Source organism: Knoellia locipacati, assembly GCF_007992835.1.
In the GTDB taxonomy this organism is placed as follows: Bacteria; Actinomycetota; Actinomycetes; order Actinomycetales; family Dermatophilaceae; genus Knoellia; species Knoellia locipacati.
Genome location: NZ_BKBA01000009.1, coordinates 56,216 through 170,527, shown reverse-complemented (window position 1 = coordinate 170,527; position 114,312 = coordinate 56,216). Strand labels below are relative to the sequence as shown.

103 protein-coding genes, 1 tRNA gene and 1 riboswitch (2 of these 105 only partly in view) are annotated in these 114,312 nt (G+C 71.8%); of the genes, 37 read left to right on the top strand and 67 right to left on the bottom strand.

Translation table 11 applies throughout. The annotated features are described in order from the left end of the window. The 8 genes from KLO01_RS12330 to KLO01_RS12295 form a co-directional block, all read right to left on the bottom strand. Positions 1-979, bottom strand: partial view of a phosphoglycerate kinase gene (locus tag KLO01_RS12330; protein ID WP_147065583.1) — the 5' portion only. It extends 224 nt beyond the left edge of the window; only the first 979 of its 1,203 coding nucleotides appear in the window; it begins with the start codon at positions 977-979; its stop codon lies off the left edge, out of view. 14 nt (positions 980-993) lie between these two features. Continuing rightward, positions 994-1,998: a type I glyceraldehyde-3-phosphate dehydrogenase gene (gene gap / locus KLO01_RS12325; protein ID WP_147065581.1), complete on the bottom strand. Its 1,005-nt coding sequence runs from the start codon at positions 1,996-1,998 to the stop codon at positions 994-996. A gap of 236 nt (positions 1,999-2,234) precedes the next feature. Next, complete coding sequence (locus tag KLO01_RS12320; protein WP_147065580.1) at positions 2,235-3,131, bottom strand: type IV toxin-antitoxin system AbiEi family antitoxin domain-containing protein; 897 nt, start codon at positions 3,129-3,131, stop codon at positions 2,235-2,237. A 201-nt stretch (positions 3,132-3,332) separates the two neighbouring features. After that, positions 3,333-4,313 (bottom strand): DNA-binding protein WhiA, encoded by a 981-nt coding sequence (gene whiA / locus KLO01_RS12315; protein ID WP_147065578.1) that lies wholly within the window; start codon positions 4,311-4,313, stop codon positions 3,333-3,335. Positions 4,314-4,333: 20 nt separating this feature from the next. After that, a complete protein-coding gene (locus KLO01_RS12310; protein ID WP_147065576.1) occupies positions 4,334-5,290 on the bottom strand; it encodes a gluconeogenesis factor YvcK family protein in 957 nt (318 codons plus the stop codon). Further along, entirely contained in the window at positions 5,287-6,177 is an 891-nt protein-coding gene (rapZ, locus tag KLO01_RS12305) for an RNase adapter RapZ (protein WP_147065574.1), read from the bottom strand. Before rapZ ends, KLO01_RS12310 begins: the two co-directional genes overlap by 4 nt. Further along, entirely contained in the window at positions 6,170-8,125 is a 1,956-nt protein-coding gene (gene uvrC, locus KLO01_RS12300) for an excinuclease ABC subunit UvrC (protein WP_147065572.1), read from the bottom strand. The genes rapZ and uvrC overlap by 8 nt, the downstream gene beginning before the upstream one ends. 61 nt (positions 8,126-8,186) lie before the next feature. Further along, positions 8,187-8,669: a Rieske (2Fe-2S) protein gene (locus KLO01_RS12295; protein ID WP_147065570.1), complete on the bottom strand. Its 483-nt coding sequence runs from the start codon at positions 8,667-8,669 to the stop codon at positions 8,187-8,189. 220 nt (positions 8,670-8,889) lie between these two features. On the opposite strand from KLO01_RS12295, the gene KLO01_RS12290 reads away from it, so the two are divergent. The 5 genes from KLO01_RS12290 (at position 8,890) to KLO01_RS12270 (ending at position 14,473) form a co-directional block, all read left to right on the top strand. Then, positions 8,890-10,089, top strand: coding sequence for a branched-chain amino acid ABC transporter substrate-binding protein (locus KLO01_RS12290; RefSeq protein WP_147065568.1), 1,200 nt, complete (start codon positions 8,890-8,892; stop codon positions 10,087-10,089). Between the two features lie 112 nt (positions 10,090-10,201). Then, positions 10,202-11,125, top strand: coding sequence for a branched-chain amino acid ABC transporter permease (locus KLO01_RS12285; RefSeq protein ID WP_147065566.1), 924 nt, complete (start codon positions 10,202-10,204; stop codon positions 11,123-11,125). Further along, positions 11,122-12,900, top strand: a complete 1,779-nt coding sequence (locus KLO01_RS12280; protein ID WP_147065564.1) for a branched-chain amino acid ABC transporter permease — start codon at positions 11,122-11,124, stop codon at positions 12,898-12,900. Before KLO01_RS12285 ends, KLO01_RS12280 begins: the two co-directional genes overlap by 4 nt. Beyond that, positions 12,897-13,763, top strand: a complete 867-nt coding sequence (locus tag KLO01_RS12275; RefSeq protein WP_147065562.1) for an ABC transporter ATP-binding protein — start codon at positions 12,897-12,899, stop codon at positions 13,761-13,763. Before KLO01_RS12280 ends, KLO01_RS12275 begins: the two co-directional genes overlap by 4 nt. A 5-nt stretch (positions 13,764-13,768) precedes the next feature. After that, the gene (locus tag KLO01_RS12270) at positions 13,769-14,473 is read left to right on the top strand and encodes an ABC transporter ATP-binding protein (RefSeq protein ID WP_246136220.1); all 705 of its coding nucleotides are present in this window, start codon (positions 13,769-13,771) and stop codon (positions 14,471-14,473) included. 90 nt (positions 14,474-14,563) lie between these two features. Here the strand turns inward: KLO01_RS12270 and uvrA are convergent, their stop codons facing one another. Continuing rightward, positions 14,564-17,743, bottom strand: a complete 3,180-nt coding sequence (gene uvrA, locus KLO01_RS12265; protein WP_222611974.1) for an excinuclease ABC subunit UvrA — start codon at positions 17,741-17,743, stop codon at positions 14,564-14,566. A 74-nt stretch (positions 17,744-17,817) separates the two neighbouring features. On the opposite strand from uvrA, the gene KLO01_RS17210 reads away from it, so the two are divergent. From KLO01_RS17210 to KLO01_RS12245, 5 genes are read left to right on the top strand one after another with little or no spacing between them, the layout of a single operon-like run. Beyond that, a complete protein-coding gene (locus tag KLO01_RS17210; RefSeq protein WP_186828037.1) occupies positions 17,818-18,966 on the top strand; it encodes a hypothetical protein in 1,149 nt (382 codons plus the stop codon). Positions 18,967-18,971: 5 nt separating this feature from the next. Then, complete coding sequence (locus tag KLO01_RS17205; protein WP_186828036.1) at positions 18,972-19,661, top strand: maleylpyruvate isomerase family mycothiol-dependent enzyme; 690 nt, start codon at positions 18,972-18,974, stop codon at positions 19,659-19,661. A gap of 1 nt (position 19,662) precedes the next feature. Beyond that, positions 19,663-20,328 (top strand): MBL fold metallo-hydrolase, encoded by a 666-nt coding sequence (locus tag KLO01_RS12255; protein WP_147065556.1) that lies wholly within the window; start codon positions 19,663-19,665, stop codon positions 20,326-20,328. A 21-nt stretch (positions 20,329-20,349) separates the two neighbouring features. Next, the gene (locus KLO01_RS12250; RefSeq protein WP_307725671.1) at positions 20,350-20,751 is read left to right on the top strand and encodes an HNH endonuclease; all 402 of its coding nucleotides are present in this window, start codon (positions 20,350-20,352) and stop codon (positions 20,749-20,751) included. 4 nt (positions 20,752-20,755) lie between these two features. Then, positions 20,756-21,628 carry an EamA family transporter gene (locus KLO01_RS12245; protein WP_147065554.1) on the top strand — a complete coding sequence of 291 codons (873 nt, stop codon included), beginning with the start codon at positions 20,756-20,758 and terminating at the stop codon, positions 21,626-21,628. A gap of 32 nt (positions 21,629-21,660) precedes the next feature. Here the strand turns inward: KLO01_RS12245 and KLO01_RS12240 are convergent, their stop codons facing one another. Next, positions 21,661-22,644, bottom strand: coding sequence for a TerC family protein (locus KLO01_RS12240; RefSeq protein WP_147066069.1), 984 nt, complete (start codon positions 22,642-22,644; stop codon positions 21,661-21,663). A 398-nt stretch (positions 22,645-23,042) separates the two neighbouring features. Between KLO01_RS12240 and KLO01_RS12235 the strand changes: the two genes are divergently transcribed. Beyond that, positions 23,043-23,873 carry an alpha/beta hydrolase family protein gene (locus KLO01_RS12235; protein WP_147065552.1) on the top strand — a complete coding sequence of 277 codons (831 nt, stop codon included), beginning with the start codon at positions 23,043-23,045 and terminating at the stop codon, positions 23,871-23,873. Here KLO01_RS12235 and KLO01_RS12230 read toward each other — a convergent pair. Then, positions 23,837-24,193 (bottom strand): MmcQ/YjbR family DNA-binding protein, encoded by a 357-nt coding sequence (locus KLO01_RS12230; RefSeq protein ID WP_147065550.1) that lies wholly within the window; start codon positions 24,191-24,193, stop codon positions 23,837-23,839. The genes KLO01_RS12235 and KLO01_RS12230 overlap by 37 nt on opposite strands. Before the next feature lie 28 nt (positions 24,194-24,221). Then, complete coding sequence (uvrB, locus tag KLO01_RS12225) at positions 24,222-26,336, bottom strand: excinuclease ABC subunit UvrB (RefSeq protein WP_147065547.1); 2,115 nt, start codon at positions 26,334-26,336, stop codon at positions 24,222-24,224. Between the two features lie 44 nt (positions 26,337-26,380). Here uvrB and KLO01_RS12220 point away from each other — a divergent pair, with 44 nt between their 5' ends. Beyond that, complete coding sequence (locus tag KLO01_RS12220; RefSeq protein WP_147065545.1) at positions 26,381-27,427, top strand: Gfo/Idh/MocA family protein; 1,047 nt, start codon at positions 26,381-26,383, stop codon at positions 27,425-27,427. Here the strand turns inward: KLO01_RS12220 and coaE are convergent. Further along, positions 27,412-28,587 carry a dephospho-CoA kinase gene (gene coaE / locus KLO01_RS12215; protein ID WP_147065543.1) on the bottom strand — a complete coding sequence of 392 codons (1,176 nt, stop codon included), beginning with the start codon at positions 28,585-28,587 and terminating at the stop codon, positions 27,412-27,414. The genes KLO01_RS12220 and coaE overlap by 16 nt on opposite strands. A gap of 176 nt (positions 28,588-28,763) precedes the next feature. Between coaE and KLO01_RS12210 the strand changes: the two genes are divergently transcribed. From KLO01_RS12210 to KLO01_RS12175, 8 genes are all read left to right on the top strand, one after another. Next, a complete protein-coding gene (locus KLO01_RS12210) occupies positions 28,764-30,002 on the top strand; it encodes a glycosyltransferase family 2 protein (RefSeq protein ID WP_147065541.1) in 1,239 nt (412 codons plus the stop codon). Positions 30,003-30,045: 43 nt separating this feature from the next. Continuing rightward, complete coding sequence (locus KLO01_RS12205; RefSeq protein ID WP_147065540.1) at positions 30,046-30,297, top strand: hypothetical protein; 252 nt, start codon at positions 30,046-30,048, stop codon at positions 30,295-30,297. 40 nt (positions 30,298-30,337) lie between these two features. Further along, positions 30,338-31,156 carry a sensor histidine kinase gene (locus KLO01_RS12200; protein ID WP_147065538.1) on the top strand — a complete coding sequence of 273 codons (819 nt, stop codon included), beginning with the start codon at positions 30,338-30,340 and terminating at the stop codon, positions 31,154-31,156. Beyond that, positions 31,153-31,890, top strand: coding sequence for a response regulator transcription factor (locus KLO01_RS12195; RefSeq protein ID WP_147065536.1), 738 nt, complete (start codon positions 31,153-31,155; stop codon positions 31,888-31,890). Before KLO01_RS12200 ends, KLO01_RS12195 begins: the two co-directional genes overlap by 4 nt. Before the next feature lie 145 nt (positions 31,891-32,035). After that, positions 32,036-33,127 (top strand): ABC transporter substrate-binding protein, encoded by a 1,092-nt coding sequence (locus tag KLO01_RS12190; RefSeq protein ID WP_147065534.1) that lies wholly within the window; start codon positions 32,036-32,038, stop codon positions 33,125-33,127. A gap of 10 nt (positions 33,128-33,137) precedes the next feature. After that, entirely contained in the window at positions 33,138-34,880 is a 1,743-nt protein-coding gene (locus tag KLO01_RS12185) for an ABC transporter permease (RefSeq protein WP_147065530.1), read from the top strand. A gap of 20 nt (positions 34,881-34,900) precedes the next feature. After that, positions 34,901-36,073 carry an ABC transporter ATP-binding protein gene (locus KLO01_RS12180; protein WP_246136183.1) on the top strand — a complete coding sequence of 391 codons (1,173 nt, stop codon included), beginning with the start codon at positions 34,901-34,903 and terminating at the stop codon, positions 36,071-36,073. After that, positions 36,070-36,927, top strand: a complete 858-nt coding sequence (locus KLO01_RS12175) for an inositol monophosphatase family protein (RefSeq protein ID WP_147065525.1) — start codon at positions 36,070-36,072, stop codon at positions 36,925-36,927. The genes KLO01_RS12180 and KLO01_RS12175 overlap by 4 nt, the downstream gene beginning before the upstream one ends. On the opposite strand, the gene KLO01_RS12170 is transcribed toward KLO01_RS12175, so the two are convergent. Beyond that, entirely contained in the window at positions 36,924-37,385 is a 462-nt protein-coding gene (locus tag KLO01_RS12170; protein ID WP_147065523.1) for a PPOX class F420-dependent oxidoreductase, read from the bottom strand. The genes KLO01_RS12175 and KLO01_RS12170 overlap by 4 nt on opposite strands. Positions 37,386-37,537: 152 nt before the next feature. On the opposite strand from KLO01_RS12170, the gene KLO01_RS12165 reads away from it, so the two are divergent. Both KLO01_RS12165 and KLO01_RS12160 read left to right on the top strand, forming a co-directional pair. Next, a complete protein-coding gene (locus tag KLO01_RS12165) occupies positions 37,538-38,527 on the top strand; it encodes a DUF5937 family protein (RefSeq protein ID WP_147065520.1) in 990 nt (329 codons plus the stop codon). 107 nt (positions 38,528-38,634) lie between these two features. Continuing rightward, positions 38,635-39,207 (top strand): M23 family metallopeptidase, encoded by a 573-nt coding sequence (locus tag KLO01_RS12160; RefSeq protein ID WP_147065517.1) that lies wholly within the window; start codon positions 38,635-38,637, stop codon positions 39,205-39,207. Positions 39,208-39,355: 148 nt separating this feature from the next. Here KLO01_RS12160 and rpsA read toward each other — a convergent pair whose 3' ends face one another. Continuing rightward, complete coding sequence (gene rpsA, locus KLO01_RS12155) at positions 39,356-40,867, bottom strand: 30S ribosomal protein S1 (protein WP_147065515.1); 1,512 nt, start codon at positions 40,865-40,867, stop codon at positions 39,356-39,358. A gap of 154 nt (positions 40,868-41,021) precedes the next feature. On the opposite strand from rpsA, the gene KLO01_RS12150 reads away from it, so the two are divergent. Then, a complete protein-coding gene (locus KLO01_RS12150) occupies positions 41,022-41,825 on the top strand; it encodes a class I SAM-dependent methyltransferase (protein ID WP_246136182.1) in 804 nt (267 codons plus the stop codon). A 108-nt stretch (positions 41,826-41,933) separates the two neighbouring features. Here the strand turns inward: KLO01_RS12150 and pgfA are convergent, their stop codons facing one another. Continuing rightward, positions 41,934-42,935 carry a cell envelope lipid trafficking protein PgfA gene (gene pgfA, locus KLO01_RS12145; protein WP_147065511.1) on the bottom strand — a complete coding sequence of 334 codons (1,002 nt, stop codon included), beginning with the start codon at positions 42,933-42,935 and terminating at the stop codon, positions 41,934-41,936. Positions 42,936-43,050: 115 nt separating this feature from the next. Here pgfA and KLO01_RS12140 point away from each other — a divergent pair, with 115 nt between their 5' ends. Continuing rightward, entirely contained in the window at positions 43,051-44,274 is a 1,224-nt protein-coding gene (locus KLO01_RS12140) for an acyltransferase family protein (protein ID WP_147065509.1), read from the top strand. Here the strand turns inward: KLO01_RS12140 and KLO01_RS12135 are convergent. Together KLO01_RS12135 and KLO01_RS12130 are read right to left on the bottom strand one after the other, a co-directional pair. Further along, on the bottom strand, positions 44,158-48,138 hold the full coding sequence (locus tag KLO01_RS12135; protein ID WP_147065506.1) for an alpha-(1->3)-arabinofuranosyltransferase domain-containing protein: 3,981 nt from the start codon (positions 48,136-48,138) through the stop codon (positions 44,158-44,160). The two genes, KLO01_RS12140 and KLO01_RS12135, sit on opposite strands and share 117 nt — an antisense overlap. A gap of 56 nt (positions 48,139-48,194) precedes the next feature. After that, positions 48,195-48,884: a class I SAM-dependent methyltransferase gene (locus KLO01_RS12130; protein WP_246136181.1), complete on the bottom strand. Its 690-nt coding sequence runs from the start codon at positions 48,882-48,884 to the stop codon at positions 48,195-48,197. Between the two features lie 128 nt (positions 48,885-49,012). Here KLO01_RS12130 and KLO01_RS12125 point away from each other — a divergent pair, with 128 nt between their 5' ends. Further along, on the top strand, positions 49,013-50,131 hold the full coding sequence (locus KLO01_RS12125) for a glycosyltransferase family 4 protein (protein ID WP_246136180.1): 1,119 nt from the start codon (positions 49,013-49,015) through the stop codon (positions 50,129-50,131). Between the two features lie 171 nt (positions 50,132-50,302). On the opposite strand, the gene KLO01_RS17200 is transcribed toward KLO01_RS12125, so the two are convergent. Both KLO01_RS17200 and KLO01_RS12120 read right to left on the bottom strand, forming a co-directional pair. Beyond that, complete coding sequence (locus tag KLO01_RS17200; protein WP_186828035.1) at positions 50,303-50,449, bottom strand: hypothetical protein; 147 nt, start codon at positions 50,447-50,449, stop codon at positions 50,303-50,305. Then, positions 50,446-52,191: an MmpA family trehalose lipid delivery protein gene (locus tag KLO01_RS12120; RefSeq protein WP_147065501.1), complete on the bottom strand. Its 1,746-nt coding sequence runs from the start codon at positions 52,189-52,191 to the stop codon at positions 50,446-50,448. The genes KLO01_RS17200 and KLO01_RS12120 overlap by 4 nt, the downstream gene beginning before the upstream one ends. Before the next feature lie 56 nt (positions 52,192-52,247). On the opposite strand from KLO01_RS12120, the gene KLO01_RS12115 reads away from it, so the two are divergent. Next, a complete protein-coding gene (locus tag KLO01_RS12115; protein WP_186828034.1) occupies positions 52,248-53,447 on the top strand; it encodes an acyltransferase family protein in 1,200 nt (399 codons plus the stop codon). Between the two features lie 51 nt (positions 53,448-53,498). Here the strand turns inward: KLO01_RS12115 and KLO01_RS12110 are convergent, their stop codons facing one another. The 4 genes from KLO01_RS12110 to KLO01_RS12095 are packed head-to-tail and all read right to left on the bottom strand — an operon-like array spanning position 53,499 to position 59,072. After that, positions 53,499-54,239, bottom strand: coding sequence for a class I SAM-dependent methyltransferase (locus KLO01_RS12110; RefSeq protein WP_186828033.1), 741 nt, complete (start codon positions 54,237-54,239; stop codon positions 53,499-53,501). Beyond that, on the bottom strand, positions 54,236-54,961 hold the full coding sequence (locus KLO01_RS12105; RefSeq protein ID WP_147065495.1) for a hypothetical protein: 726 nt from the start codon (positions 54,959-54,961) through the stop codon (positions 54,236-54,238). Before KLO01_RS12105 ends, KLO01_RS12110 begins: the two co-directional genes overlap by 4 nt. Beyond that, the gene (locus KLO01_RS12100) at positions 54,958-55,314 is read right to left on the bottom strand and encodes a hypothetical protein (protein WP_147065494.1); all 357 of its coding nucleotides are present in this window, start codon (positions 55,312-55,314) and stop codon (positions 54,958-54,960) included. Before KLO01_RS12100 ends, KLO01_RS12105 begins: the two co-directional genes overlap by 4 nt. Beyond that, positions 55,311-59,072 (bottom strand): alpha-(1->3)-arabinofuranosyltransferase domain-containing protein, encoded by a 3,762-nt coding sequence (locus KLO01_RS12095; protein WP_147065493.1) that lies wholly within the window; start codon positions 59,070-59,072, stop codon positions 55,311-55,313. The genes KLO01_RS12100 and KLO01_RS12095 overlap by 4 nt, the downstream gene beginning before the upstream one ends. 46 nt (positions 59,073-59,118) lie before the next feature. Here KLO01_RS12095 and KLO01_RS12090 point away from each other — a divergent pair, with 46 nt between their 5' ends. After that, the gene (locus KLO01_RS12090) at positions 59,119-59,880 is read left to right on the top strand and encodes a class I SAM-dependent methyltransferase (RefSeq protein WP_147065492.1); all 762 of its coding nucleotides are present in this window, start codon (positions 59,119-59,121) and stop codon (positions 59,878-59,880) included. Next, positions 59,877-61,124 (top strand): MATE family efflux transporter, encoded by a 1,248-nt coding sequence (locus KLO01_RS12085; RefSeq protein ID WP_147065491.1) that lies wholly within the window; start codon positions 59,877-59,879, stop codon positions 61,122-61,124. Before KLO01_RS12090 ends, KLO01_RS12085 begins: the two co-directional genes overlap by 4 nt. A gap of 1 nt (position 61,125) precedes the next feature. Here KLO01_RS12085 and KLO01_RS12080 read toward each other — a convergent pair whose 3' ends face one another. Together KLO01_RS12080 and polA are read right to left on the bottom strand one after the other, a co-directional pair. After that, positions 61,126-61,503 carry a hypothetical protein gene (locus KLO01_RS12080; protein ID WP_147065490.1) on the bottom strand — a complete coding sequence of 126 codons (378 nt, stop codon included), beginning with the start codon at positions 61,501-61,503 and terminating at the stop codon, positions 61,126-61,128. 188 nt (positions 61,504-61,691) lie between these two features. Further along, positions 61,692-64,370, bottom strand: coding sequence for a DNA polymerase I (polA, locus tag KLO01_RS12075; RefSeq protein ID WP_147065489.1), 2,679 nt, complete (start codon positions 64,368-64,370; stop codon positions 61,692-61,694). A gap of 116 nt (positions 64,371-64,486) precedes the next feature. Here polA and KLO01_RS12070 point away from each other — a divergent pair, with 116 nt between their 5' ends. Continuing rightward, positions 64,487-64,861, top strand: coding sequence for a PaaI family thioesterase (locus KLO01_RS12070; protein ID WP_246136219.1), 375 nt, complete (start codon positions 64,487-64,489; stop codon positions 64,859-64,861). Between the two features lie 2 nt (positions 64,862-64,863). Here KLO01_RS12070 and KLO01_RS12065 read toward each other — a convergent pair whose 3' ends face one another. Next, positions 64,864-65,427, bottom strand: coding sequence for a GNAT family N-acetyltransferase (locus KLO01_RS12065; protein ID WP_147065487.1), 564 nt, complete (start codon positions 65,425-65,427; stop codon positions 64,864-64,866). Positions 65,428-65,543: 116 nt separating this feature from the next. On the opposite strand from KLO01_RS12065, the gene KLO01_RS12060 reads away from it, so the two are divergent. Next, positions 65,544-66,332 carry a DUF554 domain-containing protein gene (locus KLO01_RS12060; RefSeq protein ID WP_147065486.1) on the top strand — a complete coding sequence of 263 codons (789 nt, stop codon included), beginning with the start codon at positions 65,544-65,546 and terminating at the stop codon, positions 66,330-66,332. A gap of 52 nt (positions 66,333-66,384) precedes the next feature. Here KLO01_RS12060 and KLO01_RS12055 read toward each other — a convergent pair whose 3' ends face one another. From KLO01_RS12055 to hisI, 15 genes are all read right to left on the bottom strand, one after another. Beyond that, positions 66,385-66,990 (bottom strand): ANTAR domain-containing response regulator, encoded by a 606-nt coding sequence (locus KLO01_RS12055; protein WP_147065485.1) that lies wholly within the window; start codon positions 66,988-66,990, stop codon positions 66,385-66,387. Positions 66,991-67,022: 32 nt separating this feature from the next. After that, positions 67,023-67,105: transfer RNA gene (locus tag KLO01_RS12050), tRNA-Leu, on the bottom strand. A gap of 64 nt (positions 67,106-67,169) precedes the next feature. Continuing rightward, the gene (pyk, locus tag KLO01_RS12045; RefSeq protein ID WP_147065480.1) at positions 67,170-68,627 is read right to left on the bottom strand and encodes a pyruvate kinase; all 1,458 of its coding nucleotides are present in this window, start codon (positions 68,625-68,627) and stop codon (positions 67,170-67,172) included. 42 nt (positions 68,628-68,669) lie between these two features. After that, positions 68,670-70,130, bottom strand: coding sequence for a glutamate synthase subunit beta (locus KLO01_RS12040; RefSeq protein WP_147065472.1), 1,461 nt, complete (start codon positions 70,128-70,130; stop codon positions 68,670-68,672). Further along, on the bottom strand, positions 70,123-74,667 hold the full coding sequence (gltB, locus tag KLO01_RS12035) for a glutamate synthase large subunit (RefSeq protein WP_147065467.1): 4,545 nt from the start codon (positions 74,665-74,667) through the stop codon (positions 70,123-70,125). The genes KLO01_RS12040 and gltB overlap by 8 nt, the downstream gene beginning before the upstream one ends. Before the next feature lie 137 nt (positions 74,668-74,804). Then, positions 74,805-75,665, bottom strand: a complete 861-nt coding sequence (gene lgt / locus KLO01_RS12030) for a prolipoprotein diacylglyceryl transferase (protein ID WP_147065465.1) — start codon at positions 75,663-75,665, stop codon at positions 74,805-74,807. Continuing rightward, positions 75,662-76,429, bottom strand: coding sequence for a DsbA family protein (locus KLO01_RS12025; RefSeq protein ID WP_147065463.1), 768 nt, complete (start codon positions 76,427-76,429; stop codon positions 75,662-75,664). The genes lgt and KLO01_RS12025 overlap by 4 nt, the downstream gene beginning before the upstream one ends. Positions 76,430-76,467: 38 nt before the next feature. Then, positions 76,468-76,935, bottom strand: a complete 468-nt coding sequence (locus KLO01_RS12020) for a MauE/DoxX family redox-associated membrane protein (protein WP_147065461.1) — start codon at positions 76,933-76,935, stop codon at positions 76,468-76,470. Further along, on the bottom strand, positions 76,932-77,744 hold the full coding sequence (gene trpA / locus KLO01_RS12015; RefSeq protein WP_147065459.1) for a tryptophan synthase subunit alpha: 813 nt from the start codon (positions 77,742-77,744) through the stop codon (positions 76,932-76,934). Before trpA ends, KLO01_RS12020 begins: the two co-directional genes overlap by 4 nt. Next, positions 77,741-78,988 carry a tryptophan synthase subunit beta gene (trpB, locus tag KLO01_RS12010; RefSeq protein ID WP_147065457.1) on the bottom strand — a complete coding sequence of 416 codons (1,248 nt, stop codon included), beginning with the start codon at positions 78,986-78,988 and terminating at the stop codon, positions 77,741-77,743. Before trpB ends, trpA begins: the two co-directional genes overlap by 4 nt. Next, positions 78,985-79,776 carry an indole-3-glycerol phosphate synthase TrpC gene (trpC, locus tag KLO01_RS12005; protein ID WP_147065455.1) on the bottom strand — a complete coding sequence of 264 codons (792 nt, stop codon included), beginning with the start codon at positions 79,774-79,776 and terminating at the stop codon, positions 78,985-78,987. Before trpC ends, trpB begins: the two co-directional genes overlap by 4 nt. Positions 79,777-79,786: 10 nt before the next feature. Beyond that, positions 79,787-80,023 carry an HGxxPAAW family protein gene (locus KLO01_RS12000; protein ID WP_147065453.1) on the bottom strand — a complete coding sequence of 79 codons (237 nt, stop codon included), beginning with the start codon at positions 80,021-80,023 and terminating at the stop codon, positions 79,787-79,789. Positions 80,024-80,064: 41 nt separating this feature from the next. After that, positions 80,065-80,637: a Trp biosynthesis-associated membrane protein gene (locus KLO01_RS11995; RefSeq protein WP_186828032.1), complete on the bottom strand. Its 573-nt coding sequence runs from the start codon at positions 80,635-80,637 to the stop codon at positions 80,065-80,067. Then, positions 80,634-82,214 (bottom strand): anthranilate synthase component I, encoded by a 1,581-nt coding sequence (locus tag KLO01_RS11990; RefSeq protein WP_147065449.1) that lies wholly within the window; start codon positions 82,212-82,214, stop codon positions 80,634-80,636. Before KLO01_RS11990 ends, KLO01_RS11995 begins: the two co-directional genes overlap by 4 nt. Further along, positions 82,211-82,582 carry a phosphoribosyl-AMP cyclohydrolase gene (gene hisI, locus KLO01_RS11985; RefSeq protein WP_147065447.1) on the bottom strand — a complete coding sequence of 124 codons (372 nt, stop codon included), beginning with the start codon at positions 82,580-82,582 and terminating at the stop codon, positions 82,211-82,213. The genes KLO01_RS11990 and hisI overlap by 4 nt, the downstream gene beginning before the upstream one ends. A 36-nt stretch (positions 82,583-82,618) precedes the next feature. On the opposite strand from hisI, the gene KLO01_RS11980 reads away from it, so the two are divergent. After that, positions 82,619-83,266, top strand: coding sequence for a TIGR03085 family metal-binding protein (locus KLO01_RS11980; RefSeq protein ID WP_147065445.1), 648 nt, complete (start codon positions 82,619-82,621; stop codon positions 83,264-83,266). 29 nt (positions 83,267-83,295) lie between these two features. Here KLO01_RS11980 and hisF read toward each other — a convergent pair whose 3' ends face one another. After that, complete coding sequence (gene hisF / locus KLO01_RS11975) at positions 83,296-84,069, bottom strand: imidazole glycerol phosphate synthase subunit HisF (protein WP_147065443.1); 774 nt, start codon at positions 84,067-84,069, stop codon at positions 83,296-83,298. Positions 84,070-84,104: 35 nt separating this feature from the next. On the opposite strand from hisF, the gene KLO01_RS11970 reads away from it, so the two are divergent. After that, a complete protein-coding gene (locus tag KLO01_RS11970; protein WP_147065440.1) occupies positions 84,105-85,268 on the top strand; it encodes an FUSC family protein in 1,164 nt (387 codons plus the stop codon). A gap of 9 nt (positions 85,269-85,277) precedes the next feature. Next, positions 85,278-87,089, top strand: a complete 1,812-nt coding sequence (locus tag KLO01_RS11965) for an MFS transporter (RefSeq protein ID WP_147065438.1) — start codon at positions 85,278-85,280, stop codon at positions 87,087-87,089. Positions 87,090-87,228: 139 nt separating this feature from the next. Here KLO01_RS11965 and KLO01_RS11960 read toward each other — a convergent pair whose 3' ends face one another. From KLO01_RS11960 to KLO01_RS11945, 4 genes are all read right to left on the bottom strand, one after another. Then, positions 87,229-87,675, bottom strand: coding sequence for a PH domain-containing protein (locus KLO01_RS11960; protein WP_147065435.1), 447 nt, complete (start codon positions 87,673-87,675; stop codon positions 87,229-87,231). Next, positions 87,672-88,517, bottom strand: a complete 846-nt coding sequence (hisG, locus tag KLO01_RS11955; protein WP_147065433.1) for an ATP phosphoribosyltransferase — start codon at positions 88,515-88,517, stop codon at positions 87,672-87,674. The genes KLO01_RS11960 and hisG overlap by 4 nt, the downstream gene beginning before the upstream one ends. Positions 88,518-88,531: 14 nt before the next feature. Beyond that, positions 88,532-88,795: a phosphoribosyl-ATP diphosphatase gene (locus tag KLO01_RS11950; RefSeq protein ID WP_147065431.1), complete on the bottom strand. Its 264-nt coding sequence runs from the start codon at positions 88,793-88,795 to the stop codon at positions 88,532-88,534. 84 nt (positions 88,796-88,879) lie between these two features. Beyond that, positions 88,880-91,462, bottom strand: a complete 2,583-nt coding sequence (locus KLO01_RS11945) for an RCC1 domain-containing protein (protein WP_147065429.1) — start codon at positions 91,460-91,462, stop codon at positions 88,880-88,882. Between the two features lie 105 nt (positions 91,463-91,567). Between KLO01_RS11945 and KLO01_RS11940 the strand changes: the two genes are divergently transcribed. Together KLO01_RS11940 and KLO01_RS11935 are read left to right on the top strand one after the other, a co-directional pair. Next, positions 91,568-92,086 carry an RNA polymerase sigma factor gene (locus KLO01_RS11940; protein ID WP_147065427.1) on the top strand — a complete coding sequence of 173 codons (519 nt, stop codon included), beginning with the start codon at positions 91,568-91,570 and terminating at the stop codon, positions 92,084-92,086. Beyond that, entirely contained in the window at positions 92,086-92,925 is an 840-nt protein-coding gene (locus KLO01_RS11935; RefSeq protein WP_147065425.1) for an anti-sigma factor family protein, read from the top strand. The genes KLO01_RS11940 and KLO01_RS11935 overlap by 1 nt, the downstream gene beginning before the upstream one ends. Before the next feature lie 43 nt (positions 92,926-92,968). Here the strand turns inward: KLO01_RS11935 and ribH are convergent, their stop codons facing one another. The 12 genes from ribH to metK form a co-directional block, all read right to left on the bottom strand. Further along, complete coding sequence (gene ribH / locus KLO01_RS11930; protein WP_147065423.1) at positions 92,969-93,454, bottom strand: 6,7-dimethyl-8-ribityllumazine synthase; 486 nt, start codon at positions 93,452-93,454, stop codon at positions 92,969-92,971. Then, entirely contained in the window at positions 93,451-94,680 is a 1,230-nt protein-coding gene (gene ribB / locus KLO01_RS11925) for a 3,4-dihydroxy-2-butanone-4-phosphate synthase (protein WP_147065421.1), read from the bottom strand. The genes ribH and ribB overlap by 4 nt, the downstream gene beginning before the upstream one ends. Continuing rightward, positions 94,677-95,378 (bottom strand): nicotinamide riboside transporter PnuC, encoded by a 702-nt coding sequence (gene pnuC / locus KLO01_RS11920; RefSeq protein ID WP_147065419.1) that lies wholly within the window; start codon positions 95,376-95,378, stop codon positions 94,677-94,679. Before pnuC ends, ribB begins: the two co-directional genes overlap by 4 nt. Next, positions 95,375-96,016, bottom strand: a complete 642-nt coding sequence (locus KLO01_RS11915; RefSeq protein ID WP_147065417.1) for a riboflavin synthase — start codon at positions 96,014-96,016, stop codon at positions 95,375-95,377. The genes pnuC and KLO01_RS11915 overlap by 4 nt, the downstream gene beginning before the upstream one ends. Further along, on the bottom strand, positions 96,016-97,041 hold the full coding sequence (ribD, locus tag KLO01_RS11910; protein ID WP_147065416.1) for a bifunctional diaminohydroxyphosphoribosylaminopyrimidine deaminase/5-amino-6-(5-phosphoribosylamino)uracil reductase RibD: 1,026 nt from the start codon (positions 97,039-97,041) through the stop codon (positions 96,016-96,018). Before ribD ends, KLO01_RS11915 begins: the two co-directional genes overlap by 1 nt. A 119-nt stretch (positions 97,042-97,160) precedes the next feature. After that, positions 97,161-97,291, bottom strand: a riboswitch (FMN riboswitch). 74 nt (positions 97,292-97,365) lie between these two features. Beyond that, a complete protein-coding gene (locus tag KLO01_RS11905) occupies positions 97,366-97,929 on the bottom strand; it encodes a pentapeptide repeat-containing protein (protein ID WP_147065414.1) in 564 nt (187 codons plus the stop codon). Beyond that, a complete protein-coding gene (gene rpe, locus KLO01_RS11900) occupies positions 97,929-98,588 on the bottom strand; it encodes a ribulose-phosphate 3-epimerase (RefSeq protein WP_147065412.1) in 660 nt (219 codons plus the stop codon). The genes KLO01_RS11905 and rpe overlap by 1 nt, the downstream gene beginning before the upstream one ends. Positions 98,589-98,630: 42 nt before the next feature. Beyond that, positions 98,631-100,133 carry an RsmB/NOP family class I SAM-dependent RNA methyltransferase gene (locus tag KLO01_RS11895; RefSeq protein ID WP_147065409.1) on the bottom strand — a complete coding sequence of 501 codons (1,503 nt, stop codon included), beginning with the start codon at positions 100,131-100,133 and terminating at the stop codon, positions 98,631-98,633. Next, the gene (fmt, locus tag KLO01_RS11890; protein ID WP_147065407.1) at positions 100,133-101,101 is read right to left on the bottom strand and encodes a methionyl-tRNA formyltransferase; all 969 of its coding nucleotides are present in this window, start codon (positions 101,099-101,101) and stop codon (positions 100,133-100,135) included. Before fmt ends, KLO01_RS11895 begins: the two co-directional genes overlap by 1 nt. Positions 101,102-101,185: 84 nt before the next feature. Beyond that, complete coding sequence (locus KLO01_RS11885; protein ID WP_147065405.1) at positions 101,186-103,240, bottom strand: primosomal protein N' family DNA-binding protein; 2,055 nt, start codon at positions 103,238-103,240, stop codon at positions 101,186-101,188. Positions 103,241-103,270: 30 nt separating this feature from the next. After that, on the bottom strand, positions 103,271-104,107 hold the full coding sequence (locus tag KLO01_RS11880) for an alpha/beta fold hydrolase (protein WP_246136179.1): 837 nt from the start codon (positions 104,105-104,107) through the stop codon (positions 103,271-103,273). After that, the gene (metK, locus tag KLO01_RS11875; RefSeq protein WP_147065403.1) at positions 104,056-105,276 is read right to left on the bottom strand and encodes a methionine adenosyltransferase; all 1,221 of its coding nucleotides are present in this window, start codon (positions 105,274-105,276) and stop codon (positions 104,056-104,058) included. The genes KLO01_RS11880 and metK overlap by 52 nt, the downstream gene beginning before the upstream one ends. Positions 105,277-105,454: 178 nt before the next feature. Between metK and KLO01_RS11870 the strand changes: the two genes are divergently transcribed. Both KLO01_RS11870 and KLO01_RS11865 read left to right on the top strand, forming a co-directional pair. Then, a complete protein-coding gene (locus tag KLO01_RS11870; protein ID WP_147065401.1) occupies positions 105,455-106,837 on the top strand; it encodes a coiled-coil domain-containing protein in 1,383 nt (460 codons plus the stop codon). Further along, positions 106,834-108,060 (top strand): DivIVA domain-containing protein, encoded by a 1,227-nt coding sequence (locus KLO01_RS11865; protein ID WP_147065399.1) that lies wholly within the window; start codon positions 106,834-106,836, stop codon positions 108,058-108,060. The genes KLO01_RS11870 and KLO01_RS11865 overlap by 4 nt, the downstream gene beginning before the upstream one ends. A 160-nt stretch (positions 108,061-108,220) precedes the next feature. Here the strand turns inward: KLO01_RS11865 and KLO01_RS11860 are convergent, their stop codons facing one another. From KLO01_RS11860 to carB, 8 genes are all read right to left on the bottom strand, one after another. After that, positions 108,221-109,528 (bottom strand): bifunctional phosphopantothenoylcysteine decarboxylase/phosphopantothenate synthase, encoded by a 1,308-nt coding sequence (locus KLO01_RS11860; protein WP_147065398.1) that lies wholly within the window; start codon positions 109,526-109,528, stop codon positions 108,221-108,223. A gap of 7 nt (positions 109,529-109,535) precedes the next feature. Then, a complete protein-coding gene (gene rpoZ, locus KLO01_RS11855; RefSeq protein ID WP_147065396.1) occupies positions 109,536-109,799 on the bottom strand; it encodes a DNA-directed RNA polymerase subunit omega in 264 nt (87 codons plus the stop codon). Between the two features lie 4 nt (positions 109,800-109,803). After that, a complete protein-coding gene (gene gmk / locus KLO01_RS11850; protein WP_147065394.1) occupies positions 109,804-110,382 on the bottom strand; it encodes a guanylate kinase in 579 nt (192 codons plus the stop codon). Beyond that, positions 110,379-110,696, bottom strand: coding sequence for an integration host factor, actinobacterial type (gene mihF / locus KLO01_RS11845; protein WP_147065392.1), 318 nt, complete (start codon positions 110,694-110,696; stop codon positions 110,379-110,381). The genes gmk and mihF overlap by 4 nt, the downstream gene beginning before the upstream one ends. 133 nt (positions 110,697-110,829) lie before the next feature. Beyond that, positions 110,830-111,687 carry an orotidine-5'-phosphate decarboxylase gene (gene pyrF / locus KLO01_RS11840; protein WP_147065390.1) on the bottom strand — a complete coding sequence of 286 codons (858 nt, stop codon included), beginning with the start codon at positions 111,685-111,687 and terminating at the stop codon, positions 110,830-110,832. Further along, complete coding sequence (locus KLO01_RS11835; RefSeq protein WP_147065388.1) at positions 111,684-112,646, bottom strand: dihydroorotate dehydrogenase; 963 nt, start codon at positions 112,644-112,646, stop codon at positions 111,684-111,686. Before KLO01_RS11835 ends, pyrF begins: the two co-directional genes overlap by 4 nt. Next, complete coding sequence (locus KLO01_RS11830) at positions 112,646-113,575, bottom strand: dihydroorotate dehydrogenase electron transfer subunit (RefSeq protein WP_246136178.1); 930 nt, start codon at positions 113,573-113,575, stop codon at positions 112,646-112,648. Before KLO01_RS11830 ends, KLO01_RS11835 begins: the two co-directional genes overlap by 1 nt. Beyond that, positions 113,572-114,312 carry the final stretch of a carbamoyl-phosphate synthase large subunit gene (gene carB, locus KLO01_RS11825; RefSeq protein ID WP_147065386.1) on the bottom strand. The gene runs 2,577 nt beyond the window's last position, so 741 of the gene's 3,318 nt are visible here — the last part of the coding sequence; its start codon lies beyond the right edge, outside the window; it ends in the stop codon at positions 113,572-113,574. The genes KLO01_RS11830 and carB overlap by 4 nt, the downstream gene beginning before the upstream one ends.

The window sequence follows — 114,312 nt, the reverse complement described above, 5'->3', positions numbered from 1 at the left end:
TCTCGAACGCACCCATGGGGCCGTTCCAGAAGACCGTGCGGCAGTCGGCGAGCTTCTCGGCGAAGAGCGCCGAGGACTCCGGGCCGATGTCCAGTCCCATCCGGTCGGCGGGGATCGCGTCGATCCCCACGACCTCGTGGTCGGCGTCGGCCGAGAACTCGGTGGCCGCGACGACGTCGACGGGCAGCACGATCTCGACGCCACGCTCCTGCGCCTGCTCGAGGTAGCCCTTGACCGTGTCGACCTGGTCGGACTCGAGCAGGCTCCTGCCCACCTCGTGGCCCTGAGCCTTGAGGAAGGTGAAGACCATGCCGCCGCCGATGAGGAGCCGGTCGGCGGTCTGGATGAGGTTGTCGATGACCGCGAGCTTGTCGGACACCTTCGCGCCACCCAGCACCACGGCATACGGGCGCTCGGGATCGGTCGTGAGTCGACGCAGGACGCCGACCTCGGTCTCGACGAGACCACCGACCGCGGACGGGAGCAGGCGGGCGACGTCGAAGACCGACGCCTGCTCGCGGTGCACGACCCCGAAACCGTCGGAGACGAACGCGTCCGCGAGCTCGGCGAGCTGACCCGCGAACTCGGCCCGCTCGTCGGCCGACTTGGCTGTCTCGCCGGCGTTGAACCGCAGGTTCTCGAGGAGCACGACGTCGCCGTCCTGTGCCGCCCCGACCGCCGACCGGGCGCTCTCGCCCACGGTGTCGCTCGCGAAGGTCACCTCGCGCCCGAGCAGCTCGCCCAGACGGGTGGCCACGGGGGCGAGCGAGTACTTGTCCTCGGGGGTGCCCTTGGGCCGCCCGAGGTGGGCGCACACGACGACGCGTGCGCCCGCCTCGGACAGGGCCTTGATCGTCGGGACGGAGGCACGGATGCGCCCATCATCGGTGATCGTGGCGCCCTCGAGCGGGACGTTGAGGTCGGACCGGACGAGGACGCGCTTGCCCCGCAGGTCGCCCAGGTCGGCGATCGACTTCATGTGGGGGTCTCCGGTCAGAGGGAGGTGCCGACGAGGGTGACGAGGTCGGCGAGGCGGTTGGAGTAGCCCCACTCGTTGTCGTACCAGCCGACGACCTTGACCTGGTTGCCGATGACCTTGGTGAGGCCGGCGTCGAAGATGCAGGAGGCGGGGTCGGTCTCGATGTCCTTGGAGACGATCTCGTCCTCGGTGTAGACGAGGATGCCCTTGAGCGGGCCCTCGGCGGCGGCCTTGATCGCGGCGTTGACCTCCTCGACGGTGGTCTCGCGACCGGCCTCGAACGTGAGGTCGGTGGCGGAGCCGGTCGGGACGGGGACGCGCAGGGCGTAGCCGTCGAGCTTGCCCTTGAGCTCGGGCAGGACGAGGGCCACGGCCTTGGCCGCACCGGTCGTCGTGGGGACGATGTTGAGCGCGGCGGCGCGGGCGCGACGGAGGTCCTTGTGCGGGCCGTCGTGGAGGTTCTGGTCGCCGGTGTAGGCGTGGATCGTCGTCATGAGGCCCTTGACGATGCCGAACTCGTCGTTGAGGACCTTGGCCATCGGCGCGAGGCAGTTCGTCGTGCACGAGGCGTTGGAGATGATCGTGTGCTGGTCCGCGTCGTAGGCACCGTCGTTGACGCCCATGACGATGGTGACGTCCTCGTTCTTGGCCGGGGCCGAGATGATGACCTTCTTGGCACCGTTGTCGACGTGCACCTTGGCCTGGTGGGCGTCGGTGAAGAAGCCGGTCGACTCGATGACGACGTCGGCGCCGACCTCGCCCCACTCGAGGTTTGCGGGGTCGCGCTCGGCGAACACCTTGAAGGTCTTGTCGCCGGCGGTGATGTCGGTGTCGGTCGACGTGACGTCGCCGTCGAAGCGACCCAGGATCGAGTCGTACTTGAGCAGGTGCGCCAGCGTGGCGTTGTCGGTGAGGTCGTTGACGGCGACGATCTCGATGTCGGCGCCGGACGCGATCACAGCGCGGTAGAAGTTGCGGCCGATGCGGCCAAAGCCATTGATGCCAACGCGGACAGTCACGAGCGGTCTGCCTTCCGAAGAGGTTGGGGGCGCACATGGAGGGGCCACGGCACCCGTGATGCCCCCAACCCTAGTGGTGTGACCCGGGTCACGTTCGCGGAGGTCCGCAGTGCGGAACGCTTGCTCCCGCTCCCCCACCGTCAGCATTATCGGGTCACCCGATAATGCTGGGCCCGACCCGAGGTGCCAGATGGGGTCGAGCGGGAGGAAGTCGGGTCGAGCGAGGTCGTGGGGTCTCAGGCCGCGACGAGAGCCGAACGGATCCACCCGACGACCCGGCTCGGTTGCTGGAGATCGCTCCACACCACCCTGATCACGGTGTAGCCGAGGCGGCGCAACCTGTCCTCACGCCGTTTCTCGGCAAACAGTGCGTCCGGTCCCCCGTCGGCGTACTTCACCATGCCGTCGAACTCGATGATGATCTTGGTCCCCTCGACGACGAAGTCGACCCGCGCGACGAATCCTCCGTCGGGGTCGAGGATGGTCACCTGCGGAACGAGTCGTATGCCGGCCGCGAAAGCGAGTACTCCGAGCCGGCTCTCGCCCACGGACTCGCGCCGCCCGTCGCTCATGGTGAGCATGGTCCGGGCGCGACCGCTGTGCGGATGCCCTCTCACCAGGCCGAAGGCCGCCTCGAGCTGACCTGCGTCGACCAGACGTCGTCGCAGGGCGTCGTCCGCCGCGATCGTGCCGGCCGTCGGGCCGGCATCGAGCGAGAAGTGCACGACGCTCGAGGCCACGTCGCAGGCTGGAAGCCCGCCGGCACTCTCGCGAGCTCCGTGCAGCGGTCGCATCCGGAAGGACTGGGTGAGGATCTCGTGCCGCAGCGGACGGACCAGGTCGACCCGTGACGGCAGCGCCGGCCAGACAGGAACACCCCTCAACGCGAGCGCGGACGCACTGCTGATGACGGCATCGGGATAGATCAAGGTGGCCGCGACGGCGAGCCGCCGGTGGATCACCTCAGGAGGTGCCTCGAGGCGACCCACCGCGTAGACACCACGGCATACGGACTCGATCCGGCCGCGTTTGCGCAGACGGGCCAGGCAAGAACGGTCGAGACCGAGGGCGGCCGCCTCCGCGGTCGTGAAGAGCGCGAACTCGCTTCGGCCCAAGGGCAACAGGTCGGTCATGGCACGAGCGTGCCCAGCGTGCCCGGGGACGACCAGACCGATTCACCTCACCTGTGGACAGGGCCCGCGCGCTCAGAGCCCTGTGGACAACGGCGTCCGCCACCCGCTCGACCTGAGTTTGTTGCGCTCGACCCGAGATGCCGACCAGGGTCGAGCCCAGCATTATCGGGTCACCCGATAATGCTGGCCCGCAACCAGGGGTCAGGTGTCGAGCATGTCCGGGGTGAGGTTGGCGTCGGTGCCGGGCAGGCCGAGGTCCTCGGCACGCTTGTCGGCCATGGCGAGCAACCGCCGGATGCGACCGGCCACGGCGTCCTTGGTCATCGCCGGCTGCGCCAGCTGGCCGAGCTCCTCGAGCGAGGCCTGCTTGTGCTGGAGGCGGAGCTGACCGGCCTCGCGCAGGTGGTCGGGGATGTCGTCGCCGAGGATCTCGAGCGCACGCCCGACCCGGGAGCCGGCCGCCACCGCGGCCCGGGCGGACCGGCGCAGGTTGGCGTCGTCGAAGTTGGCGAGACGGTTGGCGGTGGCGCGCACCTCGCGCCGCATCCGCCGCTCCTCCCAGGCCATGACGGCGTCGTGGGCGCCGAGACGGGTGAGCATGGCGCCGATGGCGTCGCCGTCGCGGATGACGACGCGGTCGATCCCCCGGACCTCACGGGCCTTGGCCTGGATGCCGAGCCGGCGCGCGGCGCCGACGAGGGCCAGGGCGGCCTCTGGACCGGGGCAGGTGAGCTCGAGCGCCGACGAGCGGCCGGGCTCGGTGAGGGACCCGTGGGCGAGGAAGGCCCCGCGCCAAGCAGCCTCCGCGTCGCACACCGACCCCGAAACAACCTTGGGCGGCAGACCCCGCACCGGGCGTCCGCGACCGTCGATGAGCCCCGTCTGCCTCGCCAGCGCCTCGCCGTCCTGGACGACCCGCACGACGTAGCGACTGCCCTTGCGCAGCCCACCGGCCGCGAGAACGAGCACCTCGGGCGTCTGGCCGTAGAGCTCGTGGATCTCGCGACGCAGCCGCCGTGCGGCGTTCGCCGTGTCGAGCTCGGCCTCGACGACGATCCGTCCCCCGATGATGTGCAGACCGCCCGCGAACCTCAGCGTGGCGGCGACCTCCGACTTGCGGCAGCAGGGCTTGGTCACCTCGTGGCGGCTGAGCTCGTCCTTCACCTTCGCCGTCATAGCCATGCCGGTCATCCTGCCACGCGTCATCGGGGGCGGCCTCCGGACCCAAGGATGTCCTGCAGCGCGGCCGCGAGCCGGAGCCGGTCGTGCTGGGTGGGAGACGTCGACATGCCGACCGGGTGGACGTGCAGCTCGGCACCGACCTCGCGACACGCCTCAGCGAGAGCGGATTCGTCGTCGACGACCGACGGGTCGGCAAGCACGGCGTCGAGCTGGATCTCGGGTGCGTAGGCGGCGAAGGACTGGAGGTGGTGGATGGCGCTGAAGCCGGCCGTCTCGGTCGTCACCATCTCGAGGTTGAGCACGAGAAGCCGCTTGGCCCGGGTCACGGCCAGCGCCTCGGCGAGGTCCGGGACGAGCAGGTGCGGCATCACCGACGTGAACCACGAGCCCGGCCCGAGGACCACCCAGTCGGCCGATCGGATCGCGGCGACCGACTCGGGGTAGGCCGGCGGGTCCGGCGGCAGCAGCCTCACCTCACGGACCTGGCCACGGGTCTTGGCGACCTGGGCCTGGCCGCGCACGACCGAAAGCTCGTACGGCGACTCCGGCCGGGCGCCGAGGACGTCGGCCTCGATGTCGAGCGGCACCGCGGCCATCGGCAGCACCCGGCCACGGGCGTTGAGCAGGCGACCAACGAGCTCTAGCCCGGCGACGGGGTCGTCGTGGAGCTCCCAGAGGGCGACGATGAGGAGGTTGCCGAGCGCGTGGCCGCCGAGCGGGCCGGTGCCCTCGAAGCGGTGCTGGAGCACGTCGCGCCAGGTGTGGCCCCACTCGGTCTCCTCGCACAGCGCCGACAGCGCCATCCGCAGGTCGCCCGGGGGCAGGACGCCGAACTCGCCGCGCAGCCGGCCCGAGGACCCGCCGTTGTCGGCGACGGTGACGATCGCGGTGATCTCGTCGGTGACGAACCGCAGCGCCGCCAGTGATGCAGACAGGCCGTGACCACCACCGAGCGCCGCGACGACCGGGCCGCTCACTCGCGTCCCAGGTCTCGGTGGACGAGGAAGGTGTCGATCCGGTCGGTGCGCAGGCGCTCGGCCAGGGCCTCGGACATCGCGACCGAGCGGTGCTTGCCGCCCGTGCAGCCGACCGCGAGCGTGGCGTAGCGCCGCCCCTCCGACAGGTAGCCACGGGTGACCGGCTCCATGAGCGCGGTGACCCGGTCGAGGAACTCCTCCGCACCGTCCTGACCCAGGACGTGGTTCGAGACCTCGGGGTCGCGCCCGTCGAGGTTGCGCAGCTCGGGCACCCAGAACGGGTTGGGCAGGAAGCGCATGTCGAAGACGAAGTCCGCGTCGAGGGGGACGCCGTACTTGAACCCGAACGAGAGCAGGGCCAGCCGCAGCGACGGGGCGCGGTTCTGGCCGAACAACGGCGAGACCTTGCGCGCGAGCTGGTGGACGTTGAGCCCCGAGGTGTCGATGACGATCTGCGCGCGCGAGCGCAGGTCGCGCAGGACCTCGCGCTCGTTCTGGATGCCGTCGAGGAGACGTCCCTCACCCTGCAGGGGGTGCGGGCGCCGCACGGACTCGAACCGGCGCACGAGCGCCTCGTCGGTGGCGTCGAGGAAGACGAGCTGAGGGGTCCACCCCTTCTCGCGCAGCTGCTGCACCGCACCGTCGAACGCCGCGAAGAACTGCTTGCTCCGCACGTCGACGACGGCGGCGATCTTGATCGCGTCGACGGTGTCGCGCGTCTGGTTGCCGAGGTCGGCCATCGACGCGAGGAGCTGCGGCGGGAGGTTGTCGACGACGTACCAGCCCTGGTCCTCCATGACGTTGGCCGTCGTGGTGCGCCCGGCCCCGCTCATCCCCGTCACGATGACGAAGTCGGCCCCGGATGCCGTGCCGGCGTCCTCAGTCATTGCTCTCCCTGTGCTCGTCGACGATCTCGCCGGTCATGAGGTTCACGGTCGGTTCCGCTGGTGCACCAGTCAACTCGCGTTGGAGGACCTCCGCCAGTGCACGGCCGATGCCGGGCACCTCGAGGAGCTCCTCGGGGCTCGCGGCGCGGATCCGCTTGACCGAGCCGAAGTGGCGCAGCAGCGCCTTGCGCTTGACGTCGCCGAGCCCCGGTATGCCGTCCAAGGCCGAGTTGGTCATGGCCTTGCTGCGGCGCTGGCGGTGAAAGGTGATCGCGAAGCGGTGGGCCTCGTCGCGCAGGCGCTGCAGCAGGTACAGACCCTCGCTCGTGCGCGGCAGCACCATGGGGAAGTCCTGGCCGGGCACCCAGACCTCCTCGAGGCGCTTGGCGAGCCCGACGACGGCGACGTCGACGATGCCGAGGTCCTCGATGGCCCGCGCCGCGGCGTTGACCTGCGGCAGGCCACCGTCGACGACGACGAGCTGCGGCGGGTAGGCGAAGCGCGTCGGCCGGCCGGTCTCCTCGTCGAGGCCCTGCGGCTCGTCGCGGTCCTTGAGGTAGCGGCGGAAGCGACGGGTGAGGACCTCGTGCATCGCCGCCGTGTCGTCGGTGGCGCCGGTCTCGCCCTCGCCGCGCACGATGAACCGGCGGTACTCGCCCTTGCGGGGCAGCCCGTCCTCGAACACGACCATCGACCCGACGACCTGCGTGCCCTGCACGTGGCTGATGTCGTAGCACTCGATCCGCAGCGGTGACTCGTCGAGCTCGAGGACCTCCTGGAGCTGCGAGAGCGCCTGCGACCTGGCCGTGAGGTCGCCGGCCCGGGCGACCTTGTGCCGGGCCAGGCTCTGCGTCGCGTTGCGTGCGACGGTCTCCATGAGGGTCCGCTTGTCACCGCGCTGGGGCACCCGCAGGTCGACCCGGCTCCCCCGCAGCCCGGACAGCCACTCGCCCAATGACTGGTCGTCGTCTGGCAGCACGGGGACGAGCACCTCGCGGGGGACGCTCTCACCCTCCTCGCCGCCGTAGAGCTGCTGGAGGAGGTGTCCGACGACCTCGGGCACCGTCTCGAACTCCTTCTCGGCGACCCAGCCGCGCTGGCCCCGGATCCGGCCGCCACGCACGTGGAACACCTGCACCGCGACCTCGAGCTCGTCGTCGGCGAGGGCGAACACGTCGGCGTCGGTGCCGTCGCCGAAGACCACGGCGGACTTCTCGAGCACCCGCTGCAACGCCCCGATGTCGTCACGCAGGCGGGCGGCCTGCTCGAACTCGAGCTCGTCGGAGGCGGCCTTCATCTGGCGCTCGAGCCGCTTGACGAACTTCGAGCTCTCGCCGGCCATGAAGTCGCAGAAGTCCTCGGCGATCTGCCGGTGGTGCTCGGCGTCGACCCGCTCGACGCACGGTGCGGAGCACTTGTCGATGTAGCCGAGCAGGCACGGGCGCCCCACCTGGCTCGCCCGCTTGAACACCCCCGCCGAGCAGGTGCGCATCGGGAAGACCCGCAGCGCCTGGTCGAGCGTCTCGCGGATCGCCCACGCGTGTGCATAGGGCCCGAAGTAGCGGGTGCCTTTGCGCTTGGCGCCGCGCATGACCTGCGCCCGGGGGAACTCCTCGCCCATGGTCACGGCGAGGTAGGGGTAGGACTTGTCGTCGCGGTACTTGACGTTGAACCGCGGGTCGAACTCCTTGATCCACGAGTACTCGAGCTGGAGCGCCTCGACCTCGGTCGTGACGACGGTCCACTCGACGCTCGCGCCCGCGAGCACCATCGACGCGGTCCGCGGGTGCAGCTGCCCGATGTCCTGGAAGTAGGAGGACAGGCGCGAGCGCAGCGACTTGGCCTTGCCGACGTAGATGACGCGGCCGTCCTTGTCCCGGAACCGGTAGACCCCCGGGTCCGTGGGGATCTCCCCCGGCCGGGGACGGTAGGTCGAGGGATGGGCCACAGCCCAACCCTAGGACGAGCCACCGACGTGACCGAACGGCATACCCGGGTATGCCGTCCGCTCAGGTGACGCTGATGCCGTCGGCTCCCACGGTGACCTTCTTCTCGGGCAGGGCCTTGGTGGCCGGGCCGCTCTTGACCTCGCCCGTGGCGATGTCGAACTTGCTGCCGTGGCAGGCGCAGTTGATCGTGCCGCCGTCGACACCGGACACGGTGCACCCCTGGTGGGTGCAGACGGCGGAGAACGCCTTGTAGTCGCCCTCGGTGGGTTGGGTGACGACGACCTTGGCCGCGTCGAACACCTTGCCGCCGCCGACGGGGATGTCGGCCTTCTTCGCGAGGTCCTTGGCCGCGCTCGCAGCACCGGACGCCGCGTCGCTCACGGCCTCACCGACGGCCTTGTCGGGCTCGGACCCGCAGGCGGTCAGCCCGACACCGGCGACCGCGACCACACCCACCGCGCGCAGGGCCTCTCGACGGCCGCAGCACCCGAGGACCGGCGTTGCGGTGGTCGAGGTGGCCTCACCTTCAGAATTCGTCTCCATCGCGTCAGTATGCCGATGGATTCTGTTGTCTGCCTGTGAAGATCGCACACAAATGTGTGCTTTCCGCCTTGGTAACGACTCGGCACAATATCCGCGAACTGCTCTGGAAAACGGAGGGGCCGTGGCTATTGTTCGGGTGCTCGCACACCCGTCGCGAGCTCCCCGGCTCACTGCCCGGGGAGAAAGAATTCCAGGAGGAAACGTGGCTCAGCGTTCCGTCATGACCGTCGGCGCTTCGATGCTGGTGGCTTCACTCGCCCTCGCAGGCTGTGGCACCCGCGGCGAGGACAGCAACGACACCGGCGGCAGCACCGGCGGCAGCGCCAAGGTCGCCAAGATCGGCGTCATCGCGCCCCTCTCCGGTGACCTGTCGGCACTCGGCAAGGGCATCCAGCACTCGGTCGAGCTCGCCGTCAAGCAGGCCAACGACTCCAAGGCGATCCCCGGCTGGACCCTCGAGGTCGAGGCCGTGGACGACGAGGGCAAGGCCGATGTCGGCAAGAACGGCGCGACCAAGCTCGCGTCGGACGACCAGGTCATCGGCGTCGTCGGCAACCTCAACTCGAGCGTCAGCCAGCAGACCCAGCCGGTCTTCGCCGCCGCCAACATCACCCAGATCTCCCCGGCCAACACCGGTCCCAGCCTGACCCGCGGCGCGGACGGCAACTCGCGTCCCTACAAGACCTTCTTCCGTACCTGCACCACGGACATCGCGCAGGGTGGCTTCGCGGCCAAGTTCCTCATCGACCAGGGCATCAAGACGGTCGCGACGATCCACGACAAGAAGACCTACGGCCAGGGCCTGGTCAAGTACTTCACCGAGGCCTACAAGGCCGCCGGTGGCACCGTGGTCGCCGCCGAGACGATCAACCCGGACGAGTCCAACTACGCCCCGGTCGTCTCCAAGGTCGCCCCGTCCAAGCCCGGCGCCGTCTACTACGGCGGTGAGTACCCGCAGGCGGGTCCGCTGTCCAAGCAGATGAAGGCCGGCGGTCTCAACGTCCCGCTCATGGGTGGCGACGGCATCTTCGACCCGAAGTTCGTCGAGCTCGCGGGCTCCACCTCCAACGGCGACCTCGCCACCTCGGTCGGTGAGCCCACCGAGAACAGCGAGGCCGGCAAGAAGTTCCTCGCCGACTACGAGGCTGCCAAGTACCCGGAGGCCGCTGCGGCCTACGGCGGCTACTCGTACGACGCGGCGAACGCCATCATCGAGGCCCTCAAGACCTCGCTCAAGGACGCCAAGGACCCCAAGAGCGCCCGCCAGGCCACCGTCGACGCGGTCGGCAAGGTCTCGTTCGACGGCGTCACCGGCAAGGTCTCGTTCGACGAGTTCGGCGACACCCTCGTCAAGGTCATCACGGGCTACAAGGTCGAGGGCGGCAAGTTCGTCAGCGTCAAGTCCGAGAACGTGAGCTGACCGGCTGAGTCCGACACGCTGACGTAGTTCATTCGAGCAGGGGCGGACGAAGGTCCGCCCCTGCTTGAATGTGCCAGCCCTTTCAAACCCAGGAGAGGTGACGGGTCCAACGATGACCGAGTTCCTGCAACAAATTGTGAACGGCTTGACCCTCGGGTCGCTGTACGCCCTGATCGCCGTCGGCTACACCGTCGTCTACGGCATCGTGCAGCTGATCAACTTCGCCCACGGTGAGGTCTTCATGATCGGGGCGTTCGGCGCCCTGGCGACGTGGACCGTCCTCTTCAAGGGCCAGACCGGCCTGTGGGTCCTGCCGATCATGGTGCTCGGCGCCGTGCTCGTCTCGGTCCTCACGGCCGTGGTCATGGAGCGGATCGCCTACCGGCCCCTGCGCGGCGCGCCCCGGCTCGCCCCGCTCATCACCGCCATCGGCATCTCGGTCTTCCTCCAGGAGGCCGTCCGCCTGTTCTACCCCGGCGCCAAGAGCAAGCTCTCCTTCCCCGAGATCGACGTCGTCACCGGCCCCGGCATCGCCGTCGCCGGCCTCAACATCCAGCGCGCCGCGGTCTTCACCGTCGGCGCGCTCCTCGTGTCCGCCGCCCTCCTCTGGTACTTCGTCAACCGGACTCGGCTCGGCCAGGGCATGCAGGCCGTCTCTCAGGACCCGGACACCGCCCAGCTCATGGGCATCAACGTCAACCGCATCATCGTCATCGCCTTCGCGCTCGGTGCCGCCCTCGCAGCAGTCGGTGGCGTGGCGCAGGGCCTGCTCAACTCCAACATCGACTTCCGGATGGGCTTCCTCGCCGGCCTCAAGGCCTTCACGGCGGCCGTCCTCGGAGGCATCGGCAACATCCAGGGCGCGATCGTCGGTGGACTCGTCCTCGGCATCGCCGAGTCGATGGCGACCCAGTTCATCCCCGGCCAGTTCGGTGGATCCGCATGGAAGGACGTGTGGGCGTTCGTGCTCCTCATTCTCGTGCTCGTCTTCAGGCCCCAGGGCCTGCTCGGCGCCCGGGTGGTGGACCGCGCATGAGCACCTCGACCCCTTCGAACCCGCCCACGCAGGCCACCTCGGTCGCGCCCGCCCACTCCGACCACGACGACGAGCTCGTCAAGGTCCACTGGCTCGACCGTGTCCCCGGCCGCGGCAACCCGGCGGCCTGGCCGCTCGGCCTCGCCGGTGCCCTCGTCCTCATCGCGGGCACGTTCCTCTCGTGGAGCTACACCAGCGACGTGCTCGGTGACCTCTCGGTCAACTTCTGGCCCGGTGGCGTCCAGATCTGCATGATCGTCCTCGGTCTCGTGGCCCTCGTCCTCCTGCTGGCGCACCGCGGGCCGCTGGCGGGCCTCGGTGCGTGGCTCGACACGGCGACGTCCGTCCGGGCCCTCGGGCTCGGAGCCGTGGCCTACATGCTCGGCGCGCTCGGCACCATCGCCGTGAAGTCTGGCGGGATCATCAACATCAACCCGGGTGGCTGGATCTCCCTCGTCGGCGCGCTCATGCTCGCCGCGTCGGGTCTCATGCTCGTCTCCCGCCAGACCAAGGACCCGCTCTTCGCGAAGACGTCGTCATGGCTCGAGATCTGCACGATCATCGTGCTCATGGCGCTCGTCCTCTTCGGGGCGGCGTACGCCCTCGACGTGGGTGACGGTGCGAGCTTCGTGCTGTTCCTGCTCTTCGTGGCGTCGGTGGCCTGGGGCCTGTCCAAGGCGGGCGTCTTCACCTGGATCGGGCTCATCTCGCAGAAGAACCGCCAGGTCCTCATGCTCGGCGCCTTCGCGGTGGCGTTCCTCTTCCCGTTCACCCAGGGCGGCTCCGACGAGAACATGTCGATCGCGACGCAGGTCCTGATCTTCGCGGCCACCGCACTCGGCCTCAACATCGTCGTCGGCCTCGCCGGACTGCTCGACCTCGGCTACATCGCCTTCCTCGGTGCCGGTGCCTACGTCGGTGCGACGCTGTCCGCCTCGGCGTTCGCGACGATCGACTGGAAGCCACCGTTCCTCATCGTGGTGCTGCTCGGAGCGTGTTTCTCGGCGCTCCTCGGCCTCATCATCGGATCGCCGACACTGCGCGTCTCGGGCGACTACCTCGCCATCGTGACGCTCGCCTTCGGTGAGATCTTCCGCCTGACGATGGGCAACCTCGACGGCAACAACGGTCCCGTGCTCACCAACGGGCCCAACGGCATCCCGGCCATCCCGGACCTCAACTTCTTCGGGTTCGACTTCGGGCAGCCACACGTCATCGCCGGGATCACCCTGGGCCGGTTCGCGAACTACTACTTCCTGCTGCTCGTCATCGCGGCGATCATCATCCTCGTCTTCACGCGGCTCAACAACAGCCGCATCGGACGTGGCTGGGTCGCCATCCGCGAGGACGAGAAGGCTGCTGAGGCCATGGGCGTCAACGTCTTCGGCCTCAAGCTGTTCGCCTTCGCCGGTGGTGCGTTCCTGGCCGGCATGGCCGGAACCGTCAAGGCGCACCACGACGTGTCCGTCACGCCCGACCAGTACATCTTCCTCGAGTCCGCGTTCCTGCTCGCCGCCGTCGTCCTCGGTGGCATGGGCACGGTCGCCGGTGTGCTCGTCGGCGCCACGATCCTCAAGCTCCTCCCCGAGAAGCTCCGCTTCGTGGCCGACTACCGGCTGCTCATCTTCGGTCTGGTCCTCGTCCTCATGATGCGGTTCCGCCCGGAGGGCCTCGTGGCCAGCCAGCGTCGCAAGCTCGAGTTCCACGAGGACGACGAAGAGCTCGCGCAACGCATCGAAGAAGTCCATCTCGAGGAAGCGGAGGCCAAGGCATGACCGCCACGGACACCACCCCCGTCAGCACGCCCGACTCCTCGGGCGCACCGATCCTCGAGGCCCGCGGCGTCACCATGCGCTTCGGCGGTCTCACCGCGGTCAAGGACGTCGACATGACGGTCCACCCGGGCGAGATCGTCGGGCTCATCGGGCCCAACGGCGCGGGCAAGACGACGTTCTTCAACTGCCTCACCGGGCTCTACAAGCCCACCGAGGGCGAGGTGCGCCTGCTGGGCGAGGTCATCCCGCCGAAGCCGAGGGCGGTCGTCATGGCCGGCATGGCCCGGACGTTCCAGAACATCCGGCTCTTCGCCAACATGACGGCCCTCGAGAACGTCATGGTCGGCCGCTACTGCCGGACCAGCTCGATGGCGCTCACCTCGATCCTTCGTGGACCGAAGTTCCGGCGTGAGGAGGAGGCCACCCGGGCACGCGCCCAGGAGCTCCTCGAGTTCGTCGGGCTCGGGAGCTCCGCCGAGAACCTCGCCCGCAACATGCCCTACGGCGACCAGCGCCGGCTCGAGATCGCCCGGGCCCTCGCGACCGACCCCAAGCTCATCCTGCTCGACGAGCCCACGGCCGGCATGAACCCGCAGGAGACCAAGCAGGCGAGCGACCTCATCTTCCGGATCCGCGACAGCGGTCTGGCGGTCGTCGTCATCGAGCACGACATGCGGTTCATCTTCAACCTGTGCGACCGCGTCCTGTGTCTCGTGCGTGGCGAGGTGCTCGTCCAGGGCTCGCCCGGTGAGGTCCAGTCCGACCCGCGCGTCATCGAGGCCTACATCGGTGGCGGCGACGACGACGAGGACGACGATGCAGCAGGTGCTGCGGCCGACCCGACCAAGGAGGAGCAGCAGTGAGCACCATGCTCGAGGTCAAGGACCTCGTCGTCGCCTACGGCAAGATCAAGGCCGTCAAGGGCATCAGCTTCACGGTCGACGAGGGTCAGGTCGTCAGTCTCATCGGCACCAACGGCGCCGGCAAGACGACGACGCTGCGGACCATCTCCGGCCTGCTGCGTCCCGCGAGCGGATCGATCCGGTTCCAAGGCAAGCGGATCGACGAGACCCCGGCCCACGACATCGTCAGCCTCGGCCTGGCCCACTCCCCCGAGGGTCGGCGGATCTTCCCCCGCCTCTCGGTGGAGCAGAACCTCCTCCTCGGGGCGTTCGCCCGTCGCGACGGTGACATCAAGAAGGACCTCCAGGCGGCATACGACCTGTTCCCGATCCTCGGCGAACGCCGGGCGCAGGCCGCGGGCACCTTCTCCGGTGGCGAGCAGCAGATGCTCGCCATGGGCCGGGCCATGATGAGCCGCCCCAAGCTGCTCATGCTCGACGAGCCGTCGATGGGTCTGTCGCCGCTCATGATGAAGACCGTCATGTCGACCGTGACCACGCTCCAGGAGCAGGGCACGACGATCCTGCTGGTCGAGCAGAACGCCCAGGCCGCGCTCAAGCGGGCGAGCAAGGGCTACGTGCTCGAGGTCGGCAAGATCGTCCTCTCCGGCACCGGCGCCGAGCTCCTCGAGAGCGACGAGGTCCGCAAGGCCTACCTCGGCGAGGACTAGGGCCTCGAACCCGACACCACGAGGGCCCCGCACCGTTCCCGGTGCGGGGCCCTCGTGGTGTCGGACGACGTGGGTATGCCGTCTGCTCGCCTAGGCGCTCTTGCGTGGCGTCCGCTTGGCTCCGGTCGTGCGCGCGGTCGCCGTCGTGGCCGAGGCGGACCGGGCGGCCGCGGTCTTCTTGCTCGCCGACGCGGTGGCCTTCGTGGCCGCCGCCTTCTTGCCGGTGGCCTTCGTGGCCGCGGTCCTCTTGGCCGGCGCCTTCTTGGCGGCGGCCTTGCTCGTGCTCTTGGTGGCCGGAGCCTTGGCCGTCGCCTTCGTCGGGGTCGACCGGGTGGTCGTGCGGGAGGTCTTGGCGAGGACCGGGGCGAGGAAGCGACCGGTGTGGCTGTCGGGGTGGGCCGCGACCTGCTCGGGGGTGCCGGTGGCGACGACGGTGCCGCCCTTGTTGCCACCCTCGGGCCCGAGGTCGACGATCCAGTCGGCGCTCTTGATGACGTCGAGGTTGTGCTCGATGACGAGGACGCTGTTGCCCTTGTCGACCAGCCCCTGAAGGACGCCCAGCAGCTTGCGGATGTCCTCGAAGTGCAGACCGGTGGTCGGCTCGTCGAGGACGTAGATCGTGCGACCGGTCGAACGCTTCTGGAGCTCGGTCGCGAGCTTGACGCGCTGCGCCTCACCACCGGAGAGCGTCGGCGCGGGCTGACCGAGCCGGACGTAGCCAAGGCCGACCTCGTTGAGCGTCGTCATGTGGCGGGCGATCGCGGGAACCGCGGCGAAGAACTCGGCGGCCTCCTCGATCGGCATGTCGAGCACGTCGGCGATCGTCTTGCCCTTGAAGTGGACCTCGAGCGTCTCGCGGTTGTAGCGCGCACCGTGGCACACCTCGCACGGGACGTAGACGTCGGGCAGGAAGTTCATCTCGATCTTGATCGTGCCGTCGCCGGAGCAGGCGTCACAGCGCCCGCCCTTGACGTTGAACGAGAACCGGCCGGGCTGGTAGCCGCGGATCTTGGCCTCGGTCGTCGTCGCGAAGAGCTTGCGGATCGCGTCGAAAACGCCGGTGTAGGTGGCCGGGTTGGACCGCGGGGTGCGGCCGATCGGTCCCTGGTCGACGTGGACGACCTTGTCGAGGTGCTCGAGCCCGGTGACCGTGCGGTGGCGGCCCGGGACGTGGCGCGCGCCGTTGAGCTTGTTGGCGAGAACGTTGTAGAGGATGTCGTTGACGAGGGTCGACTTGCCCGACCCGGAGACGCCGGTGACGGCGACGAGGTTGCCGAGGGGGAAGCTCGCGCTCACGTCGTGGAGGTTGTGCTCGCGGGCGCCGACGACCGTGACCTCGCGGTCGGGGTCCTGCGGGCGGCGCTCGGCGGGAAGCGGGATCTCCTCGCGACCCGAGAGGTACTTGCCGGTGAGCGAGGTCTCGTGGGTGAGGAGGTCGGCGACGGTGCCGCTGTGGACGACCTCGCCACCGTGCTCGCCGGCGCCGGGGCCGATGTCGACGACCCAGTCGGCCGTGGCGATGGTGTCCTCGTCGTGCTCGACGACGATGAGGGTGTTGCCGAGGTCGCGCAGTCGGGTCAACGTCTCGATGAGCCGGTGGTTGTCGCGCTGGTGCAGGCCGATGCTCGGCTCGTCGAGGACGTAGAGGACGCCGACGAGGCCGGAGCCGATCTGGGTCGCGAGCCGGATTCGCTGGGCCTCGCCACCGGAGAGCGTGCCCGCCGGGCGGTCGAGGCTGAGGTAGTCGAGCCCGACGTCGAGCAGGAAGCCGAGACGGGCGTTGATCTCCTTGATGACCCGCTCGGCGATCTGGCGCTCACGGACCGTGAAGTCGACGTCCTCGAGGAACTTCGCCGAGTCCGAGATCGGCAGCGCGCAGACGTCGGCGATGCTGCGACCCCCGATGAGCACGGCGAGCGACTCGGGCTTGAGGCGGCTGCCCCGGCACGAGGGGCACGGCACCTCGCGCATGTAGCCCTCGTAGCGCTCACGGCTCCACTCGGAGTCGGTCTCGGCGTGGCGACGCTTGACGAACGGGATCGCACCCTCGAACCCGGTCGTGTAGGACCGCTCGCGACCGAAGCGGTTGCGGTACTTGACGTGGACCTTGTGGTTGCGACCGTGGAGCAGCGACTCGCGGGCCCGCTCGGGCAGTGCCCGCCACGGCACGTCGACGCTGAACTTGAGCTCGGTGGCCAGGGCGCCGAGGACGCGCTGGAAGTACTCGGAGGCGCCGCTGCCGGAGGCCCACGGCGCGATCGCGCCCTCGGCCAGGCTCAGCTCGTCGTTGGGGACGATGAGGTCGGCGTCGACCTCGAGCTCGGTGCCGATGCCGGTGCAGACCGGGCAGGCGCCGAAGGGCGAGTTGAACGAGAACGAGCGCGGCTCGACCTCGTCCATGGTGAGCGGGTGGTCGTTGGGGCAGGCCATCCGCTCGGAGAAGCGACGCTCCCGGGGCAGACCGCTCGGGTCGTCGTCAGTGGTGATGTCGACGAACTCGATGACGACGACTCCCCCGGCGAGGCCGAGCGCGGTCTCGACCGAGTCCGTGAGCCGGCGCTTGGAGGAGGCGTCACCGCCCTTGCTCACGAGGCGGTCGACGACGACGTCGATGCTGTGCTTGATCTGCTTCTCGAGCTTGGGCGGCTCGGTCAGCGAGATGACCTCGCCGTCGACCCGGGCCCGGGCGAAGCCCTTGGACTGGAGCTCGGCGAAGAGGTCGACGTACTCGCCCTTGCGCGCACGGACCACCGGTGCGAGCACCTGGAAGCGGGTGCGCTCGGGCAGCTCGAGCAGGCGGTCGACGATCTGCTGCGGGCTCTGACGGGTGATCGGCTCACCACAGGTGGGGCAGTGCGGTCGCCCGGCGCGTGCGAAGAGGAGACGGAGGTAGTCGTAGACCTCGGTGATCGTGCCGACGGTCGAGCGCGGGTTGCGGTTGGTGGACTTCTGGTCGATCGACACCGCGGGCGAGAGCCCTTCGATGAAGTCGACGTCGGGCTTGTCCATCTGCCCGAGGAACTGCCGGGCGTAGGCGGACAGCGACTCGACGTAGCGGCGCTGGCCCTCGGCGAAGATCGTGTCGAAGGCGAGCGAGGACTTGCCCGAGCCCGACAGCCCCGTGAAGACGACGAGGGAGTCCCGCGGCAGCTCGACGGAGACGTCCTTGAGGTTGTGCTCGCGCGCGCCACGCACGACGAGGTGGTCGTGGGTGGCGCTCCCGGAGCGTCGAGCGGGGGAAGGGGTCACAGCAGAAGTCACGTCCTCCATGCTAGGTGGCCCCACCGACAACCCCCGATTCCGAGCCGGTCCGCACTCACCCCGTGAGAACTAGAGTGACGGACGTGAGCGTGCGCGCCGGGCTCGTCGGGGCGGTGGTGGGGTCCGCCGTGCTCCTCGGGGCGTGCACCCAGGGCACCGAGGAGGGCCGCTCCCCTGCTCCTGCTGTGGCGCAGCTCACCTGGGAGCGGGTCGCCCTGCCGGGCTCGCTCGCCCCCGAGACCCTCGCGACCACCACCGACCTCGTCGTCGTGGGCGCCCACGGGCCCGGCAGGCCGCGTCCGCACCTCCTCGTCGGTCCGGACGCCACGACCCTGCGGGAGGTGGCGCTCACCCCGCGGTCGCCGTACGCCTTCGAGGCGCACTGGTTCGGCATCACGACCCACGGCGACCGGATCGACGCGATCGCGGGTGCGCGCGGCGGCGCGCACGGCAACTACCGCTGGTCGACGTGGAGCGGTGACACGAAGGGTGTGGCCGAGCAGGAGCAGCCGTTCGGCGTCTTCGGGAGCTATGGCGCCGGTGACCTCGCGGGGATTGCGTATGCCGGGGACGCCCCTGTCGTCCTCGGCGCCTGGCAGAGCCAGCAGACCGGCATGGACGTCGCCACGTGGACCCGGACGGGCAACCGGTGGGCCCGGGTGCCCTCGACCGGCACTCCCCTGGCGAGCACCGCCCAGGAGCTCGCCGACGCCCGGGTCGTCACCTCCCGCGGTGACGGGATGCTCCTCGGCGGGTCGGTCACCCACCTCGCTCCCGGGGCCGTCGAGGTCGAGCCGGTGGCCTGGTCCGCGCCCGGACCGAGCGGTCCGTGGGCACGGGTCGGCCTCCCCCGGACGGGCGACAGCGGCACCGCCGAGGTCCAGGGCGCCCGCTGCACCGGCGACCGCTGCCTGCTCACCGGGGTCACGGACGGGCACCTGTCCGTCTGGCAGGTGGACGCGGGCACCCCGCGCGAGCTGACCGGCATACCGGCTGTCGAGATCCCCGAGAACGGCTCGGTCCCCTCCCCTGTGACCCTCGCCGGGAACGACGTCGTCGTCGCCCCGACGGCCTCGGGCTCGACCGTGCTGCGCCGCAACGGCGAGTCGTGGACCAGCACCGGGGGACCGTCGGGGACACCCACGTCGGTCGTCACCCACGGCGACGAGCTGTGGGTCGTCACGAGCGACGACTCGGGGGCCACCACGCTGTGGCGGGCGCGCGTAGCCTGACGACCGTGACCGACCTCCTCGCCGCCATCGACACGCACACCGCCAGGCTCGTCTCGGAGGCCCGCGCCTGCGACGACCTCGCCGCGCCCAGCCTCTGCGAGGGCTGGAGCCGCGACCACGTGCTCAACCACCTCGCCCGCAACGCCGAGGCGCTGTGCCGGCTCGTACGCTCGGCCGTGGACGGCACCGGCGAGACCATGTACGCCTCGCCGGAGCGCCGCGACTCCGACATCGACGACGGCGTCGGGCGCCCCGCGGACGTCGTCGTGAGCGACGTCGAGGACACCGCCGTCCCGCTCGCCGAGGACCTGCGTCGGCTCGGCCCCGAGCACCGCGACCTCGTGCTCGAGCGCACCCCGGGCGGCCCGACGTTCAAGGGCGGGATGCTCCCGTTCATGCGGCTGCGGGAGGTCGTCTACCACCACGTCGACCTCGACCTCGACTTCGGCTTCGACGACCTCGCCGGCGACCTCCAGGTGCTGTTCATCGAGAACGAGCTCAAGCGGCAGCAGGGCGTTGCCGGAGCACCCTCCCTCACCCTGCGCAGCGACGAGGGTGACGTCTGGACCCTCGGCGACGGCAACGACGAGGCACCCGTCACCGGCTCGCGTGGCGGCATCCTGCGGTGGCTGGCCCGCCAGGACCCCAGCGGTGTCCGGGCCGAGACGCTGCCCGAGCTCACGACGGGACTGTGACATGACGGCGTACGACGGAGACGTCTCCCCCGGGGACGCGACGCAGACCCGCGAGCTCGAGCGGCTGGTCATCCGCAAGGTGGCGGTGTCGGAGATGTCGAACAACGCCTACCTGCTCACCTGCCGCGCCACCGGCGAGCAGCTGCTCGTCGACGCCGCGGACGACGCCGCCCGCCTCGCAGCGCTCGTGCGCGAGGGCAGCGGCAGCCTCGACCACCTCGTGACGACGCACCAGCACTGGGACCACGTGCGCGCGCTGGCCGCGCTCGTCGATGCCTTCCACCCCCGCACCTACGCCGGCGCCGACGACGCGGACGCCCTGCCCGTGCGTCCCGACGTCAGGCTGCGGCAGGGCGACACCATCGCGTTCGGCGAGGTGCGGCTCGACGTCGTGCACCTGCGCGGCCACACCCCCGGTTCGGTCGCCCTCGCCTACGACGACCCCGCCGGATCGACCCACCTCTTCACGGGCGACTCGCTCTTCCCCGGCGGCATCGGCAACACGAAGAACGAGGGCCAGAGCTTCGACAGCCTCATCGAGGACGTCACGACCCGCGTGTTCGACGTCTACGACGACGCGACCTGGGTCTATCCCGGTCACGGCGGCGACACCACCCTCGGTGCCGAGCGCCCGCACCTCGCGGAGTGGCGCGACCGCGGCTGGTAGCCCTCGACCTACATTGGCGTCGTGGCGGTCAAGCGGAGTCGGAGAGCCGTGGCGGCGCGTCGGCGCAAACGGCGGATGGACGCCGTCGAGCACGACCTCAGCGACGAGCAGTGGGCGGCGGTGCAGGCCGCCTGGGGAGGCTGCGCCTACTGCGGCGCCACCGACCGGCCGCTCCAACGCGACTGCGTCCTGCCCATCTCGCGCGGCGGCCGCTACACCCTCGACAACATCGCACCGGCCTGCGGACCCTGCAACGCGAGCAAGTGCAACGACGAGGTCACCGGGTGGCTGCGTCGCAAGCGCTACGACGAGCGCGCGTTCCTCGAGCGCCACGTGGCGGTCCGCGCCCTGCTCGTCACCCCGCCCGTCGCCGTCTCACGGGGTGGCGCGGACGCGGCCGGTGAGCCACCGGTCCTAGCCTGACGAGGTGTCGCGCCTCAACTCGGTTCCCGCTCCCCTGCTCGTCCTCGCCGGAGTGGTCTCCGTCCAGTTCGGCGGGGCGCTCGCCGCCACGCTCGTCCCCGAGATCGGCGCCGGCGGGTCGGTCGTCATGCGGCTCCTCTTCGCCACGGTCATCCTCGTCGCCATCGCGCGACCGCGGTTCCGTGGGCACTCGCGTCGCGCCTGGCTGACCGTCGTCGGGTTCGGCCTGGCGCTCGGGCTGATGAACTTCACGTTCTACGGCTCGCTCGCCCACCTGCCCATCGGCGTCGCCGTGACGATCGAGTTCCTCGGTCCGCTGCTGCTCGCGGCCGTGCTCTCGCGCCGGCTGCTCGACCTCGCCGCCGTGCTCGCCGCCGCTGCCGGGGTGCTGCTCATCTCGGAGGCGCTGTCCGTCCCGTTCGCCGAGCTCGACTGGACCGGGCTGGGACTCGCGGCGACAGCGGGAGCGTTCTGGGCGGCATACATCATCTTCAGCGGGCGCACGGGTGCCGAGTTCGACAAGCTCGAGGGCCTGGCGCTGGCCATGATCGTCGCCACGGTCGTGACCCTGCCGTTCGGGATCGCGTCGGTGCCCGAGTGGGACGCCAGGACGCTCGCCCGCGGTCTCGGCATCGCCGTGCTGTCGTCGGTCCTGCCGTACTCCCTCGAGCTCGTCGCCCTGCGCCGGCTCACCGCCAAGGTGTTCGGGATCCTGCTCAGCCTCGAGCCGGCCGTCGCCGCCCTCGCGGGGCTGCTCGTGCTCGGGCAGGTCCTCCACGGCACCCAGCTCCTCGGGATGGCGCTCGTCGTCCTCGCCTCCGCGATCGTCCTCGGCCTGGGAGCGCGCAAGGACCCCGCCGAGTCGACGGGGTCCTAGCGGCCTTCGCACGGCGTATGCCGTGACGCAGGTCAGGCGTTGATCTCCTGCTTGGCGTCGCGCTTGGTCTTCCAGAGGCTGGCGACCGTGGTCACGCCGAGGATGACGACGATCGCGCCGAGCGAGACGGCGATCGGGATCTCCGGGACGTCGAAGTGCTCGCCACCGTTGATGAACGGCAGCTCGTTCTCGTGCAGCGCGTGGAGGATGAGCTTGACGCCGATGAACGCGAGCAGGACCGACAGGCCCAGGCTGAGGTAGACGAGCTTCTGGAGCAGGCCACCGAGCAGGAAGTACAGCTGGCGCAGACCCATGAGCGCGAAGAGGTTCGCCGTGAGGACGAGGTACGGCTCCTTGGTGAGGCCGTAGATCGCGGGGATCGAGTCGAGCGCGAACAGCAGGTCGGTCGTGCCGAGCGCGAGGACGACGATGAAGAGCGGCGTGACGACGCGCTTGGCGTTCTCCTTGACGAAGAGCTTGCTGCTCCACTCCTTCGTCGAGGGCAGGGTCTTCTCGACCCACTTCATGAAGCGGTTCTCCTCGTACTCCTCGTCGTCGCTCTCGCCCTCGGTCGCGAGCTTGACCGCGGTGTAGATGAGGAACGCGCCGAAGATGTAGAAGACCCACGAGAAGTTGTTGATCGCCGCGGCGCCGAGCCAGATGAAGATGCCGCGCAGGACGATCGCGATGATGATGCCCCACATGAGGGCCGTCTGCTGGAACTTCTCGGGCACGGCGAACTTCGCCATGATGAGCAGGAAGATGAAGAGGTTGTCGACCGAGAGCGAGTACTCGGTCAACCAGCCGGCATAGAACTCACCGGCGAGCTGGCTCCCGTGGCTGACCCACACCCAGATGCCGAAGAGCACGGCAGCGCCGATGTAGAACGACAGCGCGGCGACGAGCTCCTTGGTCGAGGGGCGGTGCGGGTTGCGCGCGATCATGACGACGTCGAACAGCAGGACGGCAGCGGCCACACCGATGGTGAGGAACCACTGCCAGGTGGCGACGTTCATCGACGGCGTCGCGGCCGCGAGTGTGCTGAGGGTGTGCAAGTGCGGAACCTTCCGAGGGTCGGGTACGTGTCCCGGAGGTCTCTCCCGCCCGTGGGGCTGGACCGGATCCCCGGGCCTGTCGAACGGCCGTGATGACGAGGAGTCCGCGCTGGGGATACTCCCCTCCGCTCGGACGATTCTCGCATGCGCGGAGCGCATCGCGAGACTCTGCCGGCGCGGAGTGGGCCCGCCCTCCGTTCGTCACGGCTTCGCTCGTGAGATGAATCTTGACCAGCGGAGCCCCCCGCGCTCGACCCGACTTTGTCTCGCTCGACCCCGGATGCCAACCGGGGTCGGGCCCAGCATTATCGGGTGACCCGATAATGCTGACGGCGGTCGCGGCGGCCTAGGCTGCGGGAGTGCCCACGCGCCGATCGGTCCTGCTCGCGGCGGCGGCCCTCCCCCTCGGCGCGTGCTCGGACGGCAGCACCGACTCCCCCACGACCACGGAGCTCACGACCATGCGCGTCACCTATGGCGAGGACCCGTCGCAGTTCGCAGAGCTCACCCGGCCCGACGGCGAGAGCAAGGGCGTCGTCGTCGTCATCCACGGCGGCTTCTGGAAGGCGGAGTACGACCTCGAGCTCGGCCGCCCCCTCGCGACGTCGCTCGCCGAGCGCGGCTGGACCGCGTGGAACATCGAGTACCGCCGGGTCGGCGCCGGCGGCGGCACCCCGGCGACGTTCGACGACGTGCACGCCGCGATCGAGCGGCTCGCCGGCATCGAGGGAGTCGACACCTCCACCGTCCTCACGCTGGGACACTCCGCGGGCGGTCACCTCGCGGTGTGGGCCGCCGGCCGCCAGCGGTATGCCGCGTGGGACAGTGCGAAGGTCCACGTCACGGGTGCGCTGTCGCAGGCGGGGGTGCTCGACCTCGTGCAGGCCTCCGCCGACGACCTGGGTTCCGGGGCCGTGGAGGGACTGCTGGGTCACCGCGCCACCCCGGCCGACAAGGCCTACGACCCGCAGCAGCAGCTGCCGCTCGACGTGCCGGTGCGGTGCATCCACGGCCGCGCCGACGACATCGTGCCGCCGACCCAGTCCACGGGCTACGTCGCGGCGGCCACGTCAGCCGGCGCCGATGCTGCCGTCGAGCTGGTCGACGGCGACCACTTCGTCGTCATCGACACGGAGTCGGCGACCTGGACGCGTCAGCTCGAGCTGCTCGACGAGCTCGCCGGGCGCTGACGGCGCGGCAGCGTGGCGACGACGAGGTCGTAGGACGTGTCGACGGCCTCCCGGATCGCGTCGTCCGGGATCGCCCCGCCGACCGTCAGGGTGTTCCAGCCGTGGCGGCCGATGTAGGCCATCACCGACGCGTCCTGCGGGAACTCGGCGATCCACTCGTCGGCCTCGGCCCGGGTCCCGAGCTTGACGCCCACCGCCCCGCCACCGAGGAACGCGAAGATCTTGTCGCCGACCTTGGCGACGTCGTCGCCCTCCCACGGCTGGTCCGCCCATGCGCCGGGCTTGCCGAGCGCGTAGGACGACAGCTCCTCGGGGGTCACGCCCGCTCGCCAGCCGAGCCGTCGCGGGTCACTTGGTGGCCTCGCTCATCTGGCGGAGCTCCTTCTTGAGGTCACCGAGCTCGTCACGAAGCCGTGCCGCCAGCTCGAAGTGGAGGTCCGCGGCCGCCTGGTGCATCTGGGTCGTGAGCTCCTGGATGAGGTTGGCGAGGTCGCCCGCGGCCATCCCGGCCAGCCGGTCGGTGCCCACGGTGACCGCGTCGGCGGCCAGCGCCCCTCGCCCGCCACGACCGCCGTCGGCCTTGCCGCGCGACCGGGCTCGCCCGGACCCGAGCAGCGCCTCGGTGTCGGCGTCCTCGCGCTCGAGCATGTCGGTGATGTCCGCGATCTTCTTGCGCAGCGGCTGCGGGTCGAGCCCGCGCTCGGTGTTGTAGGCGATCTGCTTCTCGCGCCGGCGCGAGGTCTCGTCGACGGCCTCGGCCATCGACGGGGTGACCTTGTCGGCGTACATGTGGACCTGGCCGGAGACGTTGCGCGCCGCTCGACCGATCGTCTGGATGAGCGAGCGGGCGGAACGGAGGAAGCCCTCCTTGTCGGCGTCGAGGATCGAGACGAGCGAGACCTCGGGCAGGTCGAGACCCTCACGGAGCAGGTTGATGCCGACGAGCACGTCGTACTCGCCGAGGCGCAGCTCGCGCAGCAGCTCGACGCGTCGCAGCGTGTCGATGTCGGAGTGGAGGTAGCGGACGCGCACCCCCTTGTCGAGGAGGTAGTCGGTGAGGTCCTCGGCCATCTTCTTGGTCAGCGTGGTCACGAGGACGCGCTCGTCCTTGGCCGCACGCTCGTTGATCTCGTGCAGCAGGTCGTCGATCTGCCCCTTCGTCGGCTTGAGCACGATCTCGGGGTCGATGAGGCCCGTCGGCCGGATGATCTGCTCGACGACGCCGTCGGCCTGGGCGAGCTCGTAGTTGCCCGGCGTCGCCGACAGGTAGACGGTCTGGCCGATCCGCTCGAGGAACTCCTCCCACTTGAGCGGTCGGTTGTCCATCGCCGACGGCAGCCGGAAGCCGTGGTCGACGAGCGTGCGCTTGCGCGAGGCGTCGCCTTCGTACATCGCGCCGATCTGCGGGACGGTGACGTGCGACTCGTCGAGCACGAGGAGGAAGTCCTCGGGGAAGTAGTCGAGGAGGCAGTTGGGGGCGGTGCCGGCGGTGCGTCCGTCGAGGTGCATCGAGTAGTTCTCGATGCCCGAGCACGACCCGACCTGGCGCATCATCTCGATGTCGTAGGTCGTGCGCATGCGCAGGCGCTGCGCCTCGAGCATCTTCCCCTGGCTCTCGAACGTCTTGAGCTGCTCCTCGAGCTCGTGCTCGATGCCGGCGATGGCTCGCTCCATCCGCTCGGGACCGGCGACGTAGTGGGAGGCGGGGAAGACGTACATCTCGGTCTCCTCGCGCACGATCTCGCCGGTGAGCGGGTGCAACGTGTAGATCTTGTCGATCTCGTCGCCGAAGAACTCGATGCGGACCGCGAGCTCTTCGTACTGGGGAATGATCTCGACGGTGTCGCCCCGCACCCGGAACGTGCCACGGGTGAACGCGAGGTCGTTGCGGGAGTACTGCATCTGGACGAAGCGGCGCAGCAGGTCGTCGCGGTCGAGCTCGTCGCCCACGCGCAGCTGGACCATCTTGTCGACGTACTCCTGCGGCGTGCCGAGACCGTAGATGCACGACACCGACGCGACGACGATGACGTCACGCCGGGTGAGCAGCGAGTTGGTCGCCGAGTGCCGCAGCCTCTCGACCTCGTCGTTGATCGACGAGTCCTTCTCGATGTAGGTGTCGGTCTGCGGAACGTAGGCCTCGGGCTGGAAGTAGTCGTAGTAGCTCACGAAGTACTCCACCGCGTTGTCGGGGAGCAGCTCGCGGAACTCGTTGGCGAGCTGCGCGGCCAGCGTCTTGTTGGGCGCCATGACGAGGGTCGGCCGCTGCACCTGCTCGACGAGCCAGGCAGTCGTCGCCGACTTGCCGGTGCCGGTGGCGCCGAGGAGCACGACGTTCTGCTGGCCGGCGTTGATCCGCTCGGCCAGGTCCTTGATGGCGGCCGGCTGGTCACCGGCGGGCTCGAAGTCGGAGACGACCTTGAAGGGCGCAACCGTGCGCTTGAGGTCGGTGGTGGGACGCATACGGACACGGTATGCCGTCCCACTGACAGTGCGAGGATGGGCGGGTGACGACCACCCTCCCCGCCCCCCGCACCCCCGACCCGCGCTCGGCGCCGACGCTCCGCTGGGGCATCCTCGGGCCCGGCTACATCGCCCGTGAGATGGCCACGGCCCTGCGCGCCGAGACCGACCAGGTGATCCAGGCCGTGGCCTCGCGCGACCTCGGCCGCGCGCGGACCTTCGCCGACGACTTCGGTGCGCACACGGCATACGGCTCGTACGAGGAGCTCGTCGCCGACCCGGACGTCGACGCGGTCTACATCGCGACCCCGCACTCCGAGCACCACCCCCAGGCCCTCCTCGCCCTGGACGCTGGCAAGCCGGTCCTCGTCGAGAAGGCCTTCGCCCGCAACGCCGCCGAGGCGCGCGAGGTGCTCGACACCGCCGCCGACAAGGGCCTCCTCGCGATGGAGGCCATGTGGACGCGGTTCCTGCCCGGTGTCGACATCGTGCGCCAGTGCCTCGAGCAGGGACTGCTCGGCGGGGTCGAGAACGTCTTCGCGGACCACGGGCAGCCGTTGTACCCCAACGGGCCCCAGCGACTCTCCGACCCGGCCCTCGCCGGTGGTGCGCTGCTCGACCTCGGCATCTACCCGACCTCGTTCGCGTCGTTCGCGCTCGGTGGCCTCGACACGGTCACGGCCACGGGGCGGCTCACCGCCGAGGGCGTCGACGCCGAGGAGACCATCCTCGTCACCGGCAAGGGCGGCGGACGGGGCCTGCTCCACGCGACGATGACTTCGCGCACGCCCACGACGGCGAGCATCAACGGCACCGCCGGCCGTCTCGAGCTCGGCGACCCGGACGACCCGAACAACCGCTGGTACGCCCCGTCACGCGTCCGCTTCGTCTCGCGCGACGCCGGCACCGACATCTCGTGGGAGCCCGAGCGCCGCGAGCACGGGCTGCACTTCGAGGTCTGCGAGGCCGCCCGGGTCATCGACGCCGGTCTGGCCGAGAGCCCGCTCCTGCCCGCCGCCGAGACGCTGCGGATCATGGAGGTCCTCGACGAGGTCCGCGCCCAGCTGGGGGTGCGCTACCCCGGGGAGTGAGCCGAGTGGGCCATGACCCGCTCGTGCACCGAGTCGAACCACGGCTCCTTGGCGTCCGCGTAGTCCGAGGTCGACAGGCCCTGGGCGAGCAGCTCCATCTTGAGCACGGCGTACTCCTCGCGGGCCGCGTCGTCGGCCCGCAGCCAGTCCCGGAACGCCCGCGCCCAGACGTAGCCGGCACTGCCCACCTCGCGGACGTGCACGTGCGCGACGCGGCCGGGGTCGGCGCTGCCGTGGAACCGCTTGGGCCACTCGGCGCCGTCCTTGGCGTTGTCGTGCGCGACGTCGCCGACACGCGGAAAACCGGTGCGCGCCAACACGTCCACGAAGTCGGCGGCATCGGTGTCGGCGAGCGATGACACACCCACCTGGATGTCGATGACGTCCTTGGCGGGCAGCCCCGGCACCGACGTCGAGCCGATGTGCTCCACCGTCACGGCTCGTGGCCCCAGGGCCCGCGCGATGCGCGCGACGAGGCGCGCCGCCTCGGTGGCCCACTCCTCCCGGGGCTCGCTCAGCGTGAGCGCATCCGGACGACGAGCCCGTATGCCGTGCAGCAGGTTCTCGTTGTAGGGCTCGAGCCGCTCGGCCCAGAGCCGTCGCACCTCGACGTCGAGCTGGCCCGGCGTGCCGTTGTTGTCGACCCACACGTCCGCCGCGGCCCGACGGGCGGCATCGTCCGCCTGGGCGTCGATCCGGGCCTGCGCATCCTCCTCGCTCATCCCCCGGTCCCGGACGAGACGGGCTCGGCGCTCGTCCTCCTCGACGCCCACGACGACGACGAGGTGGTAGTCCGCGCCCATGTCCTTCTCGACGATGAGCGGCATGTCGTGGACGAGGATCGCGTCGTCGGGCGCGGCGGCGAGGAGGTCGGCCGTGCGCCGCCAGATCGCCGGGTGGGTGATCCCCTCAAGGTCGGCGAGCGCCTCCGGGTCGCCGAACACGATCCGTCCGAGTGCGGGCCGGTCGAGGGCGCCGTCGGCGCCGAACACGGTGTCGCCGAAGCGATCCCGGATGGCGGAGAGGGCCGGCATACCCGGTTCGACGACCTCGCGGGCCACGGCGTCGGCGTCCACGACGACGGCGCCGAGGTCGGCCAGCGCCCGGGCCACGGTCGACTTGCCGGACCCGATACCGCCGGTGAGACCCACGCGAAGCATGGGGTCAACGTAGTCGGTCGAGTGCCTCCGACGGCGGACGGACGCCTCGCTCGTCCTGACGGGCGGGCTAGCCCAAGGTGACTATCTCGCCCTGACCCTTGTCGTGGAGACACCCCCCATCCTTCCTAGCCACTTTCCGCCAAGGCCCCGCAAAGCCCTACAGCGATCAACTACCTATGGGTAACAGCGGCTCGTCCAACCACCGGCTCCCGCGCTCGGTGAGGCGTGCCGTCGCCGACACCGACGGTGTCCGGCTCCCCGACACCGACCGAGGTTGCGCCGAGATGACTCCCGACTCCCCGCACGACGACCGGGCGACCCCTCGCCCGGCTGCTGTCGAGCGGGTCTTCGCGATCATCCCGGCCCACGACGAGGCCGCCACCCTCCCCCAGGTGCTCACCGCGCTGCGTCGACAGGTCCGCTCGGACCGCATCCTCGTCGTCGCGGACAACTGCACCGACGACACCGCGGGCATCGCCCGGGCCGCCGGTGTCGGCGTCCTCGTCACCGTCGGCAACGAGTCACGCAAGGCCGGCGCCCTCAACCAGGGACTCGCGCTCCTCCTCCCCACCCTCGGCGACGGCGACGCACTGCTCGTCATGGACGCGGACACCGAGCTGTCGCTCGGGTTCATCGAGGCTGCGGTGCGCTCCCTGTCCGAGGACCCCCTGCGGGGCGCGGCCGGCGGCATCTTCACCGGCTCGGCCCCGCGCGGCTTCCTCGAGCTGGCCCAGACGAACGAGTACGAACGCTATGCCCGTGAGGTCGAGCGGACCCGCCGGGTGCAGGTGCTCACCGGGACAGCGTCGCTGTTCCGCGTGACGGCCCTCCAGGACGTGCGCCGGTCCCGCGGGACGGTGCTCCCCGGCAGGCAGGGCGAGGTCTACGACGGCGACGCACTCACCGAGGACATGGAGCTCACGCTGGCCCTGAGCACCCTCGGGTGGGCCCTGACCTCGCCTGCCGCCTGCCGCACGAGCACCGAGCTGATGCCGACGGTCCGCGCGCTCCAGGACCAGCGGATCCGCTGGTACCGCGGAGCCCTCGAGAACCTGCGGACCTACGGGTGGACACCCGTGACACGCCGCTACCTGCGCCAGCAGGTCATGCTCGCGATCGGTGTCGTCGCGATGGCGCTCTACCTCACGCTCATGGTCGTCGACACCCTGCTGGGCCAGCTCGGGTTCCATCCCTTCTGGGCCGTCGTCGGAGCGCTGTTCGCCCTCGAGCGGGTCGTCACCGCCTGGCACGCGGGACGCCGCGGGCGCCTCCTCGCGCTGCTCCTCGTCCCCGAGCTCGTCTACGACGTCCTGCTGCAGGTCGCCTTCGTGCGGGCCGTCACGGCCGCGCTGCGCAGGTCGGCCGCTGTCTGGCGCCACGACACGGCCCCGCCGCGGCGACGGGTCGACGCGTGACCACCACTCCTCATCCCCAGACAGCACCCTCCGAGAGGACCCGATGTACTCCGCTGCGCCCATCACCCGCCTGACCCAGACCTCCGGCCTGGCTGCCGGTGGCCTCGGCTCCGCCTGGACCACCGGACTCACCGGCCTGCACGTCGTGGTCGCCGTGACCTCGCTGCTCGCCCTGCTCGTGGCGATGACCAAGCTGTGGCCGATGCGGCGACGTGGCTGGGCCCCACCGCCCGGCAACCGGCGCGCGGCGCTCCCCTCCCGGCCCGAGCCACGGGCCTCGCTCGGAACGGCCTGAGTCCGGGGCGGGAACCGCGGCACGTCGTAGGGTCGCCCTCATGACCTCGGCCCTGCGGGCGGGCCTCCTCACCACGGGGCTCGCGACTCTCGCCCTCGCGTGGTGGGTCACGCGCCTGCGGGCTGCCCTGCAGCGGAGCAGGCACGAGATCGCGAGGCTCCAGGGTGTCGCGCTGCGTCGCGCCGACCAGGTGTCCGTCCTCAGCCACGAGGTGCGCACCCCGCTGGCCCTCATCAAGGGATCCGCCGACCTCCTCGCCGAGGAGACCCCGGGGCCGCTCACGAGCACCCAGGCGAAGTTCGTCGACACCATCTCGGGCAGCGCCGACCACGTCATCGAGCTCGCCGAGGACATGCTCGCGCACGCCCGGATCGAGGCCGGGCTGTTCGAGGTCCACCTCCGCCAGGTGGAGCTGCGCGCCTACCTCCGCTCGGTCGTGCACGAGCTGCGCCAGGTGCACCGGCACCGCGCGATCGCGCTCGACGCACCGGGGCCGCCCACCCGCGTCTACCTCGACCCACAGCTCATCCACCAGCTCGTGAGCAACCTCGTCGCCAACGCGCTGAGGCACGACGACGGCGTCGACAACGAGGTCGTCGTCCGTGGGCACACGGCGGACGGCAACGTCATCCTCGCCATCAGCGACCAGGGTCGCGGGATGAACGAGGAGGAGCGGTCGAGGCTGTTCGCCCGGTTCTCGAGCAGCGCTCCCCTCGGTGAGGGCACCGGGCTCGGGCTCTACATCTCGGCGCACATCGCCGAGCTGCACGGTGGCCGGATCCTCGTCGACACCATCGCCCAGCACGGGACGACGATGCTCGTCTCCTTCCCCGCCGGAGAGGACAAGGAGGCGTCATGAGCTCCCCCGTCTGGCAGGCCCTCGTCGTCGAGGACGAGCCCGCGATGCGCGACATCATCACGTTCGCCCTCGAGACCCAGGACTTCAGCACCCTGACGGCCGGCACGGCCGAGGCCGCGTGGGCGATCGTCGCGGAGCAGCGGGTCGACCTCGTCGTGCTCGACGTCATGCTGCCCGGCATGTCGGGCATCGAGCTGTGCCGCCGGATCACGACGACCCGCCCGGTCCCGGTCATCCTCCTCACCGCCCTCGGCGAGACGTCGCAGCGCATCGCCGGGCTCGAGGCCGGAGCCTCCGACTACGTCACCAAGCCCTTCCACCCGCGCGAGCTCGCACTGCGGGCGGCCGGCCTCGTGCGACGCTCCCCCCTGCGGGACGGCGCCCTGGCCCAGGCGGGACCGGTGACGCTCGACCTCCGGGCGGCCACGGCATACGTCAAGGGCAAACGGGCCGACCTCACGCCGCACGAGTACCGCCTGCTGGCAGCCCTCGTCACGCACCCAGACGAGGACCTGCCGTTCCGCCAGCTCCTGCTGCTCGGGTGGGGAGACGCGCAGCCCCTCGGTGGCCGGGAGCTGCTCAAGACGGCGGTCTACCGGCTCCGGCTCAAGCTCGAGTCGGTCGACCCCGCCGCCCGCGGGTGCATCACGAGCGTGCGTGGTGTGGGCTACCGCTACTCCGCCGTCGAGGCCGGCCCACAGGACGGGGCGACGTCACCGGAGCCCCCCGAGTAGGCGCAGGTGAGAACGGCGTTCGGTCACAGGACGGTGACCGTTTGGCGCCCGTGTCGTGACTCTGGGTGCCCACGGTTCGGCCTAGGGTCGGCGCGCAGCAGGCCGTAAGCACCACGGTCGGTCATTGACAAAGGAGTCAACCGCCATGTCCCGTTCCCGTTCCTCCGCGTTCCTCCTCGCCGTGCCGCTCGGGCTCACGGCCCTGCTCGCGGCCTGCGCCGTCGAGGAGCCGACGAGCTCCGACCCGCAGAGCAGCAGCAGCTCGGGCTCCGGCTCGATCAAGGGCACAGGCGAGGTCGTCGTCGCCTGCACCCCGCAGGAGGAGCAGTGCCAGGCCATGGCGGCGGCCTTCACCAAGGCGTCCGGCATCAAGACGTCGTTCGTGCGGATGAGCTCGGGTGAGGGCGTGGCCCGCCTCGACGCCGCGAAGTCCAAGCCGGAGTTCGACGTCCTCTACGGCGGGCCGTCCGACGGCCACGTCGCCGCCTTCAACGCCGGGCTCATCGAGGCGTACTCCTCACCCAACGCGGCGAAGATCCCGGACAAGTACAAGGACAAGGACGGCAAGTGGACCGGCACCTATGTCGGTGTCCTCGGCTTCTGCTCCAACAAGGACCAGCTCACCAAGGCCGGCGTCGAGGCGCCGAAGTCCTGGGCCGACCTGCTGGACCCGAAGCTCAAGAAGCAGGTCGCCATCGCGCACCCCTCGACCTCGGGCACGTCCTACACCGCGGTCTGGACCGAGATGGTCCTCAACGGGATGGACGAGGCGAAGACCTTCGACTACCTCGGCAAGCTCCACCAGAACGTGCTGCAGTACTCCAAGAGCGGTTCGGCCCCCGGCCAGATGGCCGGTCGTGGTGAGGTGGCGGTCGGCGTGATCTTCAGCCACGACTGCGTCAAGTACCAGAAGGAGGGCTTCGACATGCTCGAGACCACCTTCCCCAGCGAGGGCACCGGCTACGAGATCGGCGCCGTCTCGGTGGTCAAGGGCGGGCCCAACGCCGAGAACGCGAAGAAGTTCATCGACTGGACGCTCACCCCCGACCACCAGAACATCGGCCCGACCGTCGGCAGCTTCCAGATCCCCACGAACCCCGACGCCAAGATCACCGACGACATGGTCAAGCTCGACGAGATCAAGCTCGTCGAGTACGACTCGATCGCCGCCGGTGAGAAGAAGAAGGCGCTCACCGCCAAGTTCGACGCCGAGGTCGCCCCCGCTCCGAAGGAGTGACGGCCACCCCATGACCGACACGCTGCTGCCGGCAGCCGCGGCTCCGGTCGGGGCGAGCACTCCCTCGCCCCGACCGCGCCGTCGCTCCGGCCGAGACCTCACGCTCGTCACCCTGGTGACGGTCGTCTCGCTCCTCCTCTTCGTCATCGTCGGGCTGCCACTCATCCGCATCCTCACGGTGGCCCTCTCCGCGGAGGGCTGGGAGATCGTCAGCTCGATGCTGACCAACCCGGTCAACCGCCGGATCCTGTGGAACACCGTCCAGCTCGGCGTCCTCGTCGCCGTGCTCGGCACCGCCGTGGGCTTCGTCATGGCCTACGCGCAGGTGCGGCTCAAGTTCCGCGGCAAGAAGCTGCTCCACCTCATCGCGCTCATGCCGATCGTCTCGCCGCCCTTCGCGGTGGCGACGGCGGCGATCACGATGTTCGGCCGCAACGGGATCATCAGCAACAAGCTCCTCGGGCTCGACATCGACATCTACGGCCTCAAGGGACTCGTCTTCGTCCTCACGCTGTCGTTCTTCCCGGTGTCCTACATGAACCTCAAGGGCATGCTCGAGAGCCTCGACCCGAGCCTCGACGAGGCCGCGTCCAACCTCGGCGCGAGCAAGCTCAAGATCTTCACGTCGGTCACCCTGCCCATGCTCGTGCCCGGCATCGCCGGCTCCTTCCTGCTGCTCTTCGTCGAGTCGATCGCCGACCTCGCGAACCCGCTCGTGCTCGGCGGCGACTACACGGTGCTCGCCTCACGGGCCTACCTCGCGGTGACGGGCGAGTACAACGTCGCCGGCGGCGCGGCATACTCGCTCGTCCTCCTCGTCCCGGCACTGAGTGTCTTCCTCGTGCAGCGCTACTGGGTGAGCCGCAAGAACGTCGTGAGCGTCACCGGCAAGCCCGCGGGCTCGCCCGAGCTCATCACCGCGCCGGCCCTGCGCATCCCGATCCTGGGGCTGGCACTCGTCGTCGCCGGGCTCGTCGTGCTCATGTACGCGACCGTGATCTTCGGCGGGTTCGTCAAGATCTTCGGCGTCAACAACGACTTCACCCTGTCGCACTACCGCTTCGTCCTCGCCGGCATCGGCTCGGACGCGATGTTCACGACGACCCTGCTCGCCCTCGTGGCCACTCCCATCGCCGGGCTCCTCGGCATGCTCATCGCCTGGCTCGTCGTGAGCAAGCTCAAGCGCACCTCCGGCCTCATGGACTTCGTCGGCATGCTCGGGCTGTCGGTGCCGGGCACGGTCATCGGCATCGGCTACGCCATCGCCTTCAACACCCCGACCATCCTCGGCGGTCGGCAGTGGTTCCCCGCCGTGGCCGGTGGCTCGGCGATCCTCGGTGGCGCGATGGCGATCGTCATGGTCTTCGTGGCCCGCTCCCTGCCGTCGGGCCAGCGGGCCGGCATCGCCGCGCTCCAGCAGATCAACCCCGCCATCGACGAGGCGTCCACGAGCCTGGGCGCCAACAGCTTCACGACGTTCCGCAAGGTCACCCTGCCGCTCATCCGGCCGGCGCTGCTCTCGGGCCTCACGTACGCGTTCGCGCGGTCGATGACGACGCTGTCACCCATCGTCTTCATCACGACACCGCAGACCAAGATCATGACGAGCCAGATCCTCGCCGAGGTGGACGCGGGCCGGTTCGGCAACGCCTTCGCCTACTGCGCCATCCTCATCGTCATCGTCCTGAGCTTCATCGGACTGCTCAACCTCGCGATGCTCCACCCCTCGATCCGCGGCATCCAACGCCGATGACCGCCACCTCGGAGACTCCCATGACCCAGCAGACCCAGCAGACCCCGCCGGCCGACTCCACCGTCCAGAGCGCGCGCGACAGCCTCGCGACCGCGACACCGGGACGGGTGACCCTGCGCAGCCTGCGCAAGGTCTATGGCGACGACGCGTCCGCCACACCGGCTGTGCGCGACGTCGACCTCGACATCGAGCCGGGCGAGTTCATCACCCTGCTCGGGCCGTCCGGCTGCGGCAAGACGACGACGCTGCGGATGATCGCCGGCTTCGAGACGCCGACCGCGGGCGAGATCCGGCTCGACGACGACCTGCTCAACAAGGTCGCCCCCAACAAGCGGCCGATGGCCATGGTCTTCCAGTCCTACGCCCTCTTCCCGCACCTCAGCGTGTTCGACAACGTCGCCTACGGCCTCAAGCTCAAGAAGATGCCCTCGGCCCGCGTCACCGAGGAGGTCGAGACCGCCCTCACCTCGATGAACCTCGGCCCCTATCGCGACCGGGCGCCGCACCAGATGTCCGGTGGTCAGCAGCAGCGGGTCGCGCTCGCCCGGGCCCTCGTCATGCGCCCCAAGGTGCTGCTCTTCGACGAGCCCCTGTCCAACCTCGACGCCAAGCTGCGCGTGCAGATGCGCGGCGAGATCCGCAGGCTCCAGCGGCGCCTCGGCATCACCACCGTCTTCGTCACCCACGACCAGGACGAGGCGATGACGATGTCGGACCGCATCGTCGTCATGAACGTCGGGGTCATCGAGCAGGTCGACACCCCCGAGGAGATCTACCGGCACCCGCTCTCGGTCTTCGTCGCCGACTTCATCGGCCGGGCCAACTTCCTCGACGTCGACGTCCAGGGGATCGAGGACGGGTCCGCGAGGGTCAGCGTGCTCGGTCGGCAGTGGACCGTGCCCAGCCACCCCGAGGTCGAGGTCGACGCACCGGTCACCCTGCTCGTCCGCCCGGAGTCGGTGCGCCTCTCCCCCACGGACGGGCGCGCCGTCACCGGGTCGGTGGGTCGTGTCCTGTCGTCGATGTTCTACGGCGAGTCGATCGAGTACGACATCGAGACCGAGGCGGGCAACCTCGTCGTCTCCGTCGCCGACCCGCACGCCCACGAGACGTTCTCGCCGGGTGACTACCTCGACGTCGGGTTCGAGGAGGGCCGCGCCTGGCTCATGCCCGTGGGCGACGAGCCGCAGTGACCTACGAGAGCGCGGCCGTGCAGGAGTCGGTGCGGCTGCGGGAGGTGGCCGAACGTGCGGCAGCCAGGAGCACGGCATACCTGCTCCCGGTCTTCCGCCGGCCGATGGCGGTCGAGCACAAGGGCGGCCCGCACGACCTCGTCACCGAGCACGACCTCGAGTCCGAGCGGATCCTGCGCGACGCCCTGCTCGCCGCCGAGCCGGACAGCGTCGTCGTCGGTGAGGAGGGGGGCCGCACCGGCAGCGGACGCGTCACGTGGCACGTCGACCCCATCGACGGGACGGTGAACTTCAGCCACGGTCTCGCGTTCTGGTGCGTGTCGATCGCGGCGGCCGTCGAGGGCGAGGTCGTCGCCAGTGTCATCGCCGCGCCCGCCCTCGGGGAGGTGTATGCCGCGGACCTCACCGGGGTGACCGTCAACGGAGCGCCGGCGGGGCCACGACGGGTGGAGCGGGAGATCGACAGCCTCGTCGTCGGGACCTTCCCACGTGGGGTCGACCTCGAGACCAACGGCGACGACGCCCTCGTCGCAAGCGGCCGGCTCGTCCGGGCCTACGGGTCCGTGCGCACCCTCGGCAGCGGCGCGCTCGGGCTCGCCCACGTGGCGACCGGTCGAGCCGACGCGACGTTCGACCTGCACACGAACTCGTGGGACGTCGCCGCAGGCGCCCTCATGGTGCGGCTCGGTGGCGGCCGCTACGTCGGGTGCGAGGCGGGCGTCGTCGACGAGGACCCGCGCACGTCGTACACCCGGCCGGCCTACTGGGCCACCGGCTCGGACGTCGAGCACCCCACCCTGGCTGCCCTCGTCACCGATCTCACCGGCGGTCGGGCCGAGGCTGGGCGCAGCTAGGCGAGGCGCGCGGGGAAGCCACCGGTGGCGACCGGTCCCCAGCGGGTCGGGGTGATCCGCAGCAGCGACTTGTCCTGCTCGCGCATGGCTTGGCGGTACTCGTCCCAGTCGGGGTGCTCACCGGAGATGCAGCGGAAGTAGTCGACGAGCGCGTCGGCCGCCTCGGGCATGTCGATGACCTCGCAGGTCCCGTCGACCTGCACCCACGCGTCGCCGAAGTCGTCCGAGAGCACCATGACGCTCACCTCGGGGTCACGCCGGGCGTTGGCCGTCTTGGCCCGCTCCGGGTAGGTCGAGATGACGATGCGGCCCTGCTCGTCGACTCCCCCGGTGACCGGCGACGCCTGGGGTCGGCCGTCCCGTCGGGTCGTCATGAGGACCATGTGGTGGCGCGGCCGGACGAAGTCCAGCAGCTGGTCGAGGTCGACGTCGGAGTTCGTCGCGATGGTGCGTGCCATGTCACCCACTCTGGCACGGCCACGTCGGGGCCGGGCTTGTCGAGGTGCACGTGCGTCCTCCGACAGGACAGGCACCTGACCAGCCGTGAGAATGAGTGAGGCGGCCCCCGGGTCAGCTCGACGATCATCACTTCGGGAGGGGACCGACCGCGATGCTGACCTACCGGATCACACCCGAGGAGCTGCCACTGTTGCGCTTCGGCATCTCGCCACTGGGCGAGATGAGCCTGTCCCTTCGCTCGTTGCTGGCGCCGACGGCCTACCGGCACTCGCTCGTTCGGTCCTATGCCGCCACACCCGGAGGTGCTGCCCACGTCGATGTCCTGGCCACGCTGGTCAACGAGGACTTCTCGACGCCCGACTTCCTCACGCCGCGGCCCGAGTCCCCTCAACCGCGGATCCGCGACCAGCTCGCCGACGTGGTGAGGACACCCACGCCCTCCATCCTCGCGGAGCTGGACGCGCTCTGGGACAGCCATCGCCCGCACGCGCTGCGCGGCCCCGGGTGGTCGGTGCGATCCCGGGTGATGGAGGCGCTCGAGCACTACTGGTCACAGTCGTTCGCCCGTTTCTGGGTCGAGCACCGTTCGATCCTCGCTGCGGACGTCCGCTACCGGGCCACCCACATGGCCGACCATGGACTTGCAGGCGCCCTCGCAACGCTCTCACCGCACATCCGGCTTGCCGTCGACCGGCTGGCGGCCGTGAGCCTGGCCGGGCCCTCGTACGCCGCATCGGTCGCTGGTCGGGGCCTCGTCTTCGTCCCGTCGTTCTTCACCCTCGGGGCCTCCTACCCCGTCGACCCCACGGGCCCTCCCATGGTCATCTACCCCGCACGGGGACAGGCGCTCGCGCCCGCCGAGCCCGTCCACAGGGGCTTGCACGGGCTGCTCAGCGCGTCGAGGGCGGACCTGCTCGACATGCTCGACGGGCCCACCACGACGAGGGAGCTGGCGGCCTCCCTCGGGAAGACGGAGCAGGCGGTCAACCAGCAGCTCCAGGGCCTGCGCACGTCCGGCGTGGTGGAGGCATCGAGGTCCGGCAGGTGCGTCCTCTATCGGCGGACCGAGGCCGGCGACGTCCTGCTGCGCATGGTCAGGGCCGACACCGCGGGACGGGCAGGGTTCAAGCCAGCCCCTTGAAGGTTTGCCGTGCGGTCGATGTGCCCAGAGTCTGTGCCCACGTGCTCATGTCGGTGAGCCATCCGGGTCGCCCATGCCCAGCACGCCAGTCACCGAAAGGGAATCACATGTTCGCAGTGAAGCGCCTCGCTCGTGGGGGCGGCAAGGCAGGCCTGTCACGCAGGGCAGGCATCCTCATCGGCTCCCTCGTCCTGGGGGTCACCACGGTCGTCGTCAGCGCTCCGACCGCATCGGCGGCCGGCTACTACGAGGCGCCCTACCCTGCCGGTGAGACCTACCGGATCAACCAAGGGCCCGGCGGGGGGTTCTCGCACACCGACTTCTACAACAAGGGCGCGTGGGACATCGCGCTGCCCCTCAACTACGAGGTGACCGCGACCCAGTCGGGCACGATCGTCAGGTCGGACTGGTTCGGCTCGAACGGCATCGAGGTGATCATCCGTCACCCCAACGGCCTGTGCTCGCAGTACATCCACCTGAACCGCTCGTTCTACAACCCCGGCGACTGGGTGCCCCAGGGCCGAGTCGTCGGCTGGTCCGGCCAGACCGGGAACGCCACCTCGGCCCACCTGCACTACTCCGTCATCAACTGCACCACCCGCGAGTCGCTCCCGTCGACGCTCGAGGGCTGGACGCCCGGGACAGGCGTGATGTTGCGGAGCACGAACACCAGGGCGTGACGGCTGGTGGGCCTGCGATCCAGCTCGCCGTCCCACCACCTCCGAAGCCGGCTGCGGACGCGGTCCGGACAGGCCGAAGGCCCGGCCCCCGCGAGGGGACCGGGCCTTCGGTCGTGGCGTCACGGCATACGTGCGTATGCCGTTCGGCTCAGTTTCCGGTGAGCTTCTCGCGCAGTGCGGCGAGGGCCTCGTCGGAGGCGAGGGTGCCCTCGTTGGCCGGCGGAGCGGCCGGACGCGAGCCCGCGCCCTCGTCGTCCGAGTCGGACGAGGAGGAGGAAGCGGAGTCGCTGCTGTAGGACGTGGCGCTGTCGCCACCGGCAGCGGCCTCGGCGTCGGCCTTGGCGGCCTCCTCGACCTGTGCACGGTGGGCCTCCCAGCGGGAGTGCGCCTCGGCGTACTGCTTCTCCCAGACCTCACGCTGCTTCTCGTAGCCCTCGAGCCACTCGTTGGTCTCGGAGTCGAAGCCCTCGGGGTACTTGTAGTTGCCCTGCTCGTCGTACTCGGCAGCCATGCCGTAGAGGGTCGGGTCGAACTCGACCTGGCCCGCGCCGTCCTCGTTGGCCTGCTTGAGCGAGAGCGAGATGCGACGACGCTCGAGGTCGATGTCGATGACCTTGACGAAGATGTCGGCGCCGACGGTGACGACCTGCTCGGGCAGCTCCACGTGGCGCTCGGCCAGCTCGGAGATGTGGACGAGGCCCTCGATGCCGTCCTCGACGCGCACGAACGCACCGAAGGGAACGAGCTTGGTGACCTTGCCGGGGACGACCTGGCCGATGGCGTGCGTGCGAGCGAAGTGCTGCCACGGGTCCTCCTGGGTCGCCTTCAGCGACAGGGAGACACGCTCACGGTCCATGTCGACGTCGAGCACCTCGACGGTGACCTCGTCGCCGACCTCGACGACCTCGGACGGGTGGTCGATGTGCTTCCAGGAAAGCTCCGAGACGTGGACGAGACCGTCGACGCCGCCGAGGTCCACGAACGCACCGAAGTTGACGATGGAGGACACGACGCCCGAACGGACCTGGCCCTTCTGGAGCTCCTTGAGGAACGTCGTGCGCACCTCGGACTGCGTCTGCTCGAGCCAGGCGCGGCGCGACAGGACCACGTTGTTGCGGTTCTTGTCGAGCTCGATGATCTTGGCCTCGATCTCCTTGCCGACGTAGGGCTGGAGGTCGCGGACGCGACGCATCTCGACGAGGGAGGCGGGGAGGAAGCCACGCAGGCCGATGTCGAGGATGAGACCACCCTTGACGACCTCGATGACGGTGCCGGTGACGACGCCGTCCTCCTCCTTGACCTTCTCGATCGTGCCCCAGGCGCGCTCGTACTGAGCCCGCTTCTTGGACAGGATGAGGCGGCCTTCCTTGTCCTCCTTCTGGAGAACGAGGGCTTCGACCTCGTCGCCGACCTTGACGACCTCGTTGGGGTCGATGTCGTGCTTGATGGAGAGCTCGCGCGAGGGGATGACACCCTCGGTCTTGTAGCCGATGTCGAGCAGAACCTCATCGCGGTCGACCTTGACGATGCGGCCTTCGACGATGTCTCCGTCGTTGAAGTGCTTGATCGTCGCGTCGATGGCGGCGAGAAGGTCTTCCTCAGAGCCGATGTCGTTGATGGCGATCTGAGGGGCGGTCTTGGCGACCGTGCTGGCAGTCATGTAGTAGGAACTCCGATGTGGACAGATGGATTCGATGGGGTGGAGCAGTGTGCTCGCCGCGTGACACTGAACCCGTGAGGGCATGCGTGAACACAGAAGAATGCTGCTCAAGACTACCGACCCGGTGTGTGCAGGGTCAAAGCGGGGTGCAGCGGTGAGCGACGACGTCGGTCGGCGCACCGCCGGCACTGGTGAGACCCAGGCCGCCAACCGCTCCTGGTGGGACGGCGAGGCCACCGACTACTACGCCGAGCACGGCAGCTTCCTCGGCGACGACGAGTTCGTCTGGGGCCCCGAGGGGTGGACCGAGGAGGACCTCGGCCTGCTCGGCGCCACCGCCGGGCAGCGGATCCTCGAGATCGGTGCCGGGGCGGGACAGTGCGCCCGCTGGCTGCAGCACCACGTCGGCGCATCGGTCGTGGCGACGGACCTGTCGATGGGCATGCTGCGGGTCGGCGCCGGGCTGAGCGAGCGCACCGGCACCGCTCCCCCACTGCTCCAGTGCGACGCCCTCGCGCTCCCCTTCGGTGACGCGAGCTTCGACACGGTCTTCACGGCATACGGCGTCGTGCCGTTCGTCGCGGACAGTGCGGCCGTCATGCGCGAGGTGGCCCGCGTCCTGCGTCCGGGTGGGCGGTTCGTCTTCTCGACGACCCACCCGATCCGCTGGGCCTTCGCCGACGACCCGACCGAGGCTGGGCTCGTCGTGCGGCTGAGCTACTTCGACCGCACGCCCTACGTCGAGTCCGACGCCTCCGGGCAGGCGACCTACGTCGAGCACCACCGGACGATGGGCGACCGGATCCGCGAGGTCGTCGCCGCCGGTCTCGTCCTCGAGGACGTCGTCGAGCCGGAGTGGCCGGACGGCAACACCGCGACCTGGGGCGGCTGGTCACCGACCCGCGGCGAGGTCATCCCGGGGACGGCGATCTTCGTCTGCCGACGCCCGGAGGGCTGACGACGCGCACCGGCTCGCACGCGGACGGGGCGACCTCCGTGCCGGACACGACGAACCCCGCCACCCTCATGGGCGGCGGGGTTCGTCGTGTGACGCGCGTGGTCGGGGTCAGCGACCCGTGACGTCGGCGCGGCTGCGGGTGGCGTCGTCGTCACCGAAGACGTCGACCGAGCGGTCGTCGGCACGGGCGGGGTCGCCGTCGTCGCCGTGGCGTCCGGTGCGGACGTCGGAGTCGCCGTTGCCGCGTGCGCCGTTCCAGAGGAAGAAGCCGACAGCGGCCGACAGGAGCGCGAGCAGACCGGCGATGAGCGGGAGCTTCTCGACGAGGCCGAGCTTGCTGTCGTTGGCCTTGGCGTCCTTGATGTTGGCGGCCACCGTCTCGTCGGTGAAGCCGAAGTCGAGGTCGAGGACCGTGGTGCCGCTCTCGAGGACGCGCTTCTGCTCTTCGGTCTGCTTCTGGATGGCTCCCGTGCGGGGGTCGATCCACATCGTCTTGAGCGACGAGTACTGGCCCTGGATGCCCTTGGAGATCTCGGCGGGCTCGTCGACGACGTCCACGACGAACTTGTAGGTGTTCCAGCCGTTGACCTTCTCCTCGCCCTCGAAGCTCGCGTCGACGGCGCGGCCGAGGAGGCCGTCCCAGAACGGGTACGTCTTCTTCTCGACGCCGAACGGGAACTTGTTGACAAGCCCCTCGTGCGGCGTGGCGTCACCGATGTACTTCTGGTCGTTGACGGCCATGCCCGTCTTGCGGTTGGTCGCGAAGCGGTCGGTCGACGCCGTGACGAGCTTGGTGCCCTCGCCGGTGTTGGTGTCGTCGACGCAGTCGGGCGCGTTGCCGTCAGGGTCGGTGATGAGGCAGGTGAAGGTGTCGAAGACGACGACGTCGCCGTCGGACTTCGCGCCGTCGGCCACGGTGTGGCTCAGGGCCTTGACCGGCGCGCCGTCACCGGACGGAAGGGCCGTCGCCTCACCCGAGAGCCGGGTGTAGGAGTCCGTGTCGAGCGGGGTCTTCTTCACCTGGCCCGGGACGTAGACCAACGCCAGCAGCGCTGTGGTGACGAGGAAGCCGGCAAGGCCCATCAGCACCAGACCGATGATTTTGCGCATCAGTGGGACACCTTTGTCTCAAGTGAGGGGAGCGTGATGGGGGGACACTACCAGCCGGTACGCATGCCGTCCGGCACCTTCGGGGTGACACGCCTCTCGCCTACGCTTCGCTGTCATGAGCACCCGGGCGCCTGCGGCAACGCACGCTCCCGCGCGCCTCGAGGTCCTCCCGGCCCTCGACGGCCTGCGCGGCGTCGCAGCCGGCCTCGTCGTGCTCACCCACGCGGCGTTCCTCACGGGCTTCGGGACCACCGGCGGGCTGGCCGGGCACCTCCTCGCGCGGGGCGACTTCGGGGTCTCGATCTTCTTCGCCCTCTCGGGCTTCCTGCTGCACCGCGGCCTCGCTCACCACCTCGAGGCGACCGGCCGCGTGGACGCCCTGGCGTACGCCGCTCGCCGGTTCGCGAGGATCGTCCCCGCCTACTGGCTGGCCCTCGCCGCCGTCGTCGTCGCCACCCGCCCCGACGTCGGTGTGTGGGTGCTCAACGCCCTCGCGCTGCACATCTATGCACCCGACGCGGTCATCGCGTCGTTCGGGCAGGCGTGGAGCATCGCGACCGAGCTGAGCTTCTATGCCGCACTGCCCCTGGCCGTCGTCCTCCTCGAACGCGTCCGGCGCGGTCGACCCTCCCGCCCTCTCGTGCTCCTCGTGGTCGCCCTCGTGGTCACGTCCCTGCTGCCGCTCGTCACGGGCCCCGCCGACTTCGGTGAGGACCTCCTCGTCGAACGGTGGCTGCCGTGGCGCGCGCCGCACTTCCTCATCGGGATGATCTGTGCCGAGGCGCTGCGTGCGCCCGACCACCCGGTCGCACGTGGCCTGTCCCGGCTCGCCCGCGACCCCGTCGGGTGCCTCGCGGTGGCCGCAGCCGCCTACCTCGCCTCGACGACGCCCGTGGCCGGCTCGCTCACCCTCGACCCCGCGCACGGCGTCGCCCTCCTCCTGCGCACCGGCCTGGCCACGGTCGTCGCGGCCGCCCTGGTCGTGCCGCTGACGCTGGGCCCGACGTCCGGTCTGTCCCGGGTGCTGTCGCGACCGGCCGTGCGGTGGCTCGGTGTGGTGAGCTACGGCCTCTTCCTCTGGCACCTGCCGGTCTTCACCGCCCTGTATGCCGTGACGGGCGCGGAGTTCTTCCGCGGCGGTCTCGCGCCCCTCCTGGCCGCCGGGGTGCCGATCAGCCTCCTGCTCGCGTTCCTCAGCCACCAGCTCGTCGAGGTCCCCGGCTCACGCCTCACGTCGCGGCTGCTCGCCCACCGGCGTCAGCGCCGCGAGCGCCACGAGCGCGACGAGCACGACGCGCAGCGCACCCTCGAGGAGCGCCGGGCCGAGACTGCCGGGTGACAGCACGGCCTGCGCCACCGCGCAGGCCACCACTCCGGCACCGACGAGCAGGGGGCGCAGCGCCCCGTGCATCCGCGGCCCGAGGGTCCTCGCCAGCAGCGCTCCCGTGAGTGCGGCAGCGGCACCGGCGGGCCCGGCGACCAGGGCCCCGACGCCCGTGGCCCCGAGCACGGCGGCCCACGACCGGCGGCCCGTCACCGCGTCGTGGCGGTCAGGTCCGGCGGCTGGCAGTGCGGTCTCGGGTGCGGACCGGCTCGGTGTGCCGGACGTGCGCACACAGAGGGCGACGAGGGCGGTCGCCAGCAGGAGCCCGACGAGGAGCGCCACCCGGTAGGCCCGGTCCGGCCCGTAGGTCACGGTGAGCTCGCCCGCGGTTCCCGCGGGGACGACGAAGCCCTGCCGACGCCCGTCGACCACCTGCGGTTGCAAGGGCCGCTCCCCCACGCTCGCCTGCCAGCCGGCGTTCGAGTTCTGGTCCATGACGACGAGCCGGCCCACGTCGGAGGCGGGCACGTCGGCGCGCCACGTCGAGCCGTCCTGTCGGGCCGACAGGGCAGCGGCCCCGGCGACGGCACTCGCCGACGACGTCTCGGCGCGCAGCACCGCCGAGCCCGCCGTGAGGCCGAGCCAGGTCCCGACCTCGACGCGGTGGCTCTCCCCCGGGCCGAAGGACACAGGTTCGCAGGCGCTCCAGCTGCCGGCGCCCTCACCGAGGAGCTGGTCACGGGTGAGGGACGCCCGGGTCGGCACGACGCGACCGTCGACGACGAGCCGGGGACCGGCACCGCAGGGGGCGTCCACCCGCTGCTGCGGCGGCGCGAAGGTGACGCCGGCCAGGTCGATCGCCTCGAGCTCGAGGGCGGCGTTCGACAGGGCGGCGCGCTCGGCTCCGGGTACCCGGACGAAGGCGAGCTCGAGCCTCGACCCCGTGGTCGGGGGGATCTCGACGACCCCGTTGGGCTGGATGCGGCGGGTGTACTCCTTGCCACCGACGTCGACGACGACGGCCGGCGCTGCCCGTTCGGCCCAGTCCCGGCGGGCTTGGAACCGCAGGGTCGACACGGTGACGTCACGGCCGAGGTCGAGCGTCACCTCGGGTGTCTCGTCGTCGAAGGCAGGGCTCCACGCCGTGCGGTCGTCGCCGTCGACGATCGCGTCGGGGCCGGCCTGGGGCGCGTCGGTCCTCACACTGCTCGTCGTGACGGTGACCCCCGGTGCCCGGGTGAGCTGGGGGGGCGCGGCGGCGCCCGTCCTCGCGAGGGTGCCCGTGACGCCCCACCGGCCCGGGTGCGTTCCCGGCACGTCGCGGACGAGCGCCCCCGTCTGCTCGGGGTCGGTCGACTGTCCACTGAGACAGGTGAACTCGCGTGCCGAGGTCGTGCAGCCGTCCCGTCCGGCCAGGCCCGCCCCGAACACGATGGCTTCGGTCGACGCCTCGCCGGTGTCCGGCGGGGGCAGACGGACGACCTCGGTGGCGCTGACCCCGGGGATCTCCACCTCGGCCAGCCCGGTGATGACACGACCGGGCGTGTCGTCGGCGGTGTCAAGGATCTCCACCTGGAGCCGGCGGTGCGCTCCCGCAGGGAGGTCGACCCGTGTCGGCCCCTCGCCCAGGGACGCCGTGACCGCGGCGCCGTCCGCAGTGACGCGCACTCTCGTCGGCCGGCTGACGCTCGCACCGAGCGAGGGGTCCGCGCCCAGACCGGTGAGGGTGACGTGGTCGAACGTCGTGCCGGTCGTCAGGTCGACGGTGAGCCTCGGGTGCTCGTCCCACATCGCGGCCCACGCGGTCGCCGGGTCGCCGTCGACCGCGGCATACGGGCGTCGGGCCGGGCGGAGCCCCGAGAAGCCCAGGTCCTCGGCGATGGACGAGGACGCCGAGACCCCGGCGATCCCCTCGTAGGTGACGGAGGAGCGCAGTGTCCGGTCCTGCCACGGCAGGTAGTCGGGGGCGTCGCGGCCGGCGGCGGCGCTGAGCGTGTTGGTGAGGTCCTGTCCACGGGGGGCGCCGAACCACCGCTCGCGCGTTCGCATCCCGTCGGTGTCGACGCGCCGGGCGGGCGTCAGGGCGCTGCTCCGGTCGCCGTCGAAGACCACGGGTCCGGTGAGTAGCCCCGCGTCCGCGAGGCGCACGAGGTCCTCGCTCGCACCGGATCCGCCGAGGACGTCGGCGGCGGCCCACAGCTCGAGACGTTCGGCCGGGCGCGTGTCGAGGTCGTAGATCTCGACGGGGAAGACGCGCTCCCCCGTCGCGTCGACGAACGAGGGGCCGAAGCCCTGGGCGAGGGTGACGCCCGGCGTGGCCCGCACGGCGGACCGGGCGAACGCGACAGGAGGCTGGCCCGACTCGTTGGTGGCGAGGTCGTTGCGAACGACGAGGTGGCGCACCCCGGCGCGGGCGAGCACCTCGGCTCCCGCGTCGAGGCTGCGCCCCGTCTGGAGCCGTCGCTCGATCTCGTCGAGGAGGCGGATCGTCCCGGCGGGAGCGAAGGGCACCGCGTCGCGCACGGCATACGAGGCATGCGTCAGCGGACGCAGGGGCTCGTCGATGGTCCGGCCCCACTGGTACTCGCCGAAGTTCGCGGCCGGGACGACGAGCGCCTGGCCCTCCGCGCGGTGGGCGTCGAGCCACCGGCCAGCGTCGACCCACTGCTGTGGCATCCGCTCGAAGGTGCCGCGGACGGCCACGGCCCCGGTGAACCCGGGTGCCGCCGCGCCGACGACCGCGAGCGCGGCGGCGCCGAGGGCGACGGTCCGGTGCCACTCGAGGCGGGGACGCCCTACCGCGATCCGGCCGAGCAGGTGGGTCAGCCCGACAACCAAGGGTAGCCGCACGAGGAGGTCGACCTTGTGGATGTTGCGCAGGGGCGCCAGCGGTCCGTCGAGGGCGGACTGCGCGGCGCCGACGAGCGGTGACGACAGCGGGCCCGAGTGGGCGATGGTGAGCAGCACGCCCCCGACGAGGAGGCTGGTCCAGAGCCAGCGGCGCTCCGGCACCCGCGCGAGGGCGAGACCCGACAGGCCCAGCGCCGCGACGACCGAGGTGAGGACGATGAGGCTCCGGCTCGTGACGAGTTCGTTGCCCGCCGGCCACCACGCGCCACCGGGGGTGACGATGTGCCCGAGCCAGTGGGTGGTCCCCCGCACGACGTCGAGCATGCCGACAGGTCGCATCACCGCTCGGGCGTTCTCGATCCAGTCGAGGAAGGGTGGGGCGTAGCGCGACATGACGAGCAGTGGGCCGAGCCACCACGCCGTCGCGGCCACGACGGCGGCCGCCCACGACCAGGTGAGCCGGGAGCGCCACCACCGGTGACGGGTGACGAGCCAGAGCCCGGCGGGGACGAGGGCGCACAGGGTGGCGGTGGCGTTGACGCCGCCGCAGCACAGGGCGGCCAGACCGCTGAGGCCGGCGGCGCGGCCGGCGGACAGGCGGCCACGCGAGGCCGCGACGAGGGGCCACAGGACGAGGGGCGCGAGCAGCTGGGGCTGGATCTCCGCGCTCAGCCCGGCGATCGACGACACCACGCGCGGGGCGAGCACGTAGGCCAAGGCCCCGACGATCCGGGTCCGGGGTGTGCCGACGCCCAGGGCTCTCAGCAGGCCGGCCGTCCCGAGGAAGCCTGCCGTGAGCAGGAGCGACCACCACACCCGCTGGACGACCCAGACGGGCGCGACCTCGGAGCCCAGGGCGAAGAACGGGCCCATCGGGAAGAGGTAGCCGTAGCCCTGGTTCGACAGCCCACCCCACGTGACCTGGGGATCCCAGAGGTGGAGCGAGCGCGCGAGGAACCCCCACGCGTCGACGTAGAGGTCGTTCTTGGTGTCCTCGGCGATCCGCCCCGGCGTGACCGACCAGGCCACGGCCCAGACGACCAGGAGGCCCGCGGCGGTGGCGGGGTCAGGAAGGCGCCGCCACCTCACGTGCGACGGAGCACGAGCATGAGGTTCCAGCTGAGCACCTCACGCAGTCCGGGGACCTTGAGCAGCGGGTCGGCCCAGTCGGGGTGGTAGCGGGGTGCGGCCTCGACGAGCACGGCCCCCTGCTGGCGCTTGGCCCACCGCAGACCCCCGGCGACCGAGGCGGCGTGCATCGTCTCGCCGAAGCGGTTCTTGGGCGGCCGGCCGTGCAGGCGCTCGTAACGGCGCCGTGCGTAGTCGCCCCCGAGGAGGTGCCACGGCGACGTCTCGTGCCCGCCCCAGGGCGACGCCCACGCGGTGTAGGAGATGAAGACGAGTCCGCCCGGCTTGACGACCCGCAGCATCTCGTCGGCGAGGACGCCGGGCTGGGTCACGTGCTCCATGACGTTGTTCGACATGACGATGTCGGCGAAGGCGTCCGGGAAGGGCAGGTTCTCGCCGCGACCCACGACGGCACCGTTGCCGGGGCCGGGGTTGAGCGACTCGCGCTCGAGGTCCACGGCGACGTAGCGGGCCCCGCGGTCGACGAAGCGGCGGCCGAACTGCTCCTGGCCGGCCCCGATGTCGAGCACGGTTCGGCCCTCCAGCGGCTCGTGCCGGGTGATGAGGGTGATGGTGTCGTTGGCGACGTCGGTGTAGAACCGTTCCGGGTCGGTCTGCTCGACGAGGAAGGACCTGAAGAGGTTCACCGACCTTGCTACTGTCCGGTATCTTTTGGTCGGCGCGCGTCGCATGACGGGAATCTAACCATCCCCGGCCGGGTGTCCGCTGTGACCGTCGGGCAACGCCGCCCCAGCAACTGATCGAGGTGAGACCCGTGGCCCTGAGCATCCTCATGCTCAACTGGCGCGACATGGCGCACCCCGAGGCCGGAGGCGCGGAGAAGTACCTCGTCACGGTCGCCGAGGGTCTTGCCGCCAAGGGCCACGACGTCATCTTCCGGACCGCCGGCTACCCCGGTGGGATCCCCGACGAGGTCGTCGGCGGGGTCCACTACATCCGCCGTGGGGGTCGCTTCGACATCTACGCGCGCTCGGTCCTCGCGCACCTCGTGAAGAGGTATGCCGTCGACGTCGTCGTCGACGTGCAGAACGGCGTGCCCTACCTCAGCCCACTGACGCACCGGGGGCCTGTGGTCAACCTCGTGCACCACGTGCACAAGGAGCAGTGGCCGGTGCTCTTCGGGCCCCGGCTCAGCCACGCCGGCTGGTGGCTGGAGTCACGGCTGGCCCCGCTCGTCTACCGCCGCACGCCCTACGTCGCCGTGAGCGACTCGACCCGCCGCGAGCTCGTCGGGCTCGGCATCGACGCGGAGCGCATCGAGGTCATCCACAACGGCACGGACGCGGTCCCGCTCGACGACACCCCCCGCTCGCTCCACCCGTCGGTCATCGTCCTCGGGCGGCTCGTCCCCCAGAAGCGGGTCGAGATCGCCATGCGTGCCGTCGCCGAGCTCGCCCACCAGCACCCGGACATCACCCTCGACGTCGTCGGCTCGGGCTGGTCGCTGCCCCACCTCGAGCAGGAGGCCCGCGACCTCGGCATCGAGAAGCACGTGACCTTCCACGGCCACGTCTCCGAGGCCGAGAAGCACGAGCTGCTCGCGCGCGCGTGGGTGCACGTCATGCCCAGCCTCAAGGAGGGCTGGGGTCTCGTCGTGGTCGAGGCGGGCGTGCACGGCACCCCCACCGTCGCGTTCACCGAGGCGGGCGGCCCCACGGACTCGATCGTCCACGACTCCACCGGCCTGCTCGTCGACGGCGGGCAGGAGGAGTTCACCGCGGCGATGCGCTCGCTGCTGGAGGACGACGAGCTGCGCGCACGGATGAGTGCCGAGGTGTCGACCTGGGTGCGTCGGTTCCACTGGGACGAGACGGTCGACCGGTGGGAGCGCCTCCTCGAGCGCACGGTCGCCGAGGCCGACGGCCGCTCCTGAGGTTCAGGGCCACGCGCGACCCGCACGTCGCGCCGGCCACGACCGCGGGGGTCCGTCACCGCAGGTCGGTCACCGCGGGTCGGTCACGACAGGTCGGTCACCGCGGAGTCGACAAAGCCCCGCTGCGCTGTGCGCGGCGGGGCTTGCATCGGTCGGCCCTGGGCCGGTCGGTCACGGAGCGTCGTAGATGACGACCTGTTCGCTCTTGCTCGGCGCGTTGGGGCTGGGCGAGATGGCCGACACTCCACCGACGACGGTGAAGAGGGCGAGGACGGCACCAGTGATGACCGATCCAACGGTGGCGAGAACAGGCGTCATGGGCGTGAGCGTAGCAGACCGGTCAGTAACTTGCGGTCAGTCCGCCGCGCGCCACGCCACCCGATGATCCCCAGCGCCGTGAGGAGCGTCACGCCCCAGCCGAGCACCCCCGCGCCGGACGCGGAAGGGCTCCGTGCCGGCCCTCCGACGTCCACGACGAGGAGGCTCGGGCGGTCCACGACGACCCGCCCCGAGGACCGCAGCGCGCCGGTGTCGACGTCGAGACCCGACCCGAGCTCGGCGGCGACGTAGCGCACCCCCTCAGCGGCCAGGGCCCGGTCGGGTGGGGTTCCGGCGCCGATGCTCTTGGAGACCTCGGCGGCTCGCGCACTCTCGCCGGCGATCGTGCCGGAGCGCAGCGGGAGCGAGTCGTCGTACAGCACGACCCGGTCGACGGTCCTCGGTGCCAGGGTGAGCGAGACCCTGCTGTCGTTCCACCCGTAGCGGCGGTACTGGCTCCACGGGAGCAGCCCGACGTCCCCCGGCGGCAGCGCCGCGAGCTCGTCGACGCCCTGCCGGTAGTCCGAGGGCACGGTCACGGCATCGAGGCGACCTCCGATGCCCCACGCCAGCTGGGGGGACAGGACGAGGGGCAGGCCGAGGAGCAGCGCGACCGCCGGCCCCCGGAGACCGGCGGGGAGGCGACGAGCAGCCCGGTCCGCCAGGACACCCAGTCCGGCCGCGCCGACGACGACCCACGGCGCGATGAGCTTCTGGCTGTCGCGCAGCGCACCACCGCCGGGCACCCGGTGCACGAGCGTGTCCCACAGCTGCTCGGCCGGCCCGCTCACGCTCAGCAGCACGAGCACCCCGAAGACCGCCAGCGGGGCCGCGAGCAGCAGGCCGTCCCGGCCGGGCGCCGCCACCAGGGCGAGCGCCACGCCCGCGGTCATGAGGAGCGCAGCGGTGAGGGCGATGAGGACATGGCTCCGTGGCTCGGGGTGGGTGCCCGTGTTCCAGAACCCGCCACCGCCGAGCAGCGAGCCGATGACACCGACGGGCGAGTCCGCGACCGGGGCGAACGCCCGGGCCCCGAGGGCGTCGGCGACCGGGCGGGCGGTGAGGGCCGGCACCGCCCAGGCCCCGGCGAGGCCCGCCGTGAGGAGCAGCGAGACCCCCGCAGCCCGGGCGACCGGCCACGACCGTGCCCGGACCGCGCCGGCGAGGAGGACGGTGAGCACCGCCCCGCTCACGACGAGCAACGCGTTCACTCCCCCGAGCCCCGCGAACAGCAGGGCAGGTGCCACGGCATACACCGTCGACGTGCCGCGCACGACGCGGAGGGCGCCGCGCAAGGCCCACGGGAGGACCGCGAGACCCAGCACGACCACCCACTGGCCGACGGCCAGACGCTCGGACACGAAGGGGTTCCAGACGGCGGCGACGACCGTGGCGCAGCGGCCGGCCATCCCCACGTCGGGGACGAGCTCGGCGAGGAGCGCGGCCGCCCCGAGCGCGAGCGTGACGAGGATCGTGAGGAGGACGAGGTGCTGCGCCATCGACGCGCCCACGGCCTTGCCGAGCAGCACGGCGACGGCGTCGCTGGGGACCGCCCGCGGCGCGGGGGTGTCGAGGCCGAGCACGAAGGGCGTCCAGCGCGGGTCCGGCGACCACGGCATGTCGTGGGTGATGACGACGCCACGACCCAGCCCCGGACCGAGGACGAGGACTGCCTGGAGCACCGCGAGGACGACGGGGACCACCCCGCGCGGGGACCGTGGGTCCCACCGGCGCGAGGTCATGGTGAGGAAGCCTAGAGCCAAGACCGGAGAGCGCCCTGCATGTTTGAATTGCGCACGTGGCCGCCACCAGTCCGGAGATCCTTGCCGACGCCTCCTCCGGGACGCGCGCAGGTCGTCGGCTCAGCTCAGCCGGTGGCCACGTCGACGGGCTCACCGGCCTGCGCGGCTTCGCGGCCCTCGTGGTCGTGTTCGTCCACGGCTCCGGGCACACGGCCTACCCGTGGCTCGGCCTTCACGGCTACGGCCCGATCGCGCTGTTCGTCCTGTCGGGCTTCCTGCTCATCCAGCCGTGGTCGCGGTGGCTCATCGGCGTCGCCGACAAGCCCTCCGTCTCGACCTTCGCGCGACGTCGCATCTGGCGGATCTTCCCGGCATACCTCGTCGTCCTCCTCGTGACCGCTCTCGTGCTGCCCGGTTCACGTCCGCTCGAGGCCGATGGCTGGTTCCGGGCCCTCACGCTGACCAACACCTTCGGGGCCGATGGGCTGCGCCCCGGGATGGAGCACACCTGGAGCCTCGGGACCGAGCTCTCCTGGTATGCCGCCGTCCCCCTCGTCGCGGTCGCCGTCGCGACGCTGTCGCGGTTGCGTGGCCTCAGGCATCCCGTGCGGCCCATGCTCGTCGCAGTCGCGATCGCCTTCGCCGTCAGTGCGGGGTGGCGCTACTACGTGATGTTCCACGTCGAGGACTTCGGGCGGATGATCACCTTCCCGTTGTGGCTGCCGGGCTTCATCATCTGCTTCATGCTCGGTGCACTGGTCGCACACCTGCTCGTCGTCGAGCAGAGCGGACGCGGCACGATGCGCGCGGTGCGCTGGTTCGCGGGCCACCAGTGGCTCGTCATCGTCGTGGCGCTCGCGCTCGCCCTGCTGGGCAACTCGCCCCTCGGCGGTCCGTGGACGTTCCAGCCGGCCACCTTCTCGGAGGTCTCCATCCGCACGGCGGCCTGCACGTTGCTCGCGGTCGTGCTCCTCGTGGGTGTGGCCGCGGGAGCCGACGACTCCCCGCTCAACCGCCTCTTCTCGATGCGCTGGCTGGTCGCGACAGGGCGCTGGTCCTACGGCATCTACCTGTGGCACATGCCGGCGATGCTGCTCCTCGCCGACGGGGTGTCGATCCAACCCGGCTTCGCGGGGCTCGCGATCTGGCTCGCGATCCTGCTCGCCGTGGCGATCCCGCTCGGGGCGCTGACCTACCACTTCGTCGAGCGGCCGGCGATCGCGTGGAGCAAGGGCATCCCGCTCCACCTGCGCTGAGCCTGCCGCGAGGGCGATGTGCGACTGCCCCACCGCTGGGACTGTCGCGGCTCAGCAGCCCTCGTGGCGGCGTCCCGGTGGCGGCGTCGGCCACTCCCCCACGGGTGTCGTGGCGACGTAGAGCAGACCCGACGCCATCGACAGCATCGACCGTGAGACGAACCGGTCGAACCGGTCGATCGGCTTCGGGAAGAACGCGGGGACACCCTCGCGTCGGCGCACGGTGTAGCCGTAGCGCTCGAGGATCTCTGTCAGCGCCCGGAAGGTGAAGACCTTGAGGTGGCCCTGCACCTGGTTGCCCTGGCCGAGGACCCGGTGGCGACGCCCGAGCGCGACCTCGCTGCTCGTCTCGGTCCCGAGGGGCTGCACGCCGAACGGCACGAGGACGCGGTTGGCCCACGACACCATGTTGGGCGTGGACACGACGAGGGTCCCCCCGGGCACGAGGACGCGACGGATCTCGCGGAGGAAGGCGTCGGGGTCGGGAACGTGCTCGATGATCTCCCCGGCGACGACGCAGTCGAAGCTCGCGTCCTCGAACGGCAGCCGCTGGGTGACGTCGCCGCGCGCGTAGTCGAACCGCTCGCTCGCCACGTCGTCGTAGACGTCGACGCCCGTGAGGCCCGTGAGCCCCGCATCCGCGAGCCGGTCGAGCAGGAAGCCGCGTCCGCAGCCGATGTCCAGCAGGCGCTCGGGACGGAGCTCGGTGACGAGCTCGATGATCCGGGCCAGGCGTGGGTCGACCCGCGAGATGTAGGTGACGTTGCCCTGGTAGTACTCCTCGAAGCTCATGAGCGTCCTTCCCAGGAGGGCGAGCCGTAGGACGACGTCCATGCCGTCGGTGTGTGGTCGGTCGGTCCTTCGCTGCCGGAGCCCCCACCGGAGCCCCCGGGGTCGTCCGGCCCGTCCCCCGCGTCCGACCTCGCCCCGGGGTCGTCCGCAGCGGGGCCGGTGGGGTGCATCGCGCTCGAGACGTAGCCGGCACCCACGAGGGTGAGCAGCGCGAGACCGATCGCCCCCAGGGCCAGCGACTTGTCCCGGTCCGGGAGCTGGCCACACAGCTGTGTGGAGATCGTGTCGTGCGCGGGGGCGAGCGGCGTGCCGCAGCGGATCAGCGTGCCGTCGGCCCCGGACGCCGCCACCGTCGCGAACATCGACGCGGTCGCGAGAGCGAGGGCCGGCACCGCCAGCACCGACGCCAGCGCGACGCCGCGGACCCACGGGCGCCCGAGGACGCGCGGCAGGGCGAGCTCGCTCAGCAGGAGCAGCACGCCCGCGGCGATGGCGAGCGCCACCGCGAGGGTCTTCGCTCCCCCGACGAGGTCACGGCACACGAAGTCGGCGAGGGGGTCGGTCGCCGGGGCGGCCGGAGACCCGCAGCCCACGGGTACGAGGTTCTGGCCCGGGGCGTTGACCGGGGTCACCCAGACGAGGATCGCGGAGCCCAGGAGCGCCGCGGCGGCGACCCGCAGGAGGCGCAGGAGCCACACCGGTGCGGTGTCGGCGGCGTTCATGCTGTGTCACTTTCCCCGGGACGGACCTCCACGCAGGCAGCGAGGAAGTGGACCCAGATGGCGAGGCCACCGATGTGGTGGGCGACCAGGTTGTCGTTGAGCCGGGTGGCGGGCGGGTACAGCGGGAGCGAGGACCCGAGGAACCAGGCCACCGGCACCGCGACGAGCAGGACGACGGCGGCCGTCGCGAGGACGCGGCCACCCGGCCGGACCACCCGCTCGCCGACGAGCAGGAGCAGGGCGACGACGGCGGCGACCCAGCCCACGGTGGCCCAGACCGCAGCCGCGGCGAGAAGCCACAGCGGTGGCTCCCACGGGGCCGGCCGTGGACGTCTGGCGACAGCAGTGCTCATGCCACGTCCTTCCGTCGTCGGTCCCGCCACTGTGAGGCACGCATCGGCAGGGTGCCACCTCGCGCGCCGAGGAGGAGCACGAGGAGGCACGCGACCAGGGCGGCACCGCTGACCAGCCAAGCGCCCAGCGCGGGGCGGGCGGGCGCGAATGAGATGGAGATGACGTCGCCGGGGTCGGCGTTGACCCGCCACCCGGAGGCGTACCCGTCGAGGACCAGGGGCGCACCAAGGTCCTTGGCACCCAGGGCGGCGGTCCACCGCTCGTCGTAGGACTGGCCCGACGACACGAGGCACGGCGAGCAGCCGGACGTGAGGCGGAGGTCCATCGACGCCGTGCCGTGACGCACGACCTCGAAGGTCGGCGCCGCGACCTCGGGCGGGGGCGTGCCCGCCGAGGAGAGCCGGAGGTCGTCGAGCGCCAGCGTCGTGAGGCCCGAGAGCCGGTGGCGCCCCTCGTCGAGTGTGAGGCCGGCCCCGCACGCCTCGAACGGGACCGCCTTGCCGTCGAGGAGGTAGGCGAAGTTCTCGCGGAGGTCCGCCTCGAGGGGCCTGCCGTCGATGGTGCCCACCTCGACGCAGCCCGACGGCGGGGTGACCGTCGTCGTCTTGCGCGGGAGGCCGATGTCTGTGACCCGGACGAAGCCGCTGCCGGTGCGTTCGGTGAGCAGGATCCGCACGCGGTGCGCGTCGACCGCCTCCGGGAGGGTGATCCGGCTCGTCCCCTGCTCGAGGGCGACCTCCGTCGGCTCACCGTCGTTGACCGACACGAGGGCCTTGGTCGCCCAGCTCGTGGAGTCCTGGGTGAAGGTGAACGACGACAGGCGGCGCTCGGGGAAGTCCACCGAGATCCACTCCCCGACGACGGGCTCGTTGGGGACCCAGGCCGTGGTCTCGTCAGGGTCACCGCCGCTGTCGTCGAGGGCCATCGAGGCGCGGGCGTTGGGGTTGCCGAAGGCGCGCGAGCTCGACTGCGCCACGACGTCGTCCTTCTGGCCGGCGAGCTCGTCGATGGCTGCGTCGGAGACACCCCCCGCGAGCCGGACCGTGCCGGTCGCCTCGAACCTGCGCTCGTCGGGGAGGGTGAACTCCCGCTCGAGGGTGGGCTCCTCGGTCGAGAGGCCGTTGGCGTCGCCGATGCTGCGGCGCAGGATGACGTCGAGCGGGACCTCGTCGAGGTCGACGCCGGCCGCCGTGGCAGCCGCCGCGAGCCGGCGCGGGAGCCTGGTCGGCAGGGCGGCCGCGCGGTCGATCGTCACACCGGGGACCGTGATCTCGGAGAACCCCACGGGGCCCGCGCCGGGCCCGTCGACGCCGGTGACCGCGATCGTCAGGCTCGACACGGGACGGTCGCTGATCTCGGCCGAGACGGGGAAGGTGTTCCAGGGCGTGAACGTGAGGTCCTTGACGACCGGCGCCCCGTCGACGACCGCGGTGACCCGCACGTCGGTGATGCCGGCCAGCCCGCCCTGCATCGGGGCGAGGGTGATGAGCGGCATGGCCACCGGGGTGCGCGGCGTGATGACAACCTCGTTGCCCACGCCGGTGCCGAAGTTGCCGAACCGCCACCCCGTCGTCCGGTCGCCGTCGAACGCCTGCGTCACGTCGCCGAAGGCGTGCGGGCCGAAGAGGAGCCCCTGCCCGCGGGTCTCGATGCGGGCGTTGCCCCGGATGACGGCGACCGTCTGGTCGGCCGCGGTGAACAGGGCGCGGGTGGCTGTCGGGTCGACCGTGGCGGGCAGCAGCGGTCCTGCGATCGCGGGGTTGTTGTTGCTCCACTCGCGGCGGGGGTTGCCGTCGGTGAGGACCACCCGCGCCTCGTCCCGGAGGGCTTCGGCGAGCTGTGCGTCGTCGAGCGCGCCGGCGAGCAGCAGGCCCGGCCGGTCGTCGAGGAGTCCGGCGCTCTGCAGGCTCGGCAGCGCGGTGCCGGCGCCGTCGACCACGAGTGCGCCCGCTGCGGGGCGGACCGCCGCCGAGGTGCTCGGGACCGTCCCGGCAACGGACCTCACCATCGCCGGGGCCTGCGCCCCGTGGGCCACCGCGGCCGGGCCGTAGCCCTGCCCGAGGGTCAGTCCCGGGTCCTCCCTGAGCTGGTCCTCGACCCTGGCGCCCACCGACCCGGTGCCCTTGACGTCGTAGCGCCCGATGACGTCACCCGCGCCGATGTATGCCGCGAGCGTCGAGACCGCGCCCTGCGGCAGGGTGCCCTGGTGCAGGCGTCGGTCGACCTCGGCCAGGAGGTTCGCGGCATACACGCCCCCGGAGGGGGACGCGCTGCGGAAGGCGAACGGCTTGCGGAACAGCGACGGACCGATCTCGTCGGGTCCGCTGTAGCCCCACGAGTACGCCGGCACGCCCGTCCCCGGGACCATGAGCACGCGGCCGTCGCCCGGGCGCTCGTTGACCGCGGCGGCTGCCTGCTTCCAGTAGGCCGGGACGTCCATCCGCACCCAGAAGAGGTCCCCGCTGAGGGCCGGCGCCACGGCCCCGGCCACGAGCGCGACCGCCGTCCACCCCGCCACCCAGCGGTGGGTGGCCGTGGAGAGCCGGGGCACGATGGCGGCGACCGCGAGGGCGACGAGGACGGCCAGCCCGAGCTCGAGGACGGCTCCGGCCTTGTTCGTCGTCCGGAACGCGATGAGGCCGGGCACGCCGTCGATCGCGGCGCCAACGGCCCGTCCCCACGCGCTCTTGTCGTCGTTGGGGAAGGTCCCGACCATGACGAGGGCGCCCACGAGGACGCACGTCGCGCCGAAGAGGCGCGCGGGTGAGCGCGACAGCCGCACGGCGAGCCCGGCCAGGACGGGAGCGCCGAAGGTCAGCAGGATGACGACGGGCCCGAGGACGTAGGACAGGCGGCCGGGGTCGAACGGGCCGTCGGCGTCGGCGCCGTAGAGGGTCCACATCCCGAGGCCGCGCAGCACCTCGGGGAAGGAGTTGACGGTGTTGATCGCCTGGGTCGACTCGGTCGCCTCGGCGATGGCCGTGCCGACGCCGAGGGCGGAGACGGCGGGGATGAGCCAGTAGGCCGAGAGCACGACGTAGAGCAGGCCGGTGCGCAGGATGAGCCAGGCGACGGATGCGAACCGGTGTCCCTCGACGAGGACCGCGTGGACGACGACGGGGATGACGACGACGAGCTGGATGATCGGGACGATTCCCGCGTTGAGGCCGCTCATCGCCGCGAGGACGAGCGCTCCCGCCGCGGCCCAGCGCCACGACGGCGCGCGGAACCCGCGGAGCCAGCAGACGACGAGCCACGGCAGCAGGGCGTAGGGCAGCAGCGTGGGAGTCGTCCCGCCGCCGATGAGCACGTAGGGGTTGGCGGCATACGCGACGGCCGCGGCCACCCCGGCGACGGCGCGGCCGGACGAGCCGGGCCGATCCGCCACGAGCTCGCGCAGCACGAGCCGGGCACCCCACGCCGCGAGGACGAGCAGGGCGATGCGCCATAGCCGCATGATGAGCCAGGCCGGGACGCCGACGACCTCGAAGAGCGAGAACAGCGCGGCCACCGGGACGATGCCGGTGTTGTAGTTCGACGTTCCGAGGTTCGGGGTGTCGAGCCACGCGGAGGCGAAGCGGGCGGCGGTCTGCGATGGCCGCAGGAAGATCTCGGGCTTGGTGTCGGGGGTGAGGACCCCGAAGTCGCTCGCGAGGACGAGCACCACCAGCAGCACGGTGAGCCCGGCCAGCACGCGCGTCTCCGTCGACGCCGCGGCGATGCGTGACCGGAGGTCGCGCGACCGTGTGCTGTTCACTTCACTCCATCGTCAGGGCTACCAGCGGGTACTAATGTAACTGCCGATGAAACTCGACGACCTGCGACGCAACTGGGACGGTCTCGGCAGGACCGACCCCCTCTGGGCGATCCTCGCCTATCCCGAGCGGCACCGCGGCGGCTGGGAGGGCCACGAGGACGACTTCTTCGCCACCGGGCGCCAGGCGGTCGACGAGGTCATGGCGATGCTCGGGCGCGTCGGCGCGACGCCGGCCGCGATGCACCGCGCGATGGACTTCGGCTGCGGCGCAGGCCGCCTCACCCAAGGTCTCGCCGGCCACTTCGAGCGTGCCGACGGCGTCGACATCGCCGCCTCGATGGTCGAGCTCGCCCGGCGCCACAACCGTGCCGGCGACCGCGTGGAGTACCACCTCAACGAGGCCCCCGACCTCGCTCTCTTCGGGGACGACACCTTCGACTTCCTGCTGAGCATCATCGTGCTGCAGCACATCCCCAACGACCTCAAGACCGGCTATCTCGAGGAGTTCGTCCGCGTCCTGCGCCCCGGGGGCGTCGCGGCGTTCACCGTCCCGAGCCACGGCGACTTGAGCATCGAGGGCATCGTGCGCCGGCTCCCGAACTCCTGGCAGAACGTCTACCGCCGGCGCCGCTACGGCTACGACGACGTCATGGAGTTCCACCCGCTCAAGCGGTCCCGGGTCGAGGCCGCACTGCGCGCTGCGGGCGCCGAGGTCGTCCACGTCGAGCGCGAGCACATGGCAGGACCGCGCTACACGTCGTTCATGTACGTCGTGCGCAAACCGGCCGCCCCCGTAGCGGAGCTGTGAGCCAGGCGGCGCCCCTGCCCGCGGAGTCCCCCACCACCGTGGTCGCCCCGGCGCGGCGCGGTGTGGGCGCCGGGGTGGTCGGGGCGGGCACCCTCGTCGCCAACGTCTTCGGCTACGCGCTGTTCCTCGTCCTCAACCGCGAGCTCGGTGCGGACGAGCTCGGCGCCGTCGCCTCGCTGCTCAACCTCGTCATCATCGCCGGCGTGGCCGCCCTCTCGACCCAGCTCGTCAGCGCGTGGCGCGTGGCCCTGCACCGGCCCGACGCCCACGCGACGGCCCTGCGCACCGGCGCAGTCGTGGGTCTCGTCGTCACGGCCGTCGTCGGCCTGCTCACCCCGGCGATCGTGCCGCTGCTCCACCTCGACGGTCCGGCACCGGTCCTCCTCGTCGCGGCCGCGATGGTCCCGACCTGCGTCACCGCGGCCGTCCAGGGCACCCTCCAGGGCGGCGAGCGGTTCGTCGCCCTCGGCGTGGTCTACGCGCTGGCGTCGACGGCACGCACCGCCGGCGGCGCCGTCGCCGCGTGGCTCGGCTGGGGCGTCACCGGCGTCATGACGCTCACGGCCGTCGCCGCCTGGGTCGTCGCGCTCGGCACGGTCCTGCTCGTGCGCGAGCACGTCGGACGCAGCCTCGACGCCGACGTCCCCACCCAGGTCCGTCGCGTGCTCGCCGGGATGGCCGGCACCTCCGCACTCCTCGTGGCCTCGACGATCGACACCCCGGTCGCCCGTCACGTCCTGTCCGGTGACAGCTCCGGCGCGTATGCCGTCCTCAGCCTCTTCGCGAAGGCCGCCTTCTGGGGACCGGCCTTCCTCGTCACCGTGCTCTACCCGGGCATGTCCCGGGCCCGGGGCGCCCGGCCCCTGCTGCTCGCGCTGGGTGGGACCGCCGCGATCGTCGCCGTCGGGGTGGCCCTCTCGGCGGTGCTGTCGACGCCGCTGGTGCGGATCGTGGGCGGGCCGGCATACGGGCACCTCGCCGACCTCGTCCCGGTGTTCACGGCGCTCGGGGGCGCGTGGGCGCTCGCCCAGGTGCTCGTGTTCTGGGGAGCCGCCCGCGGGTGGCACGCCGTCGGCTACCTCGTGTGGACCGCCGTCGGGGTCGCCACGGTCGTCGTCGTCCTCTGGCGGCACGACACGCTCCGTGAGGTGGCGACGACGTTCCTCGCAGCCTCGCTCGCCGTGGCCGTGGTCGGCACGCTCGTGAGCCTGCCGCGACCCACGGCGCGGAGCACGACGAGCTGAGTCAGGAGCCGTCGTCCTCGGGTCCGAGGTCGACGCTCGGGCTCGCCGCGGCGCCGAGGACGACGCCGACGACCACCGCGAGCAGGAGGCCGTAGGCGGGGCGCTGGGCGGACGGGACGAGGTCCCAGATCGCGATCGTCGTGAGGATGAGCAGCACGAGCCACACGAGCCCGGCACTCATCGGGGAGGTCCCGGGCACCACGGTGTGGCGGCGCCAGGTGGTGACGAGCGTGATCGCGACGAACCCGAAGATCGCCGAGGTGAGGAGCAGCCCGGGCCCGAACGCGCGGTCGTGGTCGTAGCGCCACATCGACGCCACGAGGCTGACGACCAGCGTGAGCAGGCCGATCGAGGCGTTGACCAGTCGCGTGACCTTCATGGTCGCTCCGTCCGTCGGACGGCATCGGCGGCTCTGCGGTCGCCCGTGCCGATGCCCGCAGACTACGACCGCGTATGCCGTCCGTACCGGCGAACGAGGATGTTGCCGGGGTGCCGTCGTGGACGGCGGCCGGCTCAGCGAGACGCCGCGCGCTCAGCGAGGCGCGTCGCACCGCGCGCTCGGCTCGTTCAGTGCGCGGCGTCGTGCCAGCTGTGGCCGAGCCCCACGCTGACGTCGAGCGGGACGTCCATCTCGATCGCGCGGCCCATCTCGTGGCGCACGAGCGCCTCGACGTCGTCGCGCTCGCCCTTGGCCACCTCGAGCACGAGCTCGTCGTGGACCTGGAGCAGCATGCGCGACTTCGCACCGGACTCGCGCAGGGCGTTGTCGACCCCCATCATCGCGAGCTTGATGATGTCGGCGGCCGAGCCCTGGATCGGTGCGTTGAGCGCCATGCGCTCGGCGCCCTCGCGCCGCTGCCGGTTGTCGCTCGTGAGGTCGGGCAGGTAGCGGCGTCGGCCGAGCATCGTCGCGGTGTAGCCGGTGGCGCGGGCCTCGGCCACGACCTCGCGGAGGTAGTCGCGCACCCCGCCGAACCGTGCGAAGTACTCGTCCATGAGGCCCTGTGCCTCGCCGGTCGAGATCGTCAGCTGCTTGGACAGGCCGAACGCGGACAGGCCGTAGGCGAGGCCGTAGCTCATCGCCTTGACCTTGCTGCGCATCTCGGCGGTGACGTCCTGCGGCTCGACGCCGAAGACCCGCGCGCCGACGAACCGGTGGAGGTCCTCCCCCGTGCGGAACGCCTCGATGAGTCCCTCGTCGCCGGAGAGGTGCGCCATGATCCGCATCTCGATCTGGCTGTAGTCGGCGCTCATGAGCGACTCGTAGCCGTCGCCGACGACGAACACCTCGCGGATGCGGCGCCCCTCCTCGGTGCGGATCGGGACGTTCTGGAGGTTGGGGTCGGTCGAGCTGAGGCGACCGGTCGCGGCGATCGTCTGGATGTAGGTCGTGTGGATCCGCTGGTCCTCGGCCACCGACTTGATGAGCCCCTCGACGGTGATCCGCAGCCGGGTGGCGTCGCGGTGGCGCAGCAGCGCCTCGAGGAAGGGGTGCTGGGTCTTGGCGAAGAGGTCGGTCAGGGCGTCGGCGTCGGTGGTGTAGCCGGTCTTGGTGCGGCGCGTCTTGGGCAGCCCGAGCGTCTCGAAGAGCACCGTCTGCAGCTGCTTGGGCGACCCGAGGTTGATCTGGTCGCCACCGATGGCGTCGTAGGCGTCGAGCTGGGCCTCGCGCACCTTGGCGGCGAAGTCGGCCTCGAGCGAGCTCAAGGCGTCGGTGTCGACGGCGATGCCCGTGCGCTCCATCGACGCGAGGATGTCGACGAGCGGCAGCTCGAGGTCGCGCAGCAGCTCGGTGCCGCCGGTCGACTCGAGCTGCTCGGCGAGGGGGACGGACAGGTCGAGGACCGCGCGGGCCCGCACCATAGCGTCCTGGCCGACGACGGCGTCCCCCTCGTCGACCGACAGGTCGAGCATGCCCTGGCCACCGGCCGGCTCCTCGGCCTTGAGCTCGCGACCGAGGTGGCGCACGACGAGGTCGGCGAGGTCGAAGCTGCGCTGGTCGGGCTTGACGAGGTAGGCGGCGAGCGCGGTGTCCATCGTCACCCCAACCAACGGCATACCGCGCGCCGCGAGCGCGTGCATCTGGCCCTTGGTGTCGTGCAGGATCTTGGGCCGCGTCACGTCGCCGAGCCAGTCGGCGAGCGCGCGCTCACCCTCCTCGTCGAGCTCGGTGACGTCGATGTATGCCGCGGCGTCACCGGCCGTGGCCAGGCCCACCGCGGAGACGTCACCGGTCCCCCGGCCCCATGCCCCGACGACGTGCACACCCGTCGGCTCGGAGCCGACGGCGTGCTCGTCGAGCCAGGCCTTGACGTCGCCCGAGGTGAGGACGGAGGCGTCGAGGTCGAAGCCGCCCTCGGCCTCGTCGGGTGCGGCGTCGAACGTCTCGAAGAGTCGCTCGCGCAGGACGCGGAACTCGAGGCCGTCGAAGACCTTGTGGACCTCCTCGCGGTCCCAGGTGGCGCGCTCGAGGTCGGCGATCGTCACGGGGAGGGTGAGGTCGCGGACGAGCTGGTTGAGCCGGCGGTTGCGCAGGACGCCGCTGAGGTGCTCGCGCAGCGACTCGCCCGCCTTGCCCTTGATCTCGTCGGCATGGGCGACGACTCCGGCCAGGTCGCCGTAGAGCCCGAGCCACTTGGCAGCCGTCTTGGGGCCGACCCCGGGCACGCCCGGCAGGTTGTCGCTCGTCTCGCCCACGAGGGCGGCGAGGTCGCTGTAGCGCTCGGGCGGCACGAGGTACTTGTCCTCGACGGCCTTGGGGTCCATCCGCCAGACGTCGGAGACGCCGCGCACGGGATAGATGAGCGAGACCTTGTCGGTGACGAGCTGAAAGGCGTCACGGTCGCCGGTGCAGATGACGACCTCCATGCCCTCGGCCTCGGCCATCGTCGTCAGGGTCGCGATGACGTCGTCGGCCTCGAACCCGTCGAGCTGGACGTGCTTGATGCGCAGCGCGTCGAGCACCTCGCGCACGAGCGCGACCTGACCCTGGAACTCGCTCGGGGTCGCCGACCGGGTCGCCTTGTAGTCGGAGTACTCCTCGGAGCGGAAGGTCTGGCGCGAGACGTCGAAGGCCACCGCGACGTGGGTCGGCGCCTCGTCGCGCAGCACGTTGATGAGCATCGAGGTGAAGCCGTAGACGCCGTTGGTGTGCTGACCGGTGCTCGTCGAGAAGTTCTCCACCGGCAACGCGAAGAACGCGCGGTAGGCAAGGGAATGACCGTCGAGGAGAAGGAGGCGACTCACGCATGGCAGCCTATGGCCAGCCCCCGACAGCAGAGAAGGCGACCACCATGAGCAGCGCAGCACAGGACGACCGGCCCGTCACCGGGCAGACGACGGCACGCACCCCGAACACCCTCATGCGGCGCATGGGGATCGAGATCCTCGAGGCCACGGCCGAGCGGGTCGTGGGGACGATGCCGGTCGAGGGCAACACCCAGCCCTACGGCCTCCTGCACGGCGGGGCGTCGGTCGTGCTGGCCGAGACCCTGGGCTCGGTCGGCTCGGCCCTGCACGCCGGGCCGCAGCGGATCGCCGTCGGCACCGACATCAACGCGACCCACCACCGCGCGGCGCGCAGCGGGCTGGTCACCGGTGTCGCGACCCCCATCTCGCTCGGCAACACCCTGTGCTCGTGGGAGATCGTCATCACCGACGAGGACGGACGCAAGGTCTGCACGTCACGGATCACGTGCCTCCTGCGCGACGCACCCCCCAGCGCCACGACCGACTGATCTCAGCTGGCGCGGGAGGCGACGGCGCGCAGCGACCGGCGCCGCCGGATGAGCTGGTCGACGGCCGCGCCGACCCCACCCGTGGGAGCGAGCCGGCGACGCAGCGCGCTCGTGCCGACGACGCGCCGGACGATGACCGACGAGAAGCCGAGCCGGGCGAAGAAGCGGTGCGCCTCGCGGCTCTGCGTCGGGACGTTGCTCACGATGACGTCGGAGCCGGAGCGCTCGGCGAGGCCCACGACCGCGCACAGGAGCGACCGCGCCACGCCGTGACGGCGGGCGGACGGCTCGACGTAGAGCTGCTCGACGGCGATCTCGGGCTCGGGGCTCAGCCCGAACGGGTTCTCGGAGGTCATGACGTAGCCGACCGGGCGGCCGTCGATCCGGGCCACGTGGGCGAAGACGTCGGGTCGGCTCATCGCGGTGGCGAACCGGCCGTCGCCCGCGAAGCGCGCCGCCACCTCGACGGGCACACCGGCGTCGACCTTGGCCGCCATCCACAGAGCCACGAGGTCATCGAGGTCGTCCTTGGGCACGGCGGACACCTCGACCAGGTTGCGCACCACGGTGCCTCCTCGACCTCACAGCCCCCTGCGTGGTTGACATGTTGACATTACGGGTCGATCTGGCCTCGCGATAGCCCATCACGAAAGATCTTCCGCCGAAACGTAGAGTTCCCGCCGTGGATCCCACCTTCCCCGGCCTCGGCACGGCCATCAACGTCGCCACCGTCGTCATCGGCGCCCTCGCCGGGATGGCCGTCGGTCACCGCTTCCCCGACCGGACCCGCTCGGTCGTCACCGACTGCCTCGGGCTCACGACGCTCCTCATGGCCGGGCTGTCCGCGGTGAGCGTCACCGACGACGTCCTGTCCGACGCCACCGGCTCCGGGGCCCCCGTGCTCATCGTCCTGGGGTCGCTGCTCATCGGCTCGATCCTCGGGTCGCTGCTGCGCATCGGCGACCGGCTCGAGACGCTCGCAGGGACGATCGAGGGGTGGTTCGCCCGCCGCTCCCCCGCACTCGCCGACACCGACGACCCGGCCCACGGCACCTCGGCCCGCGAGAAGTTCATCGAGGGCTGGCTCAGCGCCTCGCTCCTCTTCTGCGTCGGCCCGCTGACGATCCTCGGGTCGCTCTCCGACGGCCTCGGGCGCGGGATCGACCAGCTGCTCCTCAAGTCCGTGCTCGACGGGTTCGCCGCCCTCGCCTTCGCCTCGACGTTCGGCATCGGCGTGCTGCTCTCGGCCGGGTCGGTCGCCGTCGTCCAGGGCGCCCTCACGGTCGTGGGCGTGCTGCTGGGCTCGGTGCTGCCCGAGCCGCACATCCTCGCGCTCACCGCGACGGGCGGGCTCATGCTCGCCGGCATCGGCCTGCGCCTGCTCCGCATCAAGGACGTGCCCGTCGCCGACATGCTGCCGGCGCTCGTCGTCGCTCCCCTGCTGACCCAGCTCGTCATCGCGCTGAGGTGAGCGACCTGCGTATGCCGGGCGGCCGGCATACGTGGTCAGCGCCGCAGGCGCGTCAGGCCTTCTCCATCCCGGCGACGACGGCGTCCGAGACCTCTTTCATGCCCATGCGGCGGTCCATCGCGGTCTTCTGGATCCAGCGGAAGGCCTCGGACTCGGTGATCTTGAGCTTGGCCATGAGCACGCCCTTGGCGCGGTCGACGGCCTTGCGGGTCTCGAGGCGCTCACCGAGGTCGGCGACCTCGCTCTCGAGGGTCTTGAGCTCGCCCCAGCGGGACATCGCGATGTCGATCGCGGGCACGACGTCGGTCGCCGTGAACGGCTTGACGATGTAGGCCATGACACCGGCGTCGCGGGCGCGCTCGACGAGCTCGGTCTGGCTGAACGCCGTGAGCATGACGACGGGGCAGATCCGCTCCTTGCCGATCTGCTCGGCTGCGGAGATGCCGTCGAGGACGGGCATCTTGACGTCCATGATGACGAGGTCCGGGCGGAGCTCGGTGGCCATCTCGACGGCCTGCTCACCGTTGCTCGCCTGACCGACCACGTCGTAGCCGGCCTCCCCCAGCATCTCGGAGAGGTCGAGGCGGATGATCGCCTCGTCCTCGGCGACGAGGATGCGCTTGGCGGTGGGGGTGGTCTCGGTCGTCTTCTCGGTCACGAGAGCAGCCTAGGGGACGTGGCGGTCAGGGGTGCCGAGGGCGGGACTTGAACCCGCACGCCCTTGCGGGCAAAGCATTTTGAGTGCTCCGTGTCTGCCATTCCACCACCCCGGCGGGCGTCGGCACATCCTACCGGCGGCGCCGGCGTGGTCGTGTCCACGTCGGCTCCGCGCAGCGCTCAGGAGGTCGTCGTCGAGCCTTCGTATGCCGGGGCCGCCTTGTTCTTGGCGTCACCGATGCGGTGCACGCGCAGGGCGTTGGTGGAGCCGGGGATGCCGGGCGGCGAGCCGGCGACGATGACGACGAGGTCGCCCTCGACGGCGCGACCGCACGCGAGCAGCTCCTCGTCGACCTGGACGGCGTAGTCGTCGGTGTGCCGCGGCTCCGCCGTGAGGAAGGTCTCGACGCCCCACGTGAGCGCGAGCTTGGAGCGGGTGGCCTGGAAGGGCGTGAAGGCGAGCATCGGGATCCGGGGCCGCACGCGTGCCAGGCGGCGGGCGGAGTCGCCGCCGACGGTGAAGGTGATGAGGAACTTGCAGCCCACGAGCTCGCCGATCTCGGCGGCGGCCGCCGTCACGGCGCCACCCTTGGTGCGGGGCTTGGTGTCGAGCGGGAGGATGCGGCCGAGACCGTGCTCCTCGGTGTTCTCGATGATCCTGGCCATGGTGCTCACGGCCTCCATCGGGTGCGCACCGACGCTCGTCTCCCCCGAGAGCATGAGCGCGTCGGCGCCGTCGAGCACCGCGTTGGCGGCGTCGGAGGCCTCGGCGCGGGTCGGGCGGCTGTTGGTGATCATCGACTCGAGCACCTGGGTCGCGACGATGACCGGCTTGGCGTTGCGGCGGCCGAGCTCGCAGGCCCGCTTCTGGACGAGCGGGACGGTCTCGAGCGGCATCTCGACGCCGAGGTCGCCGCGCGCCACCATGAGGCCGTCGAAGGCCCGGACGATCTCGTCGAGGTTGTCGACGGCCTGCGGCTTCTCGATCTTGGCGATGACGGGCAGGCGCAGGCCCTTCTCGTCCATGATCCGGTGGACCGGCTCGATGTCGGCGGCGCTGCGGACGAAGGACAGGGCGATCATGTCGACCCGCTGGTCGAGGGCCCAGCGCAGGTCCTCCTCGTCCTTCTCGGACAGGGCCGGCACGCTCATCGCGGCGCCCGGCACGTTGATGCCCTTGTTGTTGCTGAGGACGCCGCCCTCGACGACCTCGCAGACGATGTCGGTCGCGTCGGACTCGACGACGAGCAGGTTGAGCTTGCCGTCGTCGATGAGGATCGTGTCGCCGGCGGACACGTCGGACGGCAGGCCGGCATAGGTCGTGCCGACGATGTCCTTGGTGCCCTCGACCTCGCGGTTGGTGATCGTGAACCGGGCGCCGACCTCGAGCATGACCGAGCCGTCCTTGAACCGTCCGGTGCGGATCTTGGGGCCCTGGAGGTCGGCGAGGATGCCGACCGCGTGGCCCGTCTCGTCGCTCGCCCGGCGCACGTCGAGATAGACGCGGGCGTGGTCGGCGAGGTCGCCGTGGGAGAGGTTGAAACGGGCCACGTCCATCCCCGAACGGACGAGCTCGCGGAGCTGTTCGGGGCTGGACGTGGACGGACCCAGAGTGCAGACGATCTTGGCGCGGCGCATGCCGCCAGCCTATCGAGGCAACCGTTTACGCGGTGACGCGGGTCACACCGTGAGAGGACGGTCCGTGGGGTTGACCGGACGGGGCAGCCGGGAGGGCTTGCCCGACAGCCAGGCGTCGACGTGGTGCGCCGCAGCCCGACCCTCGGCGATGGCCCAGACGATGAGCGACTGACCGCGTCCGGCGTCGCCGGCGACGAAGACGCCCGGCACGCTCGACATGTAGTCCGAGCCGCGACGGACGTTGGAGCGCTCGTCGAGCTCGACGCCCAGCTGGGCGACGAGGGACTCGGTCTGCGGCCCGAGGAAGCCCATGGCGAGGAGCACGAGCTGCGCGGGGATGACCCGCTCGGTGCCCTCGACGGTCTCGAAGCCGGTCTCGCCGCGTCGCACCTCGTGGATGCGCAGGCCGCTGACCTGCCCTTCGTCGTCGGACAGGATCTCCTGGGTGCTCACGGCATACAGGCGGTCACCGCCCTCCTCGTGCGCGGAGGCGACCCGGAACGTCATCGGGTAGGTCGGCCACGGCTGTCCCGCGGCGCGCTCCTCCCCCGGCTGCGGCATGATCTCCAGGCTGGTGACCGAGCGCGCGCCCTGCCGGTGCGAGGTGCCGATGCAGTCGGCGCCGGTGTCACCGCCACCGATGACGATGACGTCCTTGCCCTCGGCCGTGACCTGGCCGTCGACGCTCTCGCCGATGGCGACCCGGTTGGCCGGGGGCAGGAAGTCCATCGCCTGCATGACCCCCTCGATCTGTCGTCCGGGGACCTCGAGGTCACGCGGGACCGTCGCGCCCATGGCGATGACGACGGCGTCGTAGCGGGCCTTGAGCTGCTCCCAGGTGACGTCGTTGCCGACGTCGACCGAGCTGCGGAAGCGGGTGCCCTCGGACTGCATCTGCTGGAGACGGCGGTCGAGGACCGACTTCTCCATCTTGAACTCGGGGATGCCGTAGCGGAGCAGGCCACCAGGGCGGTCGGCGCGCTCGTAGACCGCGACGGTGTGGCCGGCGCGGGTCAGCTGCTGCGCGGCGGCCAGACCGGCCGGACCGGAGCCGACGACGGCCACGGTCTTGCCGGAGAGGCGCTCCGGCGGGCGGGGCGAGACCCCACCGTCGGCGAAGGCCTTCTCGATCGTCGTCACCTCGACCTGCTTGATCGTCACCGCCGGCTGGTTGATGCCGAGCACGCAGGCGGTCTCGCAGGGTGCCGGGCAGAGCCGGCCGGTGAACTCCGGGAAGTTGTTCGTGGCGTGCAGCCGCTCGATCGCCGAGCGCCAGTCGCCCTTCCACGCGAGGTCGTTCCACTCGGGGATGAGGTTGCCCAGCGGACAGCCGCTGTGGCAGAACGGGATCCCGCAGTCCATGCAGCGGCCGGCCTGGCGCTGGAGCTGCCCGAGCTCCTGCTCCTCGTAGACCTCGCGCCAGTCCTTGATGCGGACCGGCACGGGGCGGCGGGCAGGGAGCTCGCGCTCACGGGTCTTGAGAAAGCCTTGGGGGTCAGCCACGGGATGCCTCCATGATGCGGTCCCAGACCTCGGTGCCGTCGAGGTCGAGGCCCTCGGCCTCGGCTGCGGCACGCACGTCGAGGACCCGCTGGTAGTCGCGGGGAAGGATGAGCGAGAAGCGGTCGCGGGCCGTCTCCCAGCTCTCGAGGAGCCGGGCGGCGACCGGCGAGCCGGTGAGCTCGCGGTGACGCTCGAGGAGGTCGCGGACCACCGCGACGTCCCCGTCACGCAGGCCGGAGACGTCGACGAGGTCACGGTTGACGCGGGACTCGTCGAGGTCGAGGACGTAGGCCACGCCGCCGGACATGCCGGCCGCGACGTTGCGCCCGGTGGAGCCGAGCACGAGGACGGTGCCGCCGGTCATGTACTCGAGCCCGTGGTCACCCACACCCTCGACGACGGCGGTGATGCCGGAGTTGCGGACGCAGAAGCGCTCGCCCACCCGGCCGCGCAGGAAGATCTCGCCCGACGTCGCGCCGTAGCCGATGACGTTGCCGGCGATGACGTTGTCCTCGGCGGTGAGCGGCGCCGTCGGGTCGGGCGCGACGACGATGCGCCCACCCGACAGGCCCTTGCCGACGTAGTCGTTGGCGTCGCCGACGAGGCGCAGGGTCACGCCCTTGGGCACGAACGCACCGAAGCTCTGTCCCGCCGACCCGCGCAGGGTGAGGTCGATCGTGCCGTCGGGCAGCCCCGAGGCGTGCACGCGGGTGACCTCGTGGCCCAGCATCGTGCCGACCGTGCGGTTGACGTTGCGGACCGTGAACTCCCCGGTGACGGGGGTGCCGTCGTCGATGGCCTCGCGGGCCACGGCGATGAGCTGGTGGTCCAGGGCCTTCTCGAGACCGTGGTCCTGCCCGACCGTGTGGCGCTTGCCGGAGCCGTCAGGGCTCTCGACCTCGGCGAGGATCGGCGCGAGGTCGAGACCCGACGCCTTCCAGTGCGCGATCGCCTTGCTCGTGTCGAGGGCGGTGATCTGGCCGATCGCCTCCTCGATGCTGCGGAAGCCCAGCGATGCCAGGTGCTCGCGCACCTCCTCGGCGATGTACTCGAAGAAGGTCTCGACGAACTCCGGCTTGCCGGAGTAGCGCGAGCGCAGCTCCGGGTTCTGGGTGGCGATGCCGACCGGACAGGTGTCGAGGTGGCAGACCCGCATGAGGATGCAGCCGCTCACGACGAGGGGCGCGGTGGCGAAGCCGAACTCCTCGGCGCCGAGCAGCGCGGCGATGACGACGTCACGGCCGGTCTTGATCTGGCCGTCCACCTGCACGACGATCCGGTCGCGCAGCCCGTTGAGCACGAGCGTCTGCTGCGTCTCGGCGAGGCCGAGCTCCCAGGGGCCGCCCGCGTGCTTGAGCGAGGTGAGCGGCGAGGCGCCGGTGCCACCGTCGTGGCCCGAGATGAGGACCACGTCGGCGTGCGCCTTGGAGACACCCGCCGCGACCGTGCCGACCCCGATCTCGGACACGAGCTTGACGTGGATCCGGGCCGACGGGTTGGCGTTCTTGAGGTCGTGGATGAGCTGGGCGAGGTCCTCGATCGAGTAGATGTCGTGGTGCGGCGGCGGGCTGATGAGACCGACACCGGGCGTGCTGTGCCGGGTCCGGGCCACCCACGGGTAGACCTTGGGTCCGGGCAGCTGGCCGCCCTCGCCGGGCTTGGCGCCCTGCGCCATCTTGATCTGGATGTCGTCGGCGTTCGTGAGGTAGACCGAGGTGACGCCGAAGCGTCCCGAGGCCACCTGCTTGATCGCCGAGCGGCGCTCGGGGTCGAGCAGCCGGTCGAGGTCCTCGCCGCCCTCACCGGTGTTGGAGCGACCACCGAGGCGGTTCATCGCGACCGCGAGGGTCTCGTGCGCCTCCTGGCTGATCGAGCCGTAGCTCATCGCACCGGTGTTGAAGCGCTTGACGATCTCGCTCACCGGCTCGACCTCGTCGACCGGGATGGGCTCGCGCCCGGCCCTGCCACCGAGCTCGAAGAGCCCGCGCAGCGTCATGAGGCGCTCGGCCTGGTTGTCGATGCGCTCGGTGTACTGCTTGAAGATGTCGTAGCGGCGCTCACGGGTGGCGTGCTGGAGCCGGAAGACGGTGTCGGGGTCGAAGAGGTGCGGCTCGCCCTCGCGCCGCCACTGGTACTCGCCGCCGACGCGGAGCTTGCGGTGCGACAGGATCACGCCGTCGGTCGGGTACGCCGAGTCGTGACGGGCCGCGGTCTCGGCAGCGATGACGTCGAGCCCGATGCCACCGAGCTGCGAGACCGTGCCGGTGAAGTACTGGTCGACGAGCTCCTGCGAGAGGCCGAGTGCCTCGAAGACCTGGGCGCCGCGGTAGGACGCCACGGTCGAGATGCCCATCTTGGACATCACCTTGAGGATGCCCTTGCCGAGCGCCTTGATGAGGTTCTTGACGGCCTCCTCGGCGGTGACGCCGGTGATGGCGCCGGTGCGGACCATGTCCTCGACGGTCTCCATCGCGAGGTAGGGGTTGATGGCCGCCGCTCCGTAGCCCACGAGCAGGGCGACGTGGTGGACCTCGCGCACGTCACCGGCCTCGACGAGGAGACCGACCATGTTGCGGGTCTTCTCGCGGATGAGGTGGTGGTGGACGGCCGAGGTGAGCAGCAGCGACGGGATCGGCGCGTGGTCGCGGTCGGAGTCGCGGTCGGACAGCACGACGAAGCGCGCCCCCCGCGCGATGGCCTCGCTCACCTCGCGGCAGATCTCGTCGAGGCGGGCGCGCAGGGCCGGCTCGCCGGCGTCGACGAGGTAGGTGCCGCGGACGACGTGGGTGGCATAGCCGGGCAGGTCGCCGTCGGCGTTGATGTGGACGATCTTGGCGAGCTGGTCGTTGTCGATGACCGGGAACGGCAGGACGACCTGGCGCGCGTGGACCGGTGACGCCTCGAGCATGTTGCCCTCGGGTCCGATGACCGTGCCGAGCGAGGTGACGAGCTCCTCGCGGATGGCGTCGAGCGGCGGGTTGGTCACCTGGGCGAAGAGCTGGGTGAAGTAGTCGAAGAGGAGGCGGGGCTTGTCCGAGAGGACGGCGACGGGCGAGTCGGTGCCCATCGAGCCGAGGGCCTCGCCACCCGTGCGCGCCATGGGCGCGAGGAGGATCTTGAGCTCCTCCTCGGTGTAGCCGAAGGTGCGCTGACGACGCGCCACCGAGGCCGCCGTGTGGATGATGTGCTCGCGCTCGGGCAGGTCCTCGAGGGTGAGCAGGCCGGCGTGCAGCCACTCCTCGTAGGGGTGCTCGGCGGCGAGCTCGGACTTCACCTCGTCGTCGCTGACGATCCGTCCTGCGGCGGTGTCGATGAGGAACATCCGTCCCGGCTGGAGCCGGCCGCGCTTGACGACCTTGTCGGCGGGCAGCTCGAGGACGCCGGACTCGGAGGCGAGGACGACGAGGCCGTCCTCGGTCACCCAGTAGCGCCCGGGGCGCAGGCCGTTGCGGTCGAGGACCGCACCGATGAGCGTGCCGTCCGTGAAGGCCACGCAGGCCGGGCCGTCCCACGGCTCCATGAACGTCGAGTGGAACTCGTAGAAGGCGCGTCGGGCCGGGTCCATCTCGGCGTGGTTCTCCCACGCCTCGGGGATCATCATGAGCACGGCGTGCGGGAGCGAGCGGCCACCGAGGTGGATGAGCTCGAGGACCTCGTCGAAGCTCGCCGAGTCGGACGCGTCCGGGGTGCAGACCGGGAAGAGCCGGTCGAGGTCGCCCTTGACGACGTCGGAGACCAGCTGGCTCTCGCGGGCGCGCATCCAGTTCCGGTTGCCCTTGACGGTGTTGATCTCACCGTTGTGGGCCATGAGCCGGTAGGGGTGCGCGAGCGGCCAGCTCGGGAAGGTGTTGGTCGAGAAGCGCGAGTGGACCAGGGCGAGCTCGGTCGTCAGGCGCTCGTCGGACAGGTCGGGGAAGAACGGCTCCAGCTGGCCGGTCGTGAGCATGCCCTTGTAGACGATCGTGCGGGCCGACAGCGACGGGAAGTAGACCTCGACCTCGCGCTCGGCGCGCTTGCGCAGGCAGAAGGCGAGCCGGTCGAGCTCGATGTCGCGCACCGTGCGGTCGGGAGCGGCGACGAAGAGCTGGCGGAAGTACGGCATACAGGCTCGTGCCATCTCGCCCACGAGCTCAGGGGTCGCCGGGACGTCACGCCACGCGAGGACCTCGAGGCCCTCCTCGGTCGCGATCTGCTCGATCCGGGCCTCGGCCTCGGCACGCTCGTCGGCGTCGAGTGGCAGGTAGGCCATGCCGGCGGCGTAGGCGCCCGCCTCGGGGAGGTCGACGTCGAGGACCGCCCGGAAGAACGCGTCCGGGACCTGGAGCAGGATGCCCGCGCCGTCACCGACGAGCGGGTCGGCGCCGGTAGCGCCACGGTGGTCGAGGTTGCGCAGCGCCGTGAGGGCGTGCTCGACGATGTCGTGGCCGGGGGTGCCCCGCATCGTGGCGACCATGGCGACACCGCAGGCGTCGTGCTCGTGGGCGCGCCGGTACAGACCGGTGTCGGCCGGGTGGGCGGAGAAGCGCGTCGGGGACACGTCGGGTCACCGTCCTCAGGGAGTCGGGGGCTCGAAACACGGGGTGTCCGGGCACAGGAGGTCATCGGACGCGGACAGCGGTGGCCACGTGAGACGGATGCTAGCCCACAAGCGTCTTGCACTGCGAGCGGCAAATCTCACATCGTGGATGTCTCGGGCTCGACCTCGCGGGTCCTGCGACCGCGCCGACCCGTGTGGACGAAGACTGCCACCCCGATGAGGAAGACGATGATGCTCGTCCAGACGTTGAGCCGCTGGCCGAGGATGAGCTCGGCCTCGTCGGTGCGCATCTTCTCGATGATGATCCGGCCGATCGGGTAGCCGGCGATGTAGAGGCCGAACAGCTGGCCGCGCGCGAGGGACCACCGGCGGTCCACGAGCAGGAGCACCGCCGCGAGGAGCATGACCCAGAGGAACTCGTAGAGGAACGTCGGGTGGAAGGTGCCGAGGACCACCGGGTCACCTGAGGCGTCGCGCACCGCCCGACCCGCACCGCTGTCCCACTGGTGGATCGTCAGGCCCCACGGCAGGTCCGTGCGCCCGCCGTAGAGCTCGTTGTTGAACCAGTTGCCCCAGCGGCCGATGCCCTGGGCGATGGCGACCCCGGGGGCGGCGGCGTCGGCGAAGTCGAGGAACCGCACCCCGACCCGACGGCAGCCGACCCAGGCGCCGAGTGCGCCGAGGGCGACGGCGCCCCAGATGCCGAGCCCGCCCTCCCAAATCTTGAACGCGTCGAGCGGGTGCCCGCCCTCGCCCCAGTAGGGGTCGGGCGTCGTGATGACGTGGTAGAGCCGCCCACCGACGATGCCGGCCACGACGGCGTATGCCGCGACGTCCATGACCTGTCCCGGCTCACCTCCGCGGGTGCGCATCCGGCGCTCGGTCAGCCAGACCGCCACGACGATGCCGAGCAGGATGCAGAGGGCGTAGCCGCGGATCGGCAGGGGTCCGAGGTGGAGGACACCCGCGGTGGGACTCGGGATGGTGGCGGGGATCACTTGGTGGCCGCCTCGATCGCGGCGGTCAGGGCGGCGGGGTCCGGCACGGCGTCGAAGTCGAGCTTCGTGCCGGCGAGGACCACGGTCGGCGTCGCGTTGATGCCGGCCTTGCCCGAGGCCTCCTCGGTGGACTCGACGTAGGCGTTGTACTTCTTGTCGTCGACGCACGCCTGCCACGTGTCGAGCGCGCTCCCGGAGATGCCGGCGCGCTCGGCGAAGCCCTTGACCTGGGCCGTGGACCAGCCCGCGCCCTCCTGGGCGGGCATGTTGGCGTAGACGGTGTCGTGGAACGCCTGGAACTTCCCGGCGTCGGCGGCGCACATGGCGGCGTTGCCCATGGTGAGCGAGTGCGTGGTGCCGAGGTTGGCGTCGAGGAAGGTCTTGAGGTGGTACACGAGCTTGATCTTGCCCTGCGTGGCGAGGTCGGCGACGGTGGCACCCATGACGTGCTCGAACTGGGCGCACGAGGGGCACTGGAAGTCCTCGTAGACGTCGAGCGTCGGGGCTCCTGCGACGAGCGTCGCGTCCGCGTTGGCGACGAAGCCCTGACCCATCCCTGCCGCGCCGGCGGGCACGGCGGTGCTCGTCCCCACCCGGTCCGTCTTGTTGCGCTCCGCGACGACGACGCCACCGACGACGGCGATGATCGCGACGATCGCGACGACCGCGCCGACGACGATCCGGTTCGCTCCCCCGCCACCGTCCTTGCGGACCGCGTCGATCTTCGCCTGTCGGGCGCTGCGCGGTGTGGGCTTCTGGGCCATGGTGCTCGGTCTCCTGGTGGGCGGGTGGGGAGGTTCGGTCAGGCGGCGCGGAACAGCGCGCGGTCGAGGGACAGCAGGGAGGAGGGGCGGCGGGCGAGCCACAGGCCGCAGGCGAGCATCCCGAGGTCCTCGAGGATGCGCGGGAGGTACGAGGTCTCGTCCGCGGCCACCGTCCCGCCGCCGCCGAAGCAGCCGCAGTCGATGGTGAGGCCGCGGGCCCACGCCTGGGCGATGCCGGCGACGAAGGCGACGAGGAGCAGCGACGTCAGGGCGGCGGCGGTGCGGGTGAACAGCCCGAGGACGAGCAGCAGGCCGAGGAGGATCTCGATGGTCGGGAGGGCGTAGCCGACGAGGGCGGCGAGGTCGTGCGGCAGGACCTGGTAGGCCTGCGTGGCCTTGGCCGACGCCTCGGGGGTGGTGACCTTGAGGCCACCGGCGACGAGGAACACTGCGCCGAGGACGAGACGGGCGATCGACCCGAGTCCGTCGGCGACACGCGTGCTCACCGCGCTCCTTCCCTCACTCCCCTGGCCAGGTCGGCCGTCAACTCCCGCAACGCGTCGAGCCGGGCTTCGAGTTCCCCGTCACCCGAGAGTGCGCGCACGAAGGCGGTGCCGACGATGACCCCGTCGGCGTACTGGGCCAGCTCGGCCGCCTGGTCGCCGTTCGAGACACCCAGACCGACGCAGACGGGCAGGTCCGTCACGGACCGGGTCCGCTCGACGAGGTCGCGGGCCGAGGACCCGACGCTGGAGCGCTCGCCGGTGACCCCCATCGTCGACGCGGCGTAGACGAAGCCACGGCAGGCCTCGGCGACCCGGGAGAGGCGCTCGGGCGTCGAGCTCGGCGCCACGAGGAAGACCCGGTCGAGGCCCTCGCGCTCGCTCGCGGCGATCCACTCGGCCGCCTCGTCGGGGATGAGGTCCGGGGTGATGAGCCCGGCGCCACCCGCGGCGGCGAGCTCTGCGGCATACCGGTCGACACCGCGCCGCAGGATGAGGTTCCAGTAGCTCATGACGAGGGCAGGGGCGCCCGCGTCGCGGATCGCCCGCGTCGCGCGGAAGCCGTCGAGGACGTGCGTGCCTCCCTCCAGCGCCGCCTCCACGGCGTGCTGGATGACGGGGCCGTCCATGAGCGGGTCCGAGTAGGGCAGGCCGACCTCGACGATGTCGACGCCGGACTCGACCATGGCGACCATCGCGCGGATCGAGCCCTCGACGTCGGGGAAGCCGACGGGGAGGTAGCCGATGAGGGCGGCGCGTCCCTCGGCCCGGCAGCGGGCGAGGACGTCGGAGACACCGAGCTCCGCGCTCACAGCTGGGCCCGCCCGTCGCCGGTGGCCCGCGGGTCCTCGGACTCACCGGACGGGACGACCTCTTCGTCCTCGTCGACGAGCCTGAACCACTCGGCGGCCGTGTGCATGTCCTTGTCGCCGCGACCGGAGAGGTTGACGAGGATGATCCCGTCGGGCCCGAGCTCACGGCCGAGCACGAGGGCGCCCGCCAGCGCGTGCGCCGACTCGATCGCCGGGATGATCCCCTCGGTGCGGCAGAGCAGGGCGAAGGCCTCCATGGCCTGGTCGTCGGTGGCGTAGACGTACTCGGCGCGACCGGAGTCCCGCAGGAAGGCGTGCTCCGGGCCGACGCTCGGGTAGTCCAGACCGGCGGACACCGAGTGCGACTCCATGGTCTGGCCGTCCTCGTCCTGCATGAGGTAGCTCATCGCACCGTGGAGGACGCCGGGGACGGCACTGGCGAAGCGGGCCGCGTGACGGCCCTCGAGGCCCTCTCCCCCGGCCTCGACGCCGAGGAGGCGGACGCCCTCGTCCTCGATGAAGCGGTGGAAGATGCCCATCGCGTTGGACCCGCCACCGACGCACGCGACGACGGCGTCGGGGAGGCGGCCGGTGAGCTCGAGGACCTGCTCGCGTGCCTCGACACCGATGATCCGGTGGAAGTCGCGGACCATCTCGGGGAACGGGTGCGGTCCCGTGACGGTGCCGATGAGGTAGTGGGTGTCCTCGACGTTGGTGACCCAGTCGCGCAGGGCCTCGTTGATGGCGTCCTTGAGGGTGGCGCTGCCGTGCTCGACGGCCACGACCTCGGCGCCGAGCATCCGCATGCGGGCGACGTTGAGCGCCTGGCGCTCGGTGTCGACCTTGCCCATGTAGACGCGGCAGGACAGCCCCATGAGGGCCGCGGCGGTGGCGGTGGCCACGCCGTGCTGGCCGGCGCCGGTCTCCGCGATGACGCGGGACTTGCCCATGCGCTTGGTGAGCAGCGCCTGGGCGATGACGTTGTTGATCTTGTGCGAGCCGGTGTGGTTGAGGTCCTCGCGCTTGAGGATGATCCGCGCACCGCCGGCGTGGGCGGCGAACCGCGGCACCTCGGTGATGATGCTCGGCCGACCGGTGTAGGTGCGGTGCAGGTGGTCGAGCTCGGCGAGGAACGTCGGGTCCTGCATCGCCGTGGTCCGCGCCTCGTCGAGCTGCTCGAGCGCGGGGATGAGCGCCTCGGGGACGTAGCGGCCGCCGAAGGCGCCGAACCGCCCGGCGGTCATGAGCCTGCTCCCGCGGCGACGATCTCGCGCACGGCGGCAGCCGGGTCGGCGCCGCTCACGAGCGCCTCGCCGACGAGGACCGCGTCGGCGCCCTGTACGGCATACAGGGCTGCGTCCGCGGCACCCGCGACGCCGGACTCGGCGACCTTGACGACACCGGGCGGGATGAGCGGGACGAGGCGCGAGAAGGTGTCGCGGTGGACCTCGAGGGTCTTGAGGTTGCGCGCGTTGACCCCGATGACGGAGGCGCCGGCGTCGACGGCACGCTGGGTCTCGCCCTCGTCGTGCACCTCGACGAGCGCGGTCATGCCGAGCTCGTGGGCGAGGGCGTGCATGCGGGCGAGCTCGTCGTCGGTGAGCGAGGCGACGATGAGCAGGATGATGTCCGCCCCGTGCGCCCGCGCCTCCCACAGCTGGTAGTCGGTGACCATGAAGTCCTTGCGCAGCACCGGGACGGAGACCGCCGCGCGCACGCTGTCGAGGTCCGCGAGGGTGCCGTGGAAGCGCCGCTGCTCGGTGAGGACGCTGATCGCCGTCGCCCCGGCGTCGGCATAGGTCGAGGCCAGCGAGGCCGGGTCGGCGATCTCGGCGAGGTGGCCCTTGCTCGGGCTCGCCCGCTTGACCTCGGCGATGAGCGACAGGCCCGGCGCGCGCAGGCGCTGCTCGGCGTCGATGGCTGCCGGGAGGTCGGCGACGCGGCGCTCGAGGTCGGACTGGCTGACCTGCTCGGTGCGGACGGCGAGGTCCTCGCGCACACCGGCGACGATGGCGTCGAGCACGGTGCTCATGTGCGCCGGCTCAGGAGAGGTTCGTGTCGGCGCGTGCGACGGCACCGTTGACGCCGTGGCCCGCGAGCGCCAGCACCTTGCCGGCGACGAGGCCGATGACGGTGAGCACGACGCCTGCGATGAAGAGGCCGACGCTGGCGATGACGACGGCGAGCGACATGACGGCCGTGGCGAGGAGCACGATGCCGACCATCACCCAGGCAGCCAGGCTGTTGCCGTGGTGGTCGTCGTCGTGGAATTCAGCCATGGGTGCCTCCGTCGGAAGTGGTGCGGTCGCGCGTCATTCTGTCACTCTCGGCCCGCGGGACCGACATCGGTCGGGTCCTCACCGGCGCTGAGCTGGTCCCAGTCGCTCTCGGGCGCGCGCCCCGGCGCGTCGTAGCGCGAGGACAGTCCGGGAGCCACCCGCCGGGCCCGTGCCAGACCGAGCAGGGCGAGGCCGGCGAGCACGAAACCCGCAGCGGCGGCCCACGGCCAGGCGCCGGCCGAGGCGTGGGTCTCGATGGACCCCGTCCGGCCGGCGTTGGCGGCGGCGATCGGTCCGAGGGAGCCGTCGGGGTCGAGCAGGACGCGGGCGACCATCGCGACACCGCCGAGGGCCGACAGCCCGGTGAGCACGAGCGCGACGACGCGGGCTCGCGGGCCGGCGGTCGCCGACGCGACGGCGCCGGCGACGACGACGAGCGCGAGGGCCACGACGCCACCGGCGACCTCCGACCCCGAGGCCGACACCGAGGACCGGCCGAGGACGACGTCGTCGACGGACCCGGTGAGCCACGTGCGCGAGGCCGTGACGATGACGAGGAGCGCGCCGAGGACGACGAGCAGGATGAGAACGCCGCGGCGGCGCAGCAGGCTCACGGGACCTTCCTCAGGGCCGAGGCGGTCGCGACGGCGCGCAGGGCGGCGGTCGCCTTGGCGACGCACTCGTCGTGCTCCGTGCGCGGCACGGAGTCGGCGACGATGCCGGCGCCGGCCTGGACGTGTGCGGTGCCGTCGTCGAGCAGCGCGGTGCGGATGGCGATGGCCATGTCGAGGTCGCCGTGGAAGTCGAGGTAGCCCACGACCCCGCCGTAGACCCCCCGCCGCGACGGCTCGTAGCCCTCGATGAGCGACAGCGCCCTCGGCTTCGGCGCGCCCGACAGCGTGCCCGCGGGGAAGGTCGAGACGAGCACGTCGTAGGCCCGCACGCCCTCACGCAGCTCCCCCACGACCGTGGACTCGAGGTGCATGATGTGGCTGTAGCGGCGCACGTCCATGAACTCGACGACGTCGACGGTGCCCGGCCGGCACACGCGGCCGAGGTCGTTGCGGCCGAGGTCGACGAGCATGACGTGCTCGGAGCGCTCCTTGGGGTCGGCGAGCAGGTCCTCGGCGAGGCGCACGTCGTCCTCGGGCGACTTGCCACGCGGCCGCGACCCGGCGATGGGGTGCGTGATGGCCTGCGATCCGGTCACCTTGACGAGCGCCTCCGGCGAGCTGCCGACGACGTCGTATGCCGTCCCGTCCGGTCGCGTGAACCGGAAGAGGTACATGTAGGGGCTGGGGTTGCCCGCCCGCAGCGCGCGGTAGACGTCGAGGGCGTCGGCGGGGCAGGGCATCGAGAACCGCTGCGAGAGAACGACCTGGAACACCTCGCCGGCGCGGATGTCCTCCTTGGCGCTCTCGACCATGGCTTCGTACTCGTCACGGGTGAGGTTGGCGCTCACGCCCTCCATGGCCTCGTCGACCGCGAGGCCGTCGACGACGGACACCGTGCTCTCGGCACCGGCGGCGAGGTCGTGCGTCATCGCGTCGAGCCGGGCGACGGCGTCGGCCCAGGCCTCCTGGACGCGTTCGTCGGTGGCGTCGTAGTTCACGGCGTTGGCGATGAGCAGCACCGAGCCGTCGGCGTGGTCGAGCACGGCGAGGTCGGTCGCGAGCATCATCGCGACCTCGGGGAGGTGCAGCACGTCCGGAGTCATGGACGGGACCTTCTCCCAGCGGCGCACGGCGTCGTAGGAGATCATCCCGACCATGCCGCCGGTGAGCGGCGGGAGCCCGGGGATCGGGTCGGTCGCGAGCGTGGCGACGGTCTCGCGCAGGGCGTCGGTGGCCGGACCGGTCGTGGGTGCCCCGACGGGCGCCTCCCCGATCCAGTGGACCTCGCCGTCCTTCTCGGTGAGCGTGGCCCGACTGGCCGCACCGATGATCGAGTAGCGGCTCCAGACACCGCCGTGCTCGGCGGACTCGAGCAGGAAGGTGCCCGGCCGGTTCTGCGCCAGCTTGCGGTACAGCCCGACCGGCGTCTCGGCGTCGGCCATGAGCCGGCGCACGACGGGGATGACCCTGCGTCCCTCGGCGAGCACGGAGAAGAGCGGGAGCGAGGGCCAGGTCGTCCCGAAGGACAGGTCGGGGCTCGGCTGCGGCGTCGGCTGCGGCTGGGACGCGGCGCTCACGGGGCCGGCTCCCCGACGACGACCTCGAGCGCCCCGGCGTCGAAGCAGGTGCGGTCACCGGTGTGGCAGGCGGCGCCCACCTGCTCGACGCGGACGAGCAGCGCGTCGCCGTCGCAGTCGAGGGCCACCGACTTGACGTACTGCGCGTGGCCGGACGTGTCGCCCTTGCGCCAATACTCCTGGCGGCTGCGCGACCAGAACGTCACGCGTCCCTCGGTGAGGGTGCGGCGCAGCGCCTCGGCGTCCATCCAGCCGAGCATGAGGACCTCGCCAGTGTCGTGCTGCTGGACGATGGCGGCGACGAGGCCGGAGTCGTCGAAGCGGAGGCGGCTGGAGACGGTGGGGTCGAGGTCGGGCACGACCGCCATTGTGCCGCCCGGGCCCGGAGGCGCGAGGATGGGCCCATGACCGACAGCCCCGGAACCCTCGCCCGCAGGGAGCGCCTCGACCTCTGCGAGACCTTCGAGGCCGTCGGCCCCGACGCCCCGACGCTCTGTATGCCGTGGACCTCCCGGGACCTCGCGGCGCACCTCGTCGTGCGCGAGGGACGGCCCGACGTCGCGTCGGGCATCTGGATCCCGTTCCTCAAGGACCGCACCGAGCGCGAGCAGGCCAGGATCGCCGCCCAGCCGTGGCCGGACCTCGTCGAGGCCGTGCGCTCGGGCCCGCCGATCTGGCACCCCGCCCAGCTCCCCGTCGTCGACAACGCCGTCAACCTCGCCGAGATGGTCATCCACCACGAGGACGTCCTGCGTGGCGACGGCACCCCCGGTCCCCGGCGTGAGGTGTCCCCGGAGCTCGACGCCGCCGTGTGGTCCCTGCTGACCCGGATGGCCCGGCTGCTCTTCCGTCGCGTCCCGTCGGCCGTCGAGCTCCACGCGCCGCGGCGCCCGGCGACCAGGGTCGGCAGCGGGGACGAGACCGTCGTCGTGACGGGAGATCCGCTGGAGCTGTTGCTCACGGCATACGGGCGCAGGAACGTCGCGGACGTCGAGGTGAGCGGGACGCCGGAGGCGGTGGCCGCCTTCGAGGCGTCGCGCTTCGGTCTCTGAACCGGCGGCCGGGCCGCGTCAGCGCCTCGTCAGCGGACGGGGTGACCGTCGGCGCGCAGCGCGTCCTTGACCTGCCCGATGGTGAGATCACCGAAGTGGAAGACGCTCGCCGCGAGCACCGCGTCGGCACCGGCCCGCACCGCCGGGGCGAAGTGCTCGACCGCCCCGGCGCCACCGCTGGCGATGACGGGGACGGTCACCTCGCGGCGGACCCGCGCGATGAGGTCGAGGTCGAAGCCGGCCCGGGTGCCGTCGGCGTCCATCGAGTTGAGCAGGATCTCGCCGGCGCCGAGCTCGGCCGCCCGCACGCACCACTCGATGGCGTCGAGACCGGTGCCGGTGCGCCCGCCGTGGGTCGTCACCTCGACGTCGTCCGTGACGGAGCCGTCGTCGGCGCGGCGGCGACGTACGTCGGCCGAGAGGACGAGGACCTGTGAGCCGAACCGGTCGGCGGTCTCGGCGATGAGCTCGGGACGCGCGATGGCGGCGGTATTGACACCCACCTTGTCGGCGCCGCTGCGCAGCAGGCGGTCGACGTCGTCGACGGTGCGCACTCCCCCGCCGACGGTGAGCGGGATGAAGACCTGCTCGGCCGTCCGGCGCACGACGTCGTAGGTCGTCGCCCGGTCGCCGCTGCTCGCGGTGACGTCGAGGAAGGTCAGCTCGTCGGCGCCCTGCTCGCCATAGCTGCGGGCGAGCTCGACGGGGTCGCCGGCGTCGCGGAGGTTCTCGAAGTTCACGCCCTTGACGACCCGGCCGCCGTCGACGTCGAGACACGGGATGACACGGATGGCGACGCTCACGTGGGCAGGCTATCCGGCAGAGGATGATGCCTCGTATGCCGTCCGCCTCCGACCTGCCCTCCCGCGTCGCGAGGCGTTCGCGCTCCGAGGCCCGGATCCGGACCGACCGGCTGTCGAGCCGGCTCGCCTTCATCCTCCAGTGCGGGGTCGGTGCGGCGCTCGCGTGGTGGCTGGCCGGGAGCGTCTTCGAGCACCGGATGCCGTTCTTCGCACCGGTCACGGCGATCATCACCCTGGGCATGTCCTACGGGCAGCGGGTCCGTCGCGCCGTCGAGGTGATGATCGGCGTCGCCCTCGGCGTCTTCATCGGTGACGTGTTCTCGCACGTGTTCGGCAGCGGCGTCCTCCAGGTGCTCGTCGTCGTCGTGCTCGCGATGACGATCGCCTCGCTCGTGGGGGCGGGCATCCTGCTGACGATCCAGGCCGGCGTCCAGGCGGCGATCATCACGACGCTGCTCGCGGCGCCCGACCAGGCCTTCACCCGCTGGCTCGACGCCGTCACCGGAGGCGCGGTGGCGCTCGTCATCAGCGTGCTCGTGCCCGCCACCGGCCTGCAGCGCCCACGGCAGAAGGCGGCCCGCGTCGTCGAGGAGATCTCGGCCATCCTGCGTCAGACCGCCACCGTCATCCGGACCGACGACGGCGAGCTTGCAGGAGCCACACTCACGCGGGCCCGCGCGTCCGAGGGGATGCTCGACGAGCTCCAGGCGCTCGCGTCCGAGGGTGTCGCCGTCGTGCGGCTGTCACCGTTCCGCCGCCGCCACCTGCCCGGCGCCCAGGCCGTCGCCGACCTCCTCGAACCGCTCGACCGGGCCATCCGCAACCTGCGGGTGCTCGTCCGCCGGGCGCTCGTCGGGACGCGGCGCGGAGAGGTGATCCCCCCGGCATACACGGCCCTCATCGACGACCTCGCACGGTCGTGCGACGACATCGCGCGCGAGCTCCACGAACGCCACGAGCCGACCGCGGCCCGCGCCGGCCTGCACCGTCTCGCCGAGCGCAGCGCCGTCATCGAGCCCGCCTCGGGGCTGTCGGGCGAGGTGATCCGGGCGCAGGTCCGCTCGATGGTCGTCGACCTCCTCGTCCTCACCGGGATGCCCGTCGACGAGGCCGGCGAGCTCGTGCCGGTGTCCCACCGCGAGCTCGACGACGACGACCGCCTCGTGGTCGACGATGCCCGAGACGAGGACGCGACCTAGGGTGCGCGTGTGGCATTCGACGCAGTGACGGACGTGGCAGGGCTGACGAGGGAGGTCCGGCGACTCCTCGCCGAGCGGGGCGCCCTCGCCGGCGAGGTCACGGTCGTCGCCGTCGACGGCCCCAGTGGCTCCGGCAAGACCACCCTCGCCAAGGACCTCGGCGACGCGCTCGGCGCGCTCGTCCTCCACGTCGACGACATGCACCAGGGCTGGACCGGCGTGCTCTCCACGGTCGAGCTCGTGCGGAGCTCGCTCGTCGACGCCTGGTCCCACGGCGAGCCCGCGAGCCACCCGACGTGGGACTGGGACGAGGACGAGCCGGGGGCTCGCGAGTCGGTCCCGCGCGCGGACCTCGTCGTCCTCGAGGGCGTCGGAGCGTTCGCGATCGCCGGCGAGTCGGCCTCGGTGCGCGTGTGGGTGGAGGCGCCCACCGAGCAGCGCTACGTGCGCGCCATCGCCCGCGACGGCGCGGTCTTCGAGGCGCGGTGGGACGAGTGGGCCGACCAGGAGCGCCAGCTGTATGCCGTCTCTCCCGGTCGCGCCGCCGCCGACCTCGCGCTCGACACCGGTGTCGGCGCCGACTTGGCGCCGCCGACCGAGGCGCCCCCGGCCGAGGCGCCGCCGGCCGAGGCACAGCCGGCCGACGGACCACCCCTGTGGCTCGTCGTCCTCGGCGTCGTCGCCGCGTCGCTGAGCATGCGCACGCTCATGACGTCGCTGCCGCCCCTGCTCCCGCGCATCCGTGAGGACCTCGGCCTCAGCTCCGTCTGGCTCGGCGTCCTCACGACCCTGCCGGTGCTGTGCATGGGCCTGCTCGCGCCGCCCGCGGCACGGCTCGGGCTCCGGCTCGGTGTTGCCCGGTGCATCTCGCTGGCCATGGTCGCGATCGCCGTCGGCAACCTCGCCCGCGGCTTCGGGCACGAGGTCCTCGCCCTCTATCTCGGCACCCTTTGTGCCGGTGCGGGCATCGCGCTCGCCGGGACGCTGCTGCCGGGCATGGTCAAGGCGTCGTTCCCCGCCGGTCGCGCAGGGCTGGCCACCGGGCTGCAGATGTTCGCCATGATGGGCGGCGCCGCGGTCGCGGCGGCCGTGTCGGTGCCGCTCGCCGGCGCCCTCGGCGACTGGGACACCTCGCTCGGCTTCTGGGGCCTGGTCGCCGTCGCCGGCGTCGTGCTCTGGCTGCCCGTCGACCGCGACGTCCACCGGGGCGGCGACCACGACCAGCACCCGCCGGACTCGAGCCACCGGCTGCCGTGGCGCAGCCACACGGCGTGGCTGGTCGCCGGGTTCCTCGCGGTGCAGTCGTGGCAGTTCTACTCGACGCTGGCCTGGCTCTCCCCCACCTACGTCGGGCACGGCTGGGAGGCGCAGGACGCCGGGATCCTGCTGTCGGTGTTCACCGGGGCCCAGTTCGTCTCGGGTCTCGTCGGTCCCGCGATCACCGACCGGGTCGGCGACTGGCGGGTGCCGCTCGTCGGCGCAGCGTTGTGCGGGCTCGCGGGCCAGACCGGAGTGTGGGCGGCTCCCGACGCCGCCCCGTGGGTGTGGGCGCTGCTGCTCGGCGTCGCCCAGGGCGCGTCGTTCGCGATCGGGCTCGTCCTGCTCGTCCGGTATGCCGTCTCGCCCGCCGCCGCTGCCCGCTTCACGGCGATGGCGTTCCTCGTCTCCTACACCGTGGCTTCGATGGGGCCCACGACGATGGGTGCCGTGCGTGACCTCACCGGGAGCTACTCGACGATCTGGCTCGTCCTCGCCCTGCTGATGTTCCTCCAGCTGGTCGCGGCGATGTCGCTCAAGCCCGGCCGCCCACGCGTCTCCTGACCCGCGGCGCCAGAACTGACCAATAGGTCGAAAGTTGTCACCGAGCGGCGGTCGCCCGCGCCAGAACTGACCAATTGGTCGAAAGTTGTCGCCGGGCGGCGGGCGCCTGTGCCAGAACTGACCACTTGGTCGATTCGTGTCAGCGGTGGTCGCGCGAGACCGAGACGAGGTCGGCGAGGCGCTGGGCCTCGTCCCGGGACGTGGGTCCGTCGGCCCGCTGGATCGCCATCACCGCCACCGTCTCGGTGTCAGCGAGGTGGATGCTCACCCACGGGTCTCCGTCGTCGAACGTCACGTCGCGGATCTCGTCCCACCGGATGTGCCGCTGACCGATGAGGTTCTGCACGGTGACCCCGGTGTCGTCGGGGACGGCCTTGATCGCGGCCCACCGCCAGAGCACGAGCGCGAGCGCGACGCCGATGACGGCCATCATCACCCGGTCGGCCACGACCCATCCGCCCTCGTCGACACCGGACACGAGCACGGCGAGGACGACGAAGAGCGCCAGCGAGACGGCCGCCATGACCGTCGCCATGAGGCGGCCGCGCCGGGACCGGAACGGCTCGCGGGACAGTGGCTCGCTCACAGGCGGCACGCGGCGATGTCGGTGACGAGGATGGCGCGTGCGCCCATCTCCCAGAGGCGGTCCATGACCTGGTTGGTGCCCGAGCGCGGGACCATCGCGCGGACGGCCTTCCACTCGGGGTTCTGCAGGCTCGAGACGGTCGGGGACTCCAGACCCGGCGTGATCGCGCACGCCTCGTCGACGAGGGCCGCGGGGACGTCGTAGTCGAGCATGACGTAGTGGCGGGCGGTGACGACGCCGAGCATCCGGCGCCGCAGCACCTCGATGCCGGAGTCCTGGTCGCTGCCGTCGCGACGGATGAGCACGGCCTCGCTGCGCAGGATCGGGTCGCCGAAGACCTCGAGGCCCTGGCTGCGCAACGTCGCGCCGGTCTCGACGACGTCGGCGATGACGTCGGCCACCCCGAGGGTGATCGCGGTCTCGACGGCGCCGTCGAGGCGGACCACCTCGGCCTGGACACCGTGGTCGGCGAGGTGCTTCTCGACGAGGCCCTGGTAGCTCGTGGCGACCCGGCGGCCCGAGATGTCGGCGAGGGTCGAGACGGAACCGGGGCGGCCGGCATACCGGAAGGTCGAACCCCCGAAGCCGAGGGTCATCACCTCGGTGGCGGCACTGCCCGAGTCGAGCAGGAGGTCGCGGCCCGTGATGCCGCAGTCGACGGTGCCGGAGCCGACGTAGACCGCGATGTCACGCGGGCGGAGGTAGAAGAGCTCGACGCCGTTGGCCTCGTCGGTGACGACGAGCTCCTTGGAGTCGCGACGGGTGCGGTAGCCCGCCTCCCGCAGCATCTCGGCGGCGGGGTCGGCGAGGGAACCCTTGTTGGGGACGGCAATGCGCAGCATGAGGGGCTCGTGTCTCAGAGGTGGGTGTAGACGTCGTCGAGGGTCAGGCCCTTGGCGACCATGAGGACCTGCAGGTGGTAGAGCAGCTGCGAGATCTCCTCGGCGGCGCGCTCGTCGCTCTCGTGCTCGGCGGCCATCCACACCTCGGCGGCCTCCTCGACGATCTTCTTGCCGATGGCATGCACGCCGGCGTCGAGCTGGGCGACCGTGCCCGAGCCCTCGGGACGGGTCGCGGCCTTGTCGGTGAGCTCGGCGAACAGCGCGTCGAAGGTCTTCACGGGGTCAATCGTACGAGGGGCGGCACCATGCCCCGGACAGCGGACGCGGAGCGAGACCGCCGCGCCACCCGGGGCCGTCGGCCCTCACCCGATCCGCACCGGCAGCCGCGAGTACTGCTTCGGCGCCTCGAGCGGCAGGGCCAGCTGTCCGGAGTAGCTGTCGCCCCAGCACCACAGCGACGGACGGGCATCGAGAGCGCAGGCGAAGCCGCTGCCGACGGCGACCTGCCGGACCGCTGCACCCGTCGTCCCCGTCTGCCACGGCACCGACGAGGAGTAGACGGACACGTTGCCCAGTCCCGCCGAGCTGCTACCCCAGCAGCGGGTCGTCCCCGCAGTGAGCACGGCACAGGTCACTCCCCCACCGCTCGAGATGGCGCCGACGCCGGAGCCGAGTCCGACCACGGGTCGCGGCGAGGTGGTCGGGGTCAGCGTGCCGTCACCGAGGTAGCCGAACCGGTTGTCACCCCAGCAGTGGACGGCGCCGGTGGTGAGCAGGGCACAGGACGCCTCGCCGACGCTCACCGAGGTCGCTGGAGCCGGCAGGGGGATGACGACGGGCGTCGTGCTCGAGCCCGTGGGTGAGGAGAAGCTCCAGCAGCGGACCTGACCGGTCGTCATGACGACGCAGCGCGGAGCGCCGTCGGCGAGCGAGGCGACGCCGGACCCCAGACCCGTGGGCGTGACGGGGGTCGCCGAGCGGTCGACCGACGACCCGTTGCCCAGACCACCGATGAAGTTGGAGCCCCAGCAGCGCACGCCGCCGGCCGTGCTCAGGGCGCACGTGAGGCCCAGCCCGCTCGCCACCTGTCGCGTGCTGCTCGTGAGCGCGGCGTAGCGCGTCGGCGTGACGACGTACGCGTCGGTCGACGGTGACACCTGGTGGTCGAGGTTGAGGCCCCAGCACCACACCCGGGCGCTGGCGACGGCGCACGTCGTCCCGTCGCCGAGTCCGGCGTCGCTGACGTTCGTGAGCCCGGGCACCTCGCTCGGCGTGGTCGTGAACGAACCCTCGTCGCCCGGCGCCTGGCCGTAGGTGTTGGACCCCCAGCACCAGAGTCGACCGCCGGTGGTGCGAGCGCAGGCGTGGTTCGTCCCGGTCGCGACCTGGGCCACGGTGGGCAGCGCGGCGACCGTCGCGGTGCCTGCCGTGGACGTCGAACCGGACTCGCGTATGCCGTCCTGCCCGCTCCGGACGTCGGTCCCGCTGCGGTGCGGGCGGGTTCGCGGTTCGGTGCTCCGGGTCGAGGTGGGCCGGTAGGCGATGGCTCCGGTGCGCCACTGGTGCGCTGCGCGGACGTCGGAGGAGCCGGGCCGGCGCGACCTCGGCGACGACGGCGACGCGGGTGCCGAGAGCCTCGAGGAAGAGGAGGACGTCGCTGTGCCCGAGGGCCAGGGGTCCGCGGAGACGTTGCCGCGCCCGAGCTGACCCTCGACGTTACGACCCCAGCACAGGACGACACCGGCTGCGGTGAGGGCACAGTGGTGGTTGTAGTTGTTCTCGACCTGGAGCACACCGGAGCCCAGCCCCGTCACCGGCTGGGGTCGCCACGCCCCTAGCGTCCGCTGGTTCCCGAGGAGCAGATCGTCCAGTCCCGGGTCACCCGAGCCCCAGCAGAGCACGGCGCCGGCAGGAGTGAGCACACACGTGGAGGACTGGCCGGGTGCGACGGTGCTCGTGGTGCCGTCGCCGAGCGTCTCGACGCGGGCCGGCACCGGCGCCTCGGGCGCGTAGTTCCGCCCGTCGCCGAGCTCGCCGGGCCCGCCCCAGCACCAGGTCGCGCCTGCCGTGGTCACCGCACACGTGCGGTCGAGGCGGGCGGCGAACTGCCTGACACCGGTCAGCTGCACGAGGCGGGGCGTCGTGAGGGCGTTGTACTCACCCGCACCGGCGAGCCACTGGCTGCCGCCCCAGCACCACAGACGTCCGCCGCTCGTCACCGCGCACGCATAGGTCGCGCCGGCCGAGACCGAGGTGACGTCCGTCGGCAGGCCCCTGACCGCGACCGGCCGGAGGCGGTCGGTCGTCGTGCCGTCGCCGAGCCCGCCGGAGCCGTTCCAGCCCCAGCACAGGACGGCTCCGGTCGTGCGCTGGGCGCACGTCTGCTGACCGCCCGGTGACACCGAGCGGACGCCGGAGGTCAGTCCCGACGTCGTGACGGGCAGCGACCGGTCGATCGTCGTCCCGTCACCGAGCATCCCCCACGTGTTGCTCCCCCAGCAGCGCACCGCGCCCGCGGTCGTCACCGCGCACGTGTGGTCCTCCCCCGCCGACAGCGACGCGACGCCGGACCGCAGCCCGACGACCCACTGCGCCACGCCCGAGGGAGCACCGGTCGTGCCCCGGCCGAGCTGGCCGTAGGTGTTGTCACCCCAGCACTGGACACCGCCGGTGCGGGTCAGGGCGCAGGTGTGTCGGAAGCCCACGGCCACGCGGGAGGCCACGGCGCCGTCGGCGAGCACCACAGCGGCCGGTGCCGGCGCCGTGACGGTCGTCAAGGTCGTCAGGCTCGTCGTGCCGGTCGGGGGCGTGCCGGTCAGGGCCCTGACGGGCGCCGACGTGGCGGCCGGCGCGCCGAGCAGCGACACCACGAGAACCGCGAGCAGGACCCCCAGCCTCGTCCTGAGCGAGCCACCCCGGCGCCGTCTGCTCAGGTACAGTCCCATGCGTTCCTCCGTCTCGTCGGATCATCCACCTACGAGGACGCGAGACCGGTCGCCGTGATTGCATCGCCCATGGGGTCGCCCGCCGGTCACTGACGCAGGAGGAGCATGCACTTCGAGGAGGCCGTGCGCGCCGATGCCGCACGTCTGCACCGGCTGGCCCGGCGGCTCACCGACACCACCCACGACGCCGAGGACCTGCTGCAGGACACCTACCTGCTCGCGTGGCGGGCGTGGCAGCGCTCCGGTCCACCCGAACGCGCGACGCCGTGGCTCGTGACGATCTGCCTCAACCAGGCGAGGTCGCGCCGCCGGCGCACCGACTCGATGCCGCTCACCCCCGAGGACCTCTCGAGCGCTCTCGACGCCGATGTGGTGCGCCGGGTCACCGCGGGCGACGTGGAGACGCAGGTGCTCGCCAACCTCGACACCGACCGGGTCCGCACGGCCCTACGCCGGCTGCCCTACGCCCAGCGGGAGTCGCTCGTGCTCATGGACGTGTGCGGCCTCACCGCGGCCGAGAGTGCCGGCCTGCTCGACGTCCCCCGGGGCACCGTCCTGTCGCGCGTCCATCGCGGGCGCCAGGCGCTCGCCCTGCTGCTGCTCCAGACCCAGGAGGTGCCGTGATGGCCACGACCGACCACCGCCCAGAGGACTCCCCTGACCACGGCTTCCCGCTGGCCGACCACGTCGAGGGTCTGCTCGACCGCGCCCGCCGCCACGAGGTGGAGGATCACCTCCGCGGTTGTGCGACGTGCTCCGCCGAGGTCGCGCTGGCGCGACTCGGGAGGGAGGCCGGCCGGCGCGAACACGCCGCCGCCCTGGCCGACGACGAGGGTTCCGCGGCCCTGCACGAGCGCCTCATGGCCGGGCTCCCCGATGCCGCGCGGTCCCGGTCCGGGGAGCCGGTCGACACGCGCCCGGCCGGTCGGGTCGGACGCCGTGCGCTGCTCCTCGGCGTCGCGGCCGGCACCCTCGTCGTCGCCGGCGTGGCGGTCGAGTCGGTGCGGCGCACCCGCGACGGCTCGACGGTCGACGCGGACGCACCGGCGCCCTCGCCGACCGCAGGCGGCGGCGAGGGAGGCACGGGCAGCACGAGCACCGATCCCGCTGCGGTGCTCGACGCCGCCATGGCCGACTACCGCGTCGGCAGGCTCCCGTCGGGCCGGCAGCCCACGGCCGCACCACCCGACCTCGCCGGTCTCGGGCTGTCCGTCGAGGGGGCGAGCACCGCGACGCTCGCCGAGCAGACCGTCTCCGTGTTCGGCTACCGCACGGGCGAGGGCGAGCGCGTCGTCGTCTACGTGGGCGAGCGGCCCTTCACGTCCCCGGCGCTGCAGGGCGCGCAGTACGCCCCGAGGGCCGTGCAGGACATGTGGGCGGCGTGGTTCCCGCGGCCGACGCCGACGCTCGTGCTGGGCGAGGACGAACGCCTCGTGCACGACGTCTGCGAGGCCCTCGTCTGACCCGCCCGACCGTCCCCGACCGTCCCCGGTCGTCCGGTCGCGGTCAGCCAGCGCCCAGCGCACGCGGCGCGAGCCCGCGCAGCGTCACCGCGGTGGCGACGGCCGCGAGGGCCGCCTCGGCGCCCTTGTCCTCGCCGGACCCGGGCAGGCCGGCGCGGTCGAGTGCCTGCTCCTCGGTGTCGCAGGTGAGGACACCGAACCCGACCGGCACGCCGGTGCGGGTGCTCACGTCGGTGAGGCCGTGGGTCACCCCGCTGCAGACGTACTCGAAGTGCGGCGTCCCACCACGGATGACGACCCCGAGGGCGACGAGGGCGTCGTGCGTCGGGGCGAGGCGGGCCGCGGCGACGGACAGCTCGACGGTGCCCGGCACCCGCACCACCGGCACGTCCGGCAGCCCGGCCCCGGTCAGCGCCCGCACCGCGCCGTCGATGAGCCCGTCCATGACGACGTCGTGCCACGACGCGGCGATGACGGCGACACACAGCCCCGTCCCGTCGACGTGGACCTCGGGTGCTCCAGCCTTCATGCGCTCGCCTCCGTGGCGTCGTGGGTGTCGAGGACGAGGTCGTGGCCCAGCCGGTCGCGCTTCGTGCGCAGATAGGCCGCGTTCGTCGGGACCGGTGCGACCTGGAGCCGCTCGACCGTGGCGACGTCGATGCCCGCGGACCGGACCGACGCGACCTTGTCGGGGTTGTTGGTGAGCAGCCGGACGGCGTCGATGCCGAGGTCGTGAAGGATCGCCGTCGCCGCGGCGTAGTCGCGCGCATCGACCGGCAGACCGAGCTGCTCCTGCGCGGCGACGGTGTCGATGCCGGTGTCCTGCACGGCATACGCGGCGATCTTGTCGGCGAGACCGACGCCACGGCCCTCGTGGCCGCGCAGGTAGACCACGACGCCTCCCTCGCGTGCGACGCGCGCCTGGGCCCGGCGCAGCTGGGGCCCGCAGTCGCAGCGGGCCGAGCCGAAGACGTCGCCGGTGAGGCACTCGCTGTGCAGCCGGGCCAGGGTCGGCCCGTCGCCCAGACCGAGAGGGCTCACGAGGGCCAGGTGCTCGTCGCCGGTCAGGGTGTCGCGGTAGGCGTGGATGGTGAACGTCCCGTCGGGCGTGGGCAGCGTCGACGTCGCGTGGCGCCGGACGCGGTCGTGCCGCTTGCGGTGGGCGACGAGATGCTCGATGGTGATGACCGGCAGGTCGTGCTCGGCGCCGAGGTCGAGCACGGCGGGCAGCCGCATCATGGTGCCGTCGTCGTGGGTGAGCTCGGCGATCGCACCGACGGGCTCCAGACCGGCGAGACGGCACAGGTCGACGGCCGCCTCGGTGTGGCCGCGGCGGGTGAGCACGCCCCCGTCGCGGGCGCGCAGCGGCACGACGTGGCCGGGGCGCACGAGGTCGGTCGCGGTGGTGCCCGGGTCCGAGAGGAGCCGCACCGTGTGCGCGCGGTCGGCCGCGCTGATCCCCGTCGTCACACCCACGGCCGCGTCGACCGTGACGGTGTATGCCGTCCGCAGCCGGTCCGCGTTGTCCCGCACCATGAGCGGGAGGTCGAGCCGGTCGGCCACGGCGTCGGTCACGGGCGCGCAGACGTAGCCCGACGAGTGCCGGATCGTCCACGCCATCCACTCGTCGGTGAGCGTCTGGGCGGCGAGGACGACGTCGCCCTCGTTCTCGCGGTCCTCGTCGTCGGTGACGAGCACGGGTCGTCCCGCCCTCAGCGCCTCGAGCGCCTCCTCGATCGTCGAGAGCCGCGTCATCGCATGGCCTCCGTGAGCTCCCGGTCGGGGTCCTTCTCGACGCGGGAGGCCTTGAGCCACACCGTGAAGCCGTAGAGGACCAAGGCGCCGTAGACGGCATACAGGACCGCGGACGGATAGAACTTCGAGTGCCACAGCAGCGGCACGCCGACGAGGTCGACGGCGATCCACATGAGCCAGAAGTCGTTCCAGCCGCGCGCCATCGCATAGGTCGCGAGCATCGACCCGACGAAGATCCACGCGTCGCACCAGAAGTACCAGCGCGGCGCCGGCCAGCCCGCACCGATCGTCGCGAAGACCCATTGCCCGATGACGAGGCCTGCGGCCCACACCCCGACGTATGCCGTCCGCTCCCGGACCGTGGCCCAGCGCGGCGTGATCGCGGGCGAGTCCGCACCGCGCGCCTTGCGGTGCTCCTGCCAGCGCCACCAGCCGTAGACGCTCGTGAGGATGAAGAACACCTGGCGCCCGGCCTGGCCGTAGAGCGTCTGGTGCTGCGGGTTCGAGAAGGCGACGCCGAAGAACACGGTGAAGAGCAGCGCGTTGCCGATGATGCCGACGGGCCACGCCCAGACGCGGCGTCGCATGCCGCCGATCGCGGAGGCGAACCCGAAGGCGTTGCCGACGATCTCGCGCCACAGGATGTGCGAGTTGCCGATCGTCAGCTGGGCCTCGAAGAGACGCTCGAGCCAGTTCATGCGGGGACCTCCGTGGTCGTGTTCTCAGGGGTGATGTGCGTTGGCGTGGTGGTGAGCAGGCGCTCGACGTACTTCGCGAGGACGTCGACCTCGAGGTTGACGGTGTCGCCGACGGCTCGGGAGCCGAGCGTCGTGAGCGCGAGGGTGGTGGGGATGAGCGAGACGCTGAAGGTGTCGTCGGTCACCGCCGAGACCGTGAGGCTCACGCCGTCCACGGTGATCGAGCCCTTCTCGACGACGTAGCGCGCGAGGTCCCGGGGCAGCGTGAAGGTCACGACCTCCCAGCGGTCGCCGGTGACCCTCTCGGTCACGGTCGCGGTGCCGTCGACGTGGCCCTGGACGATGTGGCCGCCGAACCGCGCCGAGGCGGCCATCGCCCGCTCGAGGTTGACGGGGGCACCCGCGTCGAGGTCGCCGAGTCCGGTGCGGGACAACGTCTCCGCCATGACGTCGACGGTGAACCAGCCCTCCTCGACGTCGTGCTCGACGACGGTGAGACACACGCCGTTGACGGCGATCGACGCACCGTGGACGGCGTCGCTCGTGACGAGCGGTCCGCGCAGCGTGAGCCGGGCGGACTCCTCGGCGAGGTCGATGCGGTCGACCTGACCGAGCTCCTCGACGATTCCGGTGAACATCAGCGGGCCTCCTGGAGGACGGCGGTGATGCGGATGTCGTGGCCGATCATCCGCATGTCGGTGGGTGCGAGCCGGAGGGCGTCGTCGATCGTCGTGATGCCGAGGTCGCTCACGGACGGGCGTCCGCGTCCGAGCAGGACCGGCGCGACGTAGGCGACGATCTCGTCGACGAGCCCGTCGGCCATGAACGCCGCGGCGACGGTGGGCCCGCCCTCGAGCCAGACGTGGTGGACCTCGCGGTCGGCGAGCGTGGCGAGCGCCTCGCGCGGTGACCGGGTGCGCAGGTGGAGCGTCTCGGCGGCGCCGTCGAGGACGCGCGCGCCGGCCGGAAGGTGCCGCTGCCCCATGACGACCCGCAGCGGCTGAGCGTCGCGCAGGCTGCCGTCGGCGTGGCGCGCGGTGAGGTGGGGGTCGTCGGCCAGCGCCGTGCCCGTCCCCACGACGATCGCGCCGCACCGGGCGCGGTGCTCGTGGACGTCGCTGCGGGCCTCGGGCCCGGTGATCCACCGGCTCGTGCCGTCGGCGGCGGCGCTGCGGCCGTCGAGCGTGGTCGCGAGCTTCCACGTGACCCAGGGCCGGCCCGTGCGGATGCGGTGCAGCCAGGTCCGGTTGAGCTCGGTCGCCTCGGCCTCGAGCACGCCGCCCTCCGTTACAACCCCGTGGTCGGCCAGCCAGGCAGCGCCACCGGCGGCCGAGGCGTTCGGGTCGCCCACGGCATACACGACACGGGCCACACCGGCGTCGGCGAGCGCGCGCGAGCACGGACCGGTGCGGCCGTCGTGGTGGCAGGGCTCGAGCGTGACGTATGCCGTGGCTCCCCGTGAGCGACCGCCGGCGGCAGCCAGGGCCGCGGCCTCGGCGTGCGGCGTGCCCGCGCCCCGGTGCCAGCCCTCGGCGACGAGGGTCCCGTCGGGCGCGACGAGCACGCAGCCGACGCGCGGGTTGGCGTCGGCCTCGGGTCCTTGGGAGGCGACGCCGAGGGCACGCAGCATCCACTGCGTGTCCGTCGTGCTCTGCTCCTGCATGCGTCCTGCCCTCGTGCTCGAGACCGTGTGGTCGAGCTCCGGGGGACGTGCGGGCGACGCGGCGCCGCCGACGGGTCACAGCGTGACGTCGGACGGCGCGACCCCGAGGGGCCTCGCTGTCACGTGCTGCCTACCATCCGGACTCTCACCGTCGGTCTGGGAGTTCCACCCAGTCAACCGGCCGCTGGCTGCGGTCGGGTCGCGGACTGTCACCGCCGGTTCGGAATTGCACCGACCCCGGAGCACGTCACCTCACAGTATGCCGCAGAGTCGACCCGTCCCGTTTCTCCGTCCGCGGTGACCCTGGCCACCCTGCACGTGGCGTCAGCCGATCGAGAGGCCGAAGACCTCGAGGAGCCCCGGGGCCGCGTCGAGGTCGATGCGCGCCCCTTTGAGCCGGCTGTCCCGCGGGTCGAGGACGAGGCCACGGGTCCCCCGGAGGTCGGCGTCGCGCAGGTCGGCCCGCGAGAAGCGGGCACCGGAGAGGTCGGAGCCGCCGAGGTCGGCCCGGCGCAGGTCGCACTCGCTGAGGTCGACATCGGTGAGCTGGCAGTCCCGGAAGACGAACCCGTTGAGGTCCAGCCCCGCGAAGGTCGTGCCGTCGAGGCGGCACCGCTCGAACCGCAGCGGCTGGGCGAGCATCGAACCGGCGCCGGTCGCCGTCCAGTTGACCGCGAGCAGCTTGCAGCCGACGAACGTGCAGTCGACGAACCGCGTGTCGGTGAGCGCGGTCATCGACAGGTTGCAGCTCGTGAAGGTGCACTCCTCGAAGACGCAGTCGAGCACCTTCGCGCTCTCCCACGACAGTCCGGAGATCTCCTCCCCCACGACCTCACGTCCGCGCAGCACCTCGCCGGGCGCGAGCGACTCGAGCACGCGCTCGGCCATCACGAGTGGGCGTGCGCCGCTGCGAGAGAACGCAGCTCGTCGACCGCGGCGGCGGCCGACTCTGCGCCGTAGACCGCGGAGCCGGCGACGAACACGTCGGCCCCGGCCTCGGCGCACTGCTCGATGGTCTTGGCCGAGACTCCCCCGTCGACCTGGATCCAGACCTCGCCGCCGTGGCGGCGCACGGCCTCGCGCACCTGCGCCACCTTGGGCATCTGGTCGGCCATGAACGACTGTCCACCGAAGCCGGGCTCGACCGTCATGACGAGCACCATGTCGAGCTCGGGCAGCAGCTCCTCGTAGGGCGCCCACGGCGTCCCCGGCTTGATCGCCATGCTGGCCCGCGCCCCGGCGGCCCGCAGCGTCCGGGCCAGGGTCCGTGGGTCACGAGCGGCCTCGACGTGGAACGTCACCGACTGGGCCCCGGCCTCCGCATAGGCAGGCGCCCAACGGTCGGGGTCCTCGATCATGAGGTGGCAGTCGAGCGGGATCGGCGAGACCTTGAGCAGCGACTCGACGATCGGCAGCCCGAGCGTGAGGTTGGGCACGAAGTGGTTGTCCATGACGTCGACGTGGGCCCAGTCGGCGTTCGAGATCGCGTCGAGCTCGGACTGGAGGTTGGCGAAGTCGGCGGAGAGGATCGACGGTGAGATCTGCACGGCGCTCACCCTATCGACGGTCGCCCCGACCTGACGGAGGGCTCAGGCCTTCTTGCGCAGCAGCGTGAAGAACATCGCGTCGGTGCCGTGCACGTGCGGCCAGAGCTGCACCTCGGGACCGTCGCCGAGGTCGTGGAGCACCTCACCCGAGGCGTCCCGGAAGAGGTCGCGGGCGTCGACGACCTCGATGTCGTCGCGCTTCTTGAGGACGTCGCGCACGACGAAGGTCGTCTCGGCCGGGTGGGGGCTGCACGTCGCGTAGCCCACGAGTCCGCCGGGAGCCACCGCGTCGAGCGCGCTGCGGAGCAGGTCGCGCTGCAGCGGCCCGAGCTGTGCGAGGTCGCCGGGCTGGCGGCGCCAGCGTGCCTCCGGTCGGCGACGCAGCGCACCCAGCCCGGTGCAGGGTGCGTCCACGAGGACCCGCCCGTATGCCGCCGGCTCGGTGACGCCGACCTCGCGGCCGTCCGCGGTGCGCACCTCGACCCGTCGTCCGGTGGCCGCCGCTCGGGCGGTGATCGGCTCGAGCGTCGTGCGGACGAGCTGGGCGCGGTGCTCGCTCACCTCGACGGCGACGAGGTCGGCCCCGGCCTCGAGCGCGAGGGCGCCGAGCACCCCGCTCTTGCCGCCGGGACCGGCGCAGAGGTCGAGCCAGCGTGCGGGCACCTCGGCAGTCACCGGGGCCGTGGCGAGGGCGACCGCGAGCAGCTGCGAGCCCTCGTCCTGGACGGCAGCCCGTCGCTCCCGGATCGCGGGGACGGCGCCGGGGTCGCCGTGGTCGAGCACCGCGCCGAGGGGCGAGGTCTCGCTCGCAGTCGCACCGGCCTCGACGAGCTCGTCCACGCTCGCGAGACCCGGGCGGGCGACGAGGCTGACCTTGGCGGGGGTGTTGTCGCTCTCGAGGAGCGCGCGCAGCTCGCCGTCGACCGTCTCGGCCGTGGCCCGCCCGTGGCCGAGCAGCGCTCCGCGCAGTGCGCTCACGACCCACTCCGGGTGCGAGTACTCCGTCGCGAGCGCGGCGGTGGACCCGCCCTCGGGCACGACGAGCTCCAGCCACTCCTCGCGCGTCCTCTCGCTCACCCGGCGCATCACGGCGTTGACGAAGCCGCTGGCACCGGCACCGCTCACGGTGCGGGCCAGACCCACGGTCTGGTCGGCGGCGGCGTGCGACGGGACGCGCATCCCGAGCAGCTGGTGGGCGCCCAGCCGGAGGACGTCGAGCACCCCGGCGTCGATCTTGGCGGTCGGGCGGCCGGCCGCCTGGACGATGACCGCGTCGTAGAAGCCCTGCATCCGCAGCGTCCCGAAGGCCAGCTCGGTCGCGAACGCCGCGTCCCGCGCGTCGAGGCGGTGCCGCCGCAGGATCGAGGGGAACTCGAGGTTGGCGTAGGCGCCCTCGTCGACGGCGCGAAGGAGCGTGTATGCCGCGAAGCGCGCCGGTTCGGCGTGCTTGGCCCGGTCGCTCGGCTTCTGGCGGGAGCGCTGGCCGCCACGCGGACCGCCGCCCTGGGGACGGCGGGGCTGGCGGTGCTGGTCGGGTGCGGGCATCAGGACAGCGTAGTGGCGGCGGTGAACGCCTCGCCCACGTCGATCCGCACACCCCGGGCCCAGTCGGCGGCGGCCATCGGCTTCTTGCCCGGCGGGCGCACCTCACCGAGCGTGACGACACCCGAGGCCGTGCCGACGTGGACGGCCCGCTTCGTGGCGACGATCTCCCCCGGTGCGGGTGCGCCCGAACCGTCACGACCGTCCAGCGCGTCGTCCGCGGCCAGGGTCACCGGGCCCACGCCGACCCGCTCGCCACGGAACGTCGTCCACGCCCCGGGCGCGGGGGTGCAGCCGCGCACGTGGCGGCTCACGGCATACGCAGGGGTGGCCCACGCGATCTCGGCGTCCGCGGTGGTGAGCTTGGCGGCGTGCGAGACGCCCTCGGCGGGCTGGGGCACCGCGGTGAGGCCACCCGAGGCGAGCCCGTCCATCGTCGCGACCAGCAGGCCCGCGCCGGCGTGGGCGAGGCGGTCGAGCAGGGTGCCCGAGGTGTCGTCGGGGCGGATCGTCTCGGTCATGAGGCCGAGGACCGGGCCGGTGTCGAGCCCCTCCTCGATGACGAAGGTCGTCGCACCGGTGGCGTCGTCACCGGCCATGATCGCGCGCTGCACGGGCGCCGCCCCGCGCCAGGCGGGCAGCACCGAGAAGTGAAGGTTGACCCACCCGTGGGTCGGGATGTCGAGGACCTCACGCGGGAGCAGCGCGCCGTAGGCCACCACCGGGCAGGCGTCCGGTGCGATCTCGCGCAGCCGCGCCTGGAAGTCGGGGTCGCGCGGGGAGACCGGTGTGAGCACCTCGATGCCGCGCTCGACGGCGAGCGCCTTGACCGGCGACGGGTGCAGGGTGCGGCCGCGGCCGGCGCGGGCGTCGGGGCGGGTGAGGACGGCGACGACCTCGTGCTGGGAGCCCAGGAGCGCCTCGAGCGCCGGGACCGCCGTGTCGGGGGTGCCGGCGAAGACCAGCTTCATCGGTTCTGCCTGCGCTCGCTCGTCACACGGGCCAGTCTACGAAGCGGCGCCCGTGACCTCCTCGGCGCTCCGGGCCCCGGCCCGTCAGCTCGCGGGGTCGCGCGGGTCGAGCCGCGCCGTGAGCGGTGACGTCTCCTTGCGCGCCGACCGGCGGGCCCGCATGGCCGCCACCTCGGCCGCGAGCGCCGGCCCGTCGGTGAGGGGTGCGCTGAGGACGAGCCGCTCGGTGTCCTTGTCGACCGGCAGCGGTCCGAGCACCTGGACGGAGTCCGCGAGGCGCATCTCGTCGACCGCGGCCCGGAGCGCTGCGCGGGCGCCGGTGAGGGTGGCGACGCGCGTGGTCGGCGGCAGCGACAGCTCGCGACGCTCGGTGAGCTCGCGGTCGGCGAACCAGGCGGGGTCCCAGCGCACGAGCGCCTCGACCGCAGGCACCGTCGTGTGCGTCGGCGCACCGGCGAGCACGACCACCCCACCGTCGGCGGCACCACGGGTGAGGGCGACGGCACCCATCCACCGGCGCAGCGACTCCTCGGCGGCGTCGAGCGAGGGACGGTCGAGCAGCGCCCACGCGTCGAGCAGGAGGCAGGCGGCGTAGCCACCGCTGGCGACCGGCTCGGCCCCGGGCGTCGAGATGACGAGCCGTGGCTTCGAGTCCACCGCGTCGACGACGTTGCCCGCACCCGAGGTGGCCAGCGGCACACCGGGGAAGGCACGCCCCAGCTCCTCGGCCGTGCGGCGGGCACCGACCACGGAGGAGCGGAGGCGGGGCGACCCGCAGTTCTGGCACTCGAACCGGGTCTCGACGGCACCGCACCAGCGGCACGTCGGGGGCGAGTCGGGCCCACGCAGACCCAGCGGGCCCGAGCAGACCGTGCAGCGCGCCGGCCGTCGGCAGTCCTGGCACGACAGCGAGGGCAGGTAGCCCCGTCTCGGCACCTGCACGAGCACCGGTCCCCGCGTCAGGGCCTCCTTGGCCACCTGCCACGCGGAGGACGGCAGGTGCGCCCGGGCGGCGGCGGGGTCGCGGGCGAGGTCGGAGCCCTCACCGGCGATGCGCACCCGGGCCACGACCCGGCGCAGCAGGGCCCGGTCGGCCTCGAGGGGCACGACGACGCCGTCGGCGCACCACAGGGAGAGCGCGGCGGTGCGCGAGAACCCGGCGCTGAGCAGGGCGGCACCCTCGGCGGCGGCGCGCAGCCGTGCCACCTCACGCACCTGCGGGTAGGGCGCGCGCGGCTCGTCGTGCAGGTCGTCGCCGTCGTCCCACCAGGCGACCAGCCCGAGGTCGTGCACGGGCGCGAACGCCGCCGCCCGCGACCCGACGACGATCCGCACGTGCCCCCGCAGGACCTTGAGGTATGCCGTGTAGCGCGCCTGTGGTCCCTGGTCGGCCGTGAGCCTCACGTGGTGCCCCTTGCCGAGACGCTCGGTGAGGGCGGTCTCGACCCGTGCGACGTCGCGGGCATCCGGGACGACGAGGATGCTCCCCCGCCCACCGGCGAGGGCCGCGGCTGCCGCATCGGCGAGCAGGCGGGGCCAGTCCTCGCCGGGCTCGACCGTGGGGGCGGCGAGCAGGGAGGCCGCGGGCGCCCCGCCCGAGGTGAGGTGGGACAGGAAGGCGGGCCCGCCGGCATACCGGCTCCACGCGACCGACTCGAGGCCCGCGGGTGGCGCGTCGACGTCGGGAGCCTGAGCGGCCAGGGCCTTCTCCGCGGCGGCGTGCCGCGGCGGGACGGCGAGGCGCAGGACGTCACCGACGACCCCGCCGTAGCGACGGGCGACGGCGCGGGCGGTCTCGAGGACCGCCGGGGTGAGGACGGGCTCGGGTGAGACGAGGCGGCGCAGGGTGGCGAGGCGTCCCTCGTGCTCGGCCTCGGCGGCCCGCGAGAGGACGAAGCCGTCGAGGTCCTGGCCCGCGAACCGCACCCTGACCCGCACACCGGGCACCACCTCGTCGGCCATCGTCGCGGGGACGAGGTACTCGAACGGGCGGTCGAGGTGGGCCAGACCCGTGTCGACGAGCACGGACGCCACCGGGTCGACCTCGGCCACCGGCACACCGCCGGACGCGGGCCGGGGCCGCGAGCGCACCGAGGGTTCGATCAGCGACAGCTGCGTCCCCTCACCCGACTCGGTCATCCCCCGAAACTAGACGACCGGGCGGACACGTCAGCGGGCGAGGCGGCCCAGGAGCAGCGCCGCCGTCTCGTCCGGGCGCTCGATCGACGGGAAGTGGCCGGCCCAGTCGAGCTCGACGTACTCGGCGCCGGGGATCTCGCGGGCGAGCAGGGTCGCGATGTCGCGGTGGTGGGCCACGTCGAGGGCCCCTGCGACGACGAGGGTCGGGACGCTCACCGAGGTGGGGTCGACCTCGACCCGCTCCGGTCGGGGCCCCTGGTCGAGGGCGTCGGCGGCGAGCTGCACCTCGAACGCCCGGCGCTGCATGCGGGCCACGTCCTCGCGGACCTCCTGCGGGACCACGGGCTGGACCCAGAGGGCGACGTTGAGGGCCACGGCGCCCTCCACGTCGCCCGCCTCGAGCAGCGCGTCCTCGCGCTCGCCGAACGCGAGGACGACGGGGTCGGTCACCTCGAGCCCGCGGTAGGCCGTGCAGAGCAGGACGAGCGACTCCACCCGCTCCGGGTGTCGGGTGGCCAGCTCGAGGGCGACCCGGCCCCCGAACGAGGACCCGACGACGGTCGCGCGCTCGATGCCGAGCTCGTCGAGGAGGTGCGCGACGTCGTCGGCGTCGGCGTAGGCCTCACCGGGCAGCGGGCTCTCGCCGAAGCCGCGCAGATCCGGGGCGACGACGCGGTGGGACGCGGCGAGCGTGGTCAGGACCGGCGCCCACATGCCCCGGTCGGTGACGCCCGAGTGGATGAGGACGACGGCGGGCCCGCTGCCCTCGTCGTCGTGCGCGAGGAGCAGCGGGCCCGTGGTGTCGGTGCTCAGGGTCAGCCCTTGACCGCGCGTTGGAGGTCCTCGACTCGGTCGGTGCGCTCCCACGTGAAGGGGTTGTGCACGCCGTCGGCGGTGGTGCGGCCGAAGTGGCCGTAGGCCGCCGTCGGCTTGTAGATCGGACGGAGCAGGTCGAGCGCGTCGAGGATCGCCGCCGGCCGCAGGTCGAACACCGAGAGGATGGCGTCCTGGATCTTGTCGGCGGGGACGGTCTCGGTGCCGAAGGTCTCGACGTAGATGCCGACCGGCTGGGCCTTGCCGATGGCGTAGGCGACCTGGACCTCGCAGCGACGGGCGAGACCCGCGGCGACGACGTTCTTGGCGACCCAGCGGGTGGCGTAGGCGGCGGAGCGGTCGACCTTGCTCGGGTCCTTGCCGGAGAAGGCGCCGCCACCGTGGCGGGCCATGCCGCCGTAGGTGTCGACGATGATCTTGCGACCGGTGAGGCCGGCGTCGCCCATCGGGCCACCGATGACGAACGTGCCGGTCGGGTTGATGAGCGAGCGGTAGTCCGAGGTGTCGAGCTCGGTGCCCGTCTCGGCGAGCTCGGCGAGCACCGGCCCGATGACGTGCTTCTCGATGTCGGGGCTGAGCAGGCCGTCGAGCGAGATGCCGTCGGCGTGCTGCGTGGAGAGCACGACGGTGTCGAGCTTGACCGCCTTGTCGCCCTCGTAGCTGATCGTCACCTGCGTCTTGCCGTCCGGCCGCAGGTAGGCGACGTCCTCGCCCTTGCGGACCGCGGTGAGGCGCTCGGCGAGCCGGTGCGCGAGGAAGATCGGCAGCGGCATGAGCTCGGCGGTGTCGTCGCAGGCGTAGCCGAACATGAGGCCCTGGTCGCCGGCGCCCTGCTTGTCGAGCGGGTCCACGCCACCGGTGCGGCTCTCGTAGGCCGTGTCGACGCCCTGGGCGATGTCGGGGCTCTGCTGGCCGATGGAGACCTCGACACCGCAGGAGGCCCCGTCGAAGCCCTTGGTCGAGCTGTCGTAGCCGATGCCGAGGACGGTGTCGCGCACGATCTTGGGGATCTCGACGTAGGCCTCGGTCGTGACCTCGCCCGCGACGTGGACGAGCCCGGTCGTGACCATCGTCTCGACGGCGACGCGGGCCCGAGGGTCCTGCTCGAGCATGGCGTCGAGGATCGAGTCCGAGATCTGGTCACAGATCTTGTCGGGGTGCCCCTCGGTGACGGACTCGGACGTGAACAGGCGTGCAGCCACCCGGGGCTCTCTTTCGTACGGGATCAGGTCAGGTCATCCGCGCCGACGGCGGCGGGTGGTCAAATCTAACCCCTCCGGAACCCCGGCGACGGTGTCTCCCGTCACTTGGGCAGCGATCCTCACGCGGGAGCGTCCTCCGGACCGGCGGCGTTCGCCGAGGTGGTGCATGATGTGCGGCGTGAACGACCCCCTCGACCTGTTGGCGCGGGCCCAGCGCCTCGCCGAAGAGGTTCGCGCCGACTCGCTGCGCGAGGTCGCCGAGGCGCGCCGTGACGCCGCCCAGGTGAGGGCCCGCACCGCGGACGCGCTGTCCGAGCTCGAGGGCGTGACGTCCTCGCTCGACCGCGCCCGTGCCGACGCGCAGGCGGTGCTCGACGCCGCCCGTGACGAGGCCGACGCGCTCCTCGCCGATGCCACCGACCAGGCCTCCCTCGTGCGGGCCCGGTCGTCCAAGGCCGCCGACGAGGCACTGTCCGTGGCCGAGGAGGACGCAGCCGCCCTCGTGGCCGCCGCCGAGCGGCGCGCCGAGGCGGTCGTCGCCACCGCCGAGGAGAACGCGCGCGTCCACGTCGAGCGCGCGAGTGCCGAGATCGCGCTCGCGCGTGAGGAGTGGGCCGCCGAGCGGGCCGCTGCGGAGCAGGAGGTGGTGGGGCTGCGGGCGCGCGCTGAGGAGGACTCGGCGCGGCTTCGCGAGGAGGCGGAGTCGTATGCCGTCGCGCACCGTTCCGAGGCCGAGCGCGCCGCCGAGGTCGTGCGGGTCGACGCCGACCGGCTGGCGGTCCACGCCGGCCAGGAGCGGGAGTCCGTGCTCGCCGGTGCCCGCGCCGAGGCGGCCGAGCACCTCGAGCGCACCCGCGCCGAGGCCGACGAGCTCATCCGTTCCGCCGAAGCCCACCTCGCCTGGGCCCAGGCCACCGTCCGCGACATCGTCGGCACGGCCGAGCGCGAGACGATGGCGCAGCGCCGCGACCAGCACCGCGCGCTGTCGGAGCGGGCGCGCCAGCAACGTGACCGGGTCGCCGCGCTCGCCGGCAGCGCCGCGGCCAGGGCTGCCGACCTCACCTCCGAGGCGGAGGCCGAGTCCGTGAACCTGCGAGCCCAGGCCACGTCGGTGCTCGAGGAGGCGCGGGCCGACGCGGCACGCACCCTCGAGGACGCGCGGCGCGAGGCCCAGCAGCTGACCCGGACCGCCGCGGAGCGGGCCGAGGAGGCCGAAGCGCGGGCCGATCGGAGGCTGGCCGAGGCCGAACGCGGCGCCCAGCTCGTGCGCCGCAGCGCCGCCGACGATGTCGAGCGGTTCCAGCGCGAGGCGCACGAGCAGCATCGCGCCGCCCGCGCCGAGGTCCTGCGCATCACCTCCGAGGCCCAGACGCGCTCGGACGCCATCCGCGCCGAGGCCGAGGCGAGCGTCGAGCGCGCCCGCGCGGAGGTCGCCGCCCTCGCGCTGCGCCGCGACGCCATCACCGCCCAGCTGGCCGACCTCAGCGGCGTCATCGACGCCCTCGCCGTCGGCGAACCGAACCTGTCCCCGCCCCCCACCCCGCACCAGGAGCAGTCATGAGCACGCCCCAGTTCCCGACGATCTTCCGTGGCTACGACCCCACGGAGGTCGACCGCCACCTGGCCACCATCGCGAACACCGTCGACTCGGCCCGCCAGGAGGTCGCCCAGGTCACCGTGGAGCTCACCAAGGTCACCCAGGACAACGCCGCGCTCGCCGAGAGCCTCGCCCAGCAGAAGGCGCTCGTCGCCGAGCTCGAGGCCCGCAGCGCACAGTCCTCCTCCCCCACGTTCGCCAACCTCGGTGAGCGGATCGGCTCCATGCTCACGCTCGCCGACGAGGAGGCCGCCTCCATCCGGGAGTCCGCGACCGCCGACGCCGAGGAGCACCGTCGTCTCGTCGAGGAGTCCGCGGCCTCGGTGCGCACCGAGGCCGACCGCTACGCCGAGGAGGTGCGCCAGCGCGCCGACGTCGCCGCGGCCGAGACCCTCGGCACCGCCAAGCTCGAGGCCTCGTCGCTGCTCGACGACGCGGGGCGCGAGGCCTCGGCCCGCCGCGAGGAGGCCGAGGCGTACTTCGAGGGGCAGCGTGCCCGCGCCGCGGCCGCCGCCGCCGACTTCGAGAGCACCCTCCAGGAGCGCAGGGGCCGCGCGGCCCAGGAGTTCATGACCGCCGAGAGCAGCCACGAGGCCCGGATCGCCGAGCTCGAGGAGCGGGCCGACGCGCTCGCCCGGGAGACCGAGGAGAAGCGCAGGGCGCACGAGGCCGAGGCCGTCTCCATCCTCGACCAGGCCAAGGCCGAGGCCTCCGCCGTGGTGACGACGGCCAAGGAGCACGCAGAGCGGATCAGGCGGGACTCCGAGCGCGAGCTCGCCGCCGCCACCGCCCGCCGCGACAGCATCACCGCCCAGCTGAGCAACGTCCGCAACATGCTCGCCACCCTCGGTGGCGCCTCGGCGCCGGGTCAGGCCGGCTTCGGCGAGTCCGCCGCGGCGTCGGAGCGCGTGACCGGCGATGCGCCCGGGTCGGACGACGCCCCGGCCGTTGCCGAGGTCGAGCAGGTCGCCGCCGCGCCGGAGACGGACGCCGCTGCTGACGAGGCGCAGCTTCAGGGCGACGACGCACGGGCCGAAGACGTCGCACAGTCCGAGCAGGGCGCACAGGCCGAGGACGAGGTCCAGCCCAAGGACGACGTACAGGTCGTGGGCGAGGCGCAGGAGGCCGAGCTCGCCGCGGCCGGGAACGCCAAGCCCGCCAAGCAGGGCAAGGGCGCCAGGAAGTAACCCGCGCCGGTCCGGTCCCGTCCACAGGGGTGCTGCCGGCCCGGACCACCACGTGACCAACTCACCAATTCCTCCCCTCCGTCACCACCGATTGCGTGACAGAGGGGAGGAATTGGTGAGTTGCGCACCGGAGCCGGGGGGTCAGGGACCCGGGGCGGGCTCAGAGCAGGGTGGTGACGACGTCCCAGACCGCGTCGGAGACGGCGGCCTTGCTCGCCGGTCCGACCTCGGTGCTCTCGTCGCTGCCGCGGCGCAGGATGGTGACGGTGTTGTCGTCGGCGCCGAACGTCTTGTGCTCGCCCACCTCGTTGACGACGAGCACGTCGCAGCCCTTGCGCTCGAGCTTGGCGCGGCCGTGGTCGAGGACGGACCCGGACTCGTCGCCGGTCTCGGCGGCGAACCCGACGATGACCGGGCTGCTCGCCGCCCCGCGGCTCGTCACGAGCTCGGCGAGGATGTCGGGGTTGCGCACGAGCGTGATGCTCGGGGCGGACTCGTCCGCGGACCCGTCGGCGCCGGTGTCGTGCGACTTCTTGATCTTGGTGCCGACGTAGGTCGACGGGCGGAAGTCGGCGACGGCGGCGGCCATGACGACGACGTCGGCCTCGGCGGTCGCGGCGACGACGGCGTCACGGAGCTGGAGCGCGGTCTCGATGGTCACGACGTCGACGCCGGCCAGGTCGGCGGGGGTGGACGTCACGAGCGTGACCTGGGCGCCACGGGCGGCAGCGGCAGCCGCGAGGGCGAGCCCCTGCTTGCCCGAGCTGCGGTTGCCGAGGAACCTCACGGGGTCGATCGGCTCACGGGTGCCCCCGGCGCTGACGACGACGCGACGGCCGGTGAGGTCGCCTCGACGCCCCCCTCCCGCAACGTCTGCGGTTGTGGCGCCTCTAGCCGCCGCATCCGCAGACGCAAAGGCGGTGGAGGTGCGGGCGGCAGCGGAGCGGGCGAGCTCACGCTCGCACACGGCATACAGGTCCTCGGGCTCGGGAAGCCTGCCGGGACCGGTGTCCTTGCCGGTGAGCCGACCGCTCGCGGGCGGGACGACGTGGACACCGCGCTCGGTGAGCGTGCTGACGTTGGCCTGCGTGGCCGGGTGGTCCCACATCTCGGTGTGCATTGCGGGTGCCAGGACGACGGGGCACCGGGCGGTGAGGAGTACGTTGGTGAGCAGGTCGTCGGCCTGCCCGGTCGCCGCCTTGGCCAGCAGGTCGGCGGTGGCCGGGGCGACGACGACGAGGTCGGCCCCCTGGCCGAGCCGCACGTGGGGCACCTCGTGGACGTCGGTCCAGACGTCGGTGCTCACCGGCTTGCCCGACAGGGCGGCCCAAGTGGGAGCACCGACGAATTTCAGCGCCGCGGCCGTCGGCACGACCGTGACGTCGTGACCCGCCTCGGAGAGGAGGCGCAGCAGCGAACAGGCCTTGTATGCCGCGATGCCGCCCGCCACACCGAGGACGACGCGCACGGTGGGCTCAGTCCTCGATCTTCTCTGCGGTGAGCATGTTGCCGTTGATCTCGCGCAGGGCGATGCTCAGCGGCTTCTCGTGGACCTCGGAGTCGACGAGGGGGCCGACGTGCTCGAGGAGGCCCTCCTGCAGCTGCGCGTAGTAGGCGTTGATCTGGCGCGCGCGCTTGGCCGAGTAGAGGACGAGGGAGTACTTGGAGTCGGCGTGCGTGAGGAGCTCGTCGATCGGCGGGTTGGTGATGCCGATGGGGTTGGCCTTGGTGCCTGACACGGAATCAGTCTCGTTTCGTCGGGGTGGGGGTTCGCATCAATGATACGAGTTCGTCGGCGGCCCGCCGAACGTCGTCGTTGACGATGGTGACGTCGAACTCCTCGGCGGCGGCCAGCTCGGCCCGAGCGGTGGTGAGCCGGACCTCGCGCTCCTCCTCGGTCTCGGTGCCACGACCGACGAGCCGGCGGACGAGCTCGTCCCAGCTCGGCGGGGCGAGGAAGACGAAGAGTGCGTCCGGCATGGTCTCGCGCACCTGGCGCGCTCCCTGCAGGTCGATCTCGAGCAGGGCGGGACGACCCTCCGCCAGAGCGGCCTCGACCGGACCGCGCGGCGTGCCGTACTGGGCGCGGCCGTGGACCGTGGCGAACTCGAGGAGCTCGTCGTGGTCGACCATGCGGCCGAACTCCTCGTTGCTCACGAAGTGGTAGTGCACCCCGTCGACCTCGGTGGGGCGGGGCTTGCGCGTCGTCGCGGAGACCGACAGCCAGACGTCGGGGTGGTGCTCACGCACGTGGGCGGCGACGGTCCCCTTGCCCACGGCGGTGGGCCCGGCGAGCACGGTGAGCCTGGAGCGTGCGCTCACGCCTTGGAGAAGCGGGTGAGGAGCGCGGAGATCTGGTTCTGGCCCAGCCCGCGGACGCGACGGCTCTCGCTGATGCCGATCTCCTCCATGAGGGCCTTGGCCTTGACGCGACCGACGCCGGGCATCGACTCGAGCAGCGCTGACACGCGCATCTTGCCGATCACGTCGTTCGACTTCCCTTCGGAGATGACCTCGCCGAGGTCACCCTGTGCGTACTTGAGGCGGTTCTTGACGGACGCCCGTTCGCGGCGAGCCTCAGCTGCCTTCTCCAGCGCGGCAGAGCGTTGCTCCGGTGTCAGCGGCGGGAGTGCCATGACGGATGTCCTCCAAGTGGTGACGACGCTGCTTCTCAACGCCTTCGAGCGATTTAACCACGGACGCGATGCGCGGGCCCGACCGGTGATTCGTGGTTGACCCGCTCGGCCTGCGTGCCCTGCCGAATACGGGTCACGACAGCAGTGACGCCATGGCCTCGTTGGTCCGGCCCGCGCGGTCCCGCAGGGCGGTGACGCCCGGGCCGGCGGCGAGCACCTCGCGGCTGCTCGCCGGCAGCACGTTGCCCAGGGCGTCTCCGAAGACGCGACGGAGGTCTTCGGCCGTGCCGCCCTGCGCCCCCACGCCGGGCGCGAGCAGCGGCCCGTTGACCGAGGCCAGGTCGAGACCCAGGTCCTGGACCGCCGAGCCGACGGTGGCGCCGACGACGAGCCCGGTGCTGCCGAGGTCGCCGGCGGTGGCCGCCGTGGCGTTCTCGTCGGCCGCACCCTGCACGATCGACCCGGCGACGCTCGACTGCGTCCCGCGCGCGTGCTGCACCGAGGCGCCCTCGGGGTTGGAGGTCAGCGCGAGGACGAAGAGCCCGCGCCCGTTGGCGGCGGCGGTGTCGAGCGCGGGTCGCAGCGACTCGAACCCGAGGTAGGGACTGGCCGTGAGGGCGTCGACGGGCGAGACGGCCGACTCGCCGAGGTAGGCCTCGGCATAGGCCGCCATCGTCGAGCCGATGTCGCCACGCTTGGCGTCGAGCAGGACGAGCGTGCCCGAGGAGCGCAGGTCGCGGATCGCGTCTTCGAGCACGGCGATCCCCGGCGACCCGAAGACCTCGAAGAAGGCCGACTGGGGCTTGACGATCGCGACATGGCCGGCGAACGCCTCGACGCACGCCCGCGTGAAGGCCCGGAGGCCGTCGAGGTCGTAGGTCAGCCCCCAGGACTCCACGAGGGCGCGGTGCGGGTCGATACCGGCGCACAGCGGACCGTGCTGGGCGGTGGCGGCGCGCAGCCGCTGCCCGAACGTCGGGGTCGTGCTCACGGGATCACCATCCTGTCGTGCGCGACGCCGACGAGCTCGGTGATGCGGGCGACGCCGTGGGACTCGGCGAGCGCCTCGAGCTCGGTGAGGACGCGCTGCGGTGCGGTCGGGTCGTTGAAGGTCGCGGTGCCCACCTGGATGCCGGTGGCGCCCGCGGCGATGAGCTCGAGGGCGTCGCGCCCGGTGCGCACTCCCCCGACGCCGATGAGCGGCACCGTCTGGAAGCGGCCGTCCCGCATGGCCGCCGTGACCTGCCAGAGCGCCCGGACGGCGACCGGGCGGATCGAGGGGCCGGACAGCCCACCGGTGATGCCACCGAGGTGCGGTCGCAAACGGTCGGTGTCGATGACCATCCCGAGGAGGGTGTTGATCATCGTGAGGCCGGTGGCTCCGGACTTCACCGCGGCGTCGGCGATCGAGACGATGTCGGTGACGTCGGGCGTGAGCTTGGCGAACATCGGCACGTCGCGCGGCAGCTGCTCGCGCACGAGCGCGATGACCTTGCCCGAGGCCAGCGGGTCGCAGGCGAAGACCAGCCCGCGGTTGGCGACGTTGGGGCACGAGATGTTGACCTCGACGCCGACGACGCAGTCGAACGCGTCGCTGTCGACGAGCACCTTCGCCACGTCGGCGAACTCCCCCGCGGTGTTGCCGGCGATGGAGACGAGCACCCGGGCGCCGACCGACTTGAGCCACGGCAGGTCGTTCTCGACGAACGCGTGGATGCCGGGGCCCTGGAGCCCGATCGAGTTGAGCATCCCGGAGGCCGTCTCGGCCATGCGCGGCGTGCCCCGACCCGAGCGCGGGTCCATCATCACCGTCTTGGTGACGAACGCCCCGAGGTGCGAGACGTCGAAGAAGCGGTGGAGCTCACGACCGTTCGCGGCGCAGCCGGAGGCCGTCATCACCGGGTTGGGCAGGGTGCGTCCGGTGAACGTCACGGACATGTCGACCGCCATCAGTGACCTCCCACCCTCGGCGCACCGACCGTGTCCTCGGGGACCCCGCAGACACCGTCGTGGAAGGCCTCCCACCGGATGCGGTCGCCACGGAAGACCGGGCCCTCGACACAGGAGCGCACCATCTTGGTCACCCCGGCCTTGTCGCGCACCGGCATGACACAGGTCATGCAGACCCCGACACCGCAGGCCATCGACTCCTCGACGGCGACCTGCGCGACGGCGCCGTGATCGGCGGCGACCCGGGTCACCGACTGGAGCATCCCCATCGGACCGCAGGCGTAGGCCACCGGAGCACCCGTGCGCCGGAACACCTCGGGCAGGACGTCGCTGACCCAGCCCTTGTGGCCGGCCGAGCCGTCGTCGGTCGTCACCGTGACGCCGTCGGCCGCACGTCGGGCCTCGACGACGCCGAAGAGCCGGTCCTCGGAGGCGGCGCCGAGCACCATCTCGACGCTGCAGCCCCGCTCGCGCAGGACGTCGGCGAGCCAGAACAGCGGCGCCGAGCCGTAGCCACCACCCACGAGGACGGTCGCGACCGGCTCGGTCGGCAGCGGGAACGGCCGGCCCAGCGGCGCGACGACGTCGACGGTGTCGTGCGCACGCAGGGCGGTGAGCCACTCGGTGCCCGGACCCTTGGCGGCGATGACGAGGTCGAGCGTGCCGCCGTAGGTGCCGGACGGGCTGACCTTGTGGATCGAGAAGGACCGGCGCAGCAGGTTGCCCGTCGTCGGGCCGCCGACGGCGAGCGCGGCGAACTGCCCGGGACGAGCGAGCTCCGCCACGCCGGGGGCGACGATCGTCAGGTGGTGGTAGGCGCCGACGCGGCGGGTCGCGATGACCTCACCGCTCACCTGCACGACACCGCTGCCGGGGCGAGCGGCGCGCTCGGGACGGGCGGCAGCACCCTCGGGACGCGCAGCGCTCATCGGCCGGCCACCTGCATGAGGTCGAGGTTGCGGGCATGCTCCTGGAGCGAGGTCACCGTGAGGTCGCCGCGCCGCAGCGCCTCGATGGCCTGCACGGCGGCCGCGAACTCCTGCACCGTGGTGATGAGCGGGACGTCGGCGGTGTTGGCGGCCGCGCGGATGGCGTAGCCGTCGGCGCGGGCGCTCTGGCCGGTCGGGGTGTTGATGACCATGGCGATCTCGCCGTCGAGGATGAGCTGGCCGATCGTGCGGGCGTCACTGGCCTGCGCGTCACCCTCGCGCTCGGTGATCTTGCGGATGACCTCGGCGGGGATCCCGTTGCGGCGCAGCACGTCCGCCGTCCCGGAGGTCGCGACGACGGTGAAGCCGAGGTCGACGAGCCGGTTGACCGGGAAGAGCATGGCGCGCTTGTCGCGGTTCGCGACCGAGACGAACACCGTGCCGCTGTCGGGCAGCCCTCCGTATGCCGCGAGCTGGCTCTTGCCGAAGGCTCGCCCGAACGTGGAGTCGATGCCCATGACCTCACCGGTGGAGCGCATCTCCGGTCCGAGGAGCGAGTCGACCATCGTCCCGTCGGCGGTGCGGAAGCGCGAGAACGGCAGGACGGCCTCCTTGACCGAGATCGGCGCGTGCGGCGGCAGCGTGCCACCGTCGCCGGTGGGCGGCAGCACGCCCTCCTCGCGCAGCTGGGCGATCGAGGCGCCGAGCATGATGCGGCTCGCGGCGTTGGCCAGCGC

Coding starts and splice junctions, on each gene's coding strand:
- KLO01_RS11940 (WP_147065427.1), top strand. CDS start 91,568: ATGCACTTCGAGGAGGCCGTGCGCGCCGATGCCGCACGTCTGCACCGG.
- KLO01_RS12105 (WP_147065495.1), bottom strand. CDS start 54,961: ATGAACGCCGCCGACACCGCACCGGTGTGGCTCCTGCGCCTCCTGCGG.
- KLO01_RS12280 (WP_147065564.1), top strand. CDS start 11,122: ATGAGCACCTCGACCCCTTCGAACCCGCCCACGCAGGCCACCTCGGTC.
- KLO01_RS11915 (WP_147065417.1), bottom strand. CDS start 96,016: ATGTTCACCGGAATCGTCGAGGAGCTCGGTCAGGTCGACCGCATCGAC.
- KLO01_RS11830 (WP_246136178.1), bottom strand. CDS start 113,575: ATGAGCGCTGCGCGTCCCGAGGGTGCTGCCGCCCGTCCCGAGCGCGCC.
- KLO01_RS12185 (WP_147065530.1), top strand. CDS start 33,138: ATGACCGACACGCTGCTGCCGGCAGCCGCGGCTCCGGTCGGGGCGAGC.
- KLO01_RS12190 (WP_147065534.1), top strand. CDS start 32,036: ATGTCCCGTTCCCGTTCCTCCGCGTTCCTCCTCGCCGTGCCGCTCGGG.
- rpsA (WP_147065515.1), bottom strand. CDS start 40,867: ATGACTGCCAGCACGGTCGCCAAGACCGCCCCTCAGATCGCCATCAAC.
- uvrA (WP_222611974.1), bottom strand. CDS start 17,743: ATGGAGGACGTGACTTCTGCTGTGACCCCTTCCCCCGCTCGACGCTCC.
- uvrB (WP_147065547.1), bottom strand. CDS start 26,336: ATGCGTCCCACCACCGACCTCAAGCGCACGGTTGCGCCCTTCAAGGTC.
- KLO01_RS11945 (WP_147065429.1), bottom strand. CDS start 91,462: ATGGGACTGTACCTGAGCAGACGGCGCCGGGGTGGCTCGCTCAGGACG.
- KLO01_RS11895 (WP_147065409.1), bottom strand. CDS start 100,133: ATGCCCGCACCCGACCAGCACCGCCAGCCCCGCCGTCCCCAGGGCGGC.
- KLO01_RS11980 (WP_147065445.1), top strand. CDS start 82,619: ATGACCGACAGCCCCGGAACCCTCGCCCGCAGGGAGCGCCTCGACCTC.
- rapZ (WP_147065574.1), bottom strand. CDS start 6,177: ATGACTGAGGACGCCGGCACGGCATCCGGGGCCGACTTCGTCATCGTG.
- ribB (WP_147065421.1), bottom strand. CDS start 94,680: ATGACGCGGCTCTCGACGATCGAGGAGGCGCTCGAGGCGCTGAGGGCG.
- KLO01_RS11885 (WP_147065405.1), bottom strand. CDS start 103,240: ATGACCGAGTCGGGTGAGGGGACGCAGCTGTCGCTGATCGAACCCTCG.
- KLO01_RS12255 (WP_147065556.1), top strand. CDS start 19,663: ATGACGGCGTACGACGGAGACGTCTCCCCCGGGGACGCGACGCAGACC.
- hisI (WP_147065447.1), bottom strand. CDS start 82,582: ATGGCGGTCGTGCCCGACCTCGACCCCACCGTCTCCAGCCGCCTCCGC.
- KLO01_RS12165 (WP_147065520.1), top strand. CDS start 37,538: ATGCTGACCTACCGGATCACACCCGAGGAGCTGCCACTGTTGCGCTTC.
- KLO01_RS12090 (WP_147065492.1), top strand. CDS start 59,119: ATGAAACTCGACGACCTGCGACGCAACTGGGACGGTCTCGGCAGGACC.
- KLO01_RS11905 (WP_147065414.1), bottom strand. CDS start 97,929: ATGGCCGAGCGCGTGCTCGAGTCGCTCGCGCCCGGCGAGGTGCTGCGC.
- KLO01_RS12080 (WP_147065490.1), bottom strand. CDS start 61,503: ATGAAGGTCACGCGACTGGTCAACGCCTCGATCGGCCTGCTCACGCTG.
- mihF (WP_147065392.1), bottom strand. CDS start 110,696: ATGGCACTCCCGCCGCTGACACCGGAGCAACGCTCTGCCGCGCTGGAG.
- ribD (WP_147065416.1), bottom strand. CDS start 97,041: ATGCAGGAGCAGAGCACGACGGACACGCAGTGGATGCTGCGTGCCCTC.
- KLO01_RS12025 (WP_147065463.1), bottom strand. CDS start 76,429: ATGGCCCAGAAGCCCACACCGCGCAGCGCCCGACAGGCGAAGATCGAC.
- pgfA (WP_147065511.1), bottom strand. CDS start 42,935: ATGCGCAAAATCATCGGTCTGGTGCTGATGGGCCTTGCCGGCTTCCTC.
- KLO01_RS12170 (WP_147065523.1), bottom strand. CDS start 37,385: ATGGCACGCACCATCGCGACGAACTCCGACGTCGACCTCGACCAGCTG.
- KLO01_RS12140 (WP_147065509.1), top strand. CDS start 43,051: ATGAGCACCCGGGCGCCTGCGGCAACGCACGCTCCCGCGCGCCTCGAG.
- KLO01_RS12180 (WP_246136183.1), top strand. CDS start 34,901: ATGACCCAGCAGACCCAGCAGACCCCGCCGGCCGACTCCACCGTCCAG.
- KLO01_RS12295 (WP_147065570.1), bottom strand. CDS start 8,669: ATGGAGACGAATTCTGAAGGTGAGGCCACCTCGACCACCGCAACGCCG.
- KLO01_RS12000 (WP_147065453.1), bottom strand. CDS start 80,023: ATGGCTGAATTCCACGACGACGACCACCACGGCAACAGCCTGGCTGCC.
- KLO01_RS17200 (WP_186828035.1), bottom strand. CDS start 50,449: ATGACGCCTGTTCTCGCCACCGTTGGATCGGTCATCACTGGTGCCGTC.
- ribH (WP_147065423.1), bottom strand. CDS start 93,454: ATGAAGGCTGGAGCACCCGAGGTCCACGTCGACGGGACGGGGCTGTGT.
- KLO01_RS12320 (WP_147065580.1), bottom strand. CDS start 3,131: ATGACCGACCTGTTGCCCTTGGGCCGAAGCGAGTTCGCGCTCTTCACG.
- KLO01_RS12290 (WP_147065568.1), top strand. CDS start 8,890: ATGACCGTCGGCGCTTCGATGCTGGTGGCTTCACTCGCCCTCGCAGGC.
- KLO01_RS12275 (WP_147065562.1), top strand. CDS start 12,897: ATGACCGCCACGGACACCACCCCCGTCAGCACGCCCGACTCCTCGGGC.
- KLO01_RS12160 (WP_147065517.1), top strand. CDS start 38,635: ATGTTCGCAGTGAAGCGCCTCGCTCGTGGGGGCGGCAAGGCAGGCCTG.
- KLO01_RS12270 (WP_246136220.1), top strand. CDS start 13,769: ATGCTCGAGGTCAAGGACCTCGTCGTCGCCTACGGCAAGATCAAGGCC.
- KLO01_RS12200 (WP_147065538.1), top strand. CDS start 30,338: ATGACCTCGGCCCTGCGGGCGGGCCTCCTCACCACGGGGCTCGCGACT.
- KLO01_RS11970 (WP_147065440.1), top strand. CDS start 84,105: ATGCCGTCCGCCTCCGACCTGCCCTCCCGCGTCGCGAGGCGTTCGCGC.
- KLO01_RS12195 (WP_147065536.1), top strand. CDS start 31,153: ATGAGCTCCCCCGTCTGGCAGGCCCTCGTCGTCGAGGACGAGCCCGCG.
- trpC (WP_147065455.1), bottom strand. CDS start 79,776: ATGAGCACCGTGCTCGACGCCATCGTCGCCGGTGTGCGCGAGGACCTC.
- KLO01_RS11835 (WP_147065388.1), bottom strand. CDS start 112,646: ATGGCGGTCGACATGTCCGTGACGTTCACCGGACGCACCCTGCCCAAC.
- KLO01_RS11935 (WP_147065425.1), top strand. CDS start 92,086: ATGGCCACGACCGACCACCGCCCAGAGGACTCCCCTGACCACGGCTTC.
- KLO01_RS11865 (WP_147065399.1), top strand. CDS start 106,834: ATGAGCACGCCCCAGTTCCCGACGATCTTCCGTGGCTACGACCCCACG.
- KLO01_RS12100 (WP_147065494.1), bottom strand. CDS start 55,314: ATGAGCACTGCTGTCGCCAGACGTCCACGGCCGGCCCCGTGGGAGCCA.
- whiA (WP_147065578.1), bottom strand. CDS start 4,313: ATGGCTATGACGGCGAAGGTGAAGGACGAGCTCAGCCGCCACGAGGTG.
- coaE (WP_147065543.1), bottom strand. CDS start 28,587: ATGCTTCGCGTGGGTCTCACCGGCGGTATCGGGTCCGGCAAGTCGACC.
- KLO01_RS12120 (WP_147065501.1), bottom strand. CDS start 52,191: ATGACCTCGCGCCGGTGGGACCCACGGTCCCCGCGCGGGGTGGTCCCC.
- KLO01_RS12285 (WP_147065566.1), top strand. CDS start 10,202: ATGACCGAGTTCCTGCAACAAATTGTGAACGGCTTGACCCTCGGGTCG.
- trpB (WP_147065457.1), bottom strand. CDS start 78,988: ATGACCGCCGGGCGGTTCGGCGCCTTCGGCGGCCGCTACGTCCCCGAG.
- KLO01_RS12070 (WP_246136219.1), top strand. CDS start 64,487: ATGCGGCGCATGGGGATCGAGATCCTCGAGGCCACGGCCGAGCGGGTC.
- fmt (WP_147065407.1), bottom strand. CDS start 101,101: ATGAAGCTGGTCTTCGCCGGCACCCCCGACACGGCGGTCCCGGCGCTC.
- pnuC (WP_147065419.1), bottom strand. CDS start 95,378: ATGAACTGGCTCGAGCGTCTCTTCGAGGCCCAGCTGACGATCGGCAAC.
- pyk (WP_147065480.1), bottom strand. CDS start 68,627: ATGCGCCGCGCCAAGATCGTCTGCACTCTGGGTCCGTCCACGTCCAGC.
- KLO01_RS12205 (WP_147065540.1), top strand. CDS start 30,046: ATGTACTCCGCTGCGCCCATCACCCGCCTGACCCAGACCTCCGGCCTG.
- KLO01_RS12110 (WP_186828033.1), bottom strand. CDS start 54,239: ATGAGCTTCGAGGAGTACTACCAGGGCAACGTCACCTACATCTCGCGG.
- KLO01_RS12240 (WP_147066069.1), bottom strand. CDS start 22,644: ATGAACGTCGCCACCTGGCAGTGGTTCCTCACCATCGGTGTGGCCGCT.
- KLO01_RS12210 (WP_147065541.1), top strand. CDS start 28,764: ATGGGTAACAGCGGCTCGTCCAACCACCGGCTCCCGCGCTCGGTGAGG.
- hisG (WP_147065433.1), bottom strand. CDS start 88,517: ATGCTGCGCATTGCCGTCCCCAACAAGGGTTCCCTCGCCGACCCCGCC.